Raw genomic sequence first — 112566 nt, forward strand, 5'->3', positions numbered from 1 at the left:
CAGGGCACAATATAGTTGTGGAAAGCACAGGCGACAAGGCGCGCGGCAGAGGCAGTTCGCGCCGCGTCACGGTCGTCGGCCCGAAACAGAACGAGTGACAGGCAGATGTTGAAACCCTATGCAAGCCAGCCGATGGAGACCCGCGGGCGGCTTTATCCCGAGGAACTGTCGACCTTCCGGTCGCCGTTCCAGCGCGACCGCGACCGGATCATCCACTCCTCGGCTTTCCGGCGTCTCAAGCACAAGACCCAGGTGTTCGTCGAACATGAGGGCGATTATTACCGCACCCGTCTGACCCATTCGATCGAGGTGGCACAGGTGGCGCGGACCCTGGCCGGGGCCTTGGGGCTGAACGAGGGCCTGGCCGAGGCCGTGGCACTGGCCCATGATTTGGGGCATTCGCCCTTTGGTCACACCGGCGAGGATGCGCTCGAGCTGCTGATGGAACCCTATGGCGGCTTCGATCACAATGCTCAGGCTTTGCGCATCGTCACCAAGCTGGAAAAGCATTACGCCACGTTCGACGGGCTCAACCTGACCTGGGAAAGCCTCGAGGGCATCGCCAAGCACAACGGGCCCATTGTGGGCCCCAATGCCGACAAGAAGAAACATCCCGAAGGGGCGGAGATCCCCTATGCGCTCAAGGAGGTGAACGACCAGTTCGATCTTGAGCTGCACACATTTGCCTCGGCCGAGGCGCAGGTGGCGGCGATTGCCGATGATGTGGCCTATAACCACCACGATCTGCACGACGGGCTGCGCGCCGGGCTCTTCACCGCCGAGGATCTGATGGAGCTGCCGCTCACCGGACCGGCCTATGAGGAGGTCGATCGGCTCTATCCGGGGCTCGAGCGCAACCGCCGCGATCACGAGGCTTTGCGCCGGATCTTCGGCTATATGGTCGAGGATGTGCTGACCATCGCCAGCAATCGGTTGGAGAGCGCCATGCCGGAAACGGCGCAGGATATCCGCGACATGGACCGGACGATCATTCGTTTTTCGAAACCGTTCTTCCAGAACCTGAAAGCGATTAAATCATTTTTGTTCAAACGGATGTATCGCGCTCCTTCGGTGGTGAAAGAACGCAAGCGGGTGACCGAAATGGTCAATACGCTGTTCCCGCTTTTCATGAAAAATCCGGAACTTCTGCCCGAGGAATGGCGCCACGAGGTCGAGCGTGCCGGTTCCGACACGGAACTGGCGCGGATCGTGCTTGATTACGTCGCCGGGATGACCGACCGTTTTGCCATTCAGGAATTCGAGCGGCTCTGCGGCTAAGCGCGCAGCACGAGACGAACCGAAATGCTTTGTAATGAGGAACAGCCATGGCCACGGAAAATCTGACGGGTTTGGGGGCGGTCGAGGCCTTTGCCCTCGTCGGCGCTCTGGGCGTCGGGGCGCAATGGCTCGCCTGGCGGCTGAAACTGCCGGCCATCGTGTTGATGCTGGCCGCGGGGCTGATCGTCGGGCCGGGGCTTGGCGTGCTCGATCCCGAACGTGAGTTCGGCGCGCTGGTGCAGCCGCTCATTTCGCTGGCGGTGGCGGTGATCCTGTTCGAGGGCGGGCTGACGCTCGATCTGCATAAACTCGGCGATGCGCGCCGCGGCGTGACGCGGCTGGTGCTGATCGGAGCGCCCCTGGGCTGGTTCCTCTCAAGCGCGGCACTGCATTGGGGGGCGGGGCTCGGCTGGGAGGCTTCCGCCGTGTTCGGCGGCATCATGGTGGTCACCGGCCCGACCGTGATTGCGCCGCTGCTCCGGCAGGCGAAGCTGCAAAAACGCCCGGCGAACCTGTTGCAATGGGAGGCCATCGTCAACGACCCGGTGGGGGCGCTGGCCGCCGTGCTGGCCTTTGAATTCGTCCTGGTCGGGCGTGAGGCGGAAAGCTTTGGCTCCGCCATCGGCCAGCTGGCCTTCGGGATCTTTCTCGCGACCCTGGTCGGCGTGGCCGCGGGGGCTGCGATTTCCTACACGTTCCGCCGGGCCTATGTGCCGGAATATATGAAAGTGCCGGTGCTGTTCGCCACCTTGCTCGTCACCTTTGCCTTCCCCAACATGATGCTGCACGAAAGCGGGCTTCTGGCGGTCACCGTGATGGGGCTGATCATCGCCAATGCCGACCTGCCGTCTTTCGAGGAAATGCGCCGGTTCAAGGAACACGCCACGGTGCTCTTGGTCTCCGGCGTCTTCATCCTGCTGGCATCCTCGCTGGATTTCGCCTCGCTGGGCCATCTGACCTGGCGTGCGGGGCTTTTCGTGGCGCTGGTCATCCTGGTGGCGCGTCCGCTGACCGTGCTGGTCTCGCTGATCGGCACCGGGCTGCCGCGCAATGAAAAGCTCCTGATCGCGCTCACAGGGCCGCGCGGCGTGGTGCTCGTGGCGGTCGCCGGCCTGTTCGGCGAAAGGCTGGCCGCCAACGGGGTCAGCGATGGCGCCGTGGTCGGTCCGCTGGCGTTCGTCCTGGTGCTCACCACCGTGGTGCTGCACGGGTTCACGCTGGCGCCGCTGGCGCGGGCGCTGGGACTGGCGGCCAAGGGCAAGCCGGGGGTGTTGATCCTTGGCGGATCGCGCTTCACCACGGCGCTGGCGGAGGTGCTCAAACGCGAAGAGGTGCCAGTGCTGATCGCCGATCCGAACCACGCCCGTCTGGTGCGGCCGCGCGCCGCCGGGCTGAAGGTCTTCTACGGCGATATTCTCGGCGAGGCGGCCGAAGACAGTCTCGAGATCCTGTCGTTCGAGACGCTGATCGCGGCGACGGAGAACGACGCCTATAACACGCTGGTCGCCACCGATTTCGGGGCGGAGTTCGGCCGTGAACAGGTCTGGCAACTGGCGCGGGTGAAGGGCGAACAAGCGCGCCATGCCCTGCCGACCCAGCTCGGCGGGCGCCCCTTTGGCGCGGGCAAGAGCTTTGGCGAGCTTGACGATTTGATGCGACAGGGCTGGCGCATTGTCGCGACGCCTTTGTCGGAGGATTACACATTCGAGCAATGGAAAGAGGAGCGCCCGGGGGCGCATCTTCTGGGCCGGATGAGTGCGGATGGCGTGTTCAAACGGCTTTTGCCCGAGGATGCCGAGCTTCTGTTCCCGGGGCGTGCCGAGGCGGCGCTCAAGGATCTGCCGGAAGACCAGCGCGAGAGCGCGCGCGAGGCGCTCAAACGCCGCCGCAGCGAATTGAAACTCGCCAATGCGCGGGGCCGGATGGGGCCGGGGGTCAAGCTTGTGGCGCTGAGCCCGCCGGAACCGGCCAGCTGAAACGGGCGCAACGCGGCCCGGGGAGGGGCGAAGCCCGTTGACGTGGGCGGCCCGCGTGATAAACCCGCGCCATCTGGATAAAGAGAGACGTCATGAACCTGTTCGCCGATATTCGTAGCCTTGTGATCGACAGCCTGAACGCGCTGACTTCTGAGGGTGTGCTGCCCGAAGGGCTGGAGTTTGCCAATGTCGCGGTGGAGCCGCCGCGCGATCCGCTGCATGGCGATATGGCGACGAATGCCGCGATGGTCCTGGCGAAACCGGCGAAGGCAAAGCCGCGCGACATTGCCGACAAGCTCTCCGAAAAGCTCGCCGCCGATGCCCGGATCACCAGTGTCGATGTCGCCGGGCCGGGGTTCATCAACCTGCGTCTGAATGAAAGCGTCTGGTCGGGTCTGGTCGAGACCGTGCTCTCAACCGAGGGGTACGGGCGCTCAGAGATGGGCGGCAAGAAAAAGGTCAACGTCGAATATGTCTCCGCCAACCCGACGGGGCCGATGCATGTCGGTCATACCCGGGGTGCGGTCTTTGGTGATGCGCTGGCGTCCCTGCTGGATTTCGCCGGCTATGACGTGACCCGCGAATATTACATCAACGATGGCGGGGCGCAGGTCGATGTGCTGGCGCGCTCGGTGTTCGAACGCTACCGCGAGGCCAACGGGCTCAACCCCGAGATCGCCGAAGGGCTCTACCCGGGCGACTACCTCGTGCCGGTGGGCGAGGCGCTGAAGGAAAAATACGGCGACACGCTGCTGGACAAGGGCGAGCAATATTGGCTCAAGGAGGTGCGCGAATTCGCCACCGAGGCGATGATGGCGATGATCCGCGACGATCTGAAGCTTCTGGGCGTCGAGATGGACAAGTTCTTCTCCGAGAAGTCGCTCTACAACACCGGCCTCATCGAGGCGGCGATCAAGGAGCTCGACGACAAGGGGCTGATCTATCGCGGTGTTCTGGAGCCGCCGAAAGGCAAGATGCCCGAGGATTGGGAACCGCGCGAACAGACGCTGTTCCGCTCCACCGCCCATGGCGATGACGTCGACCGTCCGATCCAGAAATCCGATGGCGCCTGGACCTATTTCGCCCCCGATATCGCCTATCACTATGACAAGGTGCAGCGCGGTTTCGAGGAGATCATCGACATCTTCGGCGCCGACCACGGTGGCTATGTCAAACGGATGAAGGCGGCCGTCTCGGCGCTCTCCGATGGCAAGGTCGATTGCGACATCAAACTCATTCAGCTGGTGAAACTGTTCAAGAACGGCGAGCCGTTCAAAATGTCGAAACGTGCCGGCACCTTTGTCACCCTGCGCGACGTGGTCGAACAGGCAGGCAAGGACGTGACCCGTTTCATCATGCTGACCCGCAAGAACGACGCGCCCTTGGATTTCGATTTCGACAAGGTTCTGGAACAGTCGAAAGACAACCCGGTGTTCTATGTGCAATATGCCCACGCCCGGGTGCATTCGGTGCTGCGCAAGGCCGCCGAGCAGGGGATCTCGCTCTCGGACACGCCGCGGTTCGACGATCCGGCCGAGATCGCGGTGGCGCGCAAGCTTGCCGATTTCCCGCGTCAGGTGGAGATCGCCGCCAAGGGCCATGAGCCGCATCGCATCGCCTTCTACCTTTACGAGCTGGCGTCGGATTTCCATGCGCTGTGGAACAAGGGCAATGAGAACGAAGCCCTGCGTTTCCTGCAGGGTGATGCGGCGTTGTCCTCGGCAAAAATCGCCCTGCCGCGTGCGGTCGCCGTTGTGATTTCCGCCGGTCTTGCTATTCTTGGGGTAACCCCGGCCGAGGAAATGCGTTGAGCGTCAAGGCAAAGCTCAATCAGATCCTTTGAAATTGCCGGACCCCCGAGAGGGGCCGTAGTCAAAACGAGGACGTAAGATCCTCATGCGGCCTCTCAAGAGCAGTCGATAACCCGCAGAAAACATGCGGGAAATAAACGAGGCGAAAGAGGCAAATATGGTGCAGGACGTGGTGAACGGCCCCCAGATGGGCTATGGTCGCGCGCAGGCGCGTGATGAATTTTCTTCCTATGATCATTGGCAGCGCCCGGAGCCGCAAGTGACCCGTGCGCAGGCACAGGGCTATGGGCAGACGGGGCATGGCAACGCGGGATTTGCGGCGGAACCCGAGGTGGATCGTCTGTTCGCCCATGAAAATGTGCATTTTGAGCAACAGTCTTCTCATCCCGGCTATGCCGCAACGCCCGGCTATCAGGACCCGCGCGGCGAGTCTTATGGCGGTTACGAGACCGGTCCCGCCTATGTCTATGGCGGTGACGGCTATGAGGCGTCCGATCTGCACGAGGATGACGCCGCACCGGCGCGACCGCATTTGGGGCCGGCGCAATGGGGCGGGGCACTGGTGTCGCTGGCACTGATCCTCGGGCTCGGCGTCTGGGGTTACAAACTGATGGTGCGCGATGTCTCCGGCGTGCCGGTCATTCGCGCGCTCGAAGGTTCGGCCCGCATCCTGCCCGAGGACCCGGGCGGGCAATTGGCCATGCATCAGGGGCTCGCGGTCAACTCGGTGACCGCCGATGGCTCCGCCGCGCCGCCGGCAGACCGCTATGTCCTGGCGCCGGCGACAGCGATGCTGAGCGCCGAAGATCAGCCGGTGAAGGCGATCGAGCCGATGCTGAGCAGCCTTGCGACCAATGCGCCGGCGCCAGAGGCAACGCCTGTGGCTGCCGACAGCGATGTCGAGCGGCTTGAACTGATCGCCGTGGCCGAGGACCCGCTCGAGCTGAAAGATGCCATGGACGTGGTGGCGCCGGTCGAAGGGCAGGCCGAGGTTCTGGCCGAGAAGCTTGGCGTGATGCGTTCGCCGATCCCGACGCCGCGCCCGAAGGTCGTGCCGGTGCAACTGGCCTCGCTGTCTGCCGATCTCAGCGATGCCGCCCCGGTGCTGACCGATGTCAGCGCACCCGACAGCGGTGCCAGCCTCGACGGTGTGGCCGGCGATATCCTGGCCGCGATCGGCGCGTCTTCGGAACTGGCGCCTGCGGATGTGGCCTCGGGCACGCGTCTGGTGCAATTCGGCGCATTTCAGTCCGAAGAGCTGGCGCGCAGCGAATGGGATCGCCTGACCGGGCGGTTTTCCGAGCTGATGGAGGGCAAGACCCGGGTGATCGAAAGCGCGTCGAGCGGTGGCAAGAGCTTTTATCGGTTGCGTGCCGTGGGCTTTGCCGATGCCTCTGAGGCCAATCGGTTCTGTGCGGCGCTGACGGCGATGAACGCGGCCTGCGTGCCGACGGTTCAGCGCTAAGCGGCAGGCCATCACATGACCGGGCAGGGTGCCTATATCTTTGGCTGTGAAGGCCTCAGCCTTTCGGCGGCGGAAAAGCGCTTTTTCCGCGAGGCCCGGCCCTGGGGATTTATCCTGTTTGCCCGCAATGTCGACAGCCCGGATCAGCTCCGGGCGCTCAGTGCCGATCTGCGTGAGAGCGTCGGGCGCGACGCGCCCATCCTGATCGATCAGGAAGGCGGTCGGGTGCAGCGGCTGCGGGCGCCCCATTGGCGCGAGTTCCTGCCGCCCTTCGATCAGGTGGCGCAGGCCCTGGCGCTGGGGCGAGACCCGGAGCGCGCCATCTGGCTGCGCGGGCGGCTTCTGGCCGAGGATCTGCACGGGGTCGGCATCGATGTGAATTGCGTGCCCGGTCTCGACGTGGCGCGTCGCGACACCCATCCGTTTCTCTACAATCGCTGTTTCTCGGAAGACCCCGCGATGGTTTCCCGCATGGGCCGCGCGCTCACCCGTGGTATGGCCGCAGGCGGGGTTGCGCCGGTGATGAAACATCTGCCGGGACACGGGCGCGGCACGGTGGACAGTCACAAGGGCCTGCCACGCGTCACCGCGTCTCTGGGCGAGCTGCAGGCCGACTTTGCACCCTTCAAGGCGCTCAGCGATCTCACGATGGGCATGTCGGCCCATATCGTCATGGAGGCACTGGACCCGGAGCGCCCGGCGACCCAGAGCCCGGCGGCGATCCGGCTGATCCGCGAGGAGATCGGCTTTCAGGGCTTGCTGATGACCGACGATATTTCCATGGGGGCGTTGGACGGCACGGTGCGCGACCGTGGCGAGGCTTCGCTCCGGGCGGGCTGCGATCTGGTGCTGCATTGCAATGGCGATCTGTTCGAGATGGAGGCGCTCGCCGGGCTTGGCCTGATGGCCGGGGCGGCACAGGCGCGGGCCGATCAGGCGGCGAATGCCCGTCCGGGGTACGAGCCCATTGACATCGACGCGCTCACGGCCGAATTTCTTGCCTCATAAGCTCGGATAGAGCCCAGCAGGACCGCAAGCGAAAGCCCTTCATGGCCGATCAAGACCAGTTTGACATCAGCGACATTCTCTCGGTCGAGGAACGCCTCGCCGCCGAGGCGCTGATCGTCGATGTCGACGGGTTCGAAGGGCCTCTGGATCTGCTGCTGCAATTGTCGCGGACGCAGAAGGTGGATTTGATGAAAATCTCCGTTCTGCATCTGGCGCAGCAATATCTGCTCTTTGTCGAGAAGGCGAAAGAGTTGCGGATCGAGCTGGCCGCGGATTACCTGGTGATGGCGGCCTGGCTGGCGTTTCTGAAGTCGCGGTTGCTCCTGCCGCCCGATCCCTCGGACGAGGGGCCTTCGGGCGAGGAACTCGCGGCGCATCTGGCGTTTCAACTGCAACGTCTCGAGGCGATGCGCGAAGCGGCGGCGAAACTGATGGCCCGCGACCAGAAGGGCCGGGATTTCTTTGTCCGCGGCATTCCCGAAGAGGTGCAGCGGCGGCGGCAGGTGACCTATACGGCCTCGCTGCTCGATCTGATGCAGGCCTATGCGCGGGTGCGCACCAAGGACGAATTCAGGCCGTTTGTCATGGATCGCGAGGCGATCCTGTCGATGGAACAGGCGTTGGAGCAGATGCGTTATCTGATCCCCTATGCCGTGGAATGGGCGGATCTGTCGTCCTACCTGCCGGAGGGCTGGCAGCTTGACCCGAAGAAGCGCCGCTCGGCGACGGCGGCCACTTTCGCGGCCTCGTTGGAGCTGGCGAAACAGGGGCAGATCGAATTGCGTCAGGGCGGCACATTCGCGCCGATCCAGATCAAGGCAAGACGGAGAGAGAATGGCGGAAGAGCTTGAAACCGAAGCCGTAGAGTTGGAGGCGCAGGGGCCGGAGCAGGAGGAAAGCCTGTTCGAGGCGCCGCCTCTGGCGGAACAGGAACGCATGGTCGAAGCCGTGCTCTTTGCCTCTGCCGCGCCGGTGAGCGTGGCGGATCTGGCGGCGCGCATGCCGCATGGCTGTGAGCCGAAAGCGGCGCTCGAGCAGCTCGCCAAACGCTATGAGGGCCGCGGCGTCCGTGTGGTGCGCGTCGGCGACAATTGGGCCATTCGTACGGCGCCCGATCTCGGTTTTCTGATGCAGAAGGAAACCACCGAGACCCGCAAACTGTCGCGCGCGGCGATCGAGACCCTGGCGATCGTCTCCTATCACCAGCCCTGCACCCGGGCCGAGATCGAGGAGATCCGCGGCGTCTCGGTGTCGAAAGGCACGATCGATCAGCTGATGGAGCTCGAATGGATTCGCTTTGGCCGGCGCCGGATGTCGCCCGGTCGTCCGGTGACCTATGTGGTGACGCCGACCTTCCTCGATCATTTCGGCCTGGAAAGCGCCCGCGATCTGCCCGGGGTCAAGGAGCTGCGCGCCGCAGGTCTGTTGGAAAGCCGTCCGATGCCGGGGCTCGACGAGGGCATGGGCGAAGACGGCGAAGAGGAACAGGACGATCTGTTCGAGGATGAGAGCTGAGGATGCGGTTGCCCCCGGAGCGGCGACACCCGTGACGAGAGCTGGCGCCGGAGCGCCGGAGAGCCGGGTCCGTCCGGCTCTTTATTTGCGTTCCATTGGCTTTTCACACCCGGGCCGTGGAAATGGCGCATTTGAGCACTATCTATCTGTAAAGACGATCCAAAGCTCCACAGGACTGAGCACAGCGAAAACTGACGACAGCGAAAAGGTACGAGTGACATGAATTTGGACAGGCTGATCTCGATGGTCATCAATCGCGTGATCCGCACCCTGGTCAACAAAGGGGTGAATGCCGGGATCGATGCCGGCACCAATGCCATGGCGAAACGTCGTGGCGGGGCCGAAAGCGAAATGTCCCCCGAGGAACAGGCCCGGATGGCGGCGCAGGGCAAGGATGTGGCGAAACGGGCTCGGAAAATGGCCCGCGTCAGCCGTCGCATCGGACGTTTCTGAACCGCAGTCGCGCCCTGTCGCGTGGTGCGAGGCAGGTTTCGAGGCAAGCATAGTTGCGTGAGATCCGCGGAAATCTCTATAGGCATATCTCTAATACATGTTTATTCTGCCGATGCGGACCGTTAGGCTCCGCCTGAAAGTGTTTAGGGTTCGTTAGAGAGTATTGCCGGGCGAAGGGTTCTTTATTCATGCATGAAGGCGACGGCCTTCCGCGTCTGGCTCAGGGTCCTGCAGAGACATCCTCTCGCGACAATGGAACCAGACATCACGACAAGTGAAAATTCTGCGACTGACATTTCGTTGTAAATGGGATGCGCCATATCGTCGATTTGGTTCATCCCTTTCGTAAGAGGAAGGTTCCGTGTCTGTAGCGATGCAGCCTCCGGATGGTAGAGTACATCAGGCCTATGGCCCAGCCGTCCGTGTTTTGCGGGTGCAATCCCTGCTTGCGCTTTCGGCGTTGCTTCTGGCGCTAGCGGTCGGTCTGCGAGAGCTGACGGGGCGGCTCCCCGATGTGCTGCTGGCCAAGGGCAATGGCCCGCATCCCATCAGCGTCATCGCGATTTTGATTTTCAGCGCCGCGCTGTACAGGCCGGGCCTGTTCAAGGCGCAAACCCCTTGGAGACGGGCGCTTTTTGCCATTGTCTTCGGTATGGCCCTGGTCCGGCTGGTCGAGATTTTCATCCTGCCTGCGGCCTGGTTTTCGGAGATCGCGATGTTGCTTTATCGCAGTCCGGACAGCGCCGATATGGCCATGGGCGGCAACACTGCCGTGGCGCTTTTGCTGTTGAGTCTGGGGGCCCTGATCCGGCCGGTCTCCTCGACCGCGGCCTTTCTGGTCACCGTGCTGGGGCTGGTGCCGGTCAGCTATGCGATCTTCTCCTATGCATTCAATTACGCCGAGGGCTATGGCGCCATGTCGCCGATCACCCTGGTGATGCTCACGCTGGCCGGAAGCTCGCAATTCTGCGTCTTTGCCAGAACGCAGCTGTTGCGGCCTCTGCTCAGCGCCAGCCCCTGGGGCCGGATGGCACGGTTGCAGCTGGGCGCGGCAACGGTCGGCATCCTGTTGCTCGGCTTCCTGTTCCACACCCGTTACGAGACCGGGATTTCCGGCGCACTTCTGTCTTCGGTCTTCTGGATGTCGGTGGTGATTCTCCTGGCAGCCGGGCCGGTTTTCGAGCGTATCGAACGCGAACGCCGTGCCTTGTCACAGGAAATGGAACGTCAGGCCCGGCATGATCCTCTGACCGGTCTGCTCAATCGCCGGGCGGTGCGGGACTATGTGGCGGCCTGTCAGGAACATGAGGGGGTTCTGAAAGCCGGGTGCGATCATGTCGGGATCATTCTCGCCGATGTCGATTACTTCAAACGGGTCAATGACAGTGTCGGCCATGCGGTCGGCGATGCCGTGCTGTGCGAAGTGGCGGAGCAGATGCGCCGCAAATTGCGCCCCTCCGATCTGGTGGCGCGCTGGGGCGGTGAGGAGTTCCTGATCCTCTTGCCGGGCGCGGATCTGGCGCGGACGATGAGCATGGCCCAGGTGCTGCGCACCGGGGTGGCGTCCCATGTCGCCTGGGACAATGGTGAGGAGCGCGAGGCGATCACCCTGTCGATGGGGGTGGCGGCCTATGCCCATGGCGGCAGCGCAGGGACGCTGGAACAGGCGATCCAGAGGGCCGATGGCGCGCTCTATGACGCGAAATCCCAGGGCCGTAACCGGGTGCTCTGTTATGACGACATGGTCGCAACACCGGAGGCAGACGACAGCCTGCTGCCCGAGGGGTTTCCCACCCGGAAGACCATGGTGCACTAGGGGTGCATTAGGGGGACATTCGCGGAGGGGCGCAGGCGCGCCGCCAGCCTCTTTCAGCTCTTGAAATGCTTTGACAGTTTCAGACCCTGGCCCTGGTAGTTCGAGGCCAGATCGGCGCCGTAGAGCCGCTCTGGACGGCTGTCCATCTTCTCATAGACCAGACGGCCGACGATCTGGCCGTGCTCGAGGACAAAGGGCGCCTCGTGACAGCGCACTTCCAGGACGCCGCGCGCCCCCGCGCCGCCGGCATCGGCATTGCCGAACCCCGGGTCAAAAAAGCCGGCGTAATGCACCCGGAACTCGCCCACCATGGCCAGATAGGGCGCCATTTCGGCGGCATAGTCCGGCGGGATATGCACCGCTTCGCGGCTCACCAGAATATAGAAAGCACCGGGATCGAGGATGATCTGTCCGTCTTTGGCGTAGATCGGCTCCCAATATTCCGCTGGGTCGTAATAGCCGATATTGTCGAGATCGATGACGCCGGTGTGCGGCTTGGCGCGATATCCGACGAGGTCGCCCTCTGCGGGTTTCAAATCGACCGAGAAGCCGAGCCCCTGATCGATCACCGCCGGGCCGTCGACCAGCGGGCTTTGCATATGCAGGTTTTCGAGCGCCTCATCCGACAGGACGGCCTGACCGGCGCGGAACCGGATCTGGTTGAGCCGCATGCCGGGGCGCACCAGCACCGAAAACGAGCGCGGGCAGATCTCGGCATAGAGCGGCCCGGTATAGCCCGGTGCGATCCGGTCGAATTCCGTGCCCTCATCGGTGATCAGCCGGGTCAGAAGATCGAGCCGTCCGGTCGAGCTCTTGGCATTGGCCACCGCCTGAATGCCCTCGGGCAGCGCCAGGCTCTCCATCAGCGGCACGACATAGACACAGCCCTTCTCGAGCACGGCGCCCTGGCTCAGATCGATCTGATGCATCTCGAATTCCGAAAGACGGCCGGAGACCGTGCGACCTTCACCCGCCAGAAACGAGGCGCGGACCCGCCAGGCGCGGTTGCCCAGACGCAGATCGAGCGAGGCGGGCTGAACCTGGGCATCGATCACATCCGGTTGGGCGGTGATCTCGCCGCGCGTCAGCATCCCCCGAATGGCGTGATCGGCCAATACACCCATGTTCATCCCTCCAAGCGGATCGCGCGCCGGATTGTGCTCCGGCCTTGCATTGGAAATTCCTGTTGCAGTGGGCTTAACGCAAAACCGCCCGCAAGCCCAGAGGGTTGCGAGCGGTTTTGGGGTATAATGGTCGGGCTAGCAGGACTTGAACCTGCGACCTTCCGTCCCCCAGACGGACGCGCTACCAGACTGCGCTATAGCCCGACGTGGAACCCTTACATAGTGATTTCCGCGGCGGGGGCAAGCGCTATTTTCGCAAAAACGGCGCGTGCCGAGAGATCGGTACTCAACCGGCCAGACGTGCTCTGAGCATCTCGCTCCGGCTCAGAAGCCCGGCGATCTCCTCCGGTTCCGCTCCGCTCAGTTTGCGAGCGTTCAGCAGGCCGAGAACGCCACCTCCGGCGAGGATGGCGGGATCGTTGTCGTCCGGGTCGGGCGGCAGATGCAGAGCTGCGCCGAGAGGGGCTGCGGAAGCGGTTTGCCCTGCGGCCTCGGCGGCACCGGCAGTCCCACCGGGCATCTGGCGCTCCGTCTCGTCCGGCGCGGGCTTTGTCGTTTCGTCCAGGTCAGACAAGTCGGCCAAGTCAGCCAGCTCGGTCCGGCTGGTCAATCCGGCCAGCTCGGCTGCCAGATCTGTAGCCGTGTCATGTGGCACCAGTTCCGGGGCGGGCATCTCGTATTCGGCCAGGGATTCGGCCTCGAGCGCGGATTCCTCTTCGCTCAGCTCCTCGGACGCCGGATGATCCTCCGACCGATCCGCCGGAAGGTCGGCGAAATCAAAGGCGGTCTGGCCGGGCAGGGTGTCGGCAGCGGTCGAGGAGGGGGCTTTCGGGGCGTCCGGCGTCTCTTCCTGTTCCGCGCGCAGCGCAAACAGGCTTTCGGGCGCGGGTTCGTTGATCTCATCGGCGGGGACCGGCCCCGTTAGATCAGCCTGTGTCAGATCCGCCTGTGTCAGATCGCTATCGATGTCTGCCGCAGTTTCGAAGCTCGCCTCGGAACCCGCCTCACTGCCGGCCTCGAACGCCGCTGCGAAATCTTCGGGGGCGGATGTCTCGGCAAGCGTCTCTTCCTCGATCACATGGGCGGGCGGCTCGAACCCGTGCGGGTTCATCTCTAGCGCGCTGGTGAGGTCCTCGTCGGGGCTGTCCGCTGCCGTGGCGGGTGGTTCCACCGTGTCAGCCAGGATTTCACCGAGATTCTCGGCTGTGGTCGCTTCCAGCTGCTCTTGCGGAGCGGGGGAAAGCGGGGTTGCCTGCGCGGCGGCGGGGCGTGAAAACGGCACGACGGTTTCTTCGGGGGCCTCTGACAGGTCGTCGAAATCGTCCTGGGGCACCATTTCCGCCATCGGCGCAGGCGGGACAGAAGGAATCGGTGCGCTGTCGGGCGCGGGGGCGACGATCGGCTCGACCCCTTCGATCACCGGCGACAGCGAGGCGACATATCTCACCCCATGTTCGCGCAAGAGTTTCTGCACCCCGCGAATGGTCATGCCATCGTCGTGCAGGAGTTTCTTGATCCCGCCCAAAAGCGCCATGTCGGCGGGGCGGTAATAGCGCCGTCCGCCTGCACGTTTGACCGGTTTGACTTGAGTAAAGCGGCTCTCCCAAAAGCGCAGCACATGCGCCGGTGTGTCGAGCCAATCGGCAACCTCGCTGATCGTGCGGAAGGCGTCCGGTGATTTATTCATTTAACATCAAGCCTTTAGCTTTGAGTTACGTCTTGTTGCCCGCGGCGACGCGGTCTTTCATCAGATGCGACGGGCGGAAGGTGAGCACGCGACGCGCCGGAATGGGGGCCTCGTCGCCGGTTTTCGGGTTGCGCCCGACGCGCTCGGATTTGGCGCGCACGGAGAAGGTGCCGAAAGAGGAAATCTTGACGGTTTCGCCCTCGACCAGCGCATCGGAGATATGCGCAAGCACGCTCTCCACGAGGCTGGCGGATTCATTGCGGCTCAGGCCGACCTCACGAAACACGGATTCGCTGAGGTCCATACGGGTCAGTGTCTTGCTCATCTTCTCCCCCTTTGGATGGATTGGACCGAGAGTGGCAGTTTGGCAAGCATCCGTCAATATCAATGACTTGGCGCCAGAAACTCAGATGGGCGTGGGGGCGATTTCTTGCTGCATCGCAGCTCGCTCTGTACGTCGGAATAGATCGTCAGGGGCTCACCAGCGAATGACCACAGCGCCCCAGGCCAGCCCGCCACCGATCGCCTCGGCGACACAAAGATCGCCCTTCTTGATCTGGCCACGATCGCGGCCGACCGACATGGCCAGGGGGATCGAGGCGGCGGAGGTGTTGCCGTGATCCTGCACGGTGACCACGACCTGATCCATCGAATGGCCGAGCTTTTTCGCGGTGCCCTCGATGATGCGGATATTGGCCTGATGCGGCACGATCCAGTCGATGTCGGAATCCTTCAGCCCGGCCTTGGTGATCGCGGCCTCGGCGGTGGAGGCGAGTTTCTGCACCGCCTGACGGAACAGCGCATTGCCCTGCATCCTCAGCTTGCCGGCGGTGCCGGTGGTGGAGACCCCGCCATCGACATAAAGCATGTCCTTGTAAGAGCCGTCGGAATTGAGATCGACGGCGAGGATGCCGCGATCTTCGGGCGTGCCGGTGCCCTCCTGGGCCTCGAGCACCAGCGCACCGGCGCCATCGCCGAACAGCACGCAGGTGGAACGGTCGGTCCAGTCCATGATGCGCGAGAAGGTCTCGGCACCGATCACCAGCACTTTCTTGCACTGGCCGGAGATGATCTGGGCGTTGGCGTTCGACAGCGCATAGATGAAGCCGGCGCAGACCGCCTGCACATCGAAGGCAAAGCCGCAGGACATGCCAAGCGCGTTCTGGATCATGGTGGCGACCGAGGGGAAGGTCAGATCCGGGGTCGAGGTGGCGACGATCACCGCGTCGATCTCGGAGGCATCGACTCCGGCATCCTTGAGTGCCGCACGCGCGGCCTCGGTGCCCATCATCGACGTGGTTTCGCCCTCGGCGGCGAAATGGCGCCGCTCGATACCGGAGCGGGTCCGGATCCATTCGTCTGTGGTGTCGAGTGTTTTTTCGAACTCGGCGTTCTCGACCACACGAGAGGGGAGATAATGTCCCACGCCCGTGACGACTGCTCGGATGGTCATGGCGGCAAGGCCTTTTCTTCTTTATGACGTTCCGTCATTTTGCGACGTGGCGACGGCGGATGCAACCCGTGCCGCCAAACGATCGGTAAAGCCGGAGGCTGCGAGCTCATAGGCCAGTTTCACCGCGGCAGAGACGCCGGTGGCGTCCGCCGAACCGTGCGATTTCACCACCGTGCCCTTGAGCCCGAGAAAGACACCGCCGTTGACCCGGCGCGGATCGATTCGTTTTTGCAGGCGTTTCAGAGAGGTCAGGGCGAGCACCGCGGCAATGCGCGACAGCGGCGTCGCCTTGAAGGCTTCCTTGAGAAGATCGCCCACCAGTTTCGCGGTGCCTTCGCCGGTCTTGAGTGCGATATTGCCGGTGAACCCGTCGGTGACGATCACATCGACCTTGTCGCCGGGAATATCGCCGCCTTCGACGAAGCCCTTGAACTCATAGCCGCCGATCTCGGTGGCCTGGGTGATCAGCTCATTGGCGTCCTTCAGCTCCTGACGGCCCTTGTGTTCCTCGGTGCCGACATTCAACAGCCCGATCCGCGGGGTTTCGAGCCGCAAGCCGTTGCGGGCGTAAGAGGCGCCCATCATCGCATATTGCAGGAGATCGCGGGCATCCGCGCGGATATCGGCGCCAACATCCAGCATGACATTGAAGCCCTGCGGGTTGCGAGAGGGCCAGAGGCAGGCAATCGCCGGGCGGTTGACGCCATCGAGCTTGCGCAGCCGGATCATCGAGGTGGCCATCAGCGCGCCGGTATTGCCGCAGGAGACACAGGCCTGGGCCTCGCCGTTCTTCACCGCATCGATGGCCGAGCGCATCGAGGTGTCGGTGCGGCGCATTGCCTGGCTGGGCTTTTCATCCATGGTGACAACGCCGGCGACGTCGCGAATCTCGACCCGGCCACGCAGCACCTTGCGGCGCGCGACCAGACGGTCGAGCTCGGAGGCCGGCCCGTGCAGGATGAAGGACAGCGCAGGGTTCTTGGCGGCAGAACGCGAAATACCGGCGACAATGGCCGCCGGTCCACGATCTCCGCCCATGGCATCGATGGAAAGCGTGATCTGAACCCCGCTGCGCGCACCCAAGCGGCCCTTGGTCCCGGCCCGTTCGCTGGTTTGATCCTGTCCCGCATTGGCGGGGGCAGTGTCAGTCGAACGGGTTTCGGACGGGCTCATGCTCATCGGAACGGCAAAAGGGGATCAGGCTTACGCAGCGTCGTCGTCGAGATCGATCTCGTCGGCCTGAGCCACGACTTCACGATCGTCATAGTGACCGCAGGCGCCACAGACGTGGTGCGGGCGCTTCAGCTCGCCGCAGTTCGGGCATTCGGCCGGGTTGCCAGCCACGAGAGCATCGTGTGCGCGGCGCATGTTCCGCTTGGAGCGGGTGATTTTATTCTGAGGGACAGCCATGTCTCAACCTCGGTATCAGAGGGCTTTGGGACCGCGAGGGACCCGAAGCCACGGGTGGGCGGGGCCGGGGCCCCTTAACTCATTCGGGCCTCATGCCCGGAAAACTTTGGCGCTTCATAGGCCTTCGCGGGCAGCGTGTAAACCATGGTTTCTGCCATGAATTATCATCTGCGCCAGAAGCAAAGGCGTTCAGGGAAGCGAGGCCGGGAACATACTCGGATTTGGCAAGCATGCAAGTGTTTTGTTCGGCCCCTGTTTTTGCAGTGTTTTCACGAGGTTTCCGCATGAATTTCACCGGATTTTCAGGGGGAACTCCCGAGGGAAAGCCGGATTACTCCCCGTCTTTCCCGAGCTTGTCGCGCAGCGCTTTCAGGCTGGCAAAGGGTTTCGTGTCCTCATCCGTCATCGCCTGTTTGCCGGATTCGGTGAATTGCGTGACGCCCAGTTCGGCGCCCTCGGCGCGCGGATAGTCCGGGGCGGCCAGCGCCAGCGCCTCTTCCGCGATACGCGACAGCGACAGCGTGGCGGGCAGCGGCTCGACCGTGTCGTCCTCGGGCATCTCGATTTCCTGTTCCGGAGTGAAGGCCTCGGTGAAATCGGCGAGATAGCTGCGCGACACCTCGGTGTCGATCCGGGTGGTCACCGGCGCCAGCGTGGCGACACAGGGTTGCACCACGGTGGCGCCCAGGCTGGCTTCGAGCCGCCAGTCGCGTTTGCCCTCGGGGATGAGCTTGCCCTCGAATTTCACTTTTCTGAGAGCGGAGAGCCCGAGGCTTGCCGCCATTTCTTCGAGATCCTCGGAACTGGGCACCAGGCGGAAGGGATGGGCATGCGCATCCGTGAGATCGCGCAATCGCAGCTCGACGCCCCAGCTGTTCAGACCGTCATGTCCCATGGTCGATGTCTCCTTGATCGTCGGGCACTGTTTCTATAAGCCGGATACGAAGCGCCGCGGCGCAAGGCAAGAGGCTAGCAAGAGGGGACATATGTCCGACCGTGTTTTCCCGCAATGGATTTCCGCAACGATTCTCGGCATGGCAAAGGCCGTTCTGGCGCTGATCCTGATGTTTTCGCTCACCGCCTGCGTCGCGCAATTCCGCAACCATGGCTATGTGCCCTCGGACGATGAGCTGGCACAGGTGATCGTCGGGGTCGACAGCAAGGACACCGTGGCCGATGTCATCGGGCAGCCGGGCACCGAGGGGATCCTGGATGAGTCCGGCTGGTATTTCGTGCGGTCGCAATTCCGCCATCTGGGGGCTCTCGAGCCGAAAGAGGTCGATCGCCAGGTGGTGGCGATTTCCTTCGACAGCCGCGGTGTGGTCTCCAATATCGAACGTTTCGGGCTGGAGCAGGGCCGCGTGGTCGTGCTGTCTCGCCGGGTGACGGATTCGGGGATCAAGGGCGTGACTTTCCTCGATCAGCTCTTTGGCAATCTGGGCAATATCTCGGCAGAGCAGTTGCTGCAGTAAGCTGCGACGGGCGCATTGCCGGGGTGGTTTGAGTCCATTGGGGACATTGGGATGTAAGGGCGTGCGCCTGACCGCCGGGACGGGTCATGCCAGAGGCATGCTTTCAGCATGACCGCACGCCCGGGCCACTTCGTGGCTGTTCCGCGCCGATGGCACTTCGTTCGAATGACGGCTAAGTCCCGCAAAACCGCCATCCGAGATGGCGCTCTTTCGTCCGGAGATTATCCGTCGACCGTGCCCTCATCCGGCAGAAACCGGATCGACACGCCGTTGATGCAGTAGCGCATGCCGGTGGTCTCGCGCGGCCCGTCGGGGAAGACATGGCCCAAATGCGCGCCGCAATCGTCGCAATGCACCTCGGTGCGCACCATGCCGAAAGACATATCGCGGGTCTCCGCCACCGGTGCGCCATCCTTGGTGCGGTCGAACGAGGGCCAGCCGCAATGCGATTCGAATTTGTCATCCTGCTTGAACAGCTCCGCGCCGCAACAGGCGCAGGTGAAAATGCCGGGCGTTTTCGGGAATCCGGGGTGGGAAAAGGCCCGCTCCGTGCCGGCCTGACGGGTGACGCGGAAGGTCTCCGGGTCCAGTTCGGCGCGCCATTCCGCCTCGGTTTTCTCGATTTTCGCCATGGTATCCTCATCCGCTTTGCTTGCGCAAAAGATAGGCGAGGCCGGGCCGAAGGCAAGCCGTCAAAAAACCGACATGTCTTGCAGCCATGTTGGGGCGACCCCATAGTCTTTAGAGGACGGTCGATCAAAGACTGGCGAATAGGAGCTCCGGCGATGTTCAAACTGTTGAAAGGCCGCTACACGGCGCGTTTTGCAGAAAGCCGCGCGGATATCGAGGCGGCACAACGTCTGCGCTATCTGGCTTTCGTGGCGGGCACCGGCGCGATGGCGCGCGAAGACGGGCTCGAGGCCGATGATTTCGACGCTTTGTGCCGCCATGTGCTCATTGAAGAGCGCAAGAGCGGCCGTCTGGTCTGCACCTACCGGTTCTTGGATCTCGAGGGCGGAGCACAGATCTCGCAAAGCTATTCGGCGCAGTTCTACGGTCTCGAGGGGCTTGCCGATTACGAGGGCCGGATGCTCGAGATGGGCCGGTTCTGTATCCACCCGGAGCTGCGCGATCCTGACGTGCTCCGCGTCGCCTGGGGGGCGATGACCCGCTATGTCGATGAGCAGGAGGTCGATCTGCTGTTCGGCTGTTCCTCCTTTCATGGCACCGAATGGCAGGAGCACGCCGATGCGCTCGCCATGCTGAAACATCGCCACCTCGGACCGAAACGGTTTTTGCCCAAGGTCAAGGCGCCGAATGTGTTCAAATATGCCGCCCGTCTGCGCCGCAAGCCGGACGCGCGCCGCGCCATGCTGAAAATGCCGCCTTTGCTCAAGACCTATCTGATGATGGGCGGCTGGGTGTCGGATCACGCGGTGGTCGACCGCGATCTCAACACCATGCATGTGTTCACCGGGGTCGAGATCAAGGCCATCCCGCCGGCGCGCAAGAAGCTGTTGCGGGCGGTGGCGGGATAACGGGCCGAAGAGCCCTTTGGGGACATTCACCTGCTTGGCGCGGAACAAGGCCGAGGGCCGCCGCGCCTGCGCCTGCCCGTCCCGGCGGGGAGGCGCATTGTCCTCCGCGCATAGACCTCAAATCATGGATGTAATCTGCGCCATAAAGTGCTCCGCTCAATTGTTTGAGCGCCACCCCACGGGCAGGCTGGTCACAGCTCAGCGACAGAGTGGCCAATGCCCCCTCCGTCCGCAGATCTGCCGTTCTCAAAGAGGCATCATCCACAATCCCCCCCCCCCGAAAAAAAGGCCCCCGAAGGGGCCTTTGGGAGGTGTTCCGAGCGGCGTTCGGGCCGCGTGTCAGGCGGCGTGTTTGACCTCGATCTTGCGGCTCAAAGTCATCGCCTCTGCCGGTTTCGGCAGGCTGACGGTGAGCACGCCGTCTTTCATTTCGGCCTTGATGCTGTCCGGGTCGACTTCGAACGGCAGGGTCATCACCCGCCGGAAGCTGCCGGAATAGCGCTCGATCCGATGATAGGCGCGCTTTTCAGCCTCGCCTTCATCGCCCTCAGAGGCCGTTTCGGTGTTTTTCTCACCTTCGATGGTCAGACGGTTGCCGCTGACCGAGACGGTGATGTCCTTTTCCGTCATCCCGGGCAGTTCCGCGGTGACGGTGATTGCGCTGTCGGTCTCACTGACGTCGCTGTTCATTGCGAATGCGCGGTCGGTGAGCGACATATCTTCGCCGAAGTCGTCGAACAGGGTTTCGATCCGGTCGCGCAGCATGGCGAAGGGTGTTTCGGCCTCTTTATGTCCGAGCCAGGACGTGGGAAGCCAGTTTCTCGATCTCATGATCAATCCTCCCGATTGCGGGGCCTGCCGGGCAAAGCCGCAACCGGCCCCAGGTTGCCGATGCGCGCTTTATATCAGGAATGAGATGGACCTGCCTTGATCTGCCGATGCGCATATTTGCACGGGATCAGCAGGCAGGCGGTGCAGAACTCAGCGTTTCTCGAGCGCCAGCCGCAGTCCCAGAGCGATCAGGATTGCACCCACGGAGCGCTCCATCCACAGCGCGAGCCGCTGACTGCGCCGCAGGCGCGCGCCGAGCCGGTCGCCCATCAGGATGAGCGGCGGTTCGATGAAGGCGGCAATGGCGATGATCAGCACCCCGTGCAGGAACAGCTGGGCCGAGATCGGCCCGGCGCCCTCGACCACGAATTGCGGCAGGAAGGCGAGAAAAAACAGCGCCACTTTCGGGTTGAGAATATTGGTCAACATGCCGGCCCGAAACACCGACCATGTGCCACGGCGGGGCAGGGGCTGAGCAATGTTGCCATCGGCCTCTGGAATGAATGCGCCGCCTTTGGAGCGCAGAGCCTCGATGCCGAGCCAGATCAGATAGGCGGCGCCGAGCCATTTCACCGCGGAAAAGGCCAGTGCCGAGGTCATCAGAATGGCCGAGAGGCCAAGCGCGGCCATCAGCACATGGACGAAGGCCCCCGACCAGATGCCGAACATGGCGACAAAGCCGGCGCGGCGCCCGCCCTTGAAGGTGTGGCCAAGGATAAAGGCGAAATCCGGTCCCGGCACGAGGTTCAATGCCAGCGCAGCGGAGAGGAAGGTGGTCCAGTGGAGGAAGGAATAATCAAACATGAGCGCAGGTTAGGGCGATGGCTTGTGCTCGGTCAACGGTGATCTGGAGCGATGGATCACTTGTGACGATCTTCTATAAGGCACCGGTCGGGGCGGTCAAAAAGGGATAGAAAGCCGCTGCCCAAGATTCTAGGTTGAGGCGAAGGACTGCCAGGGAAGAACTGCCAGAGAAGAACCGCCACGAAGGCTCACTGAGGTATAACATGTTTGAAGCACTGACCGCTTTGTTCCGCAAACCCGAAACTTACGAGACTCCTCTGCCCGAGGCGGATGCTCAGCATGCCATGGGAGCCTTGCTGGTCCGTGCGGCGAAGGCGGATCGGCTGATCCTGTTCGAGGAGCTGCAGGTGATCGACTGGATACTGGCGCAGCGATATGGGCTTGGCCCGGTGGACGCATCGAAAATGCGTGCGTCCTGTGAGAAGCTCGAAAAGGCCATGCCCGACACCGAGGAAATGAGCCGAATTTTGCGCGATGCGATCAGTTTCGAGGAGCGAGAGGCGACCTTGAGGGCGCTCTGGCAGGTGGTCTATGCCGACGGGGTCAAGCAAGACGAAGAAGACGTGTTGCTGCACCAGATCGAAGAGGTGCTGGGCATTTCTCCCGCGCGGGCAAAAGAGGTGCAATCCGAGGTCCAATCGGCGGCCGCGCCGGGGGCGGATGGCGCGCTTTGAGAGCAGCGATGCTTGACCTTCGCCGAGGCTGGCTGTAGCGGAGCATTATGGCACGCGCACCCGTATTACAGCTCACCGATATCTCTCTCACCTTTGGCGGCGATCCCGTGTTCGACGGGCTGAACCTCGTTGTTCAGGAGGGCGACCGCGTCGCCCTTGTCGGCCGCAACGGCTCTGGCAAATCGACCCTGATGAAAGTCATGGCGGGCCTCGTCGAACAGGATCGCGGCTCGCGCATCCTCGGCCCCGGCATCACGGTGGGGTATATGGAGCAGGAGCCGGATCTGTCGGGCTTTGCCACGCTGGGCGATTTCGCCGCCTCTGCGCTTGATCCGAGCGAGAGCTACAAGGTCGACATGGTCGCCGAAGGGCTGAAATTCGACCCGGAAACGCCGGTCGAGACCGCCTCGGGTGGGGAACGCCGCCGTGCCGCTCTGGCGAAGCTTCTGGCCGAGGCGCCCGGGCTGATGCTGCTGGACGAGCCGACCAACCATTTGGATATCGAGGCGATCGCCTGGCTCGAGGAAGAGCTGCGCACCACCAAGACGGCCTTTGTGCTGATCTCGCACGACCGGGCGTTCCTCAATCATCTCACCCGCGCGACGCTCTGGATCGATCGTGGTCAGGTGCGGCGACAGGAAGAGGGCTTCGAGGCCTTCGAGGCCTGGCGCGACAAGGTCTGGGAAGACGAGGACATGCAGCGCCACAAGCTCGATCGCAAGATCAAGGCGGAGGCGCGGTGGGCGGTCGAAGGCATTTCGGCCCGGCGCAAGCGCAACATGGGCCGGGTGCGGGCGCTGCAGGACCTGCGATCCGAGCGCGCCAGTCAGATCCGCCGTCAGGGCACGGCGGCGATGGATCTGGAGGTCTCGGAAAAGTCCGGCAAACGGGTGATCGAGGCGGAGCACATCGCCAAACGTTTCGAGGACAAGATCATCGTCCGCGATTTCTCGATCAAGGTGGCGCGCGGCGACCGGATCGCTTTCGTCGGCCCGAATGGCGCCGGCAAGACCACGCTTTTGAAAATGCTCACCGGCGAGATGGCGCCGGACAGCGGCACGGTGAAGCTTGGCACCAAGCTCGAAATGGCCGTCTTCGATCAGACCCGGTCCAATATTCGCGAAGACCTGACGCTCTGGGAGGCGATGACCTCGGACAAGGAGATTTCCGTTTCCGGCAAGGCCGATCAGGTCATGGTGCGTGGTACGCCGAAACATGTGGTCGGCTATCTGAAAGAGTTCCTGTTTTCCGAAGCCCAGGCTCGGGCCCCGGTTGCTGCGCTCTCGGGCGGCGAGAAAGCCCGGCTTCTGCTGGCGAAGATCATGGCAAAACCGTCGAATCTTCTGGTGCTCGACGAACCGACCAACGATCTCGACATCGAGACGCTGGATCTGTTGCAGGAGCTTCTGACCGATTTCGAGGGCACGGTGCTTTTGGTGTCGCACGACCGCGATTTCATCGACCGGGTGGCGACCCAGACCGTGGCGATGGAAGGCCGCGGCGAGGCGGTGGCCTATGCCGGCGGCTGGTCGGATTACCTGTCGCAACGCGGCGCGGCACCGAAGCAGAAACCGCATATGGCGGGGGGTGAAAAAAACAAGGCGAAAGCCACGGGGCAGGCCCAAGATCAGGCTCAGGAACAAGCCGCGGCGAGGCCGGCGGAAAAGCAAAAATCCGGGCTCTCCTTCACCGAGAAACACCGGCTCGAGGCGCTACCGGCCGAGATCGAGCGGCTGGAAGCGGAGATTGCCAAACTCGGGGAGCTTTTGTCGGATCCTGAGCTCTTCACCCGCGAGCCGGTGAAGTTCCAGAAGGCCACCGAAATGTTGAGCGAACGGCAAAGCGCCCTCGGGGCCGCAGAGGAAGAATGGCTTACGCTGGAAGAGAAGAATTCCGGCGCCTGAGGCGCGGAGGCCGACGGAATAAAGTGCGAAAGCCGATGGAATAAGCTGCTTTTTGCCGGTTCGCATTCCGGTCTCGGCGGCTTTTGTCCGAATTATGGTACTTCACGGTTTCCTCACGCGAGCGTGACCCGTACCCCTCTGTTTTCTTGCAAGATCTCCGCTATCTCTCCGGATGAGATGCCAATCAAGGCATCACCTCTGAACGAGGCAGATAAGGAGAAGAATGATGAAACGTATCGCAACACCCGTGCTGGCCCTGGCCGCCTTTGCCGTGACCGCCCCGGCCTTTGCCGGTGGCTATTCCGAACCGGCCGTCGAGCCGGCGGTCGTCAACCCCGCACCGATCGTTCCGGTGGCCGCGGGTGCCGATTGGACCGGCGGTTATGCCGGTGCGACGCTCGGCTATGGCTGGGGCGATGGTGCGCTCGATAACGCCGACGACATGACCTATGGCCTGTTCGGCGGTTACAATTACGATTTCGGCAATTTCGTCCTCGGTGGCGAACTCGAGTATCTCGGCTCCGAGCTCGAGACCGGCACCGCCAAGCTCGACGACCTGACCCGTCTGAAGCTGCGTGCCGGCTATGACATGGGCCCGGCGCTCGTCTATGGTGTGGTCGGTGCGGCCTATGCCAATGCCGATATCGGCGGCGTGTCCTATGACGACACCGGTTACACCTATGGTATCGGCGTCGATTACGCGCTGAGCGACTCGATCAACGTGGGTGCCGAATTGCTGCAGAACGAATTCGACGAATTCGACAACAGCGGTTCCGATCTCTCCGCCACGACCCTGGGCGCTCGCGTTTCGTTCAAATTCTGATCGGTCAAATTCTGATCGACACGCGCACCAGTTCGCCTCCGGCATGACCGTCGGGGGCCTCTGTCCCCCCAGAACGACCCCGGTCGTTCCTCTCCCCCCGCATCTCTGATGTGGGGGGATTGCATTTTCAAACTGCAAACCGGTGCAGCTTTTCTGCAACTCCGGATTGCCATGCAGCCTCAACCGGTTACAGTGGGCCCATCGGTACGGATGGCGGTGGAGGAGACACCCATGGCGCTCGAAGATGCGAAAACCCAGATCGATCTGGCTTTCACCGGATCGGGCCGGGGCCTGGCCTATGAGAATGCCTTTGGCGGTGCGCTTTCGGCCTTTCGCCGGCGCTATACCAAGGACCTGACCGGCGTTGATCTGGCGATCACCGGCGTGCCGTTCGATCAGGCGGTGACCAACCGCCCCGGCACCCGTCTCGGGCCGCGCGCGATCCGCGAAGCCTCGACATTGCAACCTTTCGATGCGCCCTATGGCTGGGATTACTCGCCCCTCGACGAGATGAACGTGGTGGATTACGGCGATCTGGCCTTTGACTATGCCATGGTGTCCGAATTCCCGGACAGGCTGACCGCGCATATCCGCGGGATTCTCAAAGCCGGGGCCGGCAGCCTCGTATTGGGCGGCGATCACTATATCAGCTATCCGGTGCTCAAGGCCCATACCGAGAAATACGGCCGTCTGAGCCTGATCCATTTCGATGCCCATTCGGACACATGGCAGGATGACGATCTCACCCGGATCGATCACGGCACGATGTTCTACAAGGCGGTGAAAACCGGGCTGATCGATCCGAAAACCTCGGTGCAGATCGGTATCCGCACCGACAATCCCGACACTCTGGGGGTCAATATCATCGACGCCCGCACCGTGCACGAACGCGGTGCCGCCTGGGTCGCCTCCGAGGTCAAGCGCATCGTCGGTGACCGCAATTGCTACCTGACCTTCGATATCGACTGTCTCGACCCGGCCTTCGCGCCCGGCACCGGCACGCCGGTCTGGGGCGGATTGGCCTCCTGGCAGGCCGCCGCGATCCTGCGCGATCTGGCGGGGGTCAGGCTGACCGGTGGCGATGTCGTCGAGGTTTCGCCGCCCTATGACACCAGCGGCGCCACCGCCGTGGCCGGCGCCCATGTGGCGATGGAGCTGATCTGTCTCTACGGCTGGACGCGCCGCGCCGAGGCCGGCGAAGGGGCAGGGGCCTGAGATGAAAACGGCGCTCTGGATCGCGATCGGCCTGTTTGTTCTGGCGCAGCTCTACGTCCGGCTGGCGCCCACGGAGCCGGAACGCTGGCATGTCGATCCTTTCGCCGCCCGCGATCCCGGGGCGAAAGGCGCGAAACGCGTCCTGCCCGTACCGCTCGAACCGGAAGAGGTGCTGATGCGCATCGCGGCGATTGCCGAAACCGAACCGCGCACCCGACATGTGGCGGGCTCGGTCGAAGAGGGGCGTCTGACCTATCGCACGCGCACCGCCTTCTGGGGGTTTCCCGATTTCACCACCGTCGCCGCCCGCACGGATGAGAGCGGCGCGCGGGTGGCCTTTCTGGCGCGGGCACGGTTCGGCAAATCCGATCTCGGGGTGAATGCGCGCCGGGTCACCGCCTGGATCGAGGCGGCCGGGTTCTAGTCATTGTGGCTGTGAAAGGCGATTGCGAAAGCTTGACGGCCTCGCCAAAGCCGGGCAACAGATCATCCATGATACCCGAAGACAGACTGCACCAGATCCTTCAGCGTTTTGAATTCCTTGAGGCCGCCATGTCGCAAGGCACAGGCGATATTGTCGCTTTGGGCCGCGAATATGCCGCTCTGCGGCCGGTGGTGGACCAGATCCGTGCCTATCAGGCTTTGCTCGGCGATCTTGCCGAGGCCGAGGCGATGCTTGGCGATCCGGAGATGAAAGCCCTGGCGGAAGAGGAACTGCCGGGGCTCAAAGCCCGGCTGCCCGAGGCGGAAGCGGCGCTGCAAATCGCGCTCCTGCCGAAAGACGCCGCCGATGACGGCTCCGCCATCATCGAGATCCGTCCGGGCACCGGCGGCGACGAGGCCGGGCTTTTTGCCGGCGATCTCTTGCGCATGTATCAGCGCTACGCCGAGGCCAAGGGCTGGACCTTCGAGATCCTCGATCTCTCCGAGGGCGAGCTGGGCGGGATCAAGGAAGTCACCGCTAATATCAAGGGCGAAGGGGTCTTTGCCCGGATGAAATTCGAGAGCGGTGTGCACCGGGTGCAGCGCGTGCCCGAAACCGAGAGCGGCGGGCGCATCCACACCTCCGCCGCCACCGTGGCGGTGCTGCCCGAGGCGCAGGATGTGGATATCGAGATCAACCCCAATGACATCCGCATCGACACGATGCGCAGCTCCGGCGCCGGCGGTCAGCACGTCAACACCACGGATTCGGCGGTGCGGATCACCCATATCCCTTCGGGCATCGTGGTGACCAGTTCCGAGAAATCGCAGCACCGCAACCGCGAGATTGCGATGAACGTGCTGAAAGCGCGGCTTTACGACGCAGAGCGGCAAAAGCTGCACGATGCGCGTTCGGCGGATCGCAAGTCGCAGGTCGGCTCCGGCGATCGGTCCGAACGCATCCGCACCTATAATTTCCCGCAAGGCCGGATGACCGATCACCGTATCAACCTGACGCTCTACAAGCTCGATTCCGTGATGGGCGGTGACCTGGACGAGGTGATCGATGCGCTGATCTCGGACCATCAGGCGACGCTTCTTGCGGAGATGGGCCAGTGACGGGCGGGACGGTTCAGAGCGCCCTGATCGCCGGAACCAAGCGGCTCAGCGCGGCCGGGATCGAGGGCGCGCCCCGCGATGCGCGACTGCTGATGTCCCATGTGCTGGGGCTCGACCCCGGGCGGCTCACGCTGGTGATGCCCGATGCGATCTCCGAGGCCGATGTCAGGGCTTTCGACGTCGCGATCACCCGCCGCGTGGCCCGCGAACCGGTGTCGCATATCCTGGGCTATCGTGAGTTCTACGGCCGACGGTTCAAGGTGACCGCCGATGTGCTCGACCCGCGCCCCGAGACCGAGGTCCTGATCGCCGAAGCCTTGGCGCGCCCGTTCAATTCGGTCCTGGATCTCGGCGTCGGGTCGGGGGCTATCCTCTTGACCTTGCTGGCAGAACAGGTTCTGGCCAAGGGGCTGGGCACGGATCTTTCCGAGGCCGCCCTGAGTGTCGCGCGCGAGAATGCCGAAGGCTTGGGTCTCTCTGGCCGGGCCCGGTTCCAGCAGGCGGATTGGTGGGAGGGGATCGACGGGCAGTTCGAGCTGATCGTCTCCAACCCGCCCTATATCGCCCGAGACGAGATGGGGGCACTTGCGCCGGAGCTGGGCCATGAGCCGCGCATGGCGCTGACCGATGAGGCGGACGGGCTCGACGCCTATCGCGCGATTGCCGCCAAGGCCCGGCAATTTCTCGCGCCGCGCGGAAGGCTGATTGTCGAGATCGGCCCGACCCAGGGCGCGGCGGTCTCCGATCTGTTTCTCGATCAGGGGCTCAAAGCGGTGCGGGTTCTGGCAGATTGGGACGGGCGCGACCGGGTGGTGCGGGCTCAGGCGCCGAACCCGCATCCGCGCAACGATGGCAAGTGAGCGCAGCGCAGATCTGAAAAGGTCCGAGCGCCGTTCAAGTGACGTGACACGCACCGTTTTTGCTCTCAGCGAATTGGTAATCTTTATGCGTCAGTCTCGTCTGTGGCCGAGGGAGCCGGGCGCGCAATGCGAAATTTTGCTGCGAAATCACATCGCTTTCCCTCAAGATCGTGCGATTTGGCGCAGCACATGTGCAAAAAGCCCTTGTAATGCCCGGCGCAACATGATTACTGGGAAGGGCGTCAGGCGGGAGGTTGCTCCCCGGCGCAGTTACCCTGCACAGCTTTGATGTTGAGGGCTCCCAGCACTGGGAGCGCATGGGACAGACAAGCCATATCAAGGACAAGCCGGTCCAAGAATCCGGCAGACACAGGCTCGATTTACCGAGACATAGGCGAGACATAGGCTCGAAAGAACAACATATGAGATCTTCGAAAAACCGTTCGCGGTCCAAGAACAACCGCAACCGTTCCGTTGGCAATATCGTCAACCGTGTCTTCGACAGCTCCGGCCCCGAGGGCAAGGTGCGCGGGACACCGCAACAGATCATTGAGAAATACAATCAGCTGGCCCGCGATGCGCAGCTCGGCAACGACCGTGTCGCCGCCGAGAACTTCCAGCAGCACGCCGAGCATTACCTGCGGCTTCTGGGACAGGCCCAGAAAGAACAGGAAGCGCAGCGCGAGCAGCAGGAGCGCGAACAGGCCGAGCGCCGCGAACGCCAGGAGGCGGAACGCGCCGAACGGGCCGAGCGTCAGCGCAAACGCGAAGATCAGCAGCAGAACAACGCAGCGGCGGCGGCTGGCGAAGGCGATCAGCCGGATCTGGTCTTTGTCGAGAACGAGACGCCGGCTGCGGACAACGGGCTGGTCGAGACCCCCGAGGACGCGCCGAAGCCGAAAAAGCCGCGTGCCCCGCGCAAACCGCGCAAGACCAAGGCCGAGCGTGAGGCGGAAGCCGCGGCCAAGGCAGCGGAACAGCCGGCCGAGGCGCCTGCGGCTGAAGCCTCTGCGCCCGAGGCTTCCGGTGGCGATGCCCCGGCAGAGGTCGAGTAAGACCCAACTCGGAACGCAGCCCGGGCAGGCGTCGTGACAGGAGCCAGCCCTGACGTGAATTTCAGACCCCCGGTCTCTTGCGAGGCCGGGGGTTCTGTCAGGGGGCTTTTTGATCTTTGGTCTGTATGCGGTTCGCTATGATCGCGACAGGTCTTATGCGCTGGGGCGCGCGCCGATCAGCGTGTCGATCAGCAAGGACAGCATTTCGCCGCGATTGGTGGTGCCGGATTTACGATAGATCGCATTGAGATGCGCCTTGATCGTGCCCTCGGCATTGCCGCGCAGCTGGGCGATCTCGGCGATTGACATCCCCTTGACCAGAAAGCCTGCGACATCGCGTTCGGCGGGCGACAGGCGCCAGTCGTCGAAATGGCTTTCGATCACGTCGAAGACGGCGCGCGACGCCTGATCGAGGCTCTGCTCGAGCCGCTCCTTGCGCCGGATCAGGGTCAGCATGTACCGCAGCTCGAACAGGATGGCGATGATCAGGGTGAGGGCGGCCATCGCTTCGATCAGCAGATGCGAGGTGGGCTTGCCGCCGGCCTCCTGAAAATCGGCGAAGACATCGGAGAGAAAGAAGACGATGCAAAAGGCCTGGACCGCGACGAGGGCGATCAGCGCCGCCGAGCTTTTCGTAGGAATAGGGGGGCGCATGTTGTCCTCTTGCTGCTCGCAGATCTGATCATCCCTGACCGGATCGAAAGATCCGGTGGAATGCTACTCCGGTAGGTCCTTGTAGCCTGTCACCATCGCGCGGGGAAGATTGACCTTGGTGCGATAGCTCTCAAAGATCACCGCCGCGATATGCAGGACGACCGAGACCTCGGCCCAGTCGACCGCGATCTTGTGCACCTCTTCGGGCCATTCGACGCCCCAGAACATATCCGTGGTCATCAGATAACCGGACAGCCCGATCACCGAGAGCGTCAGCAGCAGGTTGTAAATCATCAGGGCGCCGAGCGGCGTGTGCCCGACATGGATATGCACCCGGCCGGAGACCATATCGGCACCCTGTTCCAGCGCGTCCTGCGCCGAGGGCGGAAAGCTCTTGAACCGGGCGTATTGGCCACCGACGAAGCCCCAGAGCAGGCGAAAGCCGACGAGCCCGATGATCGTGTAGCCGAACACCAGGTGCAAATCGTTCTCGCCATCGACGAAAAGCGCGTTGGCGGCGAAACAGCTCACCAGCGACCAGTGAAACAGGCGCACCAGCGGGTCCCAGACCCGGGTGCGTTTCCGCGCCGGGGGCCGGACGCTTGTTACGCGGTCGTCCATCGTGCCGTTCATTGCGGTTTTCATGGCGGATCTCCTTTCTCCCTCAGACCTGCCGCGCCCGCGATGGCTTGGCGCGTGATGCGCCGGGATGAGTGCAGAGCGCGGCAGGCGGGAAGGTTATGGGTCAGTCTTGGACTTTGACGATGTTGAACTCGCCATCGAGCAGGACTTCGTATTTGCCGCCGTCTTTCTTGGCATAGGCTTCATAGAGACCGTCTTCGATCTTGATCTTGCCGACCTCGTAACCGTCTGCGGTGAGCATTTCGGTGATCTGGGCTTTGATCTCGTCATTGAGCGGCAGATCGTTCGACGCGAAAGCGGCGCCGGAGGCAGCGGTGAAAAGGGCGGTGGCGAAAAGGATAGATTTCATGTCCTGTGATCCTCGTAAGGGAATGGGTTGCGATGCCCGATCTGGCGTGAGTGCCGGGGCAACGAGGACACAGGGCATGAGCAAATCGGGTCTGACCACTCAACGGCAGTTGCAGTGGTCCGGCATTCTACAAAGGTTGATGAGGCTAAACCGCAGTCTTAGAGCGGGTTTTCGCCGGTTTGACCCGGCTCACCAAAAGCTGAATATCGGTGTTTGGCCCGGGCGCAGATTGGGCGCAGATGTTGGGGATGTGGTGAGCGGGGGAGACGATTTTACCCGTGAATCGCAAACGTGTCGGTCAGCTCATCGCGATGCACGACATGGATCTTGTTGCCCGACGGGTCGCGCAGATAGGCGCCATAGTAATCCGGCGCGTAATGTGGCCGGGGGCCCGGTGCGCCCTCATCGGTGCCGCCATGGCTGAGACCCGCGGCATGGGCCGTGTCCACAGCCGCGCGCGAGGGGGCGACGAACGCCAGCATGACACCATTGCCGGGTTTTGCCTCTGCCTTGTCGAAAGGCTTGTAGACATAGAAGCGCGGGTAGGGCGCCTCGGGCCGCACCCAGCAGCGCGCCTCCGGTCCGCCATCGGGCACGACCGCGCGCTGTGTCATGCCGATGGCGCCCAGCACCGCGTCGTAAAAAACGGCAGCCTCGTCGAGATCATCGGCGCCCAGCGTGACATGGGAAAACATCGCGGCTCTCCCTGCTCAGACCGTCGCCAATTCGCGGGCCAGCGCGCACCAGCCCTCGACCGAGATCTGTTCGGCGCGATCCGTGGGTTTGATCCCGGCGGCCAGCAGATGATCCTCGATCTCGGGGGCAATGCCCTTGAGCGAGGCGCGGAGCATCTTGCGGCGCTGGTTGAACCCGGCGGCGACGATGCGTTCGAGCACTTTGGGATCGGCCTCGAACCGCGGTGCGGGCAGCGCCTCAAAATGCACCACGGCGGAATGGATCTTCGGCGGCGGGCTGAAGGCCTCGGGCGGCAATTCCATGACGATGCGCGGCGTGGTGCGCCACTGGCTCAGGATCGCCAGACGACCGTATTTCTTGCTGCCCGGTTCGGCAACGATCCGCTCCGCCACTTCGCGCTGGAACATCAGGGTCAGCGACGACCAATAGGGCGGCCAGGCGTCCGGCGTGAGCCAGCGCACCAGAAGCTCGGTGCCGACATTATAGGGCAGGTTGGCGACGATGCGCACCGGCGGGGTGAGACGTTCGAGCGGATCGATCTCGAGCGCGTCGGCGTTGAGCACCTCGAGCTTGCCGGGATAGGTCTCGGAAATCTCGGCCAGCGCCGCCATCGCCCGGCTGTCCTTTTCGACGGCCAAGACCTTGCGCGCGCCCTCGGCCAGAAGCCCGCGGGTCAGACCGCCCGGGCCGGGGCCGACCTCCAACACGTCGCAGTGCGACAGATCGCCGGCCTGACGGGCAATTTTCGAGGTCAGATTGAGATCCAGAAGAAAGTTCTGGCCCAGAGATTTCTTCGCCACCAGCCCGTGACGCTCGATCACCTCTCTGAGCGGTGGCAGCCCGTCGACGGTGGCCATCAGCCGCGCCCTTTGCGGGCGGCGGCAATCGCCATGTCGAGCGCCATGCGCAGCGAGGCGATCAGGCTAGAGGGATCGGCCACGCCCTTGCCGGCAATGTCGAACGCCGTGCCGTGATCCGGCGAGGTGCGGATGAACGGCAGGCCGAGGGTGACATTGACGCCACCGGAGAAATCGATGGTCTTGATCGGAATGAGCGCCTGATCGTGATAGGCGCAGAGCGCGACGTCATAATTGGCGCGTGCGCGGGCATGGAACATCGTGTCCGGCGGCATCGGGCCGATGAGATCGAAACCTTCCTTCCTGAGACGTTCGATCAGGGGGATCATCCACTCAAGCTCTTCGTTGCCCATGGCACCGCCTTCACCGGCATGCGGGTTCAGCCCGGCGATGGCGATGCTCGGCCGCGACAATCCCCAATAGCGTTCGAGATCGGCGGCGGTGACGCGGATCGTGGCTTCCAAAAGCTCCGGGTTGAATTGCGCCGGCACGTCCTTGAGCGGGATATGGATGGTGACCGGCACCACCCGCAGCTCGGGACAGGCCAGCATCATCACCTCATGCTCGACGCCGCCGAGATGGGCGAGGAATTCGGTATGGCCGGGAAAGGCATAGCCGGCGCCGTCTTTCAGCACTTTCTTGTTGATCGGCGCGGTGCAGAGCCCGGAGGCCTCGCCGCTTTGCACCAGCGCGACGGCACGGCGGATCACATCGATCACGCTCTGGGCATTCTCCAGGCTGGGCTTGCCGGGCCGGACCTCTTCGGGAAAATCGTGACGCAGCACCGGCAGGGCCCAGCGGGAGACTTCCAGCGCCTCGGCCGGGCTGGAGATTTCCTCGTAGAGCGCATCCTGCGGCAGGTGGCGCGGATCGCCGATCCAGAAAAACGGGATGTCGCCGGTGAGAAGCTTTGCGGCCTTGACCGCAAGTTCGGGCCCGATCCCGGCCGGTTCACCGCAGCTGAGGGCAATCGGGGCAATCGGGGCGGAAGGATCGGTCTGGCTCATGGGATCTCGCAATGGGCAACGGGGTTATGGGAAACATGCGAACTGGGACCCGCAATCGGGCATCATGTAAAAACAACGTTACGGAAATCACATCCCGGGCCATCTGGCAATATGGCGCCGGGGAGGACCTCCGCTCAGGGGATCACGATGGTCGCATCGGCGCGCATTTCGGCCAGAAAACTGTCGGCCAGCGCAGAGAGACGCGCCGATTGCAGCTGATTGCGGATCTGATCGCGGTCGGCATCGGCCTTGGCGGCGTAAGAGCGGCCGCACATCATCAGGAAGACGAGCGTCTGGCCATCGGCACGGGTCAGCGCGGTCGAGACCTCGCCCGGGTCGAGCTTCGCCAGCTCCAGCGCCACGTCATTGGGGATCTGGCCGACCGGCAGGGTGTCGATCTGCAACACGCTTTCGGGCTCTCCCTTGGCGATGCCATAGAGATCGTCGCAGGTGTCGACCTGGGCTTCCACCTCGGCGGCGCGTTTCATCGCTGCTTCCGAGTGACCGCCGGCGATGTAATAGGCGGCATATTCGATCGCGTCCGCGGGCGGTGTCGGCGTATCGGTTTCGGCCACCGAGCGCAGCTGGAAAATGCCGATGGCATTGCCGGTGGACAAGGGCGTGGAGATCTCGCCGGGTTTCAAGCCGATGACCGCGGCGCGCAAGGGCGGCGGCAAATCCCCGATCGCGCTCCAGTCCATCCGCCCGGCCTTGTCGCGCGAGGGCGCCACGGAATATTTCGTGGCGGCGGCGGCAAAGGCGGCGACCGACGGGTTGGCGGCGATCTGTTTGGCGAGCGCTTCGGATTGCGCCGCTTCCTCGGGGGTGCGGGCCGGCAGGAACAATTCGGACAACAGCACCCTGAGCCCGCCGGAGGGACCGTTTTCCTGCAGGGCGCGGTCGATCTCGGATTCCGAGACCTGCGCCTTGGAGGCGAAGCGGCCGCGCACATAGTCGCGCCAAGTCAGCCCGACGCTCAGAAAATCGCGCACGGTCTGCGCCGAGACGCCGTTTCGCGCCATCAGGGAGAGAAATTGTTCCGGCTGGAGATTGCCGCGGCTGGCAAATTCGGCAATGCCCTGGGCAATCTGTTCATCGGTGATGGCAAATCCGATCCGGTCGGCGGCTTCCATTTTCAGCCGGTCTTCGATCAGCGCGTCGAGTGCCGCCTGACGCGAGGTCCCGCCGCCCAATGTGCTCAGAAGCTGCATCCGCTGATCGAGCTCGTAACGTGTCACCACCTTGTCGTTCACATAGGCGACCGGCGCAAACATGTTCTGGGCCGCAGCCAGGCCGGGCTGGGCCAGAAGCGGCAGGGTGAGCATCATCGCGCGCAGCGGTCTGCCCGTGATATTGGCTGTGATGGTCAAGGCCCGTGTCACCGTCGCGGCAAGAAACTTTGCTCCGAATTTGCGTGTCATGCCCACTCCTCGTTCTGCCTCTGTCAGGCCTCAATTAGGCCGGTTCCTCTCGGACCCGATTGCGATCCCCGTGCCAGCGCATGGCACGCAGAAATCCTGTTGCCCTCTTTCTAAGAGGTTTCGCGTCGCGGGCCAAGCGGATTGCGGCCCATGATCGGTTGCGATCGGCGACGCCATGCCGGCCCCGGCTACAAGCCGCATGTGCCGGCCGAAGTCTTGCCGGAACCGAAGGCGCCAAAGCCGACGGAAAAGGCAAAGCGTGTTGTCGGGTCGAGCGCCTCGGTGTCCCAGAACCGCCGGGTCAGGCTGAGCCGCAGACGGGTACATTCGTTCTGAAATTCCAGGCCCAGACCGGCACGCGTGGCTTCGTTCTCGTTGAAATCGTAGAGATAGAGCGCGCTCGCGGTCCAATTGCGTGCCAGTTTCACGGTGCCGTCGAAGCCGAATTCATTGAGCGGTGTGTCGCGATCCTCGAGCGCATTGGCGATGACGTAACTGTAGGTCGTGCCGATGCTGTAGCGGCTGCGGGCGTAATTGAGACGGGTTTCCCATTTCGTCACCTCGGCATCCGCAGCGATGAGGGCGCGGCTGTTGAAGGCGAGTCCGTTGTCGAAGCGCATGGCCGCGCCGATCAGCCAGTCGGAGCTCTGGCCGGACAATCCGGAGGCGGTGGAATATTCCGCATGATCCTCGAGATAGAGTACCCGGCCAAGGCTCAGCGCATAATCCGTGGTCTCGGAAGCATGCGAAAACCGCAGCCCGGCCGCCGCTGTCAGCCCGGTGGTCCGCCGATCGGCGCCGGGAAACCGCGCCAGCGTCAGAAGATTGCCCTCATCGAACTCGACAAGCTGGGAATCGCTGTTGGGTACCGTGCCGCCGGTGCTGTCGGACCAGCCGAGCTGCAGGATCGGCTCGAGCAGTTCTGATGCTCCCGAGGCGGTCACCCGGGTGAGCGGCCAGCTCAGTCGGGTCTCGACCGAGCCGGTGAGACGCAGCACCGTGTCGTCATAGGCGGCATAGTGTTGCTGCAGATAGCCGTCGAGCATCAAAGCGGCGGTATTATCGAGCCGCAGCCCCGGGCCGAAGATCAGATTGCCGCTCCAGCGGGTTTCGGCACCGAGACGCAGCATGTCATAGCCGACGACATCCTCGCGCGAGTCGCGATAGGCGGTCGATCCGGAGAGACCGAAACTCAGGCGCCCGGGCAGGACGGCCGGATCGAGAAAACGCTCGAAATTGAAACTGCCCAACACCAGCGGCAGCGTGTCTTCGACAGCGATATCGGCGCCACGCAGGCTGCGCGAATAGGTCAGTTCCGCATCCAGCGCCTCATCTTGGCGATAGCGCGTCAGGGTGAGTTTCGAGGGCAGGTAATCGCTATCGTAAATGCCGTAATCGGCGAGATAGGCGATGTCGGAGGCAGCGCGCAGGTCTAGGCCGAAATTCAACCCCTTCGCGATATCCCAGTTGCCCTTGGCAAAGAGATAGGCGCGTATCCCGCTGCGGGTGTCATCCGAACTGAGCGCCCCATTGAGCTGCAGGGTGCCGTTCGAGAAGGCCTGACGATAGCGCAGGTTGAGCGTCGTGGTCCTGGTGGCGATATAGGGCGAGATGGTGAGATCGCGATGATCGCCGAGGGTGACGAAATAGGGGATCTCGATCCCGGTGCCCAACGTTGAATCCGTGCGGATCTCGGGGATCAGAAAGCCGGTGGCACGTTTCAGGCTTGGGTCCGGCACACGCAGATGCGGCAACCAGAGCACCGGAATATTCGCGATACGCAAATGCGCATTGGTAAAATAGAGCTGGTGTTCCTGACTGTCGTGGATCACTTCGCGGGCGCGGATTTCCCACAAAGGCACGGGGCGGGCGGCGCAGACCTCGCAGGTCGAGGCGATGGAGTTCTGTAGCCGCAGATAACGCCCGTCGACCACATCGAGCCGGGCGGCCGCGAGCTGCAATTGCCGGGCGATGACGGCGCGGGCCGAGATCAGAAGCCCGTTTTGCAAGGCGGGGTCCAGCTCGGCAGATGAGGCGAGAAGGACGGTGTCGGACCCGGCCTCGGTCAGCCGGATCGGGCCTTCGATGCTGAGTTGACCCGTGTCCTGATTGTAGATGATCCGGCTGGCCGTGAGTTTTGTCGTGTCGCGCAGCACTTCGATATGGCCTTCGGCGATCAACTGCGTGCCGTCGAACGTCACGCTGTCGGCCAGAAGCGCCGTTGGCGGGGTGCTGGCCTCCTGAGCTGTGCTCTGGGCATGGGCCGCCGGGACGAATGGCGCCATGAGAAGCGGCGCACCGACGAGCGGCGCCATGAACAAAGCCGAGCTCAGGGCAAGGGCCCTGAGCCGTCCGGAGCGCGTGCGGCGCGCGGGAGAGGCCGGTGCTTCAGTCATTCCCCTATCCATCCTCCAAATGCAACAGAAGGGCAAGCGTGGCGAAACAGACCGCGATCGGGGGCGCCCAGGCCGCAAGCGGGATCGGCAAAAGCCCGTTTTGCCCCATGACGATGGCAAAGGAGCGCAGGAAGTAAAAGGCGAAGGCCAGGATGATCGCGGTGATCACGAGGGTCGAGGTCCGCCCCAGACGGGTGTGGCGCATGGTGAAGCCGGCGGCGATCAGCACCATGGCGACAAAGGCAAAGGGCAGGGCCAGCTCGCTTTGCAGCCACATCCGGTAACTGCGCGCCGAGAAGCCGGCGAATTCCAGCTTTTCGATATAGCCGGACATGTCCCAGATCGAAATCGCCGAAGGGGTGCCGAACCGGTCGCGGATCTCATCCACGGTGAGCGAGGTCGGCAGCGTCAGCCGGTCGTGTTCCGTGGCCGCGGCCTCCGGGTTGGCGGCGCCTTCGAGAGGCCAGCGCTTGGCCTGTGAGAGCACCCAGTCGGAGCCTTCGATCCGGGCATCCTGCGCCTCGATGCGATAGAGCGGCAGCCCGTCCGCGGTGAAGCCGATGAAGCTCACATCCTGCAACAGCGAGCCGTCGAGATTGGAACGCGAGGCGCGGATCAGCATCTGACCCGTCTGTGTCCCCTCGCGCAGCCAGAGACCTTCGTCGGAGACGGAAAATACCTGTCTCTCGCCCTTCAGAAGCAGGGTCTTCTGTTGGTCATAGGCGCGTTCGGTGGCCGCCGCGAAAGGATTGAGCACGGAGATGCAGAACAGGCCGAAGAGAAAGGCCACGCTGACCGGTGGCAGTAAAGAGCGCAGGGCCGAGCGCCCGGCGGCACGGGCCACCACCAGTTCCGAACTGCGCGCCAGTCCGAGAAACATCACCAGCGTGGCAATCATCACCACGATCGGCAGGATATCGTAAAGCCCGCGCGGCACCCGCAGCAGCGCCATGCGCAGGACCGTCATGCCGCCGGTCTCGATGCCGGAGAAGCTGCGGATCTGATCGAGGCTCTCGACCATGGCGATGAGGCCTGCAAAGATTGCCAGCACCATGAACAGGGCGCGCAGGAAGCGGCGGGCAAAATAGAGATCGAGCCTCATGATGCAGCCCCCGTGTGATCTTTCGTGTCCTCTCCGGCGCCGGTTTTCGTCTGGGCATTGCGCCGGCGGCGCAGCAGCGGCGGCCGGGTCGAATGCCACAGCAGCAGGCTGGCGAGCACGATGGCGACCAGCGACGACAGGTAACGCAGCGGCCAGAGCTGCGGGTCGCGATCGATCAGCCCTTCGAAGGAATTGTCCATCGATTTGACGACGACCAGCAGGAAAATGGCCAGAAGGATCTGGCGCCACAATCCGAAGCGCGAAAACCCGCCGATCAGCAGCGCGGCAAAGCCGACGAGGCAGATGGCGACGCCTTGCACCGCCTTGTTCATCCGCTGGGTGACCTCGGCGAGCATGCTCAGGGGCGTGATCCCGAGGTCCTGTTGCAGCACCGGATCGGCCTTGAGCAGGGTGAAACTGTCGGTGGCGCGCAGGCTGCGTCGCTGATCGGTCTGGTTGCCCAGAAGCCCCTTGAGGCTATAGGCGAAACTGTCGAACCGGGTGACCGAGAGACGGGTGTCCGCGATGTCGAAGGTCTGGGTCATGCCATCGAACATCAGGAGCATCGGCCCCTCGTCATCTTTGACGATCAGCGCGCGGCTGGCCATGAAGCTCTGGCGCTGGCCTTCGCTGCGGCTGTTGGAGAGATAGACATCCTCCAACTCGCCGGCCGGGGTGATGTTGCGGACGTAAAAGGTGATGCCCTTGACCGGATGGACGAATGTGCCCTCGGTCAGCAGCTGGGCGGTGACGTCGCGGGCAATCTCGGCCCGGCGCAGGTCGAGCTCGCGTTGCGACAGCGGCACGAGGATATGCGCGAGGATGGCCACCATCAGCCCGACAATCAGGCCGAAGACCAGAACCGGACGCGCCAGCCGATAGGGCGAATAGCCCGCCGCCTGCACCACCACCAGTTCGGATTCGGAGGCCAGCCGGTTGGTGACATAGACTGTCGCGGCAAAGGCGGCGATCGGCAGCATGTTGACCAGGATGGTCGGCAGTGAAAGCAGGGTAAGCTGCAAAAACGTCGAGGCCGATTGCCCGTCGCCCATCAGCCAGTCCAAGAGGCTCACCGCCTTGTTGACCCAGAACACCAGAGCCAGCACGAGCGAGAAGAATCCGAACAGCATCAGCAATTGCTGAAGCATGTATTTGTCGAATCTTCCCAAACCGCTGATCCTCGAAAATATCGGGTGACGCACCCTCATGGGTCTCGCGCCGGACCTTATCCTTGCTTGCGCGCGGGAGAAAGGTCCAATCTCGCACTGGTCAGCCCTGTCTTTGGCCGCTACCTATGTGGGAAGCTGACAACACAAAGGATTTGCCATGACCGCGCTTGCCAAGATCACCACCTCCGCCATCGAGCTTGATGCGATTGCCGGGGCCCCGGGCCGGGTGGCCGTGCTGGTCTCGCCGGATGGCAAGCTCTCGGCACCGGCGCGCCGGGTCAATCGCCTGACCAAGGGCGCGTTGCAACGGTTTCTGGACAGCGCCGCGTTCGAAAAGATGCAGGACGGCGAGGCGAAGAGTTTCGATTTTCCGACCGGTATGGAGGCCGAGGCCGTTCTGGTCCTGAAACTGGCCAATCAGGCCTCCGCCGAACTGTGCCGTAAGGCCGGTGCGGCGATCGGCGCTGCGCTCACCGAGACGGGTGCGCTGGTCCTGCCGGGCAGTCTCAAACGCGTCGAGGAACTGGCGCTCGGGATGATGCTGAAACATTACAGTTTCATCGATCACAAGAGCTCCGAGGAAGAGCGCGTAATCCCCGAGGTGACGCTGGCCGTCAGCAAGCCCGAGGAGATCGATCTCACCGCCGTGACCGCACTGGCCGAAGGCGTGTTCTTTACCCGCGATCTGGTGACGGAGCCCTCGAATGTGCTGACCACCAGCGAGTTTGCCAAACGTCTGGTTGAGCTTGAAGAGCTCGGCGTCAAGGTCGAGGTGTTCGAAGAGGATCGCCTCGCCGAGCTGGGCATGGGGCTCCTGCTTTCGGTCGGTCAGGGCTCGGTCACGCCGACCAAGATGGTGGTGATGCAGTGGTCTGAAGGCGGCGAGGAAGCCCCCGTGGCATTGGTCGGCAAGGGCGTGGTCTTCGACACCGGTGGTATTTCGATCAAACCGGCCGCCGGCATGGAAGACATGACCATGGACATGGGCGGCGCCGGCGTGGTCTCCGGCGTGATGAAATCCCTGGCGCTGCGCAAGGCGCCGGTCAATGTCGTGGGCCTCGTCGGTCTCGTTGAGAACATGCCCGACGGACAGGCGACGCGCCCGGGCGATGTCGTCAAATCGATGAAGGGCGACACGGTCGAGATCATCAACACCGATGCCGAGGGGCGGCTGGTGCTGGCCGATGTGCTCTGGTACGCGCAGGAGACCTTCGCGCCCCGGGCCATGGTCAACCTTGCCACCCTCACCGGTGCGATCATCATCGGGTTGGGCCATGAGAATGCCGGGGTCTTTTCCAATGACGATACCTTCTGCCACACCTTCCTGAAAGCCGCCGAGGCCGAGGGCGAGGGCGCCTGGCGCATGCCGATGGGCAAGGCCTATGACGATCAGCTCAAATCCGATGTCGCGGATATGAAAAACGTCGGCGGCCGTCCGGCGGGCTCGATCACGGCGGCGCAATTCCTCAAGCGGTTCGTCAAGGACGAGACGCCGTGGATCCATCTCGATATCGCCGGTGTGGCCTCGGTCAAAACGCCGACGGTACTTGCCCCCAAGGGCGCGACCGGCTGGGGCGTCCTGGCGCTCAACCGGATGATCGACGAGATGAACAAGAAGGACTAAGGCCCGATGGGCGCCGTCTATTTCTATCACCTGACCCGGGCGCCTCTGGCGGAAACACTGGGCACGCTGGCGGAGAAATCGCTCTCCGCCGGTTGGCGTGTCGAAGTGCGCGGGCGTTCGGACGAGATGCTCCGCGCGCTCGATCAGGCGCTCTGGCTGCGCGAGGGGTTCCTGCCGCATGGCATGGCCGGCGGGCCGCATGATGCGGATCAGCCGATCCTGATGACCGCTGGTGTGGGCGGCAACGCCGCGTCCTGCATCATGTCGGTCGGCGGCGCCGAGCTGACCGTGGCGGAGATCCAGGCCGCGGATCGTGCCTGTATCCTGTTCGACGGCTATGACGAGGCGGCGGTGCAGCACGCCCGCGTGCAATGGAAAAGCCTGACGGACGGCGGCGCAGAGGCGCAATACTGGTCCGAGGAAAGCGGCCGCTGGGAGAAGAAGGCAGAAAGCAAGAAAGGATAGACGCATGAGCTGGGCCGAGATCGTGACATTTGCCCTTGTGGCCGCGCTTCTGGTGATGTCGCCGGGGCCCAATGGCGTGTTGATCGCCAAGACCGTGCCGACATCGGGCCGGGCGGCGGGCTTTGCCAATGTCGCGGGGTTTGTCACGGCGTTCTACCTGCACGGGGCGCTGTCGATCCTCGGGCTCTCGGTGATCCTGGTGCAATCGGCGCTGGCCTTCACCGTGGTGAAACTCTTGGGCGCAGCATACCTGTTCTGGATCGGGGTGAAAGCGCTCAAGGCGGCCTGGCAGGGTGGGGGCCGCGCGCAGGAGGTTGCCCCCGCCCGGCGCGAGCGGACACTGCGCCGCGCCTATGTCGAAGGGCTTCTGACCAATGCGCTCAACCCGAAGGTCTCGATGTTCTACCTTGCGGCGTTTCCGCAATTCATCGCCCCCGGTGAAACCCCGGTTCTGGCGTCTTTCACACTGGTGGTGATCCATTCGCTGATCAACGCGCTGTGGTTCGGGGCAATGGTGATGTTGTTTGACCGGCTGGCGAAGCGGCTCAGCGGTGGCGGATTTCAGCGCTGGCTCAAAGGCGTCACCGGGGTGATCTTCGTGGGCTTTGCCGCCAGATTGGCAAGCCTGCGGGCGGTATAACGCCGCCTCGCGCTCCCAGGCCGAGGTCCGGGTTGCTCTAGCGCGGCTTCACCGTGTCAGCACCAGCTTGTTCTGTTTGATCTCGATGCTCTTGTAGCGTTGCAGGTAGTCCATGCCCAGAAGCGAGCCGAACAGTTCGCCATCGGTGACATAGGCGCGCACGCCCGTGTCGGTGACGCCTTCGAGCGTCAGCGCCTTGATCCTGACCGGCGCGGTGCGCACCGTGCCATTGGCGGTCTGGGCGCGGCCCGTGTAGGCGAGATTGTCGATGTCGATGCCGGCCCGTTCGGCGTCACTCAGGGACAGCACGACATTCGAGGCGCCGGTGTCGACGAGAAATTCCACCGGCACGCCATTCAGATCGGCCGTGACCGAGAAATGCCCGGAGTGATCGCGATCGACGGTGATCACGCCATTGCCATCGCTGATCTGCGCCGGGGCCAGACGCGGCTTTACATCCTGCCAAAGCCCCACGGCGGCCAGCGCGCCGATGAAGATCAGCAGCCACAAGACCGCATGGCGCAGCATCTGCCCCATGCGGTTGCGATTGGCGATGACGTAGTAAAAGCCAATCACGCCCAGAAGCAGCGAGAGATAGAGAATGCGGCCTGTGTCCATTTGATCCATGGGTCTTAGATAGGCATGAAAAATTGTTTTGTCAGCGCGGCAATCTGTTCCTGACGCAAATGTCAGCAAGAAAGATCGGGGAAAGATCGGGGCAGGGATCAGGCGCGGATCAGGCGAAGAACAGCGCCTTGATACCATCGGCGACGAATTGCACCGAGAGCGCCGCCAGAAGCATGCCCATGAGACGCGTCACCACATTGATGCCGGTGGCGCCCAAAAGCCGTTCCATCGGCGTGCTCATCACGAAGAAGAACAGCACCACCAGCAGCACGGCAATCAACACCCCGAGCATCATGAAGACACCGGCGACGCCAGGGGCCTGATCGATCAGGAGGATCATCGAGGTGATCGCCCCGGGACCTGCCAGAAGCGGCGTGGCCAGCGGAAAGACCGACGGGTCCTCGACCGGCTGATGTTCCGGGTGCTGGGCATGTTCCTCGCGCCGCTTGCTGCGTTTCTCGAACAGCATCTCGAGCGCGGTCAGGAACAGCAACAAGCCCCCGGCGATGCGGAAAGCCGGCATGGAAATGCCCACGAATGTCAGCACGTGATCGCCAAAGAGGCCGAACAACGTCAGGATGGCAAAGGCGATGAGCACGGCGCGCAGGCCGACGGCGCGGCGATGTTTCGCGCTCGCCCCCTGGGTCAGGGCCACGAACAGCGGCGCCAGCCCGATCGGGTCGATGATGACGAAAAGCGTCATGAAAGCGGTGATCAGCACTTGCGGGTCCATGCGGGTCTCCTGCGGTCAGCCCGGGTTCAGGCCTGGGCCTGTTCGAGTTTCTCGAGTGCGGTCATCCACAGCGCCTCGGCGCGGTCGATGGCTTCCGAGACCTCGGCATATTTCTTTTGCCAGACCACGGCGGCTTCCTTGTCCTCGTAAAGCTCGGGGTTGGCGAGCTTGACCTGAAGCTTCTCGCTCATCTCGGTGAGCTTGCCGACGCGTTCTTCGCATTTGCGCACCTCGCCCCGCAGCGCAAGGATCTCGTCGCGGCTGGCTTTCTTGGGCTTTGCGGCGGCTTTCGCGGTCTTCTTCTCCGGTTTCGGCTTCTCGTCGCCTTGCAGCAACAGCTTGCGATAGGCGTCGAGATCCTCCTCATAGGGCGCGACCCGGCCATCCTTGACGAGCCACAGCCGGTCGGCCACGAGGCTCAACAGGTGCATGTCGTGCGAGACCAGAACCACGGCGCCGGTATAGGCGGTGAGCGCCTCGACCAGCGCCTCGCGGCTCTCGATGTCGAGGTGGTTGGTCGGTTCGTCGAGGATCAGGAGATGCGGCGCATCGAGGGTTGCGAGCAACAGCGACAGCCGGGCTTTCTGACCGCCGGAGAGCCGTCCGACCTCGGTGTCCGCCTGATCGGCCCCAAGGCCGAAGCTCGCCAGCTTGGCGCGGAGTTTCGGCGGCAGCATGCCGGGCAGGGCGCTTTGCAGGTGCTGCAAGGGCGTCTCGTTCAGATGCAGCTCATCGACCTGGTGCTGGGCGAAAAAGCCGATGCGCAGCTTGTTGTGGCGGGTGATCCGCCCGCCCATCGGCTCGAGCCGGTTCGACAGGAGCTTGGAGAGCGTCGATTTGCCCTCGCCGTTGCGGCCCAGGAGTGCGATGCGGTCGTCCTGATCGATGCGCAGGTCGAGCCGTTGCAGGATCGCCTTGCCGTCATAGCCGACCGAGGCGCCTTCCATATTGATGATCGGCGGCGACAGTTCCTCGGGCTCCGGGAAGGTGAAGACCACGCGCGCGGCATCCTCGGGCGCGGTGATCGTCTCCATCTTCTCGAGCATCTTGACCCGGGATTGCGCCTGTTTTGCCTTGGAGGCCTTGGCCTTGAACCGGTCGACGAAGCTTTGAAGATGCGCGCGGTGCAGCTCCTGCTTTTTCGCCGCCGCGGCCTGAACCGCCCGTTTGGCGGCGCGGGTCCTGGCGAACTCGTCATAGCCGCCCGAGTAGAGCGTCAGTTTCTTGCTCTCGAGATGCAGGATCGCCCCCACGGCGCGATTGAGCAGCGCCCGGTCGTGCGAGATCAGCAGCACCGTGTGCGGGTATTTCGCGAGATAGGTCTCGAGCCACAAGGCGCCTTCGAGATCGAGATAGTTGGTCGGCTCATCCAAGAGCAGGAAATCCGGCTGCGAGAACAGCACGCCGGCCAGAGCCACGCGCATCCGCCAGCCGCCCGAGAAGGCCGAACAGGGCATCAAGATCTCGGCGTCGTTGAAGCCGAGCCCCTTGAGAATGGACGACGCCCGCCCCTCGGCCGACCAGGCGTCGATATCCGCGAGACGGGTCTGAATTTCGGCGATCCGGTGCGGGTCGGTGGCGTGTTCGGATTCGGCCATCAGCGCGGCGCGTTCCTTGTCTTCGGCCAGAACCGTGTCGAGAAGCGAGACCTCGTTGCCGGGAACTTCCTGGGCCACACCGCCGATGCGGGCGCGTTTCGGGATCTCGATCGCGCCGGTCTCGAGCACCAATTCGCCTTTGATGATGCGAAACAGCGTGGTCTTGCCCGCGCCATTGCGGCCCACGATGCCGACCTTGTGGCCGGTGGGAATGGTGACGGAGGCATTCTCGATCAGAGTGCGGCCATCGACGGAATAGGTGATATCGTGGATCTTAAGCATGGGGGTGACTTGCCTGAGCTTTCGGGCAAGGTCAATCACGGCTTTTCAAACCGCTTTCCCCATGTTATCCGGCGCGCAATCTTCGGGTGTGGTTCCGTCCCGCCCGTTTTCGCTCACATTTTGACCCAAGAGGCACATCCCATGGCGATCCAGCGTACCTTCTCCATCATCAAACCCGATGCCACCAAGCGCAACCTGACCGGCAAGATCGTTGCCAAATTCGAAGAGGCCGGCCTGCGCGTCGTAGCAAGCAAGCGCATCCAGATGACCCTGGCGCAGGCTCAGGCCTTCTACGGTGTGCACAAAGACCGTCCGTTCTTTGGCGAACTCTGTGAATTCATGATCTCCGAGCCGGTCGTCGTGCAGGTGCTCGAAGGCGAAGACGCCATCGCGAAAAACCGCGAAGTCATGGGCGCCACCAACCCGGCCGACGCTGCCGAAGGCACCATCCGCAAAGAGTTCGCGCTCTCCGTCGGTGAAAACTCCGTGCACGGCTCCGACGCCCCGGAAACCGCCGCTCAGGAAATCGCCTTCTTCTTCTCCGGCATCGAGCTGGTCGGCTAAGCCTTTTTAGGTTTAGAGAGATTTGAAAGGCCGCTCCTACAGGGGGCGGCCTTTTTCTATTGTCGGCGAAGGTTCGTTTTGGTGGGACGAAGGGACGTTTGCGATCTTGGCGCTGAGCCGTGACAAGCCTGCCCGTGGGGTGGCGTTCAAAACAATTGAGCGTTTCACTTTATGGTGCCAGATACATCCATCATTTGAGGTCTATAGGCGGCCTGAGTGCGCCTCCCCGCAGGGACGGGCAGGCGCAGGCGCGGCGGCTTCGCCTTGTTCCGCGCCGGATGCGTGAATGCCCCCAAAGGGCTCGAACCGCCCCTCGCGCTATCTCTTCAGTCCGGTGCCGATCTCGTTGAGCGTGGCCTCGATGCCAATCGGTGCGGCGCTCTCGTCGGCGCGTGCGCCTGCGACGATCTTGTCAAATCGATCCCTGAGCGCGTCTTTCTCCTTGCCCTTGCAATCGTTCCAGGGCCGGCCTTGCAACCCCATCACCAAAGCATAATAGCCGATGAAATGCGGTCGTGATCCGGTGGCCAGAAGCCGGGCATAGGCGGCATCGGCGCCCAGCTCGCGCAAGGCGTCGGCCGAGGCAATGCCGGCGCGCGCAAAAGACGCGTCCGAGGCCGGGCCAAGGTTGCGGATCGAGGAAACGGGCGGGGGCGAGCTGTCGGTCATGGGGAGCGTCAGGGACGATAATCGGCGAGGATAGTCGGAGAGGCGAAACGAGCCCCGCGACTGTCCCGTGTTCCTCCGCTCTGGTCAAGCAATCAACTGACAGCCTGCCGACGTGATCGCGGCGCCCGGCTCAGAGCGCGGCCCAGTCGGTGAAAATCCGCTTCGGATCGGGATGCGGCGCGACATTGGCGACCTCGTCCATATGGGTCGGGGTGCATTGCTGCGGCAGCGGCTTTTGCTGCTGTTGCGGCGGGGCCGGTTTCGGGTTTGGATGTGGGACTTGCGGTTTCATCGCATCCCTCCTGTCACTGATCAAATGGAACGCATGGGCCAAGTCTCGCACAGCCAGCTTTCCATTTTGTCAACGAGGCCGCCGAAGGGCGGTATGGGAGGCGGAGAGAGACCGGGCCGGAGCGTCAAGGCCGCGCCCCGATCTCTTGAGCGGGAGAGACCGCTTACCGCGGCTTCACCACGGTATCGAGCGCATGCAGGGTCGCCAGCAGCGGCGCCAGATCTTCGATCCTGAGCATGTTCGGCCCATCAGACGGCGCGTTGTCCGGGTCTTCATGGGTCTCGATGAACAGCCCGGCCACGCCGACCGCGACGGCGGCGCGGGCCAGAACCGGCACCATGGTCCGGTCACCGCCCGTGGATGTGCCTTGCCCGCCCGGTTGTTGCACCGAATGGGTGGCGTCCATGATCACCGGATAGCCGGTCTCGGCCATGCGCGGCAGGCCGCGGAAATCGCTCACCAGCGTGTTATAGCCGAAAGAGGTGCCCCGTTCGCAGAGCATGATCTTGTCATTGCCGGTGGAGGCGAGTTTCGCCGCGACATTGTCCATGTCCCACGGGGCCAGAAACTGGCCTTTCTTGACGTTGATCGCGCGGCCGGTCTCGCCGGCGGCCAGCAAAAGATCGGTCTGGCGGCAGAGAAAGGCCGGGATCTGCAACACATCCACCGCCTCGGCCGCCATGGCGCAATGGGCGGGTTCATGCACGTCGGTGATCACCGGGCAGCCGAATTCCTCGCGGATCTTCGACAGGATGGTCAGGCCCTTCTCGGCACCAAGCCCGCGCTTGCCCGAGAGCGAACTGCGGTTGGCCTTGTCATAGGAGCCTTTGAAGACGAATTGCGTGCCGGTCGCGGCACAGGCCTCGGCGATTTTCTCGGCCAGCATGCGGGCGTGCTCCAGGCTCTCCAATTGGCAGGGGCCGACGATCAGGCCGAAAGGTTTGGCGTTGGAGAAAGTCACCGGGGACTTGGCATCAATCGTGACGGTCTTGGCGGTCATCTCGAAATCCTTGTTCGCGAGCTGTTGCGGCGAGCTATCCCATGAAGCGGTGCCCCGAGGCAAGGGGCAGGGGGAGACTTGCGGGCGAGGGGGCGGAAGTTGGGGGGACGTTTGGGCCGCGCGCCACTGTGTGCCACCGTGAGTCATCGTGCGCCACCGTGCGTGACTGTGCGCCACCGCGTGGTGCCCTGATCGCATAGGAGGTCTGCCATCTATGCATGGTTGGCAGGACCTATGCGAAAAGCGCATGGCGGGCTTCGCGACTTGGCGCTCCTCATTTGGCGCTAACAGGCGCATATAGGGGGCAACAGGGATGATCAAAGCGCTGTGATTGAGCTTCCGATCATCCGCAAAGACCTTGGAAAGGAGCCACGTCATGGCCACGTTCAACCAACATCTCGCCGCCCGCCCGTCGCTTTTCGATGGCCTCAATGCCCGGTTCAATGCGCTGCGCTCCGCTGTGCAGCATGGGCTGGCCCAGCGCGCCGAAGCCAACCGCGTTTTCGCCGAACTGGCGGTGATGACGGATGCCGAACTCAGCGATATCGGCATTTCCCGCAACTCGATCCGCGACATCGCCCGCGAAGCCGGCCGTATGGTCTGATCGACACGATATTCGGGATCTCGGGGGGCTCTCCTCCTCCCTGTTCTCCGCGATCCTTTCCGGTGTCCTTTCTCCTCCCTCGTGGACGCCATGTAAAACCTCCACACGGTCACCCGTTCCGTGTGGAGGTTTTTCTTGTCAGGACTTCCGGTGGCTGGGGCATTGGCGTTTCCCCCCTTTTCCCTAGGTCGTGCCTGCTGTTATAAGATGGGCCGAAAGGGATCCTCGATGAGCACCAAGAAATCTTCCGGCCGCGGCCAGCGCGATCTGCGCGTGAAAGTGAAATCGGCGCGTGGCCGCAAGCTGAGTTCCACCCTCTGGCTGGAGCGCCAGCTCAACGATCCCTATGTGAAACGCGCGCGCGAAGAAGGCTATCGTGGCCGCGCCGCCTTCAAGATCCTCGAACTGGACGAGAAATTCCGCTTTCTCGTGCCCGGTGCGCGGGTGGTCGATCTCGGCTGTGCCCCGGGGGGGTGGTGCCAGGTGGCGGTGAAACGCGTCAATGCCTTGGGCGAGAAGAGCGGCAAGAAGATCGGCACCGTGCTGGGCGTCGATCTGCAGGAGGTCGAACCGATCGCCGGCGCCGAGACCCATCAGCTCGACTTCATGGAGGACGACGCGGATCAGAAGGTCAAGGACTGGCTCGGTGGTGAGGCCGATGTGGTGATGTCCGACATGGCGGCGGCCTCCTCGGGTCACAAGCAGACCGATCATTTGCGCATCATCGCGCTCTGCGAGGCGGCGGCCTATCTGGCCTTTGACGTGCTGACCCCGGGGGGCACATTCGTCGCCAAGGTTCTGGCCGGTGGCGCCGAGGGCGATCTGCAGAAGCTGCTGAAGCAGAAATTCGAGAAGGTAGTGAATGTGAAGCCGCCGGCCTCGCGCTCCGACAGTTCCGAGAAATTCGTTGTCGCCACAGGGTTCAGGGGCTGAGCCCATGGACCGCTGGCTGCATATTTGCGCCGGCGACGTTGATCTGTCTTTCGATCCCGAGATCGGCAATATCCGCCGCTTTGCCGTGGCGGGGCGGGAGATTCTTCATACCGCGCATTGGGTGGGCACGCCTCTGGCCGCGACGGCGGCGAGCGCGATCGACCGGCATCTGGCGGGGGATTTTCTCGCCGCGCCCTTCGGAACCTCCGATCTGCTCGATGACCCGCCGCATGGCTGGAGCGCCAATTCGCTCTGGGCGCCGGTGGTGCGGGCAGGCAACGGCGCCTGCGCCACTCTGAAACTCGAGCTGATCCGCGCTGTCATGGGGGCGCGGCTGAGCAAGGAACTGTCGATCTGTGCCGGGCAACCGGTGCTCTATCAGCGCCACAGGATCGAGGGCGGGCAGGGTGGTCTGACCTATGCTCACCATCCGATGATCCGGGTCTCGCCGGGCGATCACATCGCCTATTCTCCCAAACGCGTCGCGGTCACCGCGCCGGCGCCGCTGGAGCCGGCGCATCGTCTGGCCTATCCGGCGCGCAGCGCGGATCTGAGCGCCTTTCCGGCGGCGGATGGCGGCACGATCGATCTGACGCGCTATTCCGACAGGGCGGGCCATGAGGATTTCGTGACCCTGGTCGAGGCGGCGGCGCGCGGCATCGGCTGGACTGCCGTGTCCCGCGTCAGGGAGCACGACATCGTGATCTTCCTCAAAGATATCGCGATGATGCCCGTCACCATGTTATGGATCTCCAACGGCGGGCGGGATTATGCGCCCTGGAACGGAGAGCATCTTGGCGTGCTCGGCGTCGAGGATGGCTGTGCCGCGGGGGCAGAGGGGCATCGTGCGGCGCTCTCCGGTCGGTCACGCATCGGTTGCGAGGGTGTGGTCACATCGCAACAGCTGTTGGAAGAGGCGGGGTTCACCCTGCGCCACGCCATCGCGGTGCTGCCGCAGCCGGCGGGCTGGACCGGCACGGCCAATGTGGAGATCTCCCGCGATCAGTGCCGGGTCACGGGCCGTGGTGGCGAGACCTGTCAGGTTGCGTTCAACGGCGCCTTTTTCACGGCGGGCTGAACCCGCTCCCCGTCCTTGAGCCTAGGGTCCAGGAAGATCATGCAGAAGATCATGCAAATGTGATGGGACGAGAGCGGCCTGCGCCGCGCAGCGCCCGGTCAATCCCTGTGTTTGCATGCGCATCTGATATAGATTCATTAGTCTGCAATACATGTTTCTGATACAGATCAACGTCCCGGGGTGACCATGTTCTATAAACTGGTCGAAATACCCTTTCCTCGATATGGAGTTCGAGCCCATATGCGCCTGACGATCCGAACCAATCTTGCCATGCGTGTGCTTATGGCCTGCGCCATCAACAGCGACCATATGGTGCGGCGCGCAGGTATCGCCAAGGCGACCAATGCCTCGGAGAACCATCTGGCGCAGGTGGTGCATTTGCTGGCGAACGAGGGCTATATCACCACCACGCGCGGGCGGGCCGGGGGGATCACGCTGGCGCGCAAACCCGAGGGGATCACCATTGGCGAGGTGTTCCGGCATTTCGAGGCGGGCGTGCCCTTTGCCGAATGTTTCGCCGCCACCGACAACACCTGTCCGCTTTCGGCCGTGTGCCGGTTGCGCATCGCGCTCAATGCGGCGCTCGATGCGTTTTATGGCGTGCTCGACGAGATGACATTGCAGGATCTGATCGAGGACAACGCCGGGCTCGATGCGCTTCTGACCCTGCCGAGCCCGGATCTTTTGGTGCCGCGCGGTGGTTGTGACCCGCAGGTGCAGCTCAGCTGAGATCTTTCTGTCGGCCGCTGCGCAGATGCGGCTGCTCGGGTTCCTTGAGCCCGAGCACCAGAAGCGCTGCCAGCGCGAGACAGATCGGGATGACCAGAAGCGCCTTGGCGTGATCGCCGTCGGTGAGATCGAGCAGCCAGCCAACGAGTGGCTGAAACACCAGCGCCGCGCCGATACCGATCATATTGACGAAAGCGGTGACCGTGCCGACCGTGCTCTGGTCCTGGCCTTCCTTGGCCATGGCAAAGCTGAGCATCTGGGCGCCACAGAACAGCCCGCCGAGGAACAGGAGCGCGGACACGATCCAGAGTTGTTCCGTGTGGCCGAGGATGACCACGCCCCAGGCGAGCGTGGCGCAGAGTGCCCCGGTGAAGACGATCCATTTGCGGTGGCCCAGCGCATCGGACAGCGCGCCCCAGAGCACGGAGCCCGCGGCCATGCCCCAGAACACCATGGCGACGGCGGTTTCGGCGGAGACGGCGGTGAGCCCGTGATCTGCGGTCAGCTCCTCATTGCCCCAAAGCCCGCCGTAGACATTGATCGGCATGTATATCAGCGCGCCGATCAGCGACAGGAGCCAGACCTGCGGGCTTTTCACCACCTGTTTGAGCGGTCCGAGCGGATGGCTGTGGGTCTCGGTGTCGCCGGCCGAGGGGGCGTCGTGATAGAAGAACAGCGCCAGCACAAAGAGCGCCGCGCCGAACCCCGCAATGCCGATGAATGTCTGGCGCCAGCCGACGCTCTCCGAGAGCGCGGTGAGCCAGACGACGCCCACGGCGGTGCCGAGCATGCCCACCGCATTCACCAGACCGGACAGCAGCGCGAAGCGGTTGGGTGCGAACCAGTGATTGACCACATAGAGCGCGCCGACAAAGGCGAATGAGGCGCCAAGACCGGTGAGCAGCCGGCCGATCCCCGCCAGCGTGCCGGAGGGGGCAAGGCCGACGAGCGCCATGCCGGAGGCGCAGAACGCGATAGCCGGGAGGATGAAGCGCCGCGCACCCCAGCGGTCCAGCAAAAGCCCGACCACGATCTGCATCGGCGCATAGACCCAGAAGAACAGCGAGGAGAATGCCCCGAGCCCGGCGCGCGAGAGGCCGAGATCCCCGGCGATGGCCTCGGTTGCGGTCGAGGGCGCGACGCGGGCCAGAAATTCGAACAGAAAGAACAGCGTGGCCAGCGCCAGGGCAAGGCCGGCATGACCGCGGGCGGAGGGTGTTTCCATCCGTTTCTGAAGAGGCTTTGCGGACATCTGTGGCTCCAAGGCGGTTCTTGCCTGTTCTCGGTGATCTTTCCGGGCGGCGCAAGGCAAGGCCGCTCACAACTGGGCTCACAAAAAAACGACCCTCCGCGAAGAGGGTCGTCGAGATTGCGCGATGTCGTGCGGATCAGAGCCACGCGGATCAGGAATTGTGATCGTAGGCGCTTTCGCCATGGGCGGCCAAATCGAGCCCCTGATGTTCCATTTCCGGATCGATGCGGAAGCCGACGAGCGCCTTGGTGACAAGGATCAGCACCACGGTGACCACGGTGGTGAACGCGCCGACGATGGCCAGAGCGCCCAGTTGCGCGGCCCAGCTGCCCGCCCCGAAGGCGGCGATCATGATGGTGCCGAAAATCCCGCCGACGCCATGCACGGCGAAAACGTCGAGCGTGTCGTCGATCCTGAGTTTGTTGCGGATCAGCCCGACCATTTCCTGACAGAGGATACCGGCCACGGCACCGATGATCAGCGCCTCGACCGGGCCGACAAAGCCCGAGGCCGGGGTGATCGAGGCGAGACCGGCGATGGTGCCGGTGACGATGCCGACGAGCGAGGCTTTGCCATATTTGATCCGTTCCCAGATCGCCCAGGTCATCGAGGCGGCGGCGGCCGAGATATGGGTGACGGTGATCGCCATGGCAGCGCCGCCGTCCGCAGCCAGTTGCGAGCCGCCGTTGAAGCCGAACCAGCCGACCCAGAGCATCGAGGCGCCGATCATCACATAGCCCGGGTTGTGCGGCGGCTTGTTGTCGACACGGCGGCGACCGAGCATCACGGCGATGATCAGCGCGGCGAGGCCTGCGGTCTCATGCACGACGATTCCGCCGGCGAAATCTTTCGTGCCGACCTCGCCGAAAATCCCGCCATCGGCGAGGAAGCCGCCACCCCAGATCCAATGCGTCACCGGCGCGTAACAGGCGAGCATCCACAGCCCCGAGAAGACCATGACAAAGCCAAAGGAGATGCGTTCGACATAGGCGCCGACGATGAGCGCCGGGGTGATGATGGCGAATGTCATCTGGAAGGCAAAGAACAGCACCTCGGGCAGGGTGCCCGAGACGGTGTTCGCGTCCACCCCCGAGAGGAACATCTTGCCCAAGCCGCCCCAATAGGCATTGCCGTCACCAAAGGCGATGGAATAGCCGAGCCCGAGCCAGAGAATGCTCATCAGACAGGCGATGGCATAGACATGCATGAACACCGAGAGCACGTTGCGCGCGCGCACCAGCCCGCCGTAGAACAGCGCCAATCCCGGCAATGACATGAATAGAACAAGCGCCGTGGCCACGATGATCCAGGCTGTATCTGCTCCGACCATTTTCCCCTCCTAGGTCCAGTCCGCGGGTCTTCCACGGTCAAGTTTTACGCGTTTCGATGCGTAAAACGGCAAGAGGGGTGTGAGAAAAAGAGCAAAGTTGTGAAAAAGTCGATCAATAAAGATGCAAATCTATAAATGCCTAAAATTGGCGCCGTAAAATCCGACAAAGGCTAAAAAATAATCCAAAATGAATCCTGAGCGGTTTCGGCAGGCAAATGCGCAGTTGCAGATCCTATGCAGACCTGAGGCCGGTCGGGCGTGCCAGTGTCTTCTGGCCGGCCGGAGTCGCCTGTGGATCGTCTGGGGATCTGCTGGAGATCTGGCGCGCTGTCGGGAGCGCGGGGATCAGGCTCCGGCGATCCCCGCGCGCAGCATCTCGAGCGCGGCTTTGATCGTGGCGCTGCGCACATTGGGCCGGCCCAGCGCTCCGAAATCGATGGTCTGCACCTCGGTCCTGATCTGCGGCTGGATCAGCCCGGGCTCAAGTGAGAAGGCAAGGCCGAAACAGACCCGGCCTTCGGGCTTGTGTTCGGAGCCTCCGGGGCCTGCGATGCCAGTGACCGAAACGGCGATCCGGGCGCCGGAGTAACGCAGCGCACCTTCGGCCATTTCGCGCGCCACCTGTTCCGAGACCGCACCATATTCGGCGAGGCTCACCGGCGAGACCCCGAGCATCTCGCGTTTGGCGGCGTTGGAATAGGTGACGAAGCCACGATCCACCATATCCGACGAACCGGGGATCTCGGTCAGGGACCCGATGATCATGCCGCCGGTGCAGCTTTCCGCGGTGGCGATCGTCATGCCCTTGGCGCGGGCCTGCGCGAGCACCTCTTCGGCGAGATCCGCGGGGATCCGGGTCGTGGCCTCTGCCATCAGCGGATCACCCCGTGATAGATCCCGGCAAAGGCGAGAACGACGAATGCGGCAAAGATGCCGGCGATGACGTCATCGAGCATCACGCCAAGCGCATCGCCGCGCCGGTCGGCCCAGCCCACCGGGCCGGGTTTCCAGATGTCGAAGAGACGGAAGGCGATAAAGGCGGTCGGCCAGGCCGGCCAGAGCGCCAGCACCGGCGCGCCGGCCATGGCGGAGCCGATCGAGACCGGCAAAAGCGCGATCCACTGGCCGACGAGCTCGTCGATGACGATTTCCGACGGGTCGTGATTGTCGCGGCCACGGGTCATTTCCTGGGTCGCCCAGAGCCCGGCGATAAAGGCCAGGACGGTGCCGATCAGCACGCCGGGCACCCCCAGCGTCTCGTGCAGCGCCCAGAACATCGGCACGGCGGCGGCCGAGCCCCAGGTGCCGGGGCCGGGGCGCATGTAGCCGATCCTGGCCATAGTCGCGATCAGCTCTGCGAGTTGTTTCATCGTCATTCCTCTCGTTGTCCCGCCTGGGCCTTTGACGTCAGGTCGCTTAAGTCCGGCCTTTTGGATCAGGCCTCTTGGATCAGGCCTGCTTGATCAATGCTGCGGTGGCCAGGGATGCAATGCCCTCTTCGCGGCCGGTGAAGCCAAGCCGTTCCGATGTTGTCGCCTTGACCGAGACCTTGTCGACATCGACATTCATGATCGCGGCCAGCGCGGCCCGCATCTCTTGGCTGTGCGGACCCACCTTGGGGCGTTCGCAGACCAATGTCACATCGCAATTCATCAGCTCATAGCCCATTTCGCGGGCCAGCCCGATGGCGTGGCGCAGGAAAATATGGCTTTCGGCGCCTTTCCACCTGGCCTCCGAGGGCGGAAAATGCTGGCCGATATCGCCGCGGGCCAGCGCGCCATAAATGGCGTCGGTCAGCGCATGCATGCCGACATCGGCATCCGAATGGCCCTGCAGGCTGCGGGTATGCGGAACCTTGATGCCGCAGAGCCAGACATGATCGCCCTCGCCAAACCGGTGCACGTCATAGCCATTGCCAAGCCGGATCTCCATCTGCGTGTTCTCCTGTGTCTTCTTGTCCTGCTGCGCGCGCTCCCGGAGCAGCGCTTCCGCCCGGGCGAAATCCGCCGGGTGGGTGATTTTGAAATTCTCTTCGGAGCCTTCGGTGATCAGCACCTCGATCCCGGCGGCGCGGGCCACGGCGACATCGTCGGCGGCCTCGCCATGGGTCTCTGCCTCATAGGCGCGATGGGCCGCGAGAATCGCCGCAAAATGGAACCCCTGTGGCGTCTGTGCTCGGAACAATCCGCTGCGGTCACGGGTGCCGGCGACGATATGATCACCGGTTTTGCCGTTGTTTTGGGCGGTTCCGAGCCAGAGCGCGTCGGTGATCATCAGCGCCGGCGCCGCCGCGCGATGGCTCCGGAGTGCTTCGAGGACGCCTGTGATCACTTCGGCGGGCACCAGAGCCCGCGCCGCGTCATGGATCAGAACGGTCTCGATGTCCTGGGCTTCCAGCGCTTCGAGCCCGGCGCGGACCGAGGCGGCCCGCGTCGCGCCGCCCGCAACAAGTTTCACGTTTTCAACCTGTTGTGCCTGTGCCCTGTCGTCAGGGTGGTGCACCACGACGATCTCGTCGACCAGGGGGCGGAAGATCGCCACGGCATGGTCGATCACCCGGGTGTTCCCCAGGCTCTGCCATTGCTTCGGCAGCGCCCCGCCTGCGCGGGTGCCGCGTCCGGCGGCAACAATTACAGCGGCATGTTTTGTCATTGAACCCGGGATAATCTCTGGCGCCGGCGCTTGCAATGGCGCGATTTTTGACCTGATGGATGATTAAAATTTGTGCGCGATGTGTTTTTCGCTGCTTTTTTCGCCCCAAGCCTTTGCGTCTTCCTCATGGGACCGGTAACTCTGAGCCAAATGCTCAAGGATTAATCGCTTGCCCGTTCGATTGGCGCAATTCACACTGGATCCCCCTGTGTTTCTGGCCCCTATGGCCGGAATCACCGATCTGCCGTTCCGGGAGATCGTCAGCTCTTTCGGGGCGGGGCTCGTGGTGTCCGAAATGGTCGCCTCGCATGACATGCTCAATGCCCGCCCGGGCGCGCGGGAAAAGGCCGAACTGGGCTTTGGCGTCGAGAATACCGCGGTGCAGCTCGCCGGGCGTGAGGCGGAGCCGATGGCGCTGGCGGCGAAAATGGCCGAGGACAGTGGCGCGCGGATCATCGACATCAACATGGGCTGCCCGGCGAAAAAGGTCGTTTCCGGCTACTCGGGCTCGGCCTTGATGCGCGATCTCGATCATGCGCTGACGCTGATCGACGCGGTGGTCGGCGCGGTCGATGTGCCGGTAACGCTGAAAACCCGTCTCGGGTGGGACGATGCGCAGCTGAACGCGGCGGAGCTCGCCAGACGCGCCGAGGACGCGGGGGTAGAGATGATCACCATCCATGGCCGGACTCGCTGTCAGTTCTACAAGGGCGCCGCCGATTGGGCGGCGATCCGCGCCGTGAAGGACGCCGTGTCCGTGCCGGTGATCGCCAATGGCGATATCACCTCCCCCGAGGCGGCCCACGCAGCGCTGGCGCAATCCGGAGCCGACGGGGTGATGATCGGGCGGGGCGCCCAGGGCCGGCCCTGGCTCTTGGCGCAAGTTGCCGCAAACCTTATCGACGCTCCGGCGCCGAAAGCGCCGGAAGGCGCGGCGCTGAGCGATCTCGTCTGCCGCCATTACGAGGCGGGGCTCGGTTTTTACGGGCGCGATCTCGGCGGCCGGGTGATGCGCAAACATCTCGGCTGGTACATGGATGTGGCGGGCACGCCGCTGGTGCTGCGCCAGCGGGTCCTGACCGAGAAATCCGCCGAGGCGGTTTTGAGGCTTCTGCCCGATGCGATGACGGAAAAGAGCGACAGCGTGCCAGAACCGGCCATGACAGAAAAGGACAATGCCGCATGAGTGACCATCGTTTCGACATGCTCTGGCCGTCTCTGCCGGTGCCCGCGGTGATGATCGACGACAATGACCGGATCGTCGAGATCAACTCGGCTTCCGAGCTGTTCTTGAACGCCTCTGCCAAGACCCTGCGTGGCGTGCCGGTGTTCGACAAGCTGGCGATCGACGCACCTCTGGAAGAGGCCTTTGGTCGGGTGCGGCGCGACACCTCGCCTCTGTTCATCAACAATGTCGATGTCTCGGGCGGCAATGCCGCGCCGGTGCAGTGCAATATCCAGATCGCGCCCCTGCAGGGGATGGAGAACTGGCTCTTGCTTCTGATGGAGCCGCGTCAGATCGCCGACCGTCTGGGGCGCTCGCATAATGTCAAATCCTCGGCGCGGTCTGCCATCGGCATGGCGGAAATGCTCGCCCATGAGATCAAGAACCCGCTGGCGGGGATCACCGGTGCGGCACAGCTTTTGTCGATGAGCTTGAGCCCCGAGGATCTCGAACTGACCGATCTCATCGTCGCCGAGAGCCGCCGCATCGTCGCGCTTCTGGAACAGGTCGAGCAATTCGGCAACCTGCGGCCGCCGGCGAAGCGCGCAATCAACATTCACGACCTGTTGGACCGGGCGCGCAAATCCGCCGAGCTGTCCTATGGCGCGAATATGAAATTCATCGAGGATTTCGACCCGTCGCTGCCCGCGACCTTTGTCGATGGCGACCAGATTCTTCAGGTGTTTTTGAACCTGATCAAGAACGCCTCCGAGGCGGCGGGCAAGGAGGGCGGGGTGATCCGGCTGCGCACCTTCTACGACCTGTCGCTGCGGCTCCGGCGCAAGGACGGCTCCGGTGCGGCCCTGCCGCTGCAGGTCGAAATCATCGACGATGGTCCCGGCCTGCCGCCGGAGATCGCCTCCGACATTTTCGAGCCCTTTGTGTCGGGCCGCGAGAATGGCACCGGGCTCGGCTTGGCGCTGGTGTCCAAGATCATCTCGGACCACGAGGGCTGGATTTCCGTCGACTCGGTGCCCGGCAAGACCGTGTTCCGCATTTCTCTGCCGGTGGCGCCCCGGGAGCCAAAGGAAGGCGCGCCGAAAGAGGGCGACGCAAAAAAATGACCGGGTTCGGGATGATGCGTCACAAAAATGAAGAATTCCCCGTGAAAACAGGGGGCAGCGTGAAGGGCGGGGCCATGGGGCCCGTCCGGAAGCGCCACTGACAAGGAGAGAATACTATGGATGGCACGATCCTCGTCGCCGATGACGACCGCACGATCCGCACGGTTTTGACCCAGGCGCTCACCCGCGCCGGCTGCAAGGTGCACGCGACCTCCTCGCTGGTGACCCTGATGCGCTGGGTCGAAGAGGGCAAAGGCGATCTGGTCATTTCCGACGTGATGATGCCGGACGGCAACGGGCTCGAGAGCCTGCCGCGGATCGCCGAGCTGCGGCCCGGCCTGCCGGTGATCGTGATTTCGGCGCAAAACACCATCATGACGGCGATTCAGGCTGCCGAGGCCGAGGCTTTCGATTATTTGCCGAAACCTTTCGATCTGCCGGATCTGATGAAACGCGCCTCAAAGGCGCTCGAGGTCAAACGCCGCGCCAACCCGGCGCCTTCGAATGCCAAGGCGCCGTCGGAGAGCCCGATGCAGGAAGATCTGCCGCTGGTCGGCCGCACGCCTGCGATGCAGACGCTTTATCGTCTTGTCGCGCGGGTGATGAACACCGATCTGCCGGTCCTGATCACCGGCGAGAGCGGCACCGGCAAATCGCTGATCGCGCGCGCCATTCACGATTTCTCGGATCGTCGCACGCTGCCCTTCGTGGTGGTCTCGGCCTCCGATCTGGCAACGATGGAAGGCCCGGCGGCGGTGATCTCCAAGGCCAAGAACGGCTCGATCCTGTTTGACGAGGTGGGTGACCTGGACGAAGAGGCGCAGGCCCGGATCGTCCGCATGCTTGACAGTTTCACTGACAATGCGCCGCGGATCATGGCCACCTCGCAGGCCAATCTGGCGGCAAAGATGGAAAGCGGCGCCTTCCGTCAGGATCTGTTCTACCGCCTTGGCGGGGTGACCATCTCGGTGCCCTCCCTGCGCGAACGCGTCGACGATATCCCGCTCCTGGCGGAGTTCTTCCTCTCGAAGGCCGAGCGCGACGGGCTGTCGGCGCGCAAATTCACCAATGAGGCGATGGATTTGGTGCGCGCCTACAGCTGGCCCGGCAACGTGCGCCAGCTCGAGAACACCATCCGGCGTCTGATCGTGACCTCGCCCGAAGAGGAAATCACCCGCAACGAGGTGGAAACCGTGCTCGGGAATCAGCCCGCCATGGAGCCTTTGCAAGGCGGCGGCGAGGGTGAGAAGCTCTCCTCCTCGGTGGCCAAGCATCTGCGCCGCTATTTCGACCTGCACGGTGGTGTCCTGCCGCCGCCGGGGCTGTATCAGCGGATTCTCAAGGAAGTTGAGCAGCCTCTGATCGAAATTGCACTGGACGCGGTCGGCGGAAATCAGGCCAAATGTGCCGATTTGCTCGGGATCAACCGCAATACCTTGCGTAAAAAGATCAATGACCTCGATATTCAGGTGACACGGCGCCGTAAGTTGATGTAAAAAGGCCACATCCGTGGTGATTTGGGCGCAGTGGCTGGGAAAACACGTCCCTGCGTCATCTAAGTCACGGAGTCCGTGTGTCGCGCTTCGCATTTTCGCCAGCGTGTTTTCGCCTGAGCGCGCTGCGGATTAGGAGTGAGCAGGACGAGGGCGCGTAGGGTGGCAAAAAGGCCCGTTGCGAAACAAATCGGTCGGCAAAGCTGGAACAGGCTGATGCGCCTGCGCCGCCAGCGCCGGTTGCAGAATGCCGCCACGCTTGCGGTGTTCGTCATGGGGCCGGTTCTGGCCGTCCTGACCTTTCTGGTGCTCGGTCCGCTGGACCATGGTCCCGCCTCGAATGTGCTGCGCGGGGTTCTCCTGTCGGATGTGATCTATGTGCTGGTGGTCGCCGGGCTGGTGGCCCAGCGGATCGCCCGGGTGATCTCGGCGCGCCGGGCGCATTCCGAAGGCTCGATGCTGCACCTGCGGCTGTCGGGCGCCTTCGTGCTTCTGGCGCTGATCCCGACCGTCATGGTGGCGGTTTTTGCCGTGGTGACGGTGAATTTCGGCCTCGAGGGCTGGTTCTCGGATCGGGTGCGCAATGTGGTTGGTTCCTCTCTCGAGGCGGCGACGGCCTATGAGACCGAGCATCGCGACGGTCTGGCCGAGGACACGCGGGCGCTTGCGAATTTCCTCATCGACAGCCGCCGCCAGGTGACGATCCTGCCCGACGGTGCGCTCCGGCAGGTGCTCAACCAGGGGCAGGGGCTCATTCAGCGCGGCTTGCGCGAGGCCTATGTGATCAACCGGGCGGGCGAGATCAAGGCGCGCGGTGAGGGCTCTTATCTCTTCGATTATGAACACCCCTCCGAGGCGCAGCTGGCGCGGGCCGAATCCGGTGAGCTGGTGCTGATCGACGATTGGGATCGCAATGAAAGCCGGGCGTTGCAGCGGCTGGCCGGGTTCTCGGATCGCTACCTCTACGTCACCCGCGATGTGGACGGCAAGATCCTCAACCTGCTGGACGAGACCCAGGACAGCATTCTTCTTTACAATCAGCTCGAGAGCGAACGCGGGCGGCTGCTTTTCGAATTCGGCCTGTTGTACATCGGTTTCGCGATCATTCTCATTCTGGCGGCAACCTGGCTCGGCCTGTGGTTCGCCGAACGTCTGGCGCGGCCGATCGGCCGGCTCGCCGGGGCGGCGCAGAAGGTCGGCGAGGGCGATCTTTCGGTGCGCGTGCCGGAGGAGGAAGGCCAGGACGAGATCGCCACGCTGGGCCGCGTGTTCAACCAGATGACCGGTCAGGTGAAGCTCCAGCGCGATGAATTGCTCGATCAGAACGCCCAGATCGATCAGCGCCGCCGCCTGTTTGATTCCGTGCTCTCCTCGGTGACCGCCGGTGTGGTCGGGCTCGATGCCGAAGGCAAGGTGACCCTGTCGAACCGCTCGGCGCAGGCCTTGCTCACGCTCGGCTCCCGCGATGTCACCGGCGAGGCTCTGGCCGTGGTGGTGCCGGAATTCGGGCCGCTGTTCGATCAGCTGCTGCGCCAGGGGCGCGAGGTGGTGCAGGAAGAGCTGCGGCTGATTCGCTCCGGCGCGCAAGAGAGCTTGCTCGTGCGCATCGCCACCCGGCGCGACGTCAACGGCGTGCTTGAGGGCTATGTGGTGGTCTTTGACGATGTCACCGATCTGGTCAGCGCCCAGCGTCTGGCCGCCTGGGGCGACGTGGCGCGGCGCATCGCCCATGAGATCAAGAACCCGCTGACGCCGATCCAGCTCTCCGCCGAGCGTATCCTGCGCAAATTCGGGCGCGGGCTCGACGAGGAGGCGCGGGCCGATCTCGAGCAATATACCTCGGTGATCGTGCGCCAGACCGGGGATCTGCGCCGCATCGTCGACGAATTCTCGAAATTCGCCCGCATGCCCAGCCCGGAACGGCGTGAGCATGATCTGGTGGAGCTGGTCAAGGGCGCGGTGCTGTTGCAGCAGAACGCCTTGCCGGATGTCGAGATCACCTCTGAGATCGCGCTCACCAGCGCCTGGGCCGAGGTCGATGCGACAATGATCGGTCAGGCCTTTACGAATTTGATTAAGAATGCCGGGGAAGCAATTGAAACCTATTCTGAAAATGAATTTCCGAAAGGCTATGAGCCGCGCATTCGCGTCACCGTCGGACGCGAGGGCAATGAGGCGGTGATTGCGATCACCGACAATGGCATCGGCCTGCCGGAAGACCGTTCGCGGCTGTTCGAACCCTATGTGACGACGCGCGAAAAAGGCACCGGTCTGGGCCTGCCGATCGTCAAGAAAATCATCGAGGAACATGGCGGGACGCTGACGCTGTCGGATGGCGTGGCGATTGACCCTTCGGGCCGTATCGGCGCCTGCGCCACCATCCGCCTGGCCTTGATGGAAGAAGTTAATCTAGATGAAAAACAAAAGCTTGCAGTTTAAAGATGAAGTTTGGAGTAAGACATGTCTGATATTCTGATCGTCGATGATGAGCGCGATATTCGCGAGTTGATCGGAGATATCTTGCAGGATGAAGGGTTCGAGACCCGGCTGGCGTCGAATTCCGACGAATGCCTGAAAGAGATCGCGGCGGATGTGCCGGCGCTGATGATCCTCGACATCTGGCTCAAGGACAGCGACATGGACGGGATCGACATTCTCAAACATGTCAAACGCGAACACCCGGAGGTTCCGATCATCATCATCTCGGGCCATGGCAATATCGAGATCGCCGTGGCGGCGATCAAACAGGGCGCGTATGATTTCATCGAGAAACCGTTCAATATCGATCAGCTGATGGTGGTGATCGGCCGGGCGATGGAAACCTCGCGGCTGCGCCGTGAGAATGCCTCGCTGAAACGCACCGGCACCGAAGAGATCGAAATGATCGGTGTCTCGGCGGCCTTCAAACAGCTCAAGAGCAATCTCGAGAAGGTCACCAAGTCGAATGGCCGGGTGATGCTCACGGGTCCAGCCGGCGTCGGCAAGGAGGTCGCCGCGCGTTTCATCCATGCCGAATCCGAACGCCGGGACGCGCCTTTCGTCACGGTGTCGTCGGCCACGATCGCGCCGGAGCGCATGGAAGAGGTGCTGTTTGGCCGCGAGAGCCCGGAGCGCGGCGTCGAGAAAGGCCTGTTGGAAGAGGCCAATGGCGGGGTGATCTATTTCGACGAAGTGGCGGATATGCCTTTGGGCACCCAGTCGAAGATCCTGCGCGTGCTGGTCGATCAGCGCTTTACCCGGGTCGGCGGTGCCACGACCGTCTCGGTCGATCTGCGGGTGGTCTCCTCGACCTCGCGCGATCTGTTGGAGGAGATTGCCGCGGGCCAGTTCCGCGAGGAGCTCTATCACCGGCTGAACGTGGTGCCGATCGAGGTGCCCGCGCTCGAGAAGCGCCGCGAGGATATTCCGGAACTGGCCAGCTATTTCATCGAGAAGCTGCATGTCAGCCAGGGTCTGCCGCGTCGGGAATTGTCGCCGGATGCCTCGGCGATGCTGCAAACGATGATCTGGCCGGGCAATGTGCGTCAGCTCAAGAACGTGATCGAACGGGTGTTGATCCTGGGCGATACCTCGGGCGAGATCGAGGCCAGCGAGCTGCCGTCCGAGGGCGCCACGGGCGAGGACGAGGCCCGCGCGATGCTGTCGCCGGCGATTGCCACGCTGCCCCTGCGGGAGGCGCGCGAGATGTTCGAGCGCGAATATCTGCTGACCCAGATCAACCGTTTCGGCGGCAATATCTCGCGCACCGCGACCTTTGTCGGCATGGAGCGCTCGGCCTTGCATCGCAAGCTCAAATCGCTGGGGGTTGTCACCGGCAACAAGCAGGGCGGCCGTGTCGCCTATGTTGTGGAAGAGACGGAGTGAGCCCTGTCCGCGCGCGGGCTCTTCGGACGCGACGGCAGGCGGGCCGGGCAGGGCGCCTCTTTGCACCTTGCGTTGACGCATTCTGCGTTAAGTGCGAAGGCTGGGGCGAAGCAACGAAGGTGATGGAATGAAAGTTGTCATTTGCGGTGCCGGTCAGGTCGGCTGGCAGATCGCCAAGCAGCTCTCGGGCGAGAAAAACGACGTGACCGTCGTCGATAACAATCCGGCGCTGGTGCGCCGCGCCACGGATACGCTGGATGTTCAGGGGGTCGAGGGCTTTGCCTCCTATCCCGATGTGCTCGAGAAGGCCGGGGCGCGGGATGCCGATATGGTGATTGCCGCCACCTATTCCGACGAGGTGAACATGATCACCTGTCAGGTGGCGCATTCGGTTTTCGCCGTGCCGCGCAAGATCGCGCGCCTGCGCTCGCAAAGCTATCTCACCGCGATCTATTCCGATCTCTATCGTCGCGATCACCTGCCGATCGACGTGGTGATTTCGCCGGAGAAAGAGGTGGCCGAGGCGGCGCTCAGGCGTCTGGCGGCACCTGCGGCCTTCGACACCCAGGGGTTTCTGGCCGGCAGGGCACAGCTCATGGGTATCCTGCTCGAGGAAGAGTGCCCGGTCTTGAACACGTCGCTGCGCGAGCTGTCGGATCTGTTTTCGACATTGCGTGCCATCGTTGTCGGTGTGCGCCGCGACGGGCGGCTCTTTGCCCCCGATCCGGGCGATCAGCTGTTCGCCCGCGACGAGATCTATGTCTTCTGCCATTCCGATGACATCACCCGGACCCTGGAGATTTTCGGCAAGACCCAGGCCAAGCAGGATCGCGTGGTGATCCTGGGCGGCGGCAATGTCGGATTGGGCGTGGCGCAGGCGCTCGAGGCTCGGACCGAGCGGGTGCGGGCCAAGATCATCGAAAAGAACCGCAGCGTGGCCGAAAGGGCGGCGGATAGTCTCGAACGCACCATCGTCTTGAATGGTGACGGGCTCGATCCGGAACTGATGGCCGAGGCCGGCATGGCGCGGGCCGATGCCGTGCTCTGTGTCACCGATGACGACAAGGTCAATATGCTCTCGGCCGTGCGGGCGAAACAGACCGGGGCGAAAATGGCGATCGTCCTGGTCAACGACCCGACGCTGGTGCCGATTTTGAACGCGCTCGATATCGACGCCTATATCAACCCGCGCGCCACCACCGTCTCGTCGATCCTGCGCCATATCCGCCACGGGCGGGTGCGCAATGTCTATTCGGTGGGCGATGGCGAGGCCGAGGTGATCGAGGCCCAGGTGCTCTCTACCTCGCCGATCTCCGGCAAGCGCATCCGTGACATCGATTTCCCCGAGGGCGTGCTCATCGGCGCGATCATGAAGGCCAATGCCTATGTCAAACCGACCTCCGAGACGCGGATCGACGAGGGCGACGTGATCACGATTTTCTCGCTCGCCGATGATGTGCCCGAGGTGGAACGTCTGTTGCAAGTCTCGATCGACTATTTCTGATGACCCGCTTCTCGCGCATGCCCTTTTTCGTCCAGCTGATGCTGGTCTCCGGCGCGGCCATGCTGCTGCCGGCGTTCTATGCGATCGTGCTGCGCGAATGGGACGATGCGCGGGCGTTCTTCTACGCCGCGACGCTGTTTTCCGCCATGGCGCTGTTCATCGCCATCGCCCGGTTCAACCCGGATGGGACCGATGCGCTGGAGAATGCGCGCAGACATCGCGACCGCGAGGGGCGCAATCAGCTTCTGACCCTGCTGGCGAGCTATACGGCGCTGCCGCTCATCCTGGCGGTGCCGTTTTCCGAAGCGACCCGGGACACGACATTCTTCAACGCCTATTTCGAAATGGTCTCGGCGCTGACCACCACCGGGGCGACGCTGTTCGATGATCCGGGGCGGCTGTCACGGCCGGTGCATCTCTGGACCGCGCTGGTGGGCTGGCTCGGCGGGCTGTTCGCCTGGGTCACCGCGGTGGCGGTGCTGGCGCCGATGAATCTGGGCGGGTTCGAGGTCATCTCCTCGCGCCGGATCGGCCAGAGCGAGACCCGCGCCTCGCAGATCGACCGGGTGGCCTTGGCTTCCGAGCGCATCGCCCGCTTCACCGCGCGGCTGTTCCCGGTCTATCTCGGGCTGACGCTGGCCCTGTGGTTTGCGCTCGCCATGGTCGGGTCCTCGCCCTATGTCGCCTTTTGCCATGCCATGTCGGTGATGGCGACCTCGGGGATTTCGCCGGTTGGCGGGATGACAGAGGCCGGCACCGGTTTCATGGGCGAGCTTCTGGTCTTCGCCTTCCTGTTTCTGGCGCTGTCGCGCAAGACGTTCACCGCCGATCAGGGCCATCGCGCGGCGCCGCCGCTGTGGCAGGATTCCGAGATGAAGATCGGCCTGGCGCTGATCGTCGTGGTGCCGATGTTCCTGTTCCTGCGCCATTGGGTGGCGGTGCTGGAAGTGTCCGGCGACTGGACCTTTGCCCGCGCCATCTCCTCGCTCTGGGGCGGCACGTTCATGGTGCTGTCCTTTCTCTCCACCGCCGGGTTCGAGAGCATGGGCTGGGAGGAGGCGCGGCTCTGGTCCGGGCTTCAGGCGCCGGGCGTGCTGCTCATGGGGCTGGCGATTTTCGGCGGGGGCGTGGCGACCACGGCGGGGGGGGTGAAGCTCATTCGCCTCTATGCGCTGGTGCGCCATGGCGAACGTGAGATCGAAAAGCTCATTTCGCCCAATTCGGTCGGTGGCGCCGGCGCCAACGCCCGGCGGATCCGCCGCGAGGGGGCCTATGTCGCCTGGGTCTATTTCATGGTCTTCGCCTTTACCATCGCCGCGGTGATGATGCTTTTGTCGCTGTTCGGGCTGCATTTCGAACAGGCGGCCGTCTTTACCATCTCGGCGCTGACCACCACCGGGCCGCTGGTGAATGTGGTGGGCTCGGTGCCGATGAGCTATGCCGAGCTCGGCGTGGCGGAAAAGGCGATCCTTGCGGCCACCATGGTGCTGGGGCGGCTCGAGATGTTGGCGATCATTGCGCTTCTGAACCCGGAATTCTGGCGGCGTTAGCGCCCACAGATGGCGGATGTGACACAAATTTGCGCTGGCTTTCCATCAAGATCCGGAAATTTCCACCGTGATCTTGACAATCCCGACAATCTGCGGCGAGGTGATGCCAAGTGCTGTCGCCCGAGGGACAGTTCGCATCAAAAGCGCAATAAAAAGGCAAAGATCATGGCCGCCGACAAACAGAACCTTCAGGACGCTTTCCTCAACCACGTTCGCAAGACCAAAGTTCCCGTGACGATCTTTCTGATCAACGGGGTGAAACTGCAGGGTGTGATCACCTGGTTTGACAATTTCTGTGTGCTCTTGCGCCGGGACGGTCAATCGCAGCTCGTGTACAAACACGCCATCTCGACGATCATGCCGGCCCAGCCGATCAATCTTTACGATGGTGAGGAAGCCTGAGCGGATCACACCGCCTCTTGCATCCCGCTTGAAAAGATTTAAGTGACGCGCACCTGTCGAGGTCTCGACGGGTGCTTTGTCGCGTTGCGCTTTCGCTGATGAGATCGTCGCGGAGCGGGTGCGGCAGCGAAGTGTCTGAAAGGAGCGCCATTTGGGCGACTATTACGATCACGAAGTGCAGCCGACCCGGGCCTGGGTGCTGCATCCCGACATCACCTCCGACCGCAACCGCCGCGAGCCGCAGAGCGGTCTCGAAGAGGCGGTGGCACTGGCCGCGGCCCTGCCCAATCTCGAGGTCATGGGCTCGGAGATTGTGCGCCTGCCGAAGATTCAACCCGGGCATCTCTTTGGCACCGGCAAGATTCAGGAACTCAAGGAGCGGATCAAGGCCGCCGAGGTCGAGCTGGTGCTGATCGACGGGCCGGTCAGCCCGGTGCAGCAGCGCAATCTGGAAAAAGAGTGGAAGGTCAAGCTGCTCGACCGCACGGGGCTCATTCTCGAGATCTTCTCGGATCGGGCACGCACCCGCGAAGGCGTGTTGCAGGTCGAAATGGCGGCGCTCAGCTATCAGCGCACGCGATTGGTGCGGGCCTGGACCCACCTGGAGCGGCAGCGCGGCGGGCTTGGCTTTGTCGGCGGTCCCGGCGAAACCCAAATCGAGGCCGACCGTCGTGCCATCGACGAACAGCTGGTGCGGCTGCGCCGGCAACTCGACAAGGTGGTGAAGACCCGCGAGCTGCACCGCGCCTCGCGCGCCAAGGTGCCGTTCCCGATCGTCGCGCTTGTGGGCTATACCAACGCCGGCAAATCGACCTTTTTCAACACGGTCACCGGCGCCGATGTCTTTGCCAAGGACATGCTGTTTGCCACGCTCGATCCGACCATGCGGCAGTTGAAGATCAGCGATGCCCATGGTGGCGACCGTGAGATCATCTTGTCCGACACGGTGGGTTTCATCTCGAGCCTGCCGACCCAGCTGGTGGCGGCCTTCCGCGCCACGCTCGAAGAGGTGCTGGACGCCGATCTGATCCTGCATGTGCGCGATATCGCTGCCGAGGAGACCGAGGAACAGAAGGCCGATGTGCTGAAGATCCTCAACGATCTGGGGATCAAGGACGACGCACCGATGTTCGAGGTCTGGAACAAGATCGATCTGCTGGACCCGGAGGCGCGCGAGGCGCGGCTCGAACGCGCCGCCGCCGAGCCCGACAAATTCGCCATTTCGGCGGTGACGGGCGAGGGGATTCCCGAGCTGCTCTCCGCAATTTCCGCGCATTTCGAGGAAGACAAGATTGAACGCGAGCTGATCCTGCCCTATGCCGAGGGCAGAAAACGCGCCTGGCTCTTTGAGGAGGGCGTGGTGCAGGGCGAGGAGATGACCGAAGAAGGCTATGCCCTCAAGCTTCTCTGGACGCCGCGGCAGGAAAAGCAATTTCGGGAGATGACATGAGCGACAAAGTGGCAGAGACGGCAGGGACGGACGCAAAGGCGGACAAGACCGACAAGGCCGAGAAGCATCTCTACATGATGCAATTCGAAGGCACCGCCGGGGCCAAGACCGGGCTGCGCATGGGCGCGCGTCACATGATCATGGTGTTCATCGTCGCCTCCGAGCCGAAATTCGCCGTCGCCAAGGGCCACAAGGGGCTCGAAGTTACCGGCTGGTCCGGGCTCGAGATGAAGAAGATCGGCGATATCACCGGCAAGAAGCGCTTTGAAGACAAGGCCATGGACGCCTCCGCCCGCAAGGCGATGGAGAAAGGTGCCTCTTTCCTGATCTTCAAGAACGAGATCAAGGGACAGGCGTGAGCAAGGTCTGGACCCTCAGCGCTGCGTGAGGTCCCGCGCCGGGTTGCCGGCAACGCGGGCGCCGGGGGCCACGTCCTTGGTCACCACAGATCCCGCACCGACGATGGCGCCGTCGCCGATGGTGACGCCGGGCAGGAGGATGGCACCGCCGCCGATCCAGACATCTTTGCCAATGGTGACGGGCAGGGCGCGTTCGATCAATTGGCCGCGTTTGACCGGGTCGCGATGGTGATCCGGGCAATAGATCTGCACCTGCGGGCCGAGCATCGCATTCCTGCCAATCTCCACCTGTGCCGCGTCGAGCACGACGCAGCCGACATTCATGAAGGCGCCTTCGGCCATCTTGAGATTGCCGTAGAGCAGGTGAAACTGGCCTTCGATCCGGGCCGTCTCATGCACTTCGGGCAGAAGCGCGCGCAGATCCGGGTGGATGTCGCCGCGCTCCGAGGGCAGGGCCATATTGTGCCGGTGCACCGCATCGAAGACGCGCATGCGGATCGCGTCGATTTCCGGGTCGAGGCTGCAATACCAGTCTCCGGCGCGCATCTTGTCGAGTTCGGATGTCATCGTGGGGATCTCATTTCTCCGGCACCAGATGGGTCATGCCGACGCCGGCGGCGCGGGCCAGTTCCGGGTCGAGGCTCATCGGCACATATTCGCCGCGGCGCCAGAGCTCGCCGAGATCGTCATAATGGCGCGACAGCGGGTGGCCGGACTGGCCGGTGGCGGTGATGAACACGGAACTGTCCGGGTCGGCGAAATCATAGACACCGCGATAGGCCGCGCCATGGACATTGGCGAGGGGCTCCGGTCCGTCGCCTGCCGTCACGCCGCGCATCAGCGTGTTGTCACCGCCCGAGGTCGATTGCCGGATGTTCACCACCCATTTCAGGAAGGGCACCTTGCCCAGCACCGGGTGATCGTGATGGGCGATATGGGCGTCGCCCCAGCGCAGGCTTTCGAGATTGCTCGAATAATTTTCGCTGATCCACAGCAGCGCATCGTCGAGCGCGAGACGGGCGATATCGGTGCAGGTTTCCTTCGGGGCCGACTGGATCACGTCGCACCAGACCGAGGCGCCGCCGATGTCGCGATAGACCCGTTCGATGAACAGCGGCTCGACATGGGTGTATTCATCCGCCAGCGGGCCGACCTCGTCGCGAATGAGCCGGTCCTGCAGGGCGCGCATCCAGGCGTAATAGATCAAGGGCTCCGGCAGGTGTTCGTTCATCTCGCCGTTCCATTCGGCCAGGAGTTTCAGCGCGCGTTGGCGCTGGCGCTCCACCGTGCCCTCGGGGGCGGCCTCGCCGGTGAACCAGAGATCTGCACCGACCAAGGGCAGGAGCGTCCGGGCCGAGGTCGAGACCACGTCATTCTGCACCTCGATGAAGCTCTCGCGTGTGTGCACCTCGCGCGCCTGCATCAGCCGCTGCCAGCGCTGGACGCGTTGGGTATCGCCCCAATGATAGGACAGGTGATCGGGGAAGGGCGCGTCCACCGTCTTGTTGTTGGTATTGCCGATGATGCCGTCCGGGCCGGAGGTGAAACTCGGCAGCGCGTCGAAATCGCGCCAGCCCTGCCAGCGGTTGGCTTCGATCCAGCCGGGCGAGGGGATGCGGCCCTGCGACTGATGCCTTGGATCGCGTGCCGGGGCGCGGCCGATCACTTTCATCTGCACCCGGTCCGGATCGGCCATGGTGAGATTGAGCGCGGGCGCGGCGAAATCGCGCGCCGCCTGCAGCGCCGCCGACATATTGCCGGCATGATTGAGTGCCACCAGCGCCGTCATCGAGCGATCATCGGGCACCAGCGCCGTCCAGTTGACCGAGACTAGATGGCCCGGCGGGGTGATCGTGTCGACGTCAAAGGCAGTTTTCGGCAGCACCGGGCCATTGTCCGTCCAGTTGAGCGTCAGGGTCACCGGGGCGGCATCCTTGATCTGCACGATCGAGGGGCGCGAGCGCATCGGTTTGAACCCGTCAGGCGTCAGCACCTCTTTCGGATTGTCCGGGTTCTGTTTCTCGATATGCAGGTCCGCGTCGTCGAGATAGGCCGCGGTGATGCCCCAGCCGAAGCGTTCGCGCCGGCCCGAGACGACGCCCGGGATGCCCGGCACGGTGGCGCCGATCACGCCGCCGGACGTGAGCTCGAGCCGGGCCAGATACCAGGCGCCGGGGGCGGAGAAGTCGAGATGCGGGTCATTGGCCAGAAGCGTCGCGCCGGTGGCCGAACGTCCCGGCGCCGCGGCCCAGGCGTTCGAGGCGCCCGCCATGCCGTTGTCGGGCATCGGCGAGAGGGCGTATTGCACGCCGGAGGGCTGTTTGCTGGGCAGGGCCTCGGGAAACAGCGTCGCAAATCTCGGCAGGAGCGCGGTGCCGGTGCCCGGGGCATCGGGCATCAGATCCTTGAGCCGGTCCTGTGGCAGCAAGAGCGAAGTACGGGCGCGCAGCACCTCGTTGGGGATCTGGTCGGAGAGCTGGACGGCGACGAGTTTCAGGATGGCGATGGAATCGGCGGGCTGCCAATAGGCGATCTCGGTCGGGAACAGGAAGAATTCCGGTGCGCCGCGGCCGAGAGCGCCCTTGTTCACCTCCGCGATCCAGGCATTCACCCCGCGGGCATAGGCGTCGAGCGCGGCCTTGGCCTCCGGGCTTTGCACGGCGACCGAGGCCTTCGCCGCCTCGTAGAGGCCGAGACGCCGCATCAGCTCGTCTGTCGTGAGCGTCCGTTCCCCGAACATCTCCGAGAGCTTGCCCTGGGCGGTGCGACGCAACAGGATCATCTGGAACAGCCGGTCCTGGGCATGGGCAAAACCGAGCCCGTAATAGACGTCCTCGTCATTCTCGCCGAAAATATGTGGCACATTGGCATTGTCGCGGGCGATCTCCAGCGGTGCGGAGAGCCCGGAGACCTCATAATCGGCATTGTAATCCGGCAGCGAGCGGGCCGCGAGCCAGTAGGTCAGCCAGACGCCCAGCACCGTCAGCAGGACAAGGGCGGAAACCAGTTTGAGGAGCAGCGAAAAAATGCGTGCCATAGAGTATTTGGACCTATCGGATGTGCGCGAATAGCGGTTGACGCGGCGCTGCGAACAGCTACCGTTCTGGCCTCGCGTTAAACCATATAGATCGGAGAGGGAAAAGCCATGGCGACAGTCGCATTTTTGGGGTTGGGGGTCATGGGATATCCGATGGCCGGGCATCTGGAAAAACAGGGCCACAAGGTCACGGTCTATAATCGCACCACGGCCAAGGCCGAAGCCTGGGCGGAGGAACACGAGGGCGGCTTTGCGCCAAGCCCGCGTGAGGCGGCAGAGGGCTGCGACTTCGTGTTTTCCTGTGTCGGCAACGATGACGACCTGCGCTCCGTCTGTCTCGGGCCGGAGGGCGCCTTCGCCGGGATGAAAGAGGGCGCGGTGTTTGTCGATCACACAACTGTGTCCGCGAAAGTCTCGCGTGAACTGGCCGAAGCGGCGGCGGAGGCTGGCATCGGCTATGTCGACGCACCGGTGTCGGGCGGTCAGGCCGGTGCCGAGAATGGCGTCTTGTCGGTGATGTGCGGCGGCGCCGAGGCGCATTACGCGGCCGTCGAGCCGGTGATGGCGGCCTATGGCAAGACCGTGAAACGTCTGGGCGAGGTCGGCATGGGCCAGACCGCCAAGATGTGCAACCAGATCTGCATCGCCGGTCTGGTGCAGGGGCTTTCTGAGGCGCTGCTTCTGGCCGAGAAATCCGGGCTCGATGGCGAGGCACTCGTCGATGTGATCTCTGGCGGCGCGGCCGGCAGCTGGCAGATGGTCAACCGCCACAAGACCATGCTGGCGGGCCAGTACGAACACGGGTTCGCGGTCGACTGGATGCGCAAGGATCTGGCGATCTGTCTCGAGGCCGGCAACGAGGTCGGCGCCAGCCTGCCGGTCACCGCGCTGGTCGATCAGTTCTACAAGGATGTGCAGACCATGGGCGGCGGGCGCTGGGACACCTCGAGCCTTCTGGCACGGCTCAAAGCCTTTTCCTGATTTGTCGCGCTTTGCGCTAATTCACTGACCTGAAATGATATTCCGGCCCCGTTGCGACCTCCTGTCGCGACGGGGCTTTGTCGTCTTGTTCCAGATCATGGCGGGGCCTATGTTTATATGCGCTTATGCGCATAAAGGAGTTTGCCCCGATGATTCTGCCGATCCTCTCCGCCCTGGCCGAACCGACCCGCCTCGAAGCCATGCGGCTTCTGGGCGACGGGCAGGAACATTGCACCTGTGAGCTGATGCAAAAGATCGGCGCGACGCAGAGCCGGATGTCGCGGCATATGCAGGTGTTGAAACAGGCCGGGCTGGTCAGCGATCGTCGCGACGCGCAATGGGTGCGCTACACGCGCAATCGGGAGCTGCCTGAGGCGTTGAACGCGGTGGTCGACGCGGTGCTCGGCGCCGCGCAAACGGCCAGCTTGAGCGAAGACCAGGAAAGGCATGTGGCATGAGCGATATTCTTCATCATGAGCATCATAATGAGCGTCCCTCTCATCGTCCTGACTGGCTCTGGCATCTGGGCGTGGCCGGTTTTGTCGCCGTCTGGTGGGTCGTCTATCATCAGCTGATCCCATTCTCCGAATGGATCACGTCTCTCGTCCCGGTGGAACGGCACAGCCACACCGGCGAGGCGATTGCGTTTTTCTTCTATGACGTGCCGAAGGTGATGATGCTCCTGACCCTCATCGTCTTTGCCATGGGGGTGGTGCGCAGCTTCTTCTCGCCGGAGAAAACCCGGGCGCTTCTGTCCGGCAAGCGCGAGGGCGTCGGCAATGTGCTCTCCGCCGGGCTCGGCGTGTTGACGCCGTTCTGTTCCTGTTCTGCCGTGCCGCTCTTTATCGGTTTTGTCTCCGCCGGCGTGCCGCTTGGCGTGACATTCTCTTTCCTGATCGCGGCGCCGATGGTCAATGAGGTGGCGCTGGTGCTGCTCTTCGGTCTGGTCGGCTGGCAGGTGGCGCTGACCTATCTCGCCTTTGGCCTCGGCATCGCCATTGTCGCAGGCTTCATCATCGGCAAATTGAAACTCGAGGGCTGGTTGCAGGACTGGGTGCGCGAGATCCATTCCGGGGCAGGCGGCGCCGAGCTGATCGAGGGCGAACGGCTGACCATGGTCGACCGTTACAAACTCGGCATCGAGGCGGTGAAAGAGATTTTCGGCAAGGTCTGGATCTGGATCATCCTCGGCATCGCCATGGGCGCGCTGATCCACGGCTATGTGCCCGAGGACCTGATGGTGCGGATCATGGGGGCAGAGGCCTGGTGGTCGGTGCCTGCCGCGGTGGTGATGGGCATTCCCATGTACACCAATGCCGCCGGCGTCATCCCGATTGTCGAGGCTTTGCTCGGCAAGGGTGCGGCGCTGGGTACGGTTCTGGCCTTCATGATGAGCGTCATCGCGCTCAGCTTGCCGGAAATGATCATCCTCAAACAGGTGCTGACCCTGCGTCTCATCGCCGTGTTCATCGGCGTCGTCGGCAGCGGCATCCTCGCCGTCGGCTTCCTGTTCAACCTGATATTCTGAGAATGGAGAACATCATGAAATCCGTGAAAGTCTATGGTCCCGGCTGCAAACGCTGTGAAACCACCGCCGAGATGGTGCGCGAAGCGGCGGCCAAATTGGGCCTCGAGGTCGAGGTGGAGAAAGTCACCGATCCGAAGAGCATCGCCATGGCGGGCGTCATGTCGACCCCGGGGATTTCCATCGATGGCAAGCTCGTTCATGCCGGCGGTCTGCCGGAAGCGGGCAAGCTCGAGGGCTGGCTCGCCTCCTGATCGGGGTCCGAGCGTGCGAAATATCAAGAGATCAAAGGGAGGACTGATCTTGAAACCAACTTTGATGGTGGCGCTGGCCGTCGCCTTGCCCGTCGCCTTGCCGGGTCTGGCCGCAGCCGATGTGCTGACGGTGGAGCCGGTGGCCGAGGATGTCTATGCCCTTGTTGGCCCGCTGACCCAGCGCGATCCGGTGAACCTCGGCAACAACGCCACATTCGGTGTGGTGGTCACGTCCGAGGGCGTGGTGCTGGTGGATGCCGGCGGCTCCTGGCTCGGCGCGCAGATGATTGACGATGTGATCGATACGATCACCGATCAGCCGGTCACCTATGTGATCGACACCGGCGGGCAGGATCACCGCTGGATCGGCAACAGCTATTGGCAGGCCCAGGGCGCGACGGTGATCGCCTCCCAGGCTGCGGTGGAGGATCAACAGGCGCGTGCCTCGATGGAAATGACCATGCTGTCACAGCTGGTGGGCGAGGGGCTCAAGGGCACCGATCCGGCCTTTGCCGATGTGACCTTCGAGTCTGATTACACGCTCGATCTTGGCGGCATTACATTGCAGATCATGCATCGCGGACAGGCGCATACCCCGGGCGACAGCTTTGTCTGGCTCAAAGATCGCGATGTCATGTTCACCGGCGATATCGTCTTTACCGACCGGATGCTGGGCGTCCTGCCCGATTCCAATGTCAAAAGCTGGCTCGGAGCGTTTGAGGCCATGGCGGAATTTGACCCCGCCCAGATCGTGCCGGGCCACGGTCCGGTGGCGGATCTGTCAAAGGCCAGGGCGGAAAGCTATGACTACCTGCTGAACCTGCGCACCGAGATCGGCGCGCTGATCGATGCGGGCGGAGACATCATGGCGGCGCCGACGATCGATCAATCCCGATGGGCCGATCTGCCGCAATTCGACGCGCTCGCCGGTCGCAATGCGCAAGCGACCTTTGAGCAGATGGAATGGGAATAGAGGAGGGTGGCGGCTTAAGCCGCCGCCAACACGGTCACCGCCATGGCAATCATCGCGACGATTTGGCTGAAGTAAAAGAGGAACCGGATCAGGATCACGCGATCGGTTTGTTCCAGCAGGATATGGATCAGGCTCTGAGCCACCCGTGCCAGCAATACGACAATCGCCAGACTGTCCAGCAAGGCGCTTTGCAACCCCATATGGTCGATCGCAAAGACGATTGCGCCGAACACCGGCAGGTTTTCGATGCAATTCATATGGGCCCGCATGGCACGGGGGTAGATGCCGGAGCCGGCTTCGGGATCGGCGGTCCAGTGGCTGAGCCGGGTGCGACCGGTCAGGATGCGGCTCCAACGGTAGACGCCGACCGCTCCGAACAGAATGAGGAGTGTCCAAAGGGCAAAGCCCAGCAGGGCGAAAATCGGGGTGCTCATCTTGATCCTTTTCCTTGAGGCTTCGGGGCTCGCCGCGCTGGCGTCTTGGACTTGCGCGACCAAGCGCGTATTGATCCTGAAAGGCGAATACAGACAAGGAGACACCTTTCCATTCCGGAAAGACGACGGGACGCGATGAGCACGGACGGGCGGAAAACGATCTATGACAGCGATGCGGCGGGCGCCGTGTGTCGGGATGTGTGCCCGGACCTGCGCCAGGAGGTGCAGGAACAGATCATCGAATGTCTGAACCGGTTCTACAGGCTGGAAAAGGACATGTGGGGCAAGCCGGTCGAGGCCTTGATCGTGCGCACCGTGGTTCAGGGGCGACTTCAGAACAGACTCTACGATCTGAGTGCGCTGTCCGAGGTGTTGGGGCTGCCGATTGGAACGCTGCATCGAAAGGTGGCCGACCTGGTCGAGGCCGGTTACCTGCGCCGCGAAAAGCGGGGCAAATCCGTCTGTCTTGCGCCGACAGATGACACCTGTGGCACCTTGGACCAGTCCTTCGAGGACATGATCGGTGCATTGCGAAGGCTGTATGAGAAAGGCAGGGTGTGACGGGCAGGGGGGGCCTGCAAGGGCGCTCTCGCGTGATCCGGGCGACATCATGGCGGCGCCTGAGATCGGTCAATCCCGATGGGCCTGTCTGCTGCCATCCTTTCCTGTCAAACTGACTGGAGTGATCCGGCGGGGCGCTTTGCCGTTCTCCCGCCTTGCTTCCCCCTGTCGCTGACGCGGGGGGCACCTGTCGCGCGCTCCGGGGTGGAAAAGGCCGGGTGGGGAAGAATCGATAATTGCCATGCCGGCACAATTCTCGGCTGCGCGGGCGATTTTTCCGGGGACGAGCAGGCCTGAAAATACATTCATAAACACCTATATGAGAGGCGATCTGTTCGAAACACTGGCAATTTCAAGAAATTTCGCACAATATTTGCACATTCAGAGGTTTTTGAGAGGGGCGAAGCCGAGAATGCCCTGTCACGTTTGACGGCGAGAGTTTTGCCCGCGTAGCTTTAGATCAACGCCGAGCAAATGTGCTCATACGGCAAATTTCAATCCGACACATACCGGCAAGTGAGCCCCCAAAGCATTTTCATGCTTGTGGGGCTTTTTTGCGTTGGGGAATGGCAATGAACAAGATCGAGCTCCCAATTGGCCTGCTTTTCTCGGACACCGGCTCTTATGGCACGGTGGCGCATACGCTCCTCAACGGGGCGCGGCTCGCCTGTGCCGAAGTCAATGCCGATCCCGCCTCCGGTGTCACGTTCGAGCCGTTTCACATCGATCCGCAGGGCGATCTGCAAAATTACGCGCCGGCGGTGCAGCAGATGCTCGATCGTGGCATTCGCCATATCTGCGGCTGCTACACCTCGTCGAGCCGCAAAGAGGTCATCCCGCTGATCGAGAAACATGATGCCCTGCTGTGGTATCCGACCCATTACGAGGGGTTCGAAAGCGCCACGAATGTCGTCTACACGGGGGCGGCGCCCAATCACCATATCTCGCCGCTGATCGATTTCCTGTGCGCGCGTTTCGGCCATAGCGCCTATTGCATCGGCTCCAATTATATCTGGGGCTGGGAAAGCAATCGGGTGATGCGCGACGGTTTGCAGAAACGCGGCGGGGAAGTGCTCGCCGAGCGCTATCTGCCGGTCGGGGAGACCGCGCTCGACGACATCATTTCCGAGATCCTCGAGCTCAAGCCCGACTTCGTCTTCAATGCGCTGATCGGAGACTCCTCCTATGCCTTCTTCCGGGCCTTTCGAACGGCCTGTATCGACCGCGGTATCGACCAGGTAACGCGCTTTCCGATCGCGAGCTGTAACCTGTCGGAGCCGGAGCTGCAGGCGATCGGGCCGGTGGGCGCCGACGGGCAAATCAGCTCGAGCGTCTATTTCGCCTCGCTTCCGGGCGCGCGCAATGCCCGCTTCGTGGCGGCCTATCGGGAGCGTTTTCCCGACGGCCCGGCGGTCTCGGCCGAGGCCGAAGCCGCCTATATTTCCGTGCATATGCTGGCCAAGGCGGTGGCGCAGGCCGGCACGGCCGAGGTCGCTGCGGTGCAGGACGCCGTGGCCGGTCAGGTCTTTGACGCGCCGCAAGGCCGGGTGACGATCGACCCGGAGACCTTTCATGCCGAACTGACCCCGCGGATCGGGCTCTCACGCTCGGATTTCGAGTTCGAGATTCTGGTCGAAGCCGCCCGCCCGGTGACCCCGGACCCCTATCTGGTGGCCTCGGCCACCAAGCTTGAAACCGTGCAGCGGCACCCGCGCATGAGGATCGTGTCATGAGAACACCGCGCGTCACGCAAAACTTTCGCGACCGGACTGCCGTCATCCTGACGCCCGGCGGGCGTTCGCTCGACGCGCTCGAGACGACGTTGCGGCGGCTTGGCCTGACACCGGAACCGCGCCCGCTCACGGTTCCGCAACAGGGTCTGGAGCTGCCGGAAAATCTCCTGCCGGAACAGCATATCGTGCTGATCGATGGCGATCTGAGCCTACCGCCGGTCTGGCCGGAGAGCTATGGGCTCGCGGATGCGATGGCGCCCTGTCCGACCATCGGGCTGGTGGGGATCGAAGCCCCCAGCCGGCTCAAGGCCCTGTTTCAGCTTGGGGCGCTGTCGCTCCTGCCGAAACCGATTCACAGCGGCTCGGTCTATTCCGCGCTTTTCCTGGCGGTGAATGAGTTCAGCCGGATGAACGGCCTGCAGGGCAAGCTGGACGATTTGACGGAGCGGCGACGCAAGAGAATTCACGTCATCAGGGCGGTGGCGGCACTCATGCGCCAGCAAGGGCTCACTGAAGATGCAGCGTATGATGTCTTGCGAAAAGACAGCATGCGGGCACGTGTCAGCATCGAGGATCATTGTGAGATCCTGATGCGGGCAAGACCGGAGGGCGACGCTGGTCGCCAGTTATCCCACAAGAGGTGTCAAACGCGCTAGGCGTTACGAAACACCCGTAAAAAACGCAACAAGGAGTTGAAAATGCAAAAAAATCTTACAGGCGCCATTTCGGCGCTCGCTACCCTATTGTCTTTTGCAGGGCCTCTGGCCGCGCAGGATGTCGAGCCGATCAAGCTTGGCGTTCTCGAAGACCAGTCCGGCGACTTTGCCCTGGCGACGATCGGCAAGGTGCATGGCATCGAGCTGGCGACCAAGGAAATCAATGACGCCGGCGGCATCGCCGGACGCCCGATCGAGCTGGTGACCTATGACACGCAGTCCGACAACACGCGCTATCAGGAGTTCATGCGCCGGGTGCTGCAGCGCGACAAGGTCGACGTGGTCTTCGCCGGCTTTTCGTCCGCCTCGCGCGAAGCCTATCGCCCGATCGTCAATCAGTTCGACGGGCTGGCCTTCTACAACAACCAGTATGAAGGCGGGGTTTGCGACGCCAATATGATCGTCACCGGCGCGGTTCCGGAACAGCAGTTCTCGACCCTGCTGCCCTATATGATGGAGACCTACGGCAAGAAGGTCTACACCATCGCGGCGGATTACAACTTCGGTCAGATCTCGGCCGAATGGGTCCGCAACATCGTCGCCGAGAATGGCGGCGAGATGGTCGGCGAGGAGTTCATCCCGCTTGGTGTCTCGCAATTCTCGCAGACGATCCAGAACATTCAGGCCGCCAAACCTGATTTTGTTGTGACCCTGCTCGTCGGCACCGCGCAATCTTCGTATTACGAACAGGCGGGGGCCGCCAATGTCGACCTGCCGATGGCCTCCTCGGTCAATGTCGGTCAGGGCTATGAGCACAAGCGCTTCACCCCGCCGAGCCTGAAAGACATGTACGCGACGGTGAACTATGTCGAAGAGATCGACACGCCGGAAAGCAAGGCCTTCGTCGAGAAGTTCCACGCGATGTTCCCCGACGAGCCCTATATCAACCAGGAGGCGGAAAACTCCTATGCGGCGGTCTACCTGTTCAAGGAGATGGTTGAGAAGGCCGGTGGTTCGACCGAGCTTGCCGACCTGCGTGCCACCCTGGCCGATGGCAATCTCTGCTATGACGCCCCGGAAGGCGAAATGTGCATCGATCCGAAAAGCCAGCACACTTCGCACACCATCTATCTGGCGCATGTCAAAGAAGATCACGCGATCGAGTTCCCGACGAAATGGGACGCGATTCAGCCCTATTGGCTCGGCGATGTCGGCTGTGATCTGACCCAGAACGATCCGAGCGCGCAATATACGCCGTCGAACCTGCCCTCGGCAGACTAAGACCACCGGGCTGCGGAGCCTCACACTCCGCAGCCCTCAGCGCCGCCGGTTCTTCAGCAGACTTCGCAAGAAAGGGATGCTCCATGGAGTTCCTCTACTCACTTTTCTCGTTTCTCTATCAGTTCGGGGATGCTTTCGCCTTCCTCGTGTTGAGCGCCTGCGGGCTCGCCGTGATTTTCGGCATGATGGGGGTGATCAATCTCGCCCATGGCGAATTCATTCTCTGTGGCGCCTATGTCTCGACCAGCGTGACGCATATGGGGGTGCCCCTGCCTCTGGCCATTCTCGCCGGATCGGTCGCCGCCGGGATCGCGGGGATGATCGTCGAAGTGGCGGTGATCCGGCCGCTTTACAAACGACCGCTCGATACGATCGTCGCGACCTGGGGCATTTCGATGATCGTCACCCAGGGCACTTTGATCGTGCTCGGGACAACCATGGCCGGCAGCGGCACGCCCTTTGGCAGTTTCTCGATCGGCAATTATTCCTATTCCGTCTATCGCGTGGTCCTGATGATCATGGCGCTGGTGACACTGGCCGCGCTGTGGCTGATGTTCACCAAGACCCGTTTCGGCATCCTTGCCCGTGCCACCATCCAGGTGCCGCATGTGGCCGAGGCGCTCGGGGTCAATACCAACCTGGTCTACAGCATGACCTTCGGCCTCGGCGCTGCATTGGCCGGGCTGGCCGGCGGTCTTTATGCGCCGACCATGACCCTGGTGCCGACGATGGGATCGTCCTTCATGGTCGAGGCTTTCGTCACCGTCGTCGTGGGCGGGGCGGATATCTTTCTCGGCACGGCACCGGCGGCGGTCGTCCTCGGCTTCATCAAGGCGACGCTGACCTCGTGGCAAGGCCAGCTGGCCGGTCAGATCGGCATGCTGATCGCCGTCATCATCGTGATCCGTATCCTCCCGCGCGGCATCAGCGGCAAGATCCTGAAAGAGAGAGCCTGACATGTCTCACCCCTCCCGTTTCACCGCTTTCCTGAAGCTTGTCGAAGGGCCGCAAACCCTGGGCAAGGGCCCGAAATTCTGGTCGGTTTTCGCGCTGGTCCTGCTGGCGGCCTGTATCTATCCGCAGTTTGCCGACAGCTATGACGTGGGCAATAACGTCTACTTTTTCAACTGGCTGTTCATGGCCATGGGGCTCAGCCTGATCTGGGGCTATGGCGGCGCGCTCAGCTTCGGTCAGACCGCCTTCTTCGGGGTGGCCGGCTATGCTTACGGCGTGCTCACGATCAACCTCGGGGATGCCTATGGGCTGACGCTTGTGTCGCTCCTGCTCGCCGTCGGGATCAGCGCGCTCTTTGCCGCGATCCTCGGCTACTTCCTGTTTTATGGCCGGATCAGCGGTGTGTTCCTGGGCATCGTGACGCTTTCCGTCACGCTGGTGCTCGAACGGTTCATGGCGCAGACGGCTGGGCCGCAATGGGCGATCGGCAAGGCCCGGCTGAACGGGTTCAACGGCATGGGGGCGATGCCGTCGCTGACCATTCCCTGGCCCGGCGGCGCAATCGTGCTCTATCCCGATGTCACGCTTTATTACGTGACGCTCGCCCTGCTGGTGAGCGTCTATCTCGGGCTTCGGATTCTGGTGAATTCGCGGTTCGGCAATGTCATCGTCGCGATCCGGGAAAACCCGCTGCGCGCAGAGATGCTCGGTTATGACATCCGCAAATATCAATTGATCACCTTTGTCATCGGTTCGGCGCTCGCCGGTCTCTCGGGCGTGCTCTACACCTCCTGGGGCAATTATATCACGCCCGCCTCGATGGGGATGACCGCCGCGTCCCTGCCGATCGTCTGGGTCGCGGTCGGAGGCCGGTCGGATCTGACGACGACGCTCATCGGTGCGCTGGCGGTGCTCATCGTGTTCCAGACGCTGACGATCTACGGCAGCCAATATGCGCTGGTGGTGATGGGGGCGCTTCTGGTGATCACCGTGCTGATCGCCCCCCGCGGCATCGTGATCGCCCTGTCCGATCTCCTGCCGGCGCGCAAATCCAAGATGAAAGGGGAGGTGTGATGGCTATTCTCGAAACCCGCCAGCTCAACAAGCATTTCGGCGGTCTCCATGTGACAGGCAATGTCGATTTCGCGCTCGAACCGGGGGAGATGCATTGTCTGATCGGTCCGAACGGCGCCGGCAAGAGCACCTTTTTCCGGCTGATCCTCGGCGAACATATGCCCGACAGCGGTCATATTCTCTACGATGGCAGCGACATCACGCGCAACAAACCGTTCGAACGCATCCGCCGCGGCATCAGCGTGAAGTTTCAGGTGCCGGGGATTTTCAAGGAATTGAGCGTCCGGCAAAACCTCGAGATCGCGCTGCAGCACCATGTCGCGCCGCTGATGCTGCACGAGGAAATCGATCGCCTGCTCGAATTCCTGAAGCTTTCCGCGGATCACATGCAGCTGGCGGGCAATCTCAGCCACGGGCAGAAGCAATGGCTGGAGATCGGCATGGCGGTGGCGCTGAAGCCGAAGCTTCTGCTGCTCGACGAGCCGACCGCCGGCATGACACCCGACGAGACCTTTGCCACCGGCGAAATGCTTCAGGAGCTGAACCGCGAGGGCATGACGCTGCTCGCCGTCGAGCATGACATGGCCTTTGTCCGGCAGATCGCACACCAGGTGACGGTGCTGCATTTCGGCAAGGTTTTCGCCCAGGGCACGATCGATGAAATCGTTGCCGATGAGCGTGTGACCGCAATCTATCTGGGAGAGGCCGATGCGTAAGGATGTTATTCTCGATGTCATCAACCTGAATTCCGGCTATGGCGGGAAACCGGTGTTGCAAGGCGCCGATTTCCAGGTCCGCGAAGGCGAGATCGTCGCCGTGATCGGCCGCAACGGGGTTGGCAAGTCGACCCTGATGAAGACGCTGATCGGCCTGTTGCCGACCGACAAGGGCTCTGTCAATCTGCGTGGCGCCTCGGTCGATCTTTTGTCGGCGCATAAACGCGCGCGCAAGGGGATCGGCTATGTGCCGCAGGGACGCGACGTGTTCCCGCGGATGAGCGTGCTCGAGAACCTCTTGGTCGGAGAGGCGATTTCCGGTCGCTCCATCGCCGGCAAGGTCGAGGAAATCTACAAGTATTTCCCGATCCTGAAGGAACGCGCGGATCAGCGTGCCGGCACCATGTCCGGCGGGCAGCAACAGCAGCTCGCGATCGGGCGGGTGCTGATGGGAGAGCCGTCGCTCATCCTGCTCGACGAACCCTCCGAAGGCATCCAGCCCAATATCGTGCAGGACATCGCGCGCATCATGGTCGAGCTGAACCGGGAGACCGGCGTCACCGTCGTTTTCGTTGAACAGAACATCGACATGATCCGGGCGATGGCACAGCGCTGCTACGTCATGGACAAGGGCCGCATCGTCGCCGAGCTGGATCAGGACATGCTGCAGGACCGCAATACCATTCGCCAATACCTCTCGGTTTGAAACCGTTGGCACAGTCAAGACCATCACAGAAAGGACCCCGTTATGAGCTGGTTTGAAGAGTCGATCATGGCCCGCAAAGGCGTCGCGCAAGGCAAGACGCTCGAGACGCGCACCATCACCGAGGCCGAGCAGGGTGATTACCCGTATATCTACACCGCCGGGATCGATCCCGTGCTGCGCGTCGATCCGGGCACCGTGGTCAGCGCCGAGACGCATGACGCTTTCGAAGGCGCGATTCAGAAGGAAACCGATGTCCCGACGGAGATCCTGAACTTTCCCTTCCTCAATCCGCAGAACGGGCCGATCTATGTCAACGGTGCCGAAAAGGGCGACACCATCGCCGTCTATATCGAAAGCATCGTACCGCGCGGGCCGCAGCCGCGGGGCACCACCGTCATCATGCCGGAATTCGGCGGTCTCGTGCCGACATTCGAAACCGCTCTGCTGACCCAGCCGCTGCCCGAAGTGGTGCGCAAGCTGGACATCACCGTGGAAGAGGGCACCAAATGGAACGATCAGATCAGCCTGCCGTATGAGCCCTTTATCGGCACCATCGGCACGGCGCCGGAAGCGGAGGCGATTTCCTCGCTGGTACCCGACTATTACGGCGGCAACATGGACCTGCCCGATGTCGCGCCGGGCGCGGTGGTCTACCTGCCGGTGCAGACCGAGGGCGGCTATCTGTTCCTCGGGGATTGTCACGCGGCGCAGGGCGACGGCGAATTGTGCGGTGTCGCGATCGAGCACCCGACCGTCACCACGGTGCGCATCGATCTGATCAAGAACTGGAGCATCCGCACGCCGCGTCTCGAGAACAAGGATTTCTACATGACCGTGGGCTCGGCGCGCCCGATGGAGGATGCCGCCCGCGGTGCCTATCGCGAGCTGATCCGCTGGATGGCGGCGGATTTCGGTTTTGACGAGATCGATGCCTATATGCTGCTGACGCAATGCGGACGCGTGCGTCTCGGCAATATGGTGGACCCGAAATATACGGTCGGGGCCTCTGTGCTCAAATCGATCATCGGCATCGCAGACTAAGCGACCCGAGATGGGGCGGTGCCGTTCCGCCCCAATCCTCCTCACCCCGCATTTCGAACCCGCCCGGCCTCACCCCGGGTCATGGCAGCGTGACGCTTGCCAATCGCACAGGAGCACCCAATGACCACGGACTCTTCCACTTCGCACCCTTCGGAGAAATCCCTGCCGGATCTCGGGACACTGAGTGTCGCGGCCGTGCAGGACGGCCTGCAATCGGGCCGGTTCACCGCCGAGGCGCTGACCAAGGCCTGTCTCGCCCAGATCGCGGCGCTGAACGGCCATTACAACGCGATCATCTTTGAAAACGAAGCGGCGCTCGAGACCGCGCGCGAGATTGATCGTCGTCTGGCCGCCGGAGAAAAGCTCGGTCCGCTGGCCGGCGTTCCTGTGGTGGTGAAAGACCCGATGGACATGCAGGGCATCCCGACGACCGCCGGCTGGCGCATGCTCTATTCCAAGGCCGGAGGGGTCGATCTCATTCCCGAACGGGACAGTCCCGTCGTGGCGCGGATGCGGGCGGCGGATGCGGTCATCCTTGGCAAGACCAATGTGCCGATCCTGAGCTGGACCGGAACCCATGCCAATGACAGCTGGGCTGGGCCGACCATCAATCCGGCGATCGAGGACCGGGCGCCGGGCGGCTCGAGCGCCGGCACGGCGGCGGCGGTTGCGACGCATATGTGCGTTCTGGGACTGGCGGAGGAAACCGGGGGCTCGATTCAGAACCCGGCCTCGGCGCAGGGGCTCGTGGGGATCAAGCCGACCATCGGTCTGGTGCCGAATGCCGGGGTGGTCCCGCTGTCCGGCAACCGGGACGTTGTCGGGCCGATTGCCCGCACGGTGCGCGATGCCGCCCTCGGTCTCGATGTTCTGGCCGGGTTCACCACCGAGGACCCCAAGACACTCGCCGCGGTCGACAAGATCCCCGAAGACGGCTATGCCGCAGGTCTCTCGAAGGACGGGCTGAAAGGCAAACGCCTTGGTCTCTACGGCCCCGGCTGGCGCAAGGATGCGCTCTCCGAAGAGGCGGCCCGGCTCTATGAGCGCGCCAAGGCAGAGCTGAAAGAGCTCGGTGCGGACCTGGTCGAGGACCCCTTTGCCGGCACCGATTTTGCCACGCTGCGCCAGATCACGCCGGGCACGCCGTTCTTCGACGGGCGCGGCCTTGAATCCATCCCTTACGACATGACGCTCTATTTGCGCCGGCTCGGTGAAAATGCTGCGCTCAAGACATGGGAGGAATTCGTAGAGGCCACGAAAGCCGAAGATCCTTTCGCCAAGGGCGCGATCCTGGGGTTTCTCAAGGAGCTGCCCGATTTCCTTGCAGCGGTGAAATCTCCGGCGACGCCGCCGGCCATGCCGGAGTTCACGGCGCTCAAACGCCGCTATCTCCAGCTGATCGATCAGGTCTTTGCCGAGCACGATTTGGATGCGCTGGTCTATCCGCAGATGCTGCAGGAACTGCCCGGGCTCCATTCGGGCGACGCCATCCTTGAGACGACCGTCGGAGAGCTGAACATCGCCGGTCTCCCCGGGATCACCGTGCCGGCGGGCTATTACGCCTCGGGGGCGCCGTTCGAGCTGATTTTCCTCGGGAAACAATGGGGGGAACCGGATCTCATCCAAAGCGCCTACGCCTATGAACAGGGGACAGCCCACCGCAAACCGGCCATTTGAGCAAGACGGGGCAGGGGAGCGGGACAATCCTTCTTTGGTCTTTTATGGGTCTTTCATTGGCATATGGTGCGTGTTCATCTTATGTTCTCCCTATGCGAGTCGATTTTGACAAGGTCTTTCCCCTGCGCCGGGCCCGGGTCCATGAGGTCTTCGGGCCCGGTGCCATGAGTTTTGCCGCCATCAGCTTTGCCACCATGGCCGGGCATGGGGCCGGGCAGGGCGCGGGGCTGTGGATCCGCGAAAGCTGGCTGTCCGACGGGCTCACGCCGCAGGGCCTCCTGCCTTTCTTCGATCCGGCGCAGCTGCTCCTGGCCCGGCCCAAGGATCAGATCGACGCGCTCTCCGTGGCCGAAGAGGCGCTTCGGGACGGGGTCCTGCCCTTTGTGGTGATCGAGATCACCCGGGCGCTGAACCTGCGCGAAGGACGACGGTTGCAATTGGCCGCCAAGGCAGGCGGCGCCACCGGCCTGTGTCTCATTCCCGAGGGCATGGGGTCGAATGCCGCCGAGACCCGCTGGCAGGCCGCGCCTCTGTTCGATCCAGAGGGCAATCCCGCGCGGCAAGACTCGACTTTGATGCGCTGGGAAATTAAAAAGAACAAATCAGGAACACTTGGAGCCTGGAATGTTCGATGGGATCCGAAAGCGCGCCGTGTGCATGTGGTTTCCCCGGTTGCCGAGCGACCGGGTGCTGCGGGTGCGCCCGCTGGCCCGGCCGGATGAGAGCCCATTCGCGCTGACGCTCCGGGCCAAGAACACAGAGCGGATCTATTGTCTCAACGCGGCGGCCGAGCGGCAGGGGCTCCGCCGCGGCATGAGCTTTGCCGATGCCCGGGCGTTCTGTCCCGATCTGCTGAGTCAGCCGGCGCGGCCGGATCTCGACGCGCGGTTTCTCGCGACCCTGCGCCGTTGGGCAACGCGCTATTGCCCCTGGGTGGGGTATGAGGGCGAGGACGGGCTGGTGCTCGATGTCACCGGCTCCACCCATCTCTGGGGCGGTGAGGCGGAGATGCTCGCAGATATGCAGGCGCGCGCGCGCCGCGCCGGGCTGACGCTGCGACTGGGGCTGGGCGAGACCCGCGGTGCGGCCTGGGCTTTCGCGCATTTCGGCGATGGGCAAGCCGGGCTCACGGCGTTGCCGGTCGCCGCGCTGCGGCTTGAGGATCGCATGGTCACCGCCTTGGAACGGCTGGGGCTTCGCACCATCGGCGATCTCAGTGCCGCGGCCCGGGCACCGCTGGCGCGTCGTTTCGGGCCGGAGCTGTTGCTGCGGCTGGATCAGGCCATGGGCGATATCCCGGAACCGACCATGCCGGAAAGCGAGCCGCCGCGGTTTGCCGTGCGGATGAGCCTGCCGGAGCCGATCGGGCTCGCGGAGGACGTCATGGGCATCACCGCCCGGCTTCTGGCGCCGCTCTGTGACAAGCTCAAGGCACAGGAGATGGGCGCGCGTCGTCTCACCCTGACTCTGCGCCGGGTCGATCAGGGCAGTCCCGAGGTCGAGCTGCGCCTGGCCGCGCCGATGCGTGACCCGCATCGTATCCTGCCGCTGTTCACCCGTGGCGTCGGCGAGGTCGACGCGGGGTTCGGCATCGATCAGATCCGGCTGGAAGCGACTCAGGTCGAGCCCCTGCCGGTGCAGCAGATCGGCAGTCGCCATATTGGCGCGGCGGCGCAGGCGCCGGATCGATTGAACGATCTGATCACCCGCATCGGCACCCGCATCGGGCTGGAGCAGATCCAGCGCTTTCTGCCCGCCGACAGCCATATCCCGGAACGTGCCTTCACGATGGCCGCCGCCGCGTTTAGCACGCCCGACAGCGCATGGGCCTTGCCCGGTCCGCGGCCGCTGCGGCAGTTTCCGCCGGAACCGATCGCCAGTCACGGTGCTGGTCACGGTGCTGGTCACGGTGCGGGTCACGGTGCTGGGCAGGGCGCTGAACCGCCCGCGCGGTTTCGCTGGCGACGGATGACGCTTTCCACCGGGCGCGCCGTGGGGCCGGAACGCATCGCGCCGGAATGGTGGCTGCCGGATGAAAACTGGCGCTCAGGTCTGCGCGATTACTGGCGGATCGAGACGCGCGAGGGGCGCCGGCTCTGGCTCTATTACACACCACAAAATCCCGGCTGGTTCGTGCAGGGGGAATTCGCGTGAGTGAGAAACGTCCAGGACATGATCCGGGGGATCATGGCAGTTTCGAACAGGCGGAGCCCCAGCGCCCATATTGGCCGTCTGGCCAATATGCCGAATTGTGCACCACCTCGAATTTCACCTTTCTCACCGGGGCTTCGCATCCCGAAGAGCTGATGCTGCGCGCCGCCGAGCTGGGGCTTGAGGCCGTGGCTATCACTGACCGCAACACGCTCGCCGGGGTGGTTCGTGCATATTCTGCGCTCAAGACCCTGCGCGAGGAGGCCTCCGAGAGCCTTCGGGTGCGGTCCTCGCATCGGGTCGATCCGAGTTCCCGGCAGGATTTTGGCGCGTCCCTCGATCTGCCGCGACCGGAGCCGTCCAGATTGCCGAAGCTCCCAAGGCTGATCGTCGGCAGTCGTCTCGTGCTGCGCGATTGCCCGGTGGAATTTCTAGCCCTGCCGACGGATCGGGCCGCCTATCACCGGCTGGCGCGGCTGTTGACCACGGGCAAGCGGCGGGCGGAAAAGGCCGAATGCCATCTCGATCTGAGCGACGTGGAGGCGGGTTGTCAGGGCATGATCCTCATTGCCCTGCCGCCGCCGGATCTGCCTCAGGCGCTCGCCCCGCTCGGGCGGCTGCAACGGCGCTATCCGGGGCAGGTCTTCCTTGGCGCCGCACCACGATATGACGGCTCCGATCAGGCCTGGTTCGATGCCTGCGCCGCACTGGCGCTCAGGTGCTCCACCCCGATGGTGGCTCTGGGCGATGTGCTCATGCATCACGGGCGGCGGCGCAGATTGGCGGATGTGCTGACCTGTATGCGCGAGGGGCTCACCATCGACCGGATCGGCACGCGGGCGCTGGCCAATGCCGAGCGGCGGCTGAAAGGCGCCGCCGACATGGCGCGGCTCTACCGGCGGCACCCGGCGGCGCTCAAACGCACATTGGAGATCGCGGCGCGCTGTGGCTTTGATCTCTCTGAACTGAGCTATGAATACCCGGATGAGATGGCCGAAGGCGAGGAACCTCAGGCGCGGCTTGAACGGCTGGCGCGCGAAGGTGTCAAACGCCGCTACCCTGAGGGCGCCTCCGAGCGGGTGCATGGCCTGATGGAAAAGGAGCTCTCCTTGATCGGTGAGCTGCGTTACGCGCCCTATTTCCTCACCGTGCATGATATCGTGCAGGAGGCACGCGCGCGCGGCATTCTCTGTCAGGGGCGTGGCTCGGCGGCCAATTCGATCCTCTGTTACCTGCTGGGTATCACCGATGTCTCGCCCGACATGATCGGCATGGTGTTCGAGCGCTTCATTTCACGTCATCGCGGCGAGCCGCCCGATATCGATGTGGATTTCGAACACGAGCGGCGCGAGGAGGTGATCCAGTGGATCTATGAGAAATATGGCCGTCACCGCGCTGGTCTTTGTGCCACGGTGATTCATTTCCGCACCCGCGCCGCGATCCGCGAGGTCGGCAAGGTCATGGGCCTGTCCCAGGACCTTACCGCACGGCTCTCGGGCGATATCTGGGGCATGTCCAACGCCGGCGCGGATCTGGAGCGGGTCAAGGCCCTGGGGCTTGACCCGACGGACCGGCGGCTGGCCCAGACCATCGAACTCATCGGTGAGATCATCGGCTTTCCACGGCACCTGAGCCAACATGTCGGCGGCTTCATCATCACCCGCGGGCGCCTGGATGAGCTCTGCCCGATCGAGAACGCCGCGATGGAGGATCGCACGGTGATCGAATGGGACAAGGACGATATCGACGCTCTGGGTATCCTGAAGGTCGATGTGCTGTCCTTGGGCATGCTCACATGTCTGCGCAAGAGCTTCGACCTGTTGCAGCAACATGAGAAGATCCGGCACCGGCTCGACACGGTGCCGCAGGAAGATGGTACGACCTATGAGATGCTGCAACGCGCCGATGCGGTGGGGGTGTTCCAGGTCGAAAGCCGGGCGCAGATGAATTTTCTGCCGCGGATGAAGCCCAAAACCTTCTACGATCTGGTGATCGAGGTCGCCATTGTGCGCCCCGGCCCGATCCAGGGCGGTATGGTCCAGCCCTATATCCGGCGAAGGCAAAAACTCGAAGCGCCGGAGCCCTTCGGTCCCGCGCTCGAAGAGGTCACCCGCAAGACCCTCGGCGTGCCCTTGTTTCAGGAACAGGCGATGCAGATCGCCGTGGTCGGCGCGGGCTATACGGCGGAAGAGGCCGACAAGCTCCGGCGCTCTCTGGCCTCGTTCCGGCGCATGGGCACGATCGGCGCCCATCGTGAGCGGTTCCTGCAGGGCATGCGCCAGAATGGCTATAGCGACGCCGTGGCCGAGGCCTGTTTTTCGCAGATCGAAGGCTTCGCCGATTACGGGTTTCCGGAAAGCCATGCGGCGGCCTTTGCCATGCTGACCTATGTCTCGTCCTGGCTGAAATGCCACCACCCGGCGGTCTTTGCCTGTGCTTTGCTGAACTCCCAGCCGATGGGGTTTTACGCGCCCGCCCAGATCGTCCGCGATGTCCGCGACCATGGCGTCGAGGTGCGGCCGGTCTGTGTCAACAACTCGGGCTGGGACAATCTTCTGGAACGCCGGGCCGACGGGGCGCTGGCGCTCAGGCTCGGGTTTCGCCAGATCAAGGGCTTTCGCGAAGAGGATGCCGGTTGGATCACGGCGGCGCGCGGCAATGGCTATCAGGACCCGGAGAGCGTCTGGCTCAGGGCAGGGGTGGCGCCTGCGGTGCTCGAACGTCTGGCCGAGGCGGACGCCTTCATCGGCATGGGGCTGACGCGGCGCGATGCGCTCTGGCAGGTGCGCGCCATTCGTGCGCCGAAACCCTTGCCTCTGTTCTCCGACCCGCTCGATGGCGAAGGCATTCGTGAGCCGCAGGTCAGCCTGCCTGCGATGCATCTGGGCGAGGAGGTGGTGGAGGATTACGTCGCTCTGCGCCTCACCTTGCGGGCCCATCCGATGGAGCTTCTGCGCCCGGGCATTCCCGGCCTGACGCCGCATGACCGTTTGCCCACAGCACCGCTCAGGCGCACTGCCGTCTGCGGCCTCGTCATCACCCGGCAACGTCCGGGCACGGCCTCCGGCGTGATCTTCCTGACGCTCGAAGACGAGACCGGTGTCTCGAATGTGGTGGTCTGGCCCAAGGTCTACAAACGCTTCCGCCGGACCGTCATGGGCGGGCGGTTGCTGCGCGTCACCGGGCGGTTGGAGCGCGAGGGCATGGTTGTGCATCTGATCGCCGATCACATCGAGGACCTGTCCGACAAGCTCTCGGAATTGGGCCATCCCCTGGACGATGCGGTGGGCATCACCCAGCCACAGGCCGACGATGCGCCGCGTCGCACGCGATCGGCCGCGCGCCCCAAACCCACCGCGCGCCACCCCCGCGAACAGGCCAAACGCCTGTTCCCGAGCCGGGATTTCCATTGACGAAAAAGGCTTCGAACACGACCTTATGGCGTCGTCAATGCAGACATTCGGACAGGGACGTCGTCGGTGTTTTGAGGCAAAATGGTAATAAAAAAGCCCTCAAGTCAGAGACTTAAGGGCTTGTTATGGCTCCGGCGGTAGGGATCGAACCTACGACCAATTGATTAACAGTCAACTGCTCTACCGCTGAGCTACGCCGGAACATGACGGGGTGTATAGCTATGTGATTTCGGGCGTGCAAGAGGGTTTTGTCACAAAAAACGGATTTTTGTGATTTTTCCTGTCAGGCCATGGAAAACTCTGCCTTTTCAGAGAGTTCCGGGGTTGCCCGGACGCGATTTCTTTGCGTCAGGTCGATCAGATGGGCCAATGTGTTGCGGGCGGCTGCGGGCAGGTGGCTCTGTGGCAAATCGCTGTAGATACTGCGGGTGAGATCCATCAGCCCCATGGGCGCCTGCGCCAGAGCGGCTAGGATCTGGGCCTCGCGACCGGCACGATGGGTGAGCAGAAAGGCAATCCGCTCTTTAGGGCTGTCGACCGGGGCGCCGTGGCCCGGGTAAAGCCGGTCGGCGCCGATCTCCTGCACCAGAGCGCAGCTGTCGCGAAAGGCGGCGGCATCGCCATCGGGAGGCGAGATCAGCGACGAGGACCAGCCCATGATCAGATCGCCGGAAAACACGGCGTCACCGTCGGCCCCCTGCCAGTGAAAACACAGATGATTGCCCATGTGACCGGGCGTGTGCAGCGCGGTGATCCGGCCGGCGCCGGTGTCGATCTCTGTCGTATGGGGCAGGGTGACATCGGGGCGGAAGTGCTCATCGACCCCTTCGCCTCCGCCAAGCGTGTCCGAGAGCCGCTCCATATGGGCGGCGCGCCCGGCCTTGGCATCGCCAAAGGCATGGGTTTCGGCGCCGGTCTCGCGCGCGAGCGCTGCGGCACCGGCACTGTGATCGACATGGGCATGGGTGACCAGGATATGCGAGATCGAGACGCCCGGGGGCAGGGCGGCCAGAATGGCGGCACGGTGATCCGGCAGATCCGGACCGGGGTCGATCAACACGCGCTCGGAGCCTTCGCCCAGGAGATAGGAGTTGGTGCCCCAATAGGTCATCGGCGACGGGTTGGGCGCGAGGATGCGCCGGAGCCCGGGTGCGAGCTCACTGTGGGTCTCTGGGCGGTTCTGCACGCGGATTTCCCTTTCCTTCGGCCTCTTCCGGGGGCTACCAATAGCGCATGTTTTTCGATTGGCTCAAAAAATATATGCCGCGCGGGATCTACGGGCGCGGCGCCCTGATCCTGCTGGTGCCCGTGGTGGTGATCCAGCTTGTCGTGATGATCACCTTTTCGCAACGCTATTTCGAGGACATCACCCGCCAGCTCAGCAGCGGTGTGGTGGCGGAGATCGGGCTCTATGTCGTCGCGGTCGGGGAAATCCCGCCGGAGGATCTGCCGGGGGCTCTGGAGATTCTGGACGATCAGCTTGGTTTTGTCTCGACGCTCGGGGCGGGCGCGCAGGTGCAAGACCGGCGGCCCTGGTACGACATTTCCGCCCGGGTGATCGGCGATGAGCTGCACAAGGCGGTGCCCGGGGTCGAGGGGATCGATGTCGGCAGCGATCCGCGGCGGGTCGTCACCTCGATCCTGACCGGGAATGGTCGGCTGGTGATCGATTTTCCACGTCGGCGCGCCTCGGCCTCGAACCCGCATCAGCTCATGGTCTGGACCGCTTTCACCGGGTTGGTGATGACGCTCATCGCCTTTGTCTTTCTGCGCAACCAGCTGCGCCCGATCCGGCAACTGGCGCGGGCAGCCGAAGCTTTCGGACGTGGTGAGAGCCGGCCTTATCGTCCGGCGGGGGCGATCGAAGTGCGTTCCGCAGGCGCGGCCTTTCTCAATATGCGGGCGCGGCTCGAACGCCAAATCGAACAGCGCACGCTGATGCTCTCGGGCGTGTCGCATGACCTGCGCACACCGCTGACCCGGATCCGGCTCGGTCTGTCGATGCTGGATGTCCCCAAGGCGGACGCGGATGAGCTCAAGGCCATGCAGCGCGATCTCGACGAGATGGAACGGCTGATCGATGCTTTCCTCGATTTTGCCCGCGCAGATGCGACGGAGGAGCCGAGCAGGGTCACGTTGCAAGCCCTGATCGACGGTGCGGTGGACCGGTCCGAACGGGCCGGGCGTCCGGTGGCGATCGGCGAGATGCCCGATCAGCCGGTGACGCTGATGGGGCGGCCGGATGCGCTGGCCCGCGCCCTCGACAATCTCCTGTCTAATGCCCGGCGCTACGGGACGCAGACCCGGGTGAGTCTGCGCCTGTTCGAACGCGCAGCGGTGATTTCGGTCGAGGATGACGGGCCGGGGATCGGGCCCGAGGATCGCGAGCGGGCTTTGCAGCCCTTTGTCCGGCTCGATGCGGCCCGCAATCAGAACCGCGGTTCGGGTGTCGGGCTCGGGCTGGCGATCGCCCGCGATGTGGCGCGCCGCCACGGTGGGACGCTGCGGCTCGAGGCCAGCACGGAGCTCGGTGGGCTCAAGGCCGATCTGGTTCTGGCGCGCTGAGGCAGGACCCGGCCTGTTGAGCGGGCCGCCGAAGGGGGCATTGTTGAGCGGAGGGCCATCGAGGGGCACGGGGGAGACCCCGCGCCGCTCTGTTTTTCCGCCATTTGTTGCGGGCGCCTTGCCGTCGGTGCGGGCTTTTGCAGGTTCAGGAGGCCAGAGGCGCGCGATAATGCGATCGTGACGCCTGTTCGCGCGGCAGCGGTTCGAGTTTGAAAGCGGCGACCAGGGAGGCCAGCATCTTGGCATTGGTGTTGAGATCGACGGCGGCGGCGGTGGCCTCCTCGGCCATGGCGGCGTTCTGCTGGTTGGATTGATCGATCTCGTGCAGCGTGTCGGAAATCTGGGTCACCCCCATGGCCTGTTCCTGTGCCGCATGGGCGATCTCGGACAATTGGCTGTCGATCTGGTCGACCTTTTCGCGCGAGGTCAGAAGCGCCTTGCTGGTCTTGTTGACCAGCGCCTCTCCATTGCTCACCCGCACCTCGCCCTGTTCGATCAGATCGCGAATGCTCTTGGCCGTGGTGCCCGCGCGCTGCGCCAGGCTGCGCACCTCCGAGGCCACGACGGCAAAGCCGCGTCCGGCGTCGCCGGCGCGCGCCGCTTCCACCGCGGCATTGAGGGCCAGAAGGTTGGTCTGCATGGCGATGTCGTCGATCAGGGAGACCGATTGGGCGATCGATTTGAACCCTTCGGAAATTTCGCGCATCGCGACCTCGGTCTCGTTCATGATCTGGCCGGATTCATGCATCAGGGCCGTGGTTTCCGAGGCGGCGCCGGTGGCCTCGCGGGCGTTCTGGGCGCTGATGTCCATGGTGGAGCGGATCTCGGTCAGCGCCGAGGCGGTGGTCTCGAGCGATCCGGCCTGGGTCTCGGTGCGGGTCGAGAGATCGGCGGCCGCGCCGGAAATCGCCATGGTGCCGGCCTGCAGCTCCGAGGCGGCGGCGGACAGGCTCTCCATCGCCCCGCGCATGGCATCGGTGGCGCGGTTGAAATCATCCCGCGTCTGGGCGGATTTCTCCGGCATGTCCGGCCCGATCCGGTAGCTCAGATCACCGCGCGCCAGCGCCTCGAGCGCCACGCTCAGCATATCCATGGCCTTCTTATCCTCGGCCATCGCAGCCTCGCGCTGACGGTCGAATTCGGCGCGCTCGGCGGCGGCCTCCTGTTCCATCTGGGCAAAGAAATGATGCATCGAGACGGCGACGTCGTTGAAAATCGCGGTCATCAGAACCTGTGCCATCTCGGCGCGATGTTCGATCGGCTCATCCTGCGCGGCGCGATAGAGCGAATTGAGCAGGCCGGCGGCATAATAGCTGTAGCCCAGAAGGTAATCGGGATAGCTGGTCTTGGCCGCAATGTCGGCGGAGATCCGGCCCTGAATCCGGAAATACTCGGCCGAGTAATCGCCATGACAAATCTGCCGCAGCTTGGTGGTCTCGCGCGCCATCATCTCATCGGGGAAAGGGCCCATGTGCGGGTCAACGACGCGATAGGCCTCCGTCAACGTGTCTTTCAAACTCGGTTCAACGAAATCAAACACCTCGCGGCCGAGGGTTTTCTGGTCCGAAGACCAGGGTTGAATCTGTTGTTCGATGTGCATGTGAGGCCTGTCCTTGTGCCGAAGGGTTTTGCGTGCCGAAGAGTGTCGCGTTTCAGGGCAATTTAGGAACGGTCCGTCACCGGGAGGTTAAGGAATATCGTTTTCGCAAAAAATGCCGCCGGGATCGCGCCCGCGCCGACCGCGTTCGGGTTTCAGCGGATATGCCTTTGCCGCATATGCCAGGCGGATTGTTCCGGCAGCCGGTCATAGCCCGCATTCACCGGACAGGCCCGTCTCGAGAGACAGCCGCCGGAGCTGCAACCGTCGCCCTGACCGCCATCGAGATAGGCGTAGCAGGCTTTGACGTCATAGCCGTCTTCGGAAAACGCCCCGATCGGGCAGGCGGCAAGGCAGGGGGCTGCGCAACCGAGGCAGGGCGAGCTGACCTCGGGCAGGAGCGCATGATCTCCGGGGACGGCAATGGCGCCACGGTAAGAGGCCATGAGCCCCATGCGCGCGTGCACCATGAAGAAGATCGGCGAGCTGAAGGCTTGGCCTGAGCCGAGGATCAGGGGCACAAAGGAGGTGCGCGGTTCGCCGAACGGGTAGAGCGCGCGGCCGCCATGGGCCTTGGCCAGCGGATCGATGACGCGGGCCGACCAACGGTCGAGCGGATGACGTTCCCCGTCAGCAAACTCGGCACTGGCTGTCACATGCGCCCAGAACCCCGGCTCGTCCGGCGAGATCAGATAGATGGTTTCGCCATTCTCACGGAGCGTGGCGGAGACAAACAGGTGTTCGTTGCGAAGCGCGGTGTTCAAACTCTCGATCATGGGCGCGTCGGCGTCACTCTCTGATGGGGCCCCGGGGACGTTCGTCACGGGCGCAGCCGGGGATTTGGTGTTTCAAACCAGAGATTTGGTAGGCCCGGCAGGACTTGAACCCGCAACCAAAGCGTTATGAGCGCTCTGCTCTAACCAATTGAGCTACAGGCCCCCGATGGCGCTTTGATTATGCTGCGAGGCGGGCTGGGTCAAGAGCCGGGTCAAGCGCCTTGTCGGTTGGCGCTCGGTCCCGGGCCGGGGCAGAGGTGGATCAGACCGCCCGCGAGGTCTTTTCAACTCGGCACAAAGCCTGTAGACGGGCGGCAACGTCAGTTTTGCGGGGAGCTTTGGCCATGACGCAGGGAAAGAACGGTCTCACCTATGCCGATGCCGGTGTGGATATCGATGCGGGCAATGAATTGGTCGAACGGATCAAACCGGCCGCGAAAAAGACCGCGCGCCCGGGTGTGATGGCCGGTCTCGGCGGCTTTGGCGCGCTGTTCGACCTGAAGGCCGCGGGCTATGAAGACCCGATCCTGGTGGCTGCCACCGATGGCGTCGGCACCAAGCTGCGCATCGCCATCGACACCGATCACGTCGAGACCGTCGGCATCGATCTCGTCGCCATGTGCGTCAACGATCTGGTGTGTCAGGGCGCAGAGCCGCTGTTCTTTCTAGACTATTTCGCCACCGGCAAGCTCAAGCTCGACAATGCGAGCGCCGTGGTCGAAGGCATCGCCAAGGGCTGTGAGCTCTCGGGCTGTGCGCTGATCGGGGGGGAGACCGCCGAGATGCCGGGCATGTACGAAGATGGCGATTTCGACCTGGCGGGTTTTGCCGTCGGCGCGATGGAGCGCGGCGCCGATCTGCCCACGGGCGTGCGCGAGGGCGACGTGCTTTTGGGCCTCGGCTCCAACGGAGTGCACTCGAACGGCTATTCGCTGGTGCGCAAGATCGTCGAGATGTCGAGCTATCGCTGGTCCGACATTGCGCCGTTCTCCGATGAGACTCTGGGGCAGGAATTGCTGAAACCGACCCGGCTTTACGTCAAACCGGTGCTCAAGGCCATTCGCGCCGGCGGTGTGCACGCGCTGGCGCATATCACCGGTGGCGGTCTGACCGAGAACCTGCCGCGGGTGCTGCCGGCCGGCATGGGGGCCGATATCGATCTCACCTCTTGGGAGATGCCGCCGGTGTTCAAATGGCTGGTGGACACGGCCGGGCTGAGCCAGCACGAGCTGTTGAAGACCTTCAATGCCGGCATCGGCATGGTGGTGGTCTGTGACAAGGATCACGCCGAGACGCTCAAGAGCCTGCTCGAAGGCGAGGGCGAGAGCGTCTACCGTCTCGGCTCTGTCACCACCGGTGGCGGTGTCACCTATGAGGGCGTGCTCAAGTGAGTGAGCAGAAGAAGGTCGCGATCCTGATTTCCGGCGGCGGCTCCAACATGGTGTCGCTGGTCAAATCCATGACCGGGGATCAGGCGGGCGACCATCCGGGCCGGCCCTGTCTCGTGCTGTCGAACAAGCCGGACGCGGGCGGGCTCCTGAAGGCGGCCGAGCTGGGCGTGCCGACCGAGGTGATCGATCACCGCAACTTCAAGGGCGATCGCGAAGCCTTTGAAGAGGCGCTGATTTCCGCGATCGACCCCTATCAGCCCGATGTCATCGCCATGGCCGGGTTCATGCGCATCCTGACGCCGAAATTCATCACGCATTACGCCGGCAAGATGCTCAACATCCACCCCTCGCTGCTGCCGAAATACAAGGGGCTGCACACCCATCAGCGCGCCATCGAGGCGGGGGATGCCGAGGCCGGCTGTTCCGTCCACGAAGTCACCGCCGAGCTCGATGGCGGGCCCATTCTGGGACAGGCCCGGGTGCCGGTCTTGCCAAATGACACGCCCGACGATCTCGCCGCGCGGGTGCTGGTGAAAGAGCATCTGCTGTATCCGGAGGTGCTCAAGCGCTTCTGTCAGGGGGAGCGCGGGTCTTTCGAAATCTGAGCGCAGCTAAGGGGCCGGATCAGTCCGAATGGCGGATCGGACCGGCGCTGTTGCCATGCCAGTCCAGCTCCTGCCAGTCCAGCTCCTGCCAGTCCAGCCCCTGCGAGGCCGGGGCGCTCGGCGTGACCGGCAGAATATGCCGGGCGAACAGGGCAAGAAACAGCATCAGTATCAGGGCGAGCCAGAGCGGCCAGAGGGTTTTGAGCCCGTCGCTCGGCTGAGGCGCGCCTGTGGTCGAGTGCCCGGTATAGGGGCGTGGATCGGCAAGTTCGGTCATGGGACCCTCCTGTGAGATGGTCGGTGATGGGCATTGCGCGCGGGCGCAGAGACTGTCTTGAGATGCGGCAAAGATGGGGGCGGTGAAGGCATAAGTAAAATGAATATATATTCTTGATTTCATCAATATTTGTGAAATTATGGGTGACACGACCGTGCATCTTTCCTTTTGCCCGGAAAAACCGTAAGACATCAGGATCGTCGGGATGAGCCCGCACACTGCAGAAAAAGAATTATATGATCACCATCAAAACCACCGAGGGCCTTCAGGCCTTCTGCGAGCGCGCCAAGGCGCATGACTACGTCACGGTCGACACCGAATTCCTTCGCGAACGGACCTATTATTCCAAGCTCTGCCTCGTGCAGCTCGCCGTGCCCGGCGACGCCGAGGAAGATGCGGTTCTGCTGGACCCGCTGGCCAAGGGGATCGATCTGGCGCCGCTCTACGAGCTGTTCCGCGATCAGAGCGTGGTCAAGGTCTTCCACGCCGCGCGTCAGGATCTGGAGATCTTCTATATTCAGGGCGGGGTGATCCCCGAGCCGCTGTTCGACACCCAGATCGCCGCCATGGTCTGTGGCTTCGGCGAACAGGTGGGCTATGAGACGCTGGTGCGCAAGATCGCCAAGGAAGGCCTCGACAAGACTTCGCGCTTTACCGACTGGTCGCATCGTCCGCTGTCGCCGGCGCAGGAGAAATACGCCCTGGCCGATGTCACCCATCTGCGGGTGATCTACGAATATCTCCGCGATGAGATCAAACGCGAAGGGCGCGAGAAATGGGTCGCCGAGGAGCTTGAGATCCTCCTGACCCCTGCGACCTATGTGGTGGAACCGGACGAGGCCTGGATGCGGGTAAAGACCCGCACCAGCTCCGGCAAATTCCTCGCCTCGGTCAAGGAGCTTGCGGCGTTTCGGGAATTCTACGCTCAGAGCCGCGATATCCCGCGCAACCGGGTGTTCAAAGATGATGCGCTTCTGGAGCTGGCCTCGACCAAGCCGAAAACCCCGCAGGATCTGTCACGTTCGCGGCTGTTGCTGCGGGAGGCGCGCAAGGGCGAGATCGCCGACGGCATCCTGCAGGCGATCGAAAAATCCGCCGCTTACACGCCGGAGCAGATGCCGAAACTCGACATGTCGCGCGACAAGCTGCAGGTGAACCCGGCGCTGGCGGATATGCTGCGGGTGCTTTTGAAGGCCAAATCCGACGAGTTCAACGTCGCCGCCAAGATGATCGCTTCGGCGGCCGAGCTCGACATGATCGCCGCCGGCAAGCGCGATCTCGCCATGTTCAAGGGCTGGCGGGCCGAGGTCTTTGGCGACGATGCACTGCGCCTGTGCAAGGGTGAGATCGGTCTGGCGGTCAAGGGGCAGCGCGTGGGGGTGATCCCGCTCTGATCCGGATCGCATGCCCGAGATCGCATGCCTGAGTACGCCGGTTTCACGCCCCTGATCTGCATCAGGGGCGTTTTTCATTCGGCTCACCGCAGTTGCATGGCGAAATGCGCGCCGGTGATGTCGCGCGGCTCAAAGCCACAGGCGAGATAGGTCTCTTGCGCCCGCGTGTTATGCGTCTGCGTCGAAACGGTCAGGCGGTGGCAATCGAGCGCCACAGCCTCTTGTCGGGCGGCGTCGATCAGGGCGCGCCCGACACCACGTCCGCGCATGTCCTGACGGATGAACAGGTGATGCAGATCCATGTTCTTGCGCCCGTGCTGCAACTGTACGCCGCCGACCAGCCCGGCATAGCCCAGAAGCCCTTCGCTCTCGCCGCTGCTGTCTTCGGCGACCAGAAGGCGCAACCAGGGCAGGCCGGCCCCCATCAAATCGATCAGCGCCGCCATGGTCAGTTCCGGCTCGTCGCCGTGATGATGTGCCAGGGCATGGATCATCTGTAAAAGCGCATCCTTGTCGCCCCAGCGGGCCGGGCGGATGCGCGGCGAAATGGCCGGGCTGACGGTGCGGCGGTCGACGGTGTCGCGGTCTTTGGTAATCTCTGTCTGTAGGGTCATTTTCTGTCCTGTTCTCTGGCGCGTTCTCGGGCCACAGGACGGTTTGAAACATGAAAAAGCCGCCCTGCGGCGGCTGTTCAAATTTCCATATCTGTCCGGCCGCGCTCTATGTGAACTCGGTCCAATAAAAGACAGTCGTGGAAGCTGCATGTGTCATGTGGCGAAACTGCGCCATCGGGCAGGGCGTGTCAAGGGGGTCGCCGCGCGGCGGGCGAGTCTCTCAGGAGGCCTCGGCGAGATCCATGACATAGCGTGGTGCGCGCGGGGCGTGACGCTCAAAGCCAAAGGCGCGATAGGCCGCCTTGGCACTTTCGCTCTTATGGGCGATGCCGACGGTGAGCTGGCCGCAGCCGAGCTGTTCTGCCGTGGCCCGGGCGGCACGCATCAGGCGGCGACCGATCCCGTGCTTGCGATAGGCGGGATCGACATAGATATGATGCAGCTCCATCGAACGATCTTCGGCCCGAAGCTGCAGCCCGCCGACCAGCGCGGTATAGCCGATCAGATGCCCGCCGCATTCGGCAACCAGCACATGGGCCCAGGGGTTGGGCGCGGCGATGATGTCGATCAGCGTGGCGGTGTCGAGCTGCAGGCGATCCCGGATCTGCGGTACCAGCGCGTCGATCAGCGGCAGCAGGGCCGAAATGTCGCCAAGGCTGGCCGGGCGGATCGTGAGATCCGTCGGGCAGGGGGCGTGGCGCGGGGGATGAGAGGCGTTGGAGGGCATCGGTTCACAATTCGGATGGGGCTCGGAAAGCGTCTGTACAGAGCACCCAAAAAGTTAAAGCCGCCTTACATTGAGGGCATATTTTCATGACAGTCGGCCGCCGGATGCCTCAGGGGCGCAGGAGGCCGTGGTTTCGGCCCATATGTGGTGTTTCCCCTGCTCTGTCAATCGAATGGAATTGAATATCTGGTAAATTTTTCCAGAAGGGGAAATCCCGCCCGAGAACCCTCGAGGAAACGGGCATGCGGGACGTGAAGTCTGAGGCTGAAAGCCTGCCTGAATGATCTCTTTGGGAGAGACCGCCATTCGGTTACACTGTTTGAAAGTCCGGGGGATGCCATGATCGACGTCGAGGAAGTCATTCAATCTTCAGAGCGCTTGCGAGAGCTGCTTCCGACCGAGGGGTTCGTGAATACCTTTCTCAAGGTGAGCGACCGGTTGAACGATGTGGCGCGGAAGTTCATTGCGGAGTGCCCCTTCGTGGTCATCGCGACAAAAGCGTCCCAGGGGCTCATCGATGTGTCGCCCAAGGGAGATCCGCGAGGCTTTGTCGAAGTCTATGACGACAAGACGCTGATCATCCCGGACCGGCTCGGAAATCACCGGGTCGACGGGTTCATGAACCTGCTCGAAGATCCGGAGATTGCGCTGCTTTTCATCGTCCCCGGGCATGGCGATACCCTGCGCGTCGCGGGCAAGGCCCGCATCGTGCGGGATCGTGCGATCAGCAAAAGGCTTGCGGTGAACGGGAAAGAGCCTTTGCTGGCCCTGATTGTCGATGTCGAAGAGGCCTTCATGCATTGTTCGAAATCGATGATCCGATCGCGCCTCTGGCAGCCGGATCATTGGCCGGAGCGCCGCTCGGCGCCAACCCTGGCCGACTGGGTGATTGCCACCGTCGACCGGGAGCAGACCCTCGACGAGGTCCAGGAAGACCATAGCGCGGATGAGGCCGGGCGGCTCTATTAGGGGCTAGGGGCCGATCGTCATGAGACGTGAGGCGCCGGTGGAACCGGGAAGTTTCGGGACCGGGAAATCTCGGGGCGGGAAATTTGGCGCCCCCGCCGATCTGCGGGGGCGTTCGCAACAGGAACGCTCCGGGGGAGCGTTTCCATCCGCTGCTTAGCCATCATAATCCACTTCTTCGGTGAGGCGCAGGGCCTCGGCGCGGTTGGCGGCGAGATCGCTGAGCGGCAGGTTGTCCGCCTTCAGATCGCCCCAGCTTTTCACTAGGTCCGAGGCTTCGGTGCCCGGCGCCAGCGGATATTCGGAATTGGCCTCGGCGTAGATTTCCTGCGCCGCCTGCGACGACAGGAATTCGATGAAACGAATGGCGTCTTCCTTGTTCTTGGCGGATTTGGTCAGAGCCACGCCGGAGATGTTGACATGGGTGCCGCCGCCCTCGACGTCGAACACCGGGAAATCGAGGCGCACGGAATTCGCCCATTCGCGCTGTTCGTCATCGGCGAGCATTTCGCCCATGTAATAGGTATTGCCGAGCGAGATATCGCATTCCCCGGCCCAGATCGCTTTCACCTGTGCCCGGTCGTTGCCCTGCGGGCGCCGCGCCAAGTTGGCCTTGAGCCCTTCGAGCCAGGCCTTGGTCTCTTCCGGGCCATGGTGTGCCAGATAGGCCGAGGTCAGGCCGATCATATAGGTATGCATGCCGGAGCGGGTACAGATCCGGCCTTTCCATTTCGGGTCGGCGAGATCTTCGTAAGTGGTGACCTCGCCCGGGGCGACCCGGTCCTTGGAGGCATAGACGATGCGCGCACGGCTGGTCATGCCCCACCACAGCCCGTCGGGGTCGTGGAATTCGGCCGGGATATTGGCCTGGAGCGTGTCGGTCATCAGCGGCTGGGTCACCTCGGCGTCGACCGCCTCTTTCAGCCGGGCAATATCAACGGTGAGGATCACATCGGCCGGCGAACGATCGCCCTCGGCCTTGAGCCGCTCGGTCAGGCCCTCGACGAGATAGGCGGTGTTGACCTGAATGCCGGTTTCCTTGGTAAAGGCCTCGGTCAGGGGCGCGATCAGCTCCGGCTGGCGGTAGGAATAGATATTCACATCGGCCAGCGCCGGCGTGGCGGCGAGGATCAGGGGCAGGGCATGGGTGAGACGCATGTCGATCTCCAAGTCTGTTGACTGTGTCTGCTGACTATTTTTGTCAGATTTCTAGAGCGCCCTTAAATCTGACAAAAATAATCAGGTCAATAGGCCTGCGCTGCTGCCGGCTGAAATTTTCCGTGAGCCGGGTCGCGGCGGCTCAAAGCTCGCCTTGTTTGTCGCGGGCCTTGGCAGCGTCCCAGAGCGCGTCCATCTCGGCCAGATCGCTGTCGGACGGGGCTTTCCCTTGTGCCTTGAGCGCATCTTCCACCGCGTTGAAACGACGGGTGAATTTGCTATTGCAGGCGCGCAGGGCCTCTTCCGCGTCGACGCCGAGATGACGCCCGAGATTGACGACGACAAACAGCAGGTCGCCGAATTCCTCGAACACCTCCTCTTGTGTGAGCGTCTCGCGCGCCTCGACCAGCTCGTGGCTCTCCTCGTTGATCTTGTCCAGCACATGCGAGGCATCCGGCCAGTCGAATCCCACGCGCGCGGCACGTTTCTGCAGCTTCTGCGCCCGCATGAGTGCCGGCAGGCCCATGGCGACACCGTCGAGCACCCGATGCTCGCCGCGCCGGGCGCGTTCCTTGGCCTTTTCGACCTCCCAGTCTTTGGTTTGCTGTTCGGGAGACTTCTGATTGCTTTCATCGCCAAAGACATGCGGGTGTCGCGAAATCATTTTCGAGGCAATGGTTTGCGCGACGTCGTGAAAGTCGAACAAGCCCTTGTCCGAAGCGATCTGCGCCTGAAACACGGATTGGAACAGCAAATCCCCGAGCTCGCTTTTGAGATCTTCCATATCGCCGCGGGCGATGGCGTCGTCGACCTCATAGGCCTCTTCGATCGTATAGGGCGAGATCGTCGCGAAATCCTGTTCGATGTCCCAGGGGCAGCCGCCCTCCGGGTCGCGCAGCCGGCGCATGATCTCGAGAAGCTGGTCAATGCCTTGGGGCACATCGTGGATCGGATCGTGGCTCATTTGGCGGCCCCTTTGTCGAGCAGCCCATCGACCAGATCGGAGCCGGCGGGGGTGCAGGTGGAAAACAGACCCTTGCCAAGGATGTCCCCGGCATTGGCGATCAGGCGCTCTTGGACCGAGCGTGCCAGGAGTGAGCCAAGCGAGATCCGCGCCACGCCCAGTGCGGCGAAATCGCTGCGGGTGAGCGTTTGCAGCGGCCCGACCGGCAGGGCGTTGACGGGCTTTTTCGTGGCCTGCACGACGCGTTTCAGATCTTCGACGCTGCCCGGACAGGGCACGTAGAGACAATCCGCCCCGGCTTTGTCAAAGGCGCGGATGCGGTTGAGCGCCTCGTCGAGATCATAATCCCCGTTCATCACCCCGTCGGCCCGCGCCACCAGCACGAAATCCCCGGGCAGGGCGCGGGCGGCACTGGCGGCGGCTTTCACACACTCGACCGCGAGATCGAAGTCACGTGCGCCCATGTCGGGAAAGGCCGTGTCCTCGATGGAAATGCCTGAAAGCCCGGCCTCAAAGGCCAGTTTGACGGTTTGAGCCACTTCATCGGGGTCGTTGGAAAAGCCGTTCTCGAAATCGCCGGAGACCGGCAGGGAAACGGCGGCGACGAGGTCCTGGGCGTGGCTCAACGCCTCGTCACGGCTGAGCGTGCCGCCATCGGGGCGCCCGAGGGTAAAGGCCTGCGCCGCCGAGGAGGTGGCAATCGCCTGGGCACCCAGTCCCGCCAGCACGCGGGCGGAACCTGCATCCCATGCGTTGGCCAGAACAAATGGATCGCCGGGTTTGTGGAGGTCGCGGAAAGAAGTCTTGGTCATGGGCTCAAACTGACCGGCGATTGGGGGCTTTGCAAGGGTGAAAACCCGGCCTATAAGGGGGCCATGACCACCTGTGCCGCCATCATTACCTGCTGCTGCATTATCCGCTGACATCGTCGCGCGGGTCTGGTCTCTTTTCACCTGAAATGGAAGCTGCTAAGCCCGCCGGGGAACGCCCGAAGGGACTAGCTATGACCACAATCAAGCTCACCAATTCGAAGACCCGCCGCAAGGAGGTCTTTACCCCCATCGATCCCGAGAATGTGCGGATGTATGTCTGTGGTCCGACGGTCTACGACCGGGCCCATATCGGCAATGCCCGGCCGGTGATCGTCTTCGACGTGCTCTATCGGCTGTTGCGCCATGTCTATGGCGCGGATCACGTCACCTATGTGCGCAACTTCACGGATGTGGATGACAAGATCAACGCCAAGGCCAAGGAGACCGGGCGGTCGATCAAGGACATCACCGATGAGACCACCGGGTGGTATCTCGACGATATGCGCGCCGTGGGGGCGATGGACCCAAGCGAGATGCCGCGGGCGACCGCCTATATTCCGGCGATGATCAAGATGATCGAGGGGCTGATCGCCAATGGCCACGCCTATGAGGCCGAGGGGCATGTCTTGTTCGCGGTCGAGAGCTACAAGGAGTATGGCGCTCTCTCCGGGCGGTCCATCGACGACATGATCGCCGGCGCCCGGGTGGAAGTCGCGCCGTATAAGCGCAATCCGATGGATTTCGTGTTGTGGAAGCCGTCCTCCGACGATTTGCCGGGGTGGGACAGCCCCTGGGGCCGTGGGCGTCCGGGCTGGCATATCGAATGCTCCGCCATGTCCTATGAGCTTCTGGGCGAAACCTTCGACATCCACGGCGGCGGCAACGATTTGATGTTCCCGCATCATGAAAACGAGATCGCCCAGAGCTGCTGCGCCCATGAGGGCGCAGGGTTTGCCAATGTCTGGCTGCACAATGAGATGTTGCAGGTCGAGGGCAAGAAAATGTCCAAGTCTCTGGGCAATTTCTTCACCGTGCGCGATTTGCTCGACGGTCACGATGGCATGCCGCCGGTGCCGGGGGAAGTGATCCGATTTGTGTTCCTCTCGACGCATTACCGCAAGCCGATGGACTGGACGGCGGAGAAGGCGGAGCAGGCGAAGAAGACGCTGGTAAAAATTGCTGCGTTCCTTGGGAGAGATCCTCTTACAAAACCGATGGTGTTGACGTGCGGGGATGTTCCGGCGCCGGACGAATTTGTGGACGCTCTGAGCAATGATTTAAATACCTCTTTAGCGCTTACTTTGGTTGTAAAGTACCTCAAGGAAGAACGAGAAAGGGACCTCGTTGGCGCATTGAGACTGTTGGGCTTCGATACGGATGAAATCGTAAGAAAGTTCCGTTCCTTCCATGCATATGCGTCGGATGACGAGGAGCGGCAAAGTTCCGGATCAAGAAGTTTCGGGGACACGCTTGTCACAGAAAATGGCAAGATTCGCGAGCTGACAGTTCGTCTCCAAGCCCTGCGCCAATCGGCCATGGAAACCAAAGACTTCTCCGCCGTTGACGCGATGAAAGCCGCGCTCTTGGACGCAGGTGTCGAGGTGCGCATGTCGAAAACCGGGGTCGAGTTGGAGCCGGGTCCGAATTTTGATGCGGCTAAGTTGGAGGGGCTATTGTGAGCGTTCGTTTTCGCAAACCCGCCCCGGGCCTGACCCGGGGCCTCGCCGGCCCGAACAAGGAGGCCCCGGATCAGGTCCGGGGCGCGGAGGGATCAAAATGACCGAGCGCCTCTACCTCTACGACACCACGCTCCGCGACGGCCAGCAAACCCAGGGGGTGCAATTCTCCACTGAGGAAAAGCACCAGATCGCCGAAGCGCTCGATCATCTGGGCGTCGATTACATCGAGGGCGGCTGGCCCGGGGCGAACCCGACCGACAGCGCGTTTTTCGCCGAGGCGCCAAAGACCAAAGCGCGTTTTACCGCTTTCGGCATGACCAAACGGTCGGGGCGCTCGGCGGAGAATGACGAGGTGCTGGCGGGCGTGTTGAATGCAGGCACAGACTCCGTCTGTCTCGTTGGCAAGACCCATGATTTTCACGTCACCACGGCGCTTGGCATCACGCTCGAGGAGAATCTCGAGAATATCGCCAAATCCGTGGCGCATCTGGGGGCGCAGGGCCGCGAAGCGCTGTTCGATGCCGAGCATTTCTTTGACGGCTACAAGGCCAATCCCGATTACGCGATTGCCTGTTGCAAGGCGGCCTATGAGGCGGGCGCGCGCTGGATCGTGCTGTGCGACACCAATGGCGGCGCGCTGCCGGGCGAGGTCTATCAGATCACGCTGAAGGTGATCGAAGCGGGGATTCCCGGCGAAAACATCGGCATTCACACCCATGACGACACCGGCAATGCCGTGGCCAACAGTCTGGCGGCGGTAAACGCCGGGGCGCGGCAGGTGCAGGGCACGTTGAACGGGCTCGGTGAACGCTGCGGCAATGCCAATCTCACCACGCTCATCCCGACTTTCCTGCTGAAAGAACCCTACAAATCGACGCTCGACACCGGGGTCACCGACGCGGCTTTGGCCGATATGGTCAAGGTGTCGCGCATGTTGGACGACATCCTCAACCGGGTGCCGCTGCGCTCCGCGCCCTATGTCGGGGCTTCGGCTTTCGCGCATAAGGCAGGGCTGCATGCCTCGGCGATTTTGAAAGATCCCTCGACCTACGAACATGTGCCGCCCGAGACGGTGGGCAATGCCCGGATCGTGCCGATGTCCAATCAGGCCGGGCAATCGAACCTGCGCAAACGTCTGGCCGATATGGGCTTGGAAGTCTCCGAAAAACAGGATCTCGGTCGTATCCTCGACCGGATCAAGCAACGCGAGACCGAAGGCTATAGCTACGACACGGCGCAGGCCTCGTTCGAACTGGAAGCGCGCCGCGAGCTGGGGCTGATGCCGCAGTTTTTCGAGGTCGAACGCTATCGCGCCACGGTGGAACGCCGCCGCGACGCCAAGGGCAAGGTGATCCATCTCTCCGAGGTCACCATCGTGGTGAATATCGGTGGCGAACGGCATCTCTCGGTGTCCGAGGGCATCATGGCCGACGGCAATGACGGCGGGCCGGTGAACGCGCTCTCGAAAGCGCTGGTCAAGGATCTCGGCCCCTATCAGGACCTGATCGGCGACATGGAACTCGTTGATTTTAAAGTCCGGATCACCAATGGCGGCACCGAGGCGCATACCCGCGTCATCATCGATCACGAGGACAGTCAGGGCCGTCGCTGGTCCACCGTTGGCGTGTCGTCGAACATTATAGACGCGTCTTTCGAGGCGCTGCTGGATGCGGTGCTGTGGAAGCTGATGCGCGACGGCGCGCAGGCGCTGGGAGCGGAGTGAGACAGGCCCATGTCGGATCGCAATTTCTTCCGTGCGCCCTCGGTGGACGCAACGCACGCCGAGGATGTGCTTCGACTGGTCGATGTGCATCTGGGGCCCGTCGACATACATCTGCCGGACACGGGGGTGCTCTATTGCGACATTGACGGTACGCTGGCGGATATCGCGCACCGGCGTACCTATCTCGAGCGCACGCCGAAGGATTGGAAGAGTTTCAAGTCGAAGCTGCATCTCGATCATCCCGTGCCGGAGGTGATCTCTGCCGTGCAATCCCTGCGCCGAGCTGGTTGGCAGATCGTCCTGATGACCGGGCGCGATGCCGCGAGCCGCAAGGTGACGCGGGCGTGGCTCAAGTCGCATGAAGTGCCCTATGATGCGATGTTCATGCGGCCCGATGGCGACTACCGCCGCGACGATCTGGTGAAAGCAGATCTGCTGGCGCAGGCGCGGGCAGAGGGCTATGAACCGGATCTGATTTTCGACGACCGTGATCAGGTGGTCGCCATGTGGCGCGCGCAGGGGCTGTTCTGCATTCAGGTCGCCGAAGGAGATTTTTGAGCCGTGTCGACAGACAAGATGAGCATTCAAGCCTGTGCCGAGCTGGTTCAAAAGGGCGATGAGGCGCGGTTTCGCGCCACCATGGCGGCGCCGTTGAAAGCCCGCGAGGTGCTGTTCCCGATCCATGCCTTTTGTCTCGAGGTGGCGAAAGCGCCCTGGGTGACGCAAGAGAGCATGATCGCCGAAATGCGGCTGCAATTCTGGCGCGATGTGCTGCAGGAGAAACTGGATGGCAAGGCGCCGCGCGCGCATGAGGTGGCGGCGCCTCTGGCCGCGGTGCTCGATGCGGCATCGGCCGAGGCGCTGGATCAGGCGGTCACCGCCCGGCAATGGGACATCTACCGCGACCCGCACGAGGACGAAGCGGCGCTGCATCGCTATCTCCACGCGTCCTATGCCATCCCGATGCATGTGGCGGCACGTCTTCTGGGGGCGCCCGAGAGCGCGACCAAGGCGCTGAATCGTCTGGGTTTTGCCGGCGCGCTCGGGCGTTACCTCGCGGCTATTCCCGCGCTTCAGGACGCCGGGCGCATTCCGCTGGTCGATGGCCGGCCGGAGGCGGTGGCAGCCCTGGCGAAAGACGCTTATGAACAGGGTCGCTGGGGCGCGCAGCAGCTTTCGAAATGCTCGAAACTGGCCCGCGCGCCGATGATCGACGCTATGATGCAACTGCCGCTTCTGCGTCAGGCCGCGCGCGATCCGCAGGCCGTCATCGACGGACGTCTGGGGCAGGGGGCGGTGAAAAAATCGCTGCGTCTGGCGTTGGTGTCTCAGTCACCCAGCTGGGCGTTTCTCTGAGCCAGCTGTTTCTGGGTATAGTCGAGTACATAGACCCGGATCGCAGAGGCCAGCCCGCTGTCGACGCCCCTGAGTTCATCGATCTCGGCGGCCAGAACATTGATCGGAATGTCGCGCGCGCGGGCGATCTCGCGAAAGGCGCGCCAGAACGGTTCTTCCAAGGAAACCGAGGTGCGATGCCCGTGCAGGGTAAGCGAGCGTTTGACCGGGCGCGCGCTCACTCCGCGTCGCCTTTTTCAGCGTCATCTTTCTTATGCGCGTCGAGTTCGGCCTTCGCCTTGGCTCTCTGCGCCTCTTCCAGAAGCTTCTGCGCCTTCGTGCGACCGAAGCTCACCGCATTCTCATCGCCGCGGGTGCGTTTCTCGGCCCGGGCCTTTTGTTTGCGGAACTGGTTCAGGTTGGTGACGTTGCTCATGGGCCAAGCATAGACCGCGGCAGAGAGCGTGGAAATAGCGGCGTTGCGGATTTTCAATCGAGAGATTGCTGCTCCTCACGGGGGGGGAGAGAAGAGAAAGGGCGAACTGTGCCGCCCCTTCGATCATGTTTTTGGGGGATTGAGTGTTCAGGAGCGCTCAGGAACGTTCGGGCGCATGGGCGCGCAGAACCTCTTCGTAGCGCTCCGTGGTGATCTCCGGATTGTGGCTTTGAACGCAGGCGACCATTTCCGGGCGCGCGCCGTCAGGGGCTGCAGTCTCTCCGGCCTTGAATCGGTCTTTCGCGGCGCGCAGCTCGCTGCGCGGCGGGCGGTTGTCACGGAAACATTGGGTCAGTTCTTGCGAGGTGATGCCGAGATCGGCGGCGATGG

110 protein-coding genes and 3 tRNA genes (1 of these 113 running past the window's edge) are annotated in these 112566 nt (G+C 63.1%); 64 read left to right on the forward strand and 49 right to left on the reverse strand.

Annotated features, from left to right (window positions below):
• Window positions 1-105: 105 nt before the first annotated feature.
• The 9 genes from BM151_RS03110 to BM151_RS03150 all read left to right on the forward strand — a co-directional run bounded on the left by BM151_RS03110 (window position 106) and on the right by BM151_RS03150 (window position 11322).
• The gene (locus BM151_RS03110; RefSeq protein WP_090057111.1) at window positions 106-1278 is read left to right on the forward strand and encodes a deoxyguanosinetriphosphate triphosphohydrolase; all 1173 of its coding nucleotides are present in this window, start codon (window positions 106-108) and stop codon (window positions 1276-1278) included.
• 47 nt (window positions 1279-1325) lie between these two features.
• Window positions 1326-3254 carry a cation:proton antiporter gene (locus BM151_RS03115; RefSeq protein ID WP_090057115.1) on the forward strand — a complete coding sequence of 643 codons (1929 nt, stop codon included), beginning with the start codon at window positions 1326-1328 and terminating at the stop codon, window positions 3252-3254.
• Between the two features lie 92 nt (window positions 3255-3346).
• A complete protein-coding gene (gene argS / locus BM151_RS03120; RefSeq protein WP_090057119.1) occupies window positions 3347-5065 on the forward strand; it encodes an arginine--tRNA ligase in 1719 nt (572 codons plus the stop codon).
• A gap of 157 nt (window positions 5066-5222) precedes the next feature.
• Window positions 5223-6530: an SPOR domain-containing protein gene (locus tag BM151_RS03125; RefSeq protein ID WP_177213009.1), complete on the forward strand. Its 1308-nt coding sequence runs from the start codon at window positions 5223-5225 to the stop codon at window positions 6528-6530.
• A gap of 15 nt (window positions 6531-6545) precedes the next feature.
• Window positions 6546-7538 (forward strand): glycoside hydrolase family 3 N-terminal domain-containing protein, encoded by a 993-nt coding sequence (locus BM151_RS03130; protein WP_090057126.1) that lies wholly within the window; start codon window positions 6546-6548, stop codon window positions 7536-7538.
• Between the two features lie 41 nt (window positions 7539-7579).
• Window positions 7580-8389 carry a segregation and condensation protein A gene (locus tag BM151_RS03135; RefSeq protein ID WP_090057130.1) on the forward strand — a complete coding sequence of 270 codons (810 nt, stop codon included), beginning with the start codon at window positions 7580-7582 and terminating at the stop codon, window positions 8387-8389.
• Window positions 8373-9053, forward strand: a complete 681-nt coding sequence (gene scpB, locus BM151_RS03140) for an SMC-Scp complex subunit ScpB (protein ID WP_090057134.1) — start codon at window positions 8373-8375, stop codon at window positions 9051-9053. The genes BM151_RS03135 and scpB overlap by 17 nt, the downstream gene beginning before the upstream one ends.
• Window positions 9054-9272: 219 nt before the next feature.
• Window positions 9273-9506, forward strand: a complete 234-nt coding sequence (locus tag BM151_RS03145) for a hypothetical protein (protein ID WP_090057138.1) — start codon at window positions 9273-9275, stop codon at window positions 9504-9506.
• A 361-nt stretch (window positions 9507-9867) separates the two neighbouring features.
• Window positions 9868-11322, forward strand: a complete 1455-nt coding sequence (locus BM151_RS03150) for a GGDEF domain-containing protein (protein ID WP_143093026.1) — start codon at window positions 9868-9870, stop codon at window positions 11320-11322.
• Between the two features lie 53 nt (window positions 11323-11375).
• On the opposite strand, the gene BM151_RS03155 is transcribed toward BM151_RS03150, so the two are convergent.
• The 8 genes from BM151_RS03155 to BM151_RS03190 all read right to left on the reverse strand — a co-directional run bounded on the left by BM151_RS03155 (window position 11376) and on the right by BM151_RS03190 (window position 17891).
• Complete coding sequence (locus BM151_RS03155) at window positions 11376-12446, reverse strand: 2'-deoxycytidine 5'-triphosphate deaminase (RefSeq protein WP_090057145.1); 1071 nt, start codon at window positions 12444-12446, stop codon at window positions 11376-11378.
• Between the two features lie 127 nt (window positions 12447-12573).
• Window positions 12574-12650: transfer RNA gene (locus tag BM151_RS03160), tRNA-Pro, on the reverse strand.
• An 82-nt stretch (window positions 12651-12732) separates the two neighbouring features.
• Window positions 12733-14133, reverse strand: coding sequence for a MerR family transcriptional regulator (locus BM151_RS21800; RefSeq protein ID WP_245781080.1), 1401 nt, complete (start codon window positions 14131-14133; stop codon window positions 12733-12735).
• A gap of 25 nt (window positions 14134-14158) precedes the next feature.
• A complete protein-coding gene (ihfA, locus tag BM151_RS03170; RefSeq protein ID WP_090057147.1) occupies window positions 14159-14458 on the reverse strand; it encodes an integration host factor subunit alpha in 300 nt (99 codons plus the stop codon).
• Between the two features lie 153 nt (window positions 14459-14611).
• Window positions 14612-15586, reverse strand: coding sequence for a beta-ketoacyl-ACP synthase III (locus BM151_RS03175; protein ID WP_090057150.1), 975 nt, complete (start codon window positions 15584-15586; stop codon window positions 14612-14614).
• A 21-nt stretch (window positions 15587-15607) separates the two neighbouring features.
• The gene (gene plsX / locus BM151_RS03180) at window positions 15608-16759 is read right to left on the reverse strand and encodes a phosphate acyltransferase PlsX (RefSeq protein WP_090057154.1); all 1152 of its coding nucleotides are present in this window, start codon (window positions 16757-16759) and stop codon (window positions 15608-15610) included.
• A 30-nt stretch (window positions 16760-16789) separates the two neighbouring features.
• Window positions 16790-16996, reverse strand: a complete 207-nt coding sequence (gene rpmF / locus BM151_RS03185; protein ID WP_090057158.1) for a 50S ribosomal protein L32 — start codon at window positions 16994-16996, stop codon at window positions 16790-16792.
• 331 nt (window positions 16997-17327) lie between these two features.
• A complete protein-coding gene (locus tag BM151_RS03190) occupies window positions 17328-17891 on the reverse strand; it encodes a YceD family protein (protein WP_090057161.1) in 564 nt (187 codons plus the stop codon).
• Between the two features lie 91 nt (window positions 17892-17982).
• On the opposite strand from BM151_RS03190, the gene BM151_RS03195 reads away from it, so the two are divergent.
• Window positions 17983-18468 (forward strand): outer membrane protein assembly factor BamE, encoded by a 486-nt coding sequence (locus BM151_RS03195; RefSeq protein WP_090057165.1) that lies wholly within the window; start codon window positions 17983-17985, stop codon window positions 18466-18468.
• Between the two features lie 221 nt (window positions 18469-18689).
• Here the strand turns inward: BM151_RS03195 and msrB are convergent, their stop codons facing one another.
• Window positions 18690-19100, reverse strand: a complete 411-nt coding sequence (gene msrB, locus BM151_RS03200; RefSeq protein WP_090057169.1) for a peptide-methionine (R)-S-oxide reductase MsrB — start codon at window positions 19098-19100, stop codon at window positions 18690-18692.
• A gap of 153 nt (window positions 19101-19253) precedes the next feature.
• Between msrB and BM151_RS03205 the strand changes: the two genes are divergently transcribed.
• Window positions 19254-20006, forward strand: coding sequence for a GNAT family N-acetyltransferase (locus BM151_RS03205; RefSeq protein WP_090057172.1), 753 nt, complete (start codon window positions 19254-19256; stop codon window positions 20004-20006).
• Window positions 20007-20345: 339 nt separating this feature from the next.
• Here the strand turns inward: BM151_RS03205 and BM151_RS03210 are convergent, their stop codons facing one another.
• Entirely contained in the window at window positions 20346-20837 is a 492-nt protein-coding gene (locus BM151_RS03210; RefSeq protein ID WP_090057175.1) for an Hsp20/alpha crystallin family protein, read from the reverse strand.
• Window positions 20838-20987: 150 nt separating this feature from the next.
• On the reverse strand, window positions 20988-21641 hold the full coding sequence (locus BM151_RS03215; RefSeq protein ID WP_090057178.1) for a LysE family translocator: 654 nt from the start codon (window positions 21639-21641) through the stop codon (window positions 20988-20990).
• A 203-nt stretch (window positions 21642-21844) separates the two neighbouring features.
• On the opposite strand from BM151_RS03215, the gene BM151_RS03220 reads away from it, so the two are divergent.
• From BM151_RS03220 to BM151_RS03255, 8 genes are all read left to right on the forward strand, one after another.
• Window positions 21845-22315: a tellurite resistance TerB family protein gene (locus BM151_RS03220; protein ID WP_090057182.1), complete on the forward strand. Its 471-nt coding sequence runs from the start codon at window positions 21845-21847 to the stop codon at window positions 22313-22315.
• 47 nt (window positions 22316-22362) lie between these two features.
• Window positions 22363-24219 (forward strand): ABC-F family ATP-binding cassette domain-containing protein, encoded by a 1857-nt coding sequence (locus tag BM151_RS03225; RefSeq protein ID WP_090057185.1) that lies wholly within the window; start codon window positions 22363-22365, stop codon window positions 24217-24219.
• Between the two features lie 226 nt (window positions 24220-24445).
• Window positions 24446-25042, forward strand: coding sequence for an outer membrane protein (locus BM151_RS03230; protein WP_090057188.1), 597 nt, complete (start codon window positions 24446-24448; stop codon window positions 25040-25042).
• Window positions 25043-25273: 231 nt separating this feature from the next.
• The gene (gene speB / locus BM151_RS03235) at window positions 25274-26257 is read left to right on the forward strand and encodes an agmatinase (RefSeq protein ID WP_090057191.1); all 984 of its coding nucleotides are present in this window, start codon (window positions 25274-25276) and stop codon (window positions 26255-26257) included.
• 1 nt (window position 26258) lies between these two features.
• Complete coding sequence (locus BM151_RS03240) at window positions 26259-26681, forward strand: DUF1499 domain-containing protein (protein ID WP_090057195.1); 423 nt, start codon at window positions 26259-26261, stop codon at window positions 26679-26681.
• A 68-nt stretch (window positions 26682-26749) separates the two neighbouring features.
• Window positions 26750-27799, forward strand: coding sequence for a peptide chain release factor 1 (gene prfA / locus BM151_RS03245; protein WP_090057198.1), 1050 nt, complete (start codon window positions 26750-26752; stop codon window positions 27797-27799).
• Entirely contained in the window at window positions 27796-28659 is an 864-nt protein-coding gene (prmC, locus tag BM151_RS03250) for a peptide chain release factor N(5)-glutamine methyltransferase (RefSeq protein WP_090057202.1), read from the forward strand. Before prfA ends, prmC begins: the two co-directional genes overlap by 4 nt.
• 422 nt (window positions 28660-29081) lie before the next feature.
• On the forward strand, window positions 29082-29714 hold the full coding sequence (locus BM151_RS03255; RefSeq protein WP_090057206.1) for a DUF4167 domain-containing protein: 633 nt from the start codon (window positions 29082-29084) through the stop codon (window positions 29712-29714).
• A gap of 153 nt (window positions 29715-29867) precedes the next feature.
• On the opposite strand, the gene BM151_RS03260 is transcribed toward BM151_RS03255, so the two are convergent.
• The 10 genes from BM151_RS03260 to lptF all read right to left on the reverse strand — a co-directional run bounded on the left by BM151_RS03260 (window position 29868) and on the right by lptF (window position 40007).
• Window positions 29868-30368 (reverse strand): helix-turn-helix domain-containing protein, encoded by a 501-nt coding sequence (locus BM151_RS03260; protein WP_090057210.1) that lies wholly within the window; start codon window positions 30366-30368, stop codon window positions 29868-29870.
• Window positions 30369-30431: 63 nt separating this feature from the next.
• Entirely contained in the window at window positions 30432-31013 is a 582-nt protein-coding gene (locus tag BM151_RS03265; RefSeq protein WP_245781081.1) for a cytochrome b/b6 domain-containing protein, read from the reverse strand.
• 100 nt (window positions 31014-31113) lie between these two features.
• The gene (locus tag BM151_RS03270) at window positions 31114-31359 is read right to left on the reverse strand and encodes a PepSY domain-containing protein (protein WP_090057214.1); all 246 of its coding nucleotides are present in this window, start codon (window positions 31357-31359) and stop codon (window positions 31114-31116) included.
• Between the two features lie 272 nt (window positions 31360-31631).
• Window positions 31632-32054 (reverse strand): VOC family protein, encoded by a 423-nt coding sequence (locus tag BM151_RS03275; protein WP_090057218.1) that lies wholly within the window; start codon window positions 32052-32054, stop codon window positions 31632-31634.
• A gap of 15 nt (window positions 32055-32069) precedes the next feature.
• Complete coding sequence (gene rsmA / locus BM151_RS03280; RefSeq protein WP_090057222.1) at window positions 32070-32912, reverse strand: 16S rRNA (adenine(1518)-N(6)/adenine(1519)-N(6))-dimethyltransferase RsmA; 843 nt, start codon at window positions 32910-32912, stop codon at window positions 32070-32072.
• The gene (gene pdxA / locus BM151_RS03285; protein WP_090057225.1) at window positions 32912-33919 is read right to left on the reverse strand and encodes a 4-hydroxythreonine-4-phosphate dehydrogenase PdxA; all 1008 of its coding nucleotides are present in this window, start codon (window positions 33917-33919) and stop codon (window positions 32912-32914) included. Before pdxA ends, rsmA begins: the two co-directional genes overlap by 1 nt.
• 134 nt (window positions 33920-34053) lie before the next feature.
• Window positions 34054-35340 (reverse strand): peptidylprolyl isomerase, encoded by a 1287-nt coding sequence (locus BM151_RS03290; RefSeq protein WP_090057229.1) that lies wholly within the window; start codon window positions 35338-35340, stop codon window positions 34054-34056.
• A 188-nt stretch (window positions 35341-35528) separates the two neighbouring features.
• Window positions 35529-37736: an LPS-assembly protein LptD gene (locus BM151_RS03295; RefSeq protein WP_177213010.1), complete on the reverse strand. Its 2208-nt coding sequence runs from the start codon at window positions 37734-37736 to the stop codon at window positions 35529-35531.
• 4 nt (window positions 37737-37740) lie between these two features.
• Entirely contained in the window at window positions 37741-38838 is a 1098-nt protein-coding gene (gene lptG / locus BM151_RS03300; protein ID WP_090057236.1) for an LPS export ABC transporter permease LptG, read from the reverse strand.
• On the reverse strand, window positions 38835-40007 hold the full coding sequence (gene lptF / locus BM151_RS03305; protein ID WP_245781082.1) for an LPS export ABC transporter permease LptF: 1173 nt from the start codon (window positions 40005-40007) through the stop codon (window positions 38835-38837). The genes lptG and lptF overlap by 4 nt, the downstream gene beginning before the upstream one ends.
• A gap of 157 nt (window positions 40008-40164) precedes the next feature.
• Here lptF and BM151_RS03310 point away from each other — a divergent pair, with 157 nt between their 5' ends.
• Genes BM151_RS03310 through BM151_RS03320 form a run of 3 tightly spaced genes read left to right on the forward strand, consistent with a single transcriptional unit; the run spans window position 40165 to window position 42736 of the window.
• Window positions 40165-41631: a leucyl aminopeptidase gene (locus BM151_RS03310; RefSeq protein ID WP_090057244.1), complete on the forward strand. Its 1467-nt coding sequence runs from the start codon at window positions 40165-40167 to the stop codon at window positions 41629-41631.
• 6 nt (window positions 41632-41637) lie between these two features.
• On the forward strand, window positions 41638-42096 hold the full coding sequence (locus tag BM151_RS03315; protein ID WP_090057248.1) for a DNA polymerase III subunit chi: 459 nt from the start codon (window positions 41638-41640) through the stop codon (window positions 42094-42096).
• A gap of 4 nt (window positions 42097-42100) precedes the next feature.
• Complete coding sequence (locus BM151_RS03320) at window positions 42101-42736, forward strand: LysE family translocator (RefSeq protein ID WP_090057252.1); 636 nt, start codon at window positions 42101-42103, stop codon at window positions 42734-42736.
• A 48-nt stretch (window positions 42737-42784) separates the two neighbouring features.
• On the opposite strand, the gene BM151_RS03325 is transcribed toward BM151_RS03320, so the two are convergent.
• From BM151_RS03325 to BM151_RS03335, 3 genes are all read right to left on the reverse strand, one after another.
• Window positions 42785-43354 carry a retropepsin-like aspartic protease family protein gene (locus BM151_RS03325; RefSeq protein ID WP_342714534.1) on the reverse strand — a complete coding sequence of 190 codons (570 nt, stop codon included), beginning with the start codon at window positions 43352-43354 and terminating at the stop codon, window positions 42785-42787.
• A gap of 118 nt (window positions 43355-43472) precedes the next feature.
• Window positions 43473-44096 (reverse strand): MarC family protein, encoded by a 624-nt coding sequence (locus tag BM151_RS03330; RefSeq protein WP_090057260.1) that lies wholly within the window; start codon window positions 44094-44096, stop codon window positions 43473-43475.
• 26 nt (window positions 44097-44122) lie between these two features.
• Window positions 44123-45976: an ABC-F family ATP-binding cassette domain-containing protein gene (locus BM151_RS03335; RefSeq protein WP_090057263.1), complete on the reverse strand. Its 1854-nt coding sequence runs from the start codon at window positions 45974-45976 to the stop codon at window positions 44123-44125.
• A 141-nt stretch (window positions 45977-46117) separates the two neighbouring features.
• Here BM151_RS03335 and ndk point away from each other — a divergent pair, with 141 nt between their 5' ends.
• Window positions 46118-46540 (forward strand): nucleoside-diphosphate kinase, encoded by a 423-nt coding sequence (gene ndk / locus BM151_RS03340; protein ID WP_090057267.1) that lies wholly within the window; start codon window positions 46118-46120, stop codon window positions 46538-46540.
• 318 nt (window positions 46541-46858) lie between these two features.
• Here ndk and BM151_RS03345 read toward each other — a convergent pair whose 3' ends face one another.
• From BM151_RS03345 to kdsA, 3 genes are all read right to left on the reverse strand, one after another.
• Entirely contained in the window at window positions 46859-47209 is a 351-nt protein-coding gene (locus BM151_RS03345; RefSeq protein WP_090057271.1) for a TfoX/Sxy family DNA transformation protein, read from the reverse strand.
• 130 nt (window positions 47210-47339) lie between these two features.
• Complete coding sequence (locus BM151_RS21555) at window positions 47340-47501, reverse strand: hypothetical protein (protein ID WP_177213011.1); 162 nt, start codon at window positions 47499-47501, stop codon at window positions 47340-47342.
• A gap of 163 nt (window positions 47502-47664) precedes the next feature.
• A complete protein-coding gene (kdsA, locus tag BM151_RS03350; protein WP_090057275.1) occupies window positions 47665-48501 on the reverse strand; it encodes a 3-deoxy-8-phosphooctulonate synthase in 837 nt (278 codons plus the stop codon).
• A gap of 376 nt (window positions 48502-48877) precedes the next feature.
• On the opposite strand from kdsA, the gene BM151_RS03355 reads away from it, so the two are divergent.
• From BM151_RS03355 to BM151_RS03370, 4 genes are all read left to right on the forward strand, one after another.
• Complete coding sequence (locus BM151_RS03355) at window positions 48878-49105, forward strand: DUF1127 domain-containing protein (protein WP_090057278.1); 228 nt, start codon at window positions 48878-48880, stop codon at window positions 49103-49105.
• Window positions 49106-49333: 228 nt separating this feature from the next.
• On the forward strand, window positions 49334-50038 hold the full coding sequence (locus tag BM151_RS03360) for an RlmE family RNA methyltransferase (protein ID WP_425429525.1): 705 nt from the start codon (window positions 49334-49336) through the stop codon (window positions 50036-50038).
• Between the two features lie 4 nt (window positions 50039-50042).
• Window positions 50043-51116, forward strand: coding sequence for a hypothetical protein (locus tag BM151_RS03365; protein ID WP_090057286.1), 1074 nt, complete (start codon window positions 50043-50045; stop codon window positions 51114-51116).
• A 240-nt stretch (window positions 51117-51356) separates the two neighbouring features.
• Window positions 51357-51845, forward strand: a complete 489-nt coding sequence (locus tag BM151_RS03370) for an RrF2 family transcriptional regulator (protein ID WP_090057289.1) — start codon at window positions 51357-51359, stop codon at window positions 51843-51845.
• On the opposite strand, the gene BM151_RS03375 is transcribed toward BM151_RS03370, so the two are convergent.
• From BM151_RS03375 to BM151_RS03395, 5 genes are all read right to left on the reverse strand, one after another.
• Window positions 51838-53097, reverse strand: coding sequence for an MFS transporter (locus tag BM151_RS03375; protein ID WP_090057294.1), 1260 nt, complete (start codon window positions 53095-53097; stop codon window positions 51838-51840). The two genes, BM151_RS03370 and BM151_RS03375, sit on opposite strands and share 8 nt — an antisense overlap.
• 151 nt (window positions 53098-53248) lie before the next feature.
• The gene (locus BM151_RS03380) at window positions 53249-54427 is read right to left on the reverse strand and encodes an ammonium transporter (protein ID WP_090057297.1); all 1179 of its coding nucleotides are present in this window, start codon (window positions 54425-54427) and stop codon (window positions 53249-53251) included.
• A gap of 345 nt (window positions 54428-54772) precedes the next feature.
• Window positions 54773-55300: a CinA family protein gene (locus BM151_RS03385; protein ID WP_090057300.1), complete on the reverse strand. Its 528-nt coding sequence runs from the start codon at window positions 55298-55300 to the stop codon at window positions 54773-54775.
• Window positions 55300-55797 (reverse strand): phosphatidylglycerophosphatase A family protein, encoded by a 498-nt coding sequence (locus BM151_RS03390; RefSeq protein WP_090059160.1) that lies wholly within the window; start codon window positions 55795-55797, stop codon window positions 55300-55302. Before BM151_RS03390 ends, BM151_RS03385 begins: the two co-directional genes overlap by 1 nt.
• Window positions 55798-55876: 79 nt before the next feature.
• On the reverse strand, window positions 55877-57079 hold the full coding sequence (locus tag BM151_RS03395) for a bifunctional 2-C-methyl-D-erythritol 4-phosphate cytidylyltransferase/2-C-methyl-D-erythritol 2,4-cyclodiphosphate synthase (protein ID WP_090057304.1): 1203 nt from the start codon (window positions 57077-57079) through the stop codon (window positions 55877-55879).
• A gap of 169 nt (window positions 57080-57248) precedes the next feature.
• Here BM151_RS03395 and dusB point away from each other — a divergent pair, with 169 nt between their 5' ends.
• The 10 genes from dusB (at window position 57249) to BM151_RS03445 (ending at window position 69990) form a co-directional block, all read left to right on the forward strand.
• A complete protein-coding gene (gene dusB, locus BM151_RS03400) occupies window positions 57249-58265 on the forward strand; it encodes a tRNA dihydrouridine synthase DusB (protein WP_090057308.1) in 1017 nt (338 codons plus the stop codon).
• On the forward strand, window positions 58262-59368 hold the full coding sequence (locus tag BM151_RS03405; RefSeq protein ID WP_090057312.1) for a two-component system sensor histidine kinase NtrB: 1107 nt from the start codon (window positions 58262-58264) through the stop codon (window positions 59366-59368). Before dusB ends, BM151_RS03405 begins: the two co-directional genes overlap by 4 nt.
• A 116-nt stretch (window positions 59369-59484) precedes the next feature.
• Window positions 59485-60864, forward strand: coding sequence for a response regulator (locus tag BM151_RS03410; RefSeq protein ID WP_090057316.1), 1380 nt, complete (start codon window positions 59485-59487; stop codon window positions 60862-60864).
• A 213-nt stretch (window positions 60865-61077) separates the two neighbouring features.
• Window positions 61078-63300: a sensor histidine kinase NtrY-like gene (locus tag BM151_RS03415; protein ID WP_090057319.1), complete on the forward strand. Its 2223-nt coding sequence runs from the start codon at window positions 61078-61080 to the stop codon at window positions 63298-63300.
• A gap of 21 nt (window positions 63301-63321) precedes the next feature.
• Window positions 63322-64725 (forward strand): nitrogen assimilation response regulator NtrX, encoded by a 1404-nt coding sequence (gene ntrX, locus BM151_RS03420; protein ID WP_090057323.1) that lies wholly within the window; start codon window positions 63322-63324, stop codon window positions 64723-64725.
• A gap of 127 nt (window positions 64726-64852) precedes the next feature.
• A complete protein-coding gene (gene trkA / locus BM151_RS03425; RefSeq protein WP_090057327.1) occupies window positions 64853-66229 on the forward strand; it encodes a Trk system potassium transporter TrkA in 1377 nt (458 codons plus the stop codon).
• The gene (locus BM151_RS03430; RefSeq protein ID WP_090057330.1) at window positions 66229-67779 is read left to right on the forward strand and encodes a TrkH family potassium uptake protein; all 1551 of its coding nucleotides are present in this window, start codon (window positions 66229-66231) and stop codon (window positions 67777-67779) included. The genes trkA and BM151_RS03430 overlap by 1 nt, the downstream gene beginning before the upstream one ends.
• 165 nt (window positions 67780-67944) lie before the next feature.
• Window positions 67945-68181 (forward strand): RNA chaperone Hfq, encoded by a 237-nt coding sequence (gene hfq, locus BM151_RS03435; protein ID WP_066603845.1) that lies wholly within the window; start codon window positions 67945-67947, stop codon window positions 68179-68181.
• Window positions 68182-68332: 151 nt separating this feature from the next.
• Window positions 68333-69631, forward strand: a complete 1299-nt coding sequence (gene hflX / locus BM151_RS03440) for a GTPase HflX (RefSeq protein ID WP_090057334.1) — start codon at window positions 68333-68335, stop codon at window positions 69629-69631.
• Window positions 69628-69990: a hypothetical protein gene (locus BM151_RS03445; RefSeq protein WP_090057339.1), complete on the forward strand. Its 363-nt coding sequence runs from the start codon at window positions 69628-69630 to the stop codon at window positions 69988-69990. The genes hflX and BM151_RS03445 overlap by 4 nt, the downstream gene beginning before the upstream one ends.
• Before the next feature lie 15 nt (window positions 69991-70005).
• Here BM151_RS03445 and BM151_RS03450 read toward each other — a convergent pair whose 3' ends face one another.
• Window positions 70006-70557, reverse strand: coding sequence for a sugar O-acetyltransferase (locus BM151_RS03450; RefSeq protein ID WP_090057342.1), 552 nt, complete (start codon window positions 70555-70557; stop codon window positions 70006-70008).
• A gap of 10 nt (window positions 70558-70567) precedes the next feature.
• Window positions 70568-73027 carry a penicillin acylase family protein gene (locus tag BM151_RS03455; protein WP_090057346.1) on the reverse strand — a complete coding sequence of 820 codons (2460 nt, stop codon included), beginning with the start codon at window positions 73025-73027 and terminating at the stop codon, window positions 70568-70570.
• Between the two features lie 108 nt (window positions 73028-73135).
• On the opposite strand from BM151_RS03455, the gene BM151_RS03460 reads away from it, so the two are divergent.
• The 5 genes from BM151_RS03460 (at window position 73136) to BM151_RS03480 (ending at window position 76760) form a co-directional block, all read left to right on the forward strand.
• Window positions 73136-74008, forward strand: a complete 873-nt coding sequence (locus tag BM151_RS03460) for an NAD(P)-dependent oxidoreductase (RefSeq protein WP_090057349.1) — start codon at window positions 73136-73138, stop codon at window positions 74006-74008.
• 149 nt (window positions 74009-74157) lie between these two features.
• Window positions 74158-74466 (forward strand): ArsR/SmtB family transcription factor, encoded by a 309-nt coding sequence (locus BM151_RS03465; RefSeq protein ID WP_090057353.1) that lies wholly within the window; start codon window positions 74158-74160, stop codon window positions 74464-74466.
• Window positions 74463-75536 (forward strand): permease, encoded by a 1074-nt coding sequence (locus BM151_RS03470; protein WP_090057357.1) that lies wholly within the window; start codon window positions 74463-74465, stop codon window positions 75534-75536. The genes BM151_RS03465 and BM151_RS03470 overlap by 4 nt, the downstream gene beginning before the upstream one ends.
• 14 nt (window positions 75537-75550) lie before the next feature.
• Entirely contained in the window at window positions 75551-75787 is a 237-nt protein-coding gene (locus tag BM151_RS03475; protein ID WP_090059162.1) for a thioredoxin family protein, read from the forward strand.
• Between the two features lie 49 nt (window positions 75788-75836).
• Window positions 75837-76760: an MBL fold metallo-hydrolase gene (locus BM151_RS03480; protein ID WP_177213012.1), complete on the forward strand. Its 924-nt coding sequence runs from the start codon at window positions 75837-75839 to the stop codon at window positions 76758-76760.
• Window positions 76761-76774: 14 nt separating this feature from the next.
• Here the strand turns inward: BM151_RS03480 and BM151_RS03485 are convergent, their stop codons facing one another.
• Entirely contained in the window at window positions 76775-77194 is a 420-nt protein-coding gene (locus BM151_RS03485; RefSeq protein ID WP_090057364.1) for an MAPEG family protein, read from the reverse strand.
• A 135-nt stretch (window positions 77195-77329) separates the two neighbouring features.
• Here BM151_RS03485 and BM151_RS03490 point away from each other — a divergent pair, with 135 nt between their 5' ends.
• The 13 genes from BM151_RS03490 (at window position 77330) to BM151_RS03550 (ending at window position 93157) form a co-directional block, all read left to right on the forward strand.
• Window positions 77330-77755: a helix-turn-helix domain-containing protein gene (locus BM151_RS03490; RefSeq protein ID WP_143093027.1), complete on the forward strand. Its 426-nt coding sequence runs from the start codon at window positions 77330-77332 to the stop codon at window positions 77753-77755.
• 572 nt (window positions 77756-78327) lie between these two features.
• Window positions 78328-79488, forward strand: a complete 1161-nt coding sequence (locus BM151_RS03495) for a transporter substrate-binding domain-containing protein (RefSeq protein WP_090057368.1) — start codon at window positions 78328-78330, stop codon at window positions 79486-79488.
• A complete protein-coding gene (locus BM151_RS03500) occupies window positions 79485-80144 on the forward strand; it encodes an ANTAR domain-containing response regulator (protein WP_090057371.1) in 660 nt (219 codons plus the stop codon). Before BM151_RS03495 ends, BM151_RS03500 begins: the two co-directional genes overlap by 4 nt.
• 42 nt (window positions 80145-80186) lie before the next feature.
• Window positions 80187-81425: an urea ABC transporter substrate-binding protein gene (locus BM151_RS03505; RefSeq protein ID WP_090057375.1), complete on the forward strand. Its 1239-nt coding sequence runs from the start codon at window positions 80187-80189 to the stop codon at window positions 81423-81425.
• Window positions 81426-81508: 83 nt separating this feature from the next.
• Complete coding sequence (locus tag BM151_RS03510) at window positions 81509-82381, forward strand: ABC transporter permease subunit (protein WP_090057379.1); 873 nt, start codon at window positions 81509-81511, stop codon at window positions 82379-82381.
• A 1-nt stretch (window position 82382) separates the two neighbouring features.
• On the forward strand, window positions 82383-83453 hold the full coding sequence (locus BM151_RS03515; RefSeq protein ID WP_090057382.1) for an ABC transporter permease subunit: 1071 nt from the start codon (window positions 82383-82385) through the stop codon (window positions 83451-83453).
• A complete protein-coding gene (locus BM151_RS03520; RefSeq protein WP_090057385.1) occupies window positions 83453-84169 on the forward strand; it encodes an ABC transporter ATP-binding protein in 717 nt (238 codons plus the stop codon). Before BM151_RS03515 ends, BM151_RS03520 begins: the two co-directional genes overlap by 1 nt.
• Complete coding sequence (locus tag BM151_RS03525; RefSeq protein ID WP_090057389.1) at window positions 84162-84875, forward strand: ABC transporter ATP-binding protein; 714 nt, start codon at window positions 84162-84164, stop codon at window positions 84873-84875. Before BM151_RS03520 ends, BM151_RS03525 begins: the two co-directional genes overlap by 8 nt.
• A 42-nt stretch (window positions 84876-84917) precedes the next feature.
• Entirely contained in the window at window positions 84918-85916 is a 999-nt protein-coding gene (locus BM151_RS03530) for an acetamidase/formamidase family protein (protein ID WP_090057393.1), read from the forward strand.
• Window positions 85917-86036: 120 nt separating this feature from the next.
• Complete coding sequence (locus BM151_RS03535) at window positions 86037-87593, forward strand: amidase (protein ID WP_090057397.1); 1557 nt, start codon at window positions 86037-86039, stop codon at window positions 87591-87593.
• 92 nt (window positions 87594-87685) lie between these two features.
• Window positions 87686-88315: an ImuA family protein gene (locus tag BM151_RS03540; RefSeq protein WP_090057400.1), complete on the forward strand. Its 630-nt coding sequence runs from the start codon at window positions 87686-87688 to the stop codon at window positions 88313-88315.
• Window positions 88218-89747 carry a Y-family DNA polymerase gene (locus tag BM151_RS03545; RefSeq protein ID WP_090057404.1) on the forward strand — a complete coding sequence of 510 codons (1530 nt, stop codon included), beginning with the start codon at window positions 88218-88220 and terminating at the stop codon, window positions 89745-89747. Before BM151_RS03540 ends, BM151_RS03545 begins: the two co-directional genes overlap by 98 nt.
• A gap of 95 nt (window positions 89748-89842) precedes the next feature.
• Window positions 89843-93157, forward strand: coding sequence for an error-prone DNA polymerase (locus tag BM151_RS03550; RefSeq protein WP_090059166.1), 3315 nt, complete (start codon window positions 89843-89845; stop codon window positions 93155-93157).
• 126 nt (window positions 93158-93283) lie between these two features.
• Here BM151_RS03550 and BM151_RS03555 read toward each other — a convergent pair.
• Window positions 93284-93358: transfer RNA gene (locus BM151_RS03555), tRNA-Asn, on the reverse strand.
• 82 nt (window positions 93359-93440) lie between these two features.
• Window positions 93441-94343, reverse strand: a complete 903-nt coding sequence (locus tag BM151_RS03560; protein WP_245781084.1) for an MBL fold metallo-hydrolase — start codon at window positions 94341-94343, stop codon at window positions 93441-93443.
• Window positions 94344-94390: 47 nt separating this feature from the next.
• On the opposite strand from BM151_RS03560, the gene BM151_RS03565 reads away from it, so the two are divergent.
• Window positions 94391-95722 (forward strand): ATP-binding protein, encoded by a 1332-nt coding sequence (locus BM151_RS03565; RefSeq protein ID WP_090057409.1) that lies wholly within the window; start codon window positions 94391-94393, stop codon window positions 95720-95722.
• Window positions 95723-95867: 145 nt separating this feature from the next.
• On the opposite strand, the gene BM151_RS03570 is transcribed toward BM151_RS03565, so the two are convergent.
• From BM151_RS03570 to BM151_RS03580, 3 genes are all read right to left on the reverse strand, one after another.
• Window positions 95868-97322: a methyl-accepting chemotaxis protein gene (locus BM151_RS03570; protein WP_090057412.1), complete on the reverse strand. Its 1455-nt coding sequence runs from the start codon at window positions 97320-97322 to the stop codon at window positions 95868-95870.
• A gap of 152 nt (window positions 97323-97474) precedes the next feature.
• Window positions 97475-98095 carry a hypothetical protein gene (locus tag BM151_RS03575; RefSeq protein ID WP_090057415.1) on the reverse strand — a complete coding sequence of 207 codons (621 nt, stop codon included), beginning with the start codon at window positions 98093-98095 and terminating at the stop codon, window positions 97475-97477.
• Window positions 98096-98181: 86 nt separating this feature from the next.
• Window positions 98182-98258: transfer RNA gene (locus tag BM151_RS03580), tRNA-Ile, on the reverse strand.
• Window positions 98259-98439: 181 nt separating this feature from the next.
• Between BM151_RS03580 and purM the strand changes: the two genes are divergently transcribed.
• Both purM and purN read left to right on the forward strand, forming a co-directional pair.
• The gene (gene purM, locus BM151_RS03585) at window positions 98440-99486 is read left to right on the forward strand and encodes a phosphoribosylformylglycinamidine cyclo-ligase (protein WP_090057419.1); all 1047 of its coding nucleotides are present in this window, start codon (window positions 98440-98442) and stop codon (window positions 99484-99486) included.
• A complete protein-coding gene (gene purN / locus BM151_RS03590; protein ID WP_090057422.1) occupies window positions 99483-100091 on the forward strand; it encodes a phosphoribosylglycinamide formyltransferase in 609 nt (202 codons plus the stop codon). The genes purM and purN overlap by 4 nt, the downstream gene beginning before the upstream one ends.
• Window positions 100092-100110: 19 nt before the next feature.
• Here purN and BM151_RS03595 read toward each other — a convergent pair whose 3' ends face one another.
• The gene (locus BM151_RS03595) at window positions 100111-100368 is read right to left on the reverse strand and encodes a hypothetical protein (protein WP_090057427.1); all 258 of its coding nucleotides are present in this window, start codon (window positions 100366-100368) and stop codon (window positions 100111-100113) included.
• Between the two features lie 236 nt (window positions 100369-100604).
• On the opposite strand from BM151_RS03595, the gene rnd reads away from it, so the two are divergent.
• The gene (gene rnd / locus BM151_RS03600) at window positions 100605-101762 is read left to right on the forward strand and encodes a ribonuclease D (RefSeq protein WP_090057432.1); all 1158 of its coding nucleotides are present in this window, start codon (window positions 100605-100607) and stop codon (window positions 101760-101762) included.
• Between the two features lie 83 nt (window positions 101763-101845).
• On the opposite strand, the gene BM151_RS03605 is transcribed toward rnd, so the two are convergent.
• Both BM151_RS03605 and BM151_RS03610 read right to left on the reverse strand, forming a co-directional pair.
• On the reverse strand, window positions 101846-102376 hold the full coding sequence (locus BM151_RS03605) for a GNAT family N-acetyltransferase (RefSeq protein ID WP_177213013.1): 531 nt from the start codon (window positions 102374-102376) through the stop codon (window positions 101846-101848).
• Between the two features lie 220 nt (window positions 102377-102596).
• The gene (locus tag BM151_RS03610) at window positions 102597-103103 is read right to left on the reverse strand and encodes a GNAT family N-acetyltransferase (protein WP_090057441.1); all 507 of its coding nucleotides are present in this window, start codon (window positions 103101-103103) and stop codon (window positions 102597-102599) included.
• A 339-nt stretch (window positions 103104-103442) separates the two neighbouring features.
• On the opposite strand from BM151_RS03610, the gene BM151_RS03615 reads away from it, so the two are divergent.
• Complete coding sequence (locus BM151_RS03615; protein WP_090057445.1) at window positions 103443-104072, forward strand: MSMEG_1061 family FMN-dependent PPOX-type flavoprotein; 630 nt, start codon at window positions 103443-103445, stop codon at window positions 104070-104072.
• A 153-nt stretch (window positions 104073-104225) separates the two neighbouring features.
• Here BM151_RS03615 and BM151_RS03620 read toward each other — a convergent pair whose 3' ends face one another.
• The 3 genes from BM151_RS03620 to BM151_RS03630 all read right to left on the reverse strand — a co-directional run bounded on the left by BM151_RS03620 (window position 104226) and on the right by BM151_RS03630 (window position 107003).
• Window positions 104226-105227, reverse strand: a complete 1002-nt coding sequence (locus BM151_RS03620; RefSeq protein ID WP_090059169.1) for a Fe(3+) ABC transporter substrate-binding protein — start codon at window positions 105225-105227, stop codon at window positions 104226-104228.
• Window positions 105228-105369: 142 nt separating this feature from the next.
• Window positions 105370-106191: a nucleoside triphosphate pyrophosphohydrolase gene (mazG, locus tag BM151_RS03625; protein WP_090057450.1), complete on the reverse strand. Its 822-nt coding sequence runs from the start codon at window positions 106189-106191 to the stop codon at window positions 105370-105372.
• Entirely contained in the window at window positions 106188-107003 is an 816-nt protein-coding gene (locus BM151_RS03630) for an isocitrate lyase/PEP mutase family protein (protein ID WP_090057454.1), read from the reverse strand. The genes mazG and BM151_RS03630 overlap by 4 nt, the downstream gene beginning before the upstream one ends.
• Window positions 107004-107194: 191 nt before the next feature.
• Between BM151_RS03630 and cysS the strand changes: the two genes are divergently transcribed.
• The 4 genes from cysS to BM151_RS03650 all read left to right on the forward strand — a co-directional run bounded on the left by cysS (window position 107195) and on the right by BM151_RS03650 (window position 111761).
• A complete protein-coding gene (gene cysS / locus BM151_RS03635) occupies window positions 107195-108682 on the forward strand; it encodes a cysteine--tRNA ligase (protein ID WP_090057457.1) in 1488 nt (495 codons plus the stop codon).
• Window positions 108683-108779: 97 nt separating this feature from the next.
• Complete coding sequence (gene cimA / locus BM151_RS03640; RefSeq protein WP_090057462.1) at window positions 108780-110405, forward strand: citramalate synthase; 1626 nt, start codon at window positions 108780-108782, stop codon at window positions 110403-110405.
• Between the two features lie 9 nt (window positions 110406-110414).
• Entirely contained in the window at window positions 110415-110963 is a 549-nt protein-coding gene (locus BM151_RS03645; RefSeq protein WP_090057465.1) for a phosphatase domain-containing protein, read from the forward strand.
• Window positions 110964-110966: 3 nt separating this feature from the next.
• Window positions 110967-111761 carry a squalene/phytoene synthase family protein gene (locus BM151_RS03650; RefSeq protein WP_245781085.1) on the forward strand — a complete coding sequence of 265 codons (795 nt, stop codon included), beginning with the start codon at window positions 110967-110969 and terminating at the stop codon, window positions 111759-111761.
• Here the strand turns inward: BM151_RS03650 and BM151_RS03655 are convergent.
• From BM151_RS03655 to BM151_RS03665, 3 genes are all read right to left on the reverse strand, one after another.
• Complete coding sequence (locus BM151_RS03655) at window positions 111734-111982, reverse strand: ribbon-helix-helix domain-containing protein (protein WP_090057471.1); 249 nt, start codon at window positions 111980-111982, stop codon at window positions 111734-111736. The two genes, BM151_RS03650 and BM151_RS03655, sit on opposite strands and share 28 nt — an antisense overlap.
• Window positions 111979-112176 (reverse strand): DUF4169 family protein, encoded by a 198-nt coding sequence (locus tag BM151_RS03660; RefSeq protein ID WP_090059171.1) that lies wholly within the window; start codon window positions 112174-112176, stop codon window positions 111979-111981. Before BM151_RS03660 ends, BM151_RS03655 begins: the two co-directional genes overlap by 4 nt.
• A 157-nt stretch (window positions 112177-112333) precedes the next feature.
• Window positions 112334-112566 carry the 3' portion of a hypothetical protein gene (locus BM151_RS03665; RefSeq protein ID WP_090057474.1) on the reverse strand. It continues 91 nt past the right edge of the window, so 233 of the gene's 324 nt are visible here — the last part of the coding sequence; its start codon lies beyond the right edge, outside the window; its stop codon occupies window positions 112334-112336.

Origin of the sequence: Celeribacter neptunius (genome assembly GCF_900113955.1) — a bacterium.
Lineage (GTDB): Bacteria > Pseudomonadota > Alphaproteobacteria > Rhodobacterales > Rhodobacteraceae > Celeribacter > Celeribacter neptunius.

Coding starts and splice junctions, on each gene's coding strand:
- BM151_RS03415 (WP_090057319.1), top strand. CDS start 61,078: ATGCGCCTGCGCCGCCAGCGCCGGTTGCAGAATGCCGCCACGCTTGCG.
- BM151_RS03510 (WP_090057379.1), top strand. CDS start 81,509: ATGGAGTTCCTCTACTCACTTTTCTCGTTTCTCTATCAGTTCGGGGAT.
- BM151_RS03380 (WP_090057297.1), bottom strand. CDS start 54,427: ATGGTCGGAGCAGATACAGCCTGGATCATCGTGGCCACGGCGCTTGTT.
- BM151_RS03465 (WP_090057353.1), top strand. CDS start 74,158: ATGATTCTGCCGATCCTCTCCGCCCTGGCCGAACCGACCCGCCTCGAA.
- BM151_RS03460 (WP_090057349.1), top strand. CDS start 73,136: ATGGCGACAGTCGCATTTTTGGGGTTGGGGGTCATGGGATATCCGATG.
- BM151_RS03125 (WP_177213009.1), top strand. CDS start 5,223: ATGGTGCAGGACGTGGTGAACGGCCCCCAGATGGGCTATGGTCGCGCG.
- BM151_RS03535 (WP_090057397.1), top strand. CDS start 86,037: ATGACCACGGACTCTTCCACTTCGCACCCTTCGGAGAAATCCCTGCCG.
- hfq (WP_066603845.1), top strand. CDS start 67,945: ATGGCCGCCGACAAACAGAACCTTCAGGACGCTTTCCTCAACCACGTT.
- BM151_RS03320 (WP_090057252.1), top strand. CDS start 42,101: ATGAGCTGGGCCGAGATCGTGACATTTGCCCTTGTGGCCGCGCTTCTG.
- ndk (WP_090057267.1), top strand. CDS start 46,118: ATGGCGATCCAGCGTACCTTCTCCATCATCAAACCCGATGCCACCAAG.
- BM151_RS03570 (WP_090057412.1), bottom strand. CDS start 97,322: ATGCACATCGAACAACAGATTCAACCCTGGTCTTCGGACCAGAAAACC.
- BM151_RS03505 (WP_090057375.1), top strand. CDS start 80,187: ATGCAAAAAAATCTTACAGGCGCCATTTCGGCGCTCGCTACCCTATTG.
- BM151_RS03325 (WP_342714534.1), bottom strand. CDS start 43,354: ATGGACACAGGCCGCATTCTCTATCTCTCGCTGCTTCTGGGCGTGATT.
- plsX (WP_090057154.1), bottom strand. CDS start 16,759: ATGAGCCCGTCCGAAACCCGTTCGACTGACACTGCCCCCGCCAATGCG.
- BM151_RS03410 (WP_090057316.1), top strand. CDS start 59,485: ATGGATGGCACGATCCTCGTCGCCGATGACGACCGCACGATCCGCACG.
- BM151_RS03540 (WP_090057400.1), top strand. CDS start 87,686: ATGCGAGTCGATTTTGACAAGGTCTTTCCCCTGCGCCGGGCCCGGGTC.
- BM151_RS03620 (WP_090059169.1), bottom strand. CDS start 105,227: ATGCGTCTCACCCATGCCCTGCCCCTGATCCTCGCCGCCACGCCGGCG.
- BM151_RS03310 (WP_090057244.1), top strand. CDS start 40,165: ATGACCGCGCTTGCCAAGATCACCACCTCCGCCATCGAGCTTGATGCG.
- BM151_RS03485 (WP_090057364.1), bottom strand. CDS start 77,194: ATGAGCACCCCGATTTTCGCCCTGCTGGGCTTTGCCCTTTGGACACTC.
- cimA (WP_090057462.1), top strand. CDS start 108,780: ATGACCGAGCGCCTCTACCTCTACGACACCACGCTCCGCGACGGCCAG.
- purM (WP_090057419.1), top strand. CDS start 98,440: ATGACGCAGGGAAAGAACGGTCTCACCTATGCCGATGCCGGTGTGGAT.
- argS (WP_090057119.1), top strand. CDS start 3,347: ATGAACCTGTTCGCCGATATTCGTAGCCTTGTGATCGACAGCCTGAAC.
- trkA (WP_090057327.1), top strand. CDS start 64,853: ATGAAAGTTGTCATTTGCGGTGCCGGTCAGGTCGGCTGGCAGATCGCC.
- BM151_RS03495 (WP_090057368.1), top strand. CDS start 78,328: ATGAACAAGATCGAGCTCCCAATTGGCCTGCTTTTCTCGGACACCGGC.
- BM151_RS03370 (WP_090057289.1), top strand. CDS start 51,357: ATGCGCCTGACGATCCGAACCAATCTTGCCATGCGTGTGCTTATGGCC.
- BM151_RS03605 (WP_177213013.1), bottom strand. CDS start 102,376: ATGACCCTACAGACAGAGATTACCAAAGACCGCGACACCGTCGACCGC.
- kdsA (WP_090057275.1), bottom strand. CDS start 48,501: ATGACCGCCAAGACCGTCACGATTGATGCCAAGTCCCCGGTGACTTTC.
- BM151_RS03220 (WP_090057182.1), top strand. CDS start 21,845: ATGTTTGAAGCACTGACCGCTTTGTTCCGCAAACCCGAAACTTACGAG.
- ihfA (WP_090057147.1), bottom strand. CDS start 14,458: ATGAGCAAGACACTGACCCGTATGGACCTCAGCGAATCCGTGTTTCGT.
- mazG (WP_090057450.1), bottom strand. CDS start 106,191: ATGAGCCACGATCCGATCCACGATGTGCCCCAAGGCATTGACCAGCTT.
- BM151_RS03225 (WP_090057185.1), top strand. CDS start 22,363: ATGGCACGCGCACCCGTATTACAGCTCACCGATATCTCTCTCACCTTT.
- BM151_RS03265 (WP_245781081.1), bottom strand. CDS start 31,013: ATGAAAACCGCAATGAACGGCACGATGGACGACCGCGTAACAAGCGTC.
- BM151_RS03395 (WP_090057304.1), bottom strand. CDS start 57,079: ATGACAAAACATGCCGCTGTAATTGTTGCCGCCGGACGCGGCACCCGC.
- BM151_RS03210 (WP_090057175.1), bottom strand. CDS start 20,837: ATGAGATCGAGAAACTGGCTTCCCACGTCCTGGCTCGGACATAAAGAG.
- BM151_RS03270 (WP_090057214.1), bottom strand. CDS start 31,359: ATGAAATCTATCCTTTTCGCCACCGCCCTTTTCACCGCTGCCTCCGGC.
- pdxA (WP_090057225.1), bottom strand. CDS start 33,919: ATGAGCCAGACCGATCCTTCCGCCCCGATTGCCCCGATTGCCCTCAGC.
- BM151_RS03215 (WP_090057178.1), bottom strand. CDS start 21,641: ATGTTTGATTATTCCTTCCTCCACTGGACCACCTTCCTCTCCGCTGCG.
- rsmA (WP_090057222.1), bottom strand. CDS start 32,912: ATGGCCACCGTCGACGGGCTGCCACCGCTCAGAGAGGTGATCGAGCGT.
- BM151_RS03525 (WP_090057389.1), top strand. CDS start 84,162: ATGCGTAAGGATGTTATTCTCGATGTCATCAACCTGAATTCCGGCTAT.
- BM151_RS03430 (WP_090057330.1), top strand. CDS start 66,229: ATGACCCGCTTCTCGCGCATGCCCTTTTTCGTCCAGCTGATGCTGGTC.
- BM151_RS03645 (WP_090057465.1), top strand. CDS start 110,415: ATGTCGGATCGCAATTTCTTCCGTGCGCCCTCGGTGGACGCAACGCAC.
- scpB (WP_090057134.1), top strand. CDS start 8,373: ATGGCGGAAGAGCTTGAAACCGAAGCCGTAGAGTTGGAGGCGCAGGGG.
- BM151_RS21800 (WP_245781080.1), bottom strand. CDS start 14,133: ATGAATAAATCACCGGACGCCTTCCGCACGATCAGCGAGGTTGCCGAT.
- BM151_RS03610 (WP_090057441.1), bottom strand. CDS start 103,103: ATGCCCTCCAACGCCTCTCATCCCCCGCGCCACGCCCCCTGCCCGACG.
- BM151_RS03405 (WP_090057312.1), top strand. CDS start 58,262: ATGAGTGACCATCGTTTCGACATGCTCTGGCCGTCTCTGCCGGTGCCC.
- BM151_RS03455 (WP_090057346.1), bottom strand. CDS start 73,027: ATGGCACGCATTTTTTCGCTGCTCCTCAAACTGGTTTCCGCCCTTGTC.
- BM151_RS03515 (WP_090057382.1), top strand. CDS start 82,383: ATGTCTCACCCCTCCCGTTTCACCGCTTTCCTGAAGCTTGTCGAAGGG.
- BM151_RS03385 (WP_090057300.1), bottom strand. CDS start 55,300: ATGGCAGAGGCCACGACCCGGATCCCCGCGGATCTCGCCGAAGAGGTG.
- BM151_RS03190 (WP_090057161.1), bottom strand. CDS start 17,891: ATGGGACATGACGGTCTGAACAGCTGGGGCGTCGAGCTGCGATTGCGC.
- prfA (WP_090057198.1), top strand. CDS start 26,750: ATGATACCCGAAGACAGACTGCACCAGATCCTTCAGCGTTTTGAATTC.
- BM151_RS03445 (WP_090057339.1), top strand. CDS start 69,628: ATGAGCGACAAAGTGGCAGAGACGGCAGGGACGGACGCAAAGGCGGAC.
- BM151_RS03470 (WP_090057357.1), top strand. CDS start 74,463: ATGAGCGATATTCTTCATCATGAGCATCATAATGAGCGTCCCTCTCAT.
- msrB (WP_090057169.1), bottom strand. CDS start 19,100: ATGGCGAAAATCGAGAAAACCGAGGCGGAATGGCGCGCCGAACTGGAC.
- lptG (WP_090057236.1), bottom strand. CDS start 38,838: ATGAGGCTCGATCTCTATTTTGCCCGCCGCTTCCTGCGCGCCCTGTTC.
- BM151_RS03290 (WP_090057229.1), bottom strand. CDS start 35,340: ATGACACGCAAATTCGGAGCAAAGTTTCTTGCCGCGACGGTGACACGG.
- BM151_RS03360 (WP_425429525.1), top strand. CDS start 49,334: ATGAGCACCAAGAAATCTTCCGGCCGCGGCCAGCGCGATCTGCGCGTG.
- BM151_RS03375 (WP_090057294.1), bottom strand. CDS start 53,097: ATGTCCGCAAAGCCTCTTCAGAAACGGATGGAAACACCCTCCGCCCGC.
- BM151_RS03520 (WP_090057385.1), top strand. CDS start 83,453: ATGGCTATTCTCGAAACCCGCCAGCTCAACAAGCATTTCGGCGGTCTC.
- BM151_RS03275 (WP_090057218.1), bottom strand. CDS start 32,054: ATGTTTTCCCATGTCACGCTGGGCGCCGATGATCTCGACGAGGCTGCC.
- BM151_RS03490 (WP_143093027.1), top strand. CDS start 77,330: ATGAGCACGGACGGGCGGAAAACGATCTATGACAGCGATGCGGCGGGC.
- BM151_RS03475 (WP_090059162.1), top strand. CDS start 75,551: ATGAAATCCGTGAAAGTCTATGGTCCCGGCTGCAAACGCTGTGAAACC.
- BM151_RS03330 (WP_090057260.1), bottom strand. CDS start 44,096: ATGGACCCGCAAGTGCTGATCACCGCTTTCATGACGCTTTTCGTCATC.
- BM151_RS03355 (WP_090057278.1), top strand. CDS start 48,878: ATGGCCACGTTCAACCAACATCTCGCCGCCCGCCCGTCGCTTTTCGAT.
- BM151_RS03135 (WP_090057130.1), top strand. CDS start 7,580: ATGGCCGATCAAGACCAGTTTGACATCAGCGACATTCTCTCGGTCGAG.
- BM151_RS03240 (WP_090057195.1), top strand. CDS start 26,259: ATGAAAACGGCGCTCTGGATCGCGATCGGCCTGTTTGTTCTGGCGCAG.
- BM151_RS03195 (WP_090057165.1), top strand. CDS start 17,983: ATGTCCGACCGTGTTTTCCCGCAATGGATTTCCGCAACGATTCTCGGC.
- BM151_RS03345 (WP_090057271.1), bottom strand. CDS start 47,209: ATGACCGACAGCTCGCCCCCGCCCGTTTCCTCGATCCGCAACCTTGGC.
- BM151_RS03565 (WP_090057409.1), top strand. CDS start 94,391: ATGTTTTTCGATTGGCTCAAAAAATATATGCCGCGCGGGATCTACGGG.
- BM151_RS03390 (WP_090059160.1), bottom strand. CDS start 55,797: ATGAAACAACTCGCAGAGCTGATCGCGACTATGGCCAGGATCGGCTAC.
- BM151_RS03205 (WP_090057172.1), top strand. CDS start 19,254: ATGTTCAAACTGTTGAAAGGCCGCTACACGGCGCGTTTTGCAGAAAGC.
- BM151_RS03365 (WP_090057286.1), top strand. CDS start 50,043: ATGGACCGCTGGCTGCATATTTGCGCCGGCGACGTTGATCTGTCTTTC.
- speB (WP_090057191.1), top strand. CDS start 25,274: ATGGCGCTCGAAGATGCGAAAACCCAGATCGATCTGGCTTTCACCGGA.
- rpmF (WP_090057158.1), bottom strand. CDS start 16,996: ATGGCTGTCCCTCAGAATAAAATCACCCGCTCCAAGCGGAACATGCGC.
- BM151_RS03295 (WP_177213010.1), bottom strand. CDS start 37,736: ATGACTGAAGCACCGGCCTCTCCCGCGCGCCGCACGCGCTCCGGACGG.
- BM151_RS03660 (WP_090059171.1), bottom strand. CDS start 112,176: ATGAGCAACGTCACCAACCTGAACCAGTTCCGCAAACAAAAGGCCCGG.
- BM151_RS03260 (WP_090057210.1), bottom strand. CDS start 30,368: ATGCGCCCCCCTATTCCTACGAAAAGCTCGGCGGCGCTGATCGCCCTC.
- BM151_RS03595 (WP_090057427.1), bottom strand. CDS start 100,368: ATGACCGAACTTGCCGATCCACGCCCCTATACCGGGCACTCGACCACA.
- BM151_RS03110 (WP_090057111.1), top strand. CDS start 106: ATGTTGAAACCCTATGCAAGCCAGCCGATGGAGACCCGCGGGCGGCTT.
- BM151_RS03145 (WP_090057138.1), top strand. CDS start 9,273: ATGAATTTGGACAGGCTGATCTCGATGGTCATCAATCGCGTGATCCGC.
- BM151_RS03545 (WP_090057404.1), top strand. CDS start 88,218: ATGTTCGATGGGATCCGAAAGCGCGCCGTGTGCATGTGGTTTCCCCGG.
- BM151_RS03630 (WP_090057454.1), bottom strand. CDS start 107,003: ATGACCAAGACTTCTTTCCGCGACCTCCACAAACCCGGCGATCCATTT.
- BM151_RS03130 (WP_090057126.1), top strand. CDS start 6,546: ATGACCGGGCAGGGTGCCTATATCTTTGGCTGTGAAGGCCTCAGCCTT.
- BM151_RS03575 (WP_090057415.1), bottom strand. CDS start 98,095: ATGATCGAGAGTTTGAACACCGCGCTTCGCAACGAACACCTGTTTGTC.
- BM151_RS03230 (WP_090057188.1), top strand. CDS start 24,446: ATGAAACGTATCGCAACACCCGTGCTGGCCCTGGCCGCCTTTGCCGTG.
- BM151_RS03450 (WP_090057342.1), bottom strand. CDS start 70,557: ATGACATCCGAACTCGACAAGATGCGCGCCGGAGACTGGTATTGCAGC.
- BM151_RS03500 (WP_090057371.1), top strand. CDS start 79,485: ATGAGAACACCGCGCGTCACGCAAAACTTTCGCGACCGGACTGCCGTC.
- BM151_RS21555 (WP_177213011.1), bottom strand. CDS start 47,501: ATGAAACCGCAAGTCCCACATCCAAACCCGAAACCGGCCCCGCCGCAA.
- BM151_RS03115 (WP_090057115.1), top strand. CDS start 1,326: ATGGCCACGGAAAATCTGACGGGTTTGGGGGCGGTCGAGGCCTTTGCC.
- BM151_RS03315 (WP_090057248.1), top strand. CDS start 41,638: ATGGGCGCCGTCTATTTCTATCACCTGACCCGGGCGCCTCTGGCGGAA.
- BM151_RS03530 (WP_090057393.1), top strand. CDS start 84,918: ATGAGCTGGTTTGAAGAGTCGATCATGGCCCGCAAAGGCGTCGCGCAA.
- BM151_RS03175 (WP_090057150.1), bottom strand. CDS start 15,586: ATGACCATCCGAGCAGTCGTCACGGGCGTGGGACATTATCTCCCCTCT.
- ntrX (WP_090057323.1), top strand. CDS start 63,322: ATGTCTGATATTCTGATCGTCGATGATGAGCGCGATATTCGCGAGTTG.
- BM151_RS03335 (WP_090057263.1), bottom strand. CDS start 45,976: ATGCTTAAGATCCACGATATCACCTATTCCGTCGATGGCCGCACTCTG.
- BM151_RS03155 (WP_090057145.1), bottom strand. CDS start 12,446: ATGGGTGTATTGGCCGATCACGCCATTCGGGGGATGCTGACGCGCGGC.
- rnd (WP_090057432.1), top strand. CDS start 100,605: ATGATCACCATCAAAACCACCGAGGGCCTTCAGGCCTTCTGCGAGCGC.
- cysS (WP_090057457.1), top strand. CDS start 107,195: ATGACCACAATCAAGCTCACCAATTCGAAGACCCGCCGCAAGGAGGTC.
- BM151_RS03255 (WP_090057206.1), top strand. CDS start 29,082: ATGAGATCTTCGAAAAACCGTTCGCGGTCCAAGAACAACCGCAACCGT.
- BM151_RS03615 (WP_090057445.1), top strand. CDS start 103,443: ATGATCGACGTCGAGGAAGTCATTCAATCTTCAGAGCGCTTGCGAGAG.